This window comes from Variovorax paradoxus (assembly GCF_024734665.1).
Lineage (GTDB): Bacteria > Pseudomonadota > Gammaproteobacteria > Burkholderiales > Burkholderiaceae_C > Variovorax.
Genome location: NZ_CP102931.1, coordinates 1,834,810 through 1,945,554 on the forward strand (window position 1 = coordinate 1,834,810; position 110,745 = coordinate 1,945,554).

The window sequence follows — 110,745 nt, forward strand, 5'->3', positions numbered from 1 at the left end:
GATGGCCCTGCACGTGTTCGACCTGGGCGCCGCGCCCGCGCTGGTGGCGAGGTTGATCCGGCTGTCGGACGAAGAGCATGTGCTGACGGTCTGCCTGCATCACATCGTGTCGGATGCCTGGTCCAACCCTATCCTCGCGGCAGACCTCGCTTCAGCCTACCGCCTGGCATTGGCCGCGGGCGCGGCCGTTCGGCTGCCGGCCTTGCCGGTCCAGTACGCCGACTACGCACTGTGGCAGCGGGAACGCCTGCAGGGCGAGGCCCTGGCGACGCAGCTGAACTACTGGAACACCCATCTGGGTGCCGATGTACCGCCGCTGGAACTGCCGTTGGACGGGGTTCGTTCCTCGCGGCAGACCTTCGACGGTGCCGTGCATCGCTTCGAGCTGGAGCCCGCACTGGCAGTGGCGTTGCAGAAGTTCTGCCGCTCGGAAAAGTGCACGCCCTTCGTTGTCCTGCTCGCGACCTGGCAGATGCTGCTGGGCTGGTACAGCGGCCAGAACGACTTTGCCGTCGGCGTGGCCAATGCCGGTCGCCATCGCGACGAGGTACGCGATCTGGTCGGGTTTTTCATCACGACCCAGGTGTTTCGGGCGCGGCTGGAGCCGCGCGCCACGTTGCTCGAAATCTGCCGACGGGTGCGGCGCGATTCGTTGTCCGCGCTGGAGCATGCGGACCTTCCGCTCAAGGCGCTGCTGGCCAGCCGCAACGTGAAGCGCGACGCGTCGCGCAACCCGTTGTTCCAGGTGATGTTCGGCGTGCAGATGGGCGACAGCGCTGCCGGCCTCGCGTTCGGCGATGCGCGCACGGAGGAGATCGGTGCCCGCAATGCGAGCGCCAAGTTCGACCTGTCACTGGATTTCTTCATCGAACCGACGCGGGCGCACGCGCAGATCGAATACAACACGGGCCTTTTCGGCGAGGCGACCGTGGCGCGGCTGGCAGGCTGGTACGTGCGCCTGCTCGAGGCGTTGACGGTCGATCCCGGCCAAGCCTTTTCGGGCGTCGATCTTTGCAGCGCGGCGGAGCGCGCGCAACTCGTGGCGTGGAGTGTGAACACGCAGCGCCATGAAGACGCGACACCGGTGCATCGGCTGATCGAGAGGCAAGTCCAACGAACCCCGGATGCGCCGGCCCTGAGCTTCGGCGAAGAGACGCTGAGCTACGCGCAGCTCAACGCGAGGGCGAACCGCCTCGCACATCATCTGATCGGCCTTGGCGTAAGGCCCGAGGCGAAGGTGGGCATCGCGGTGGAGCGCTCCATCGAGATGGTGGTGGGAATCCTGGCGATCCTGAAGGCAGGCGGTGCGTATGTGCCGCTGGACCCGGACTACCCGGCGGAGCGGCTGGCCTACATGGTGGCCGACAGCGGCATCGGACTGGTGTTGACGCAGAGCCATCTCACCGTGCCGGGCGCCGAGGCTGTGCAGGTGCTGTCGTTAGACGCGCTGGACGTTCGTGCTGAATCCGGGGCCGATCCGCAGATTGCGTTGAACGGCGAGAACCTCGCCTACGTCATCTACACCTCCGGCTCCACCGGCAAGCCGAAGGGCGCCGCCAACCGTCATGGCGCCTTGTACAACCGCCTTGCCTGGATGCAGCAAGCCTATGCACTCGGCGCCAACGACACCGTGCTGCAGAAGACTCCCTTCAGCTTCGACGTGTCGGTGTGGGAGTTTCTCTGGCCCTTGATGTTCGGCGCCCGCCTGGCGGTTGCTCTTCCGGGCGACCACCGCGACCCGGCACGTTTGCGAACCTTGATCGGGCAGCACCGGGTCACGATCCTGCACTTCGTGCCCTCGATGCTGCAGGCCTTTCTGGCCCACGAGGGCATCGAGGCCTGCACCAGTCTGCGGCGCATTGTGTGCAGTGGCGAGGCCCTGTCGGCCGAAGCACAGAACGAAGTGTTCAGGCGGCTGCCGCAGGCAGTGCTGTGCAATCTCTACGGTCCGACCGAGGCAGCCATCGACGTGACGCACTGGACCTGCCGGGACGACGGGCGCAGCCAGGTGCCGATCGGACGACCCATCAGCGACACCCAGGCGTATGTGCTGGATGCGGAACTCAACCAGGTAGCTGCAGGAGCGGCGGGAGAGTTGTACCTGGGCGGGGTCAACCTTGCACGCGGCTATCTCAACAGGGCGGGCCTTACTGCAGAGCGCTTTATCGCGACGGAAGATGGGGCCCGGCTGTACCGCACGGGCGACCTCGTGCGTTGGAATGCGGAAGGCCAACTGGAGTACCTGGGGCGCATCGATCACCAGGTGAAGGTGCGGGGCTTCCGCATCGAGCTGGGCGAGATCGAGGCGCAACTCCTGGCGCAGCCCGAAGTGCGCGAAGCGGTGGTGGTGGCACGAGATGCCGCGAGCGGGGCCCGGCTGGTGGGCTATGTCTCTGCCCACGCCGGGCAAGCCATCGAGACAACCGTGTTGCGTGAACGTCTTGCCGGGGCGTTACCGGACTACATGGTGCCGGCGGCGCTGGTGGTGCTGGACACATTGCCGCTGAACGCCAATGGCAAGGTCGACCGCAAGGCGTTGCCGGCGCCGGAGTTCGGGGAGGCCCGGGCAGGCGAAGAGCCGCAGGGGCTGGTGGAGGGCGCGCTGGCAGCGATCTGGGGGCAGGTGCTGGGTGTGCCGCACGTGGGGCGCCACGACAACTTCTTCGAGCTCGGCGGCGATTCTCTCGTTGCGCTCAAGCTGCTGGCCAGGATCAACAAGTCCCGTGCGTTGGGCGTGAAGATCTCCCTGCAGGACCTGCTTCAGAAACAGACGATCGCCAGGCTGGTTGCACAGCTGGACATCGGAGCGACTCCGCAGCCCGTCCAGTTGCTGAACGCGTATGCCGGGCCGGCAGAAGCGATGCCGCTCTTCTGCGTGCCGCCCGGGCTGCGCCATCCGGTCGACTACCGGCCGATGGCGCGCTACCTGGAAGACTCGCGTGCCGTCTACGGCCTGAGCTACACGGACGACATCACCGGACTGGAGTCCATCGGGCAGATGGCCCGGTACTACGTCGATCTCATCCGCAAGACGCGGCCGCAAGGTGCCGTTGGCATCGTCGGCTGGTCACTGGGGGCGGTTGTTGCGGTGCATGTCGCCAGCCTGCTGGAGCAGGAGGGCGTGGACGTCGCCTTCCTCGGCATGGTCGACAGTTTCCTGCTGGACGAGAGCTTCGATCCGGACGGCTGGTACCAGGATTTCCGCGATTTCGTTCTGGACACCGCGAACGGCAGCATGGGCCGCGAAGCCGTCAACGCGATGCTCGACAGGTTCGAACCGATCCGCTCAGCATCGGACGATGCCGTGCGCGACGCTGTCGAAGAAATCGTGGCCGCGGCCGGCATGAGCATGAAGACGGCCGACATCGTCCAGGGGATCGTTGCAACCCGGCGCATGAACGCGATCACGGAAAAGATCACCGCATTCCCGCGCTTGAACGTGGCGCCGCATTTCTGGTGGAAGAAGGGGAGAGCGGTTGCAGAGAAGACCGCGCTTCTGTCGCAGTTCGACGGCGAAGCGCGTGCTTCAGTCGAAGTGGATGCCGACCATCAGGGCATCGTGCGCCACGCTGCGATGTTGAGCCATCTGCATGCAGCCATGTGCGATGCGCAAAACAGGGAAACAGCAGGCGCGCGCTGATCGCTGATGGATGGCCTGCCCCCCGCATTCATGCGGGGGGATGGACAGATCAGAACTTGTACCGGGCAGTCAGGGTCGCCGTGCGGAGGGTGCCCTGGTAGCACTCGCCGTGGTAGCAGATCGAGTTGTACTTCTTGTTCGCCAGGTTGGAGACGTTGAGCGCGAAGCGCCACGGACCGGTTTCGTAGTGCACGGCCGCATCGACGAGCGTCACGCCGCGTTCGAACGTGGTGTTGTACTCGTCGTTCTGCCGCTTGCCGATGTAGCGCACGCCGCCGCCGAAGCCCAGGCCGTTGCCCAGGGTGTAGTCGAGCCACACCGAGGCGGACTGCTTGGGCACGAGCGGCGGGATCTTGCCGACTTCGTCCGGATCGGCGCTGGCGAGCACTTTCATGTCCAGCCAGGTGTAGGCGGCCGCGATGTTCAGGCCCGGTGCGAGCTCGCCCTTGGCCTCCAGCTCGATGCCGCGTGAGCGCTGCTTGCCGATCTGGCGCCCCTCGGAGGTCGCCGGGTCGTAGGTGACCACGTTTGTCTTGCGCAGGTCGAAAGCCGCGGCGGTGAACAGGGTGCGCGTGCCTTCGGGCTGGAACTTGACGCCGACCTCGACCTGCTTGCCGCGGCTGGGATCGAAGGGCTGGTTGTTCGCGTCGACGCCGCTGTTGGGCAGGAAGGACGTGGTGTAGCTCATGTAGGGCGCCCAGCCGTTGCCGAGCAGGTAGGTAAGGCCTGCCCGGCCGCTGAACGCACTGTCCGATTTCCGGGTGAAGGTCTCGCTCAGGTAGTTGCTGGTGCTCTGGCGTACCTGATCCTGGCGGCCACCGACGGTGAAGACCCATTTGTCGCCGAACTTGATCTGGTCCTGGGCGTAGATGCCGATCTGGCGTGTCGACTGCGACAGATCGGTCACCGGGATGGTGGGCATCGCCACGGCCTGGCCGTAGACGGGTGCGAGCACGTCGAGGTCTGGTGCCGCGCCGCGGAAACGCCGCTGCTTGCCGTTCTGGTCGGTGTAGTCGAAACCGAGCAGCACCGTGTGCTGGACGGAGCCGTACTGCAGCTTGCCCTGCACGTTGGTGTCGAGCGTTGCCAGGTTCACGGGGTCGTTCCAGCTTCTGGCAACGCGGGAGAGCGTGCGCTGGTCATCGCCGAGCGAGCCGGCCCAGACTGCCCGCCGGTTCAAGTCGATCCTGCTGTAGCGGAAGTTCTGGCGGAGGGTCCAGGTGTCGTTCAGGGCCGTTTCGAAGCGGTAGCCGATGGCGGCCTGCTTCTGCTTGAGCTGGCCGAAGCTGTAGTCGCCCACCTTCACGGGGTAGAGAACGTAGTTCTGGGTGAGGTAGTACGGGTCTTCAGCCGTGTTGTTCTTGAGGTATTCCGCAAAGACGGTCAACGAGGTCGTTGCATTGGGCTGCCAGCGCACGGAAGGCGCGATGTAGGTGCGCGTGTGGTTCAGCTTGTGGCCGTCGGGGTATCTGTCCTGGTCGTTGCTGTCCAGGCCTACGCCAACCAGGCGATAGCTCAGGTCGGTGTTGTTGCCGATCTTGTCGCCGAGGTCGAACGCCAGCTGCTTGCGTTGGTAGCTGCCGTACTGGAGTTCGATTTCGCGGCTCTTCTCCCCGGTCGGCTCCTTGCTCACGCGGTTGACGATGCCGCCTGCGTCGCCCTGGCCGAACACCATCGACGACGGGCCGCGCAACACCTCCACGCGCTCCAGCCCATACGGTTCGCTCAGGTAGTAGGTGGGGCCGAACGCCGGCTGGGCGAGCCCGTCCCGATAGACGCCGTTGGCGGAAGTGCTGAAGCCCCGCAGCAGGATGTATTCCCAGCCGCGGTTGTCGGGGCCGTACGTGCTCGTTGTGACGCCAGGCGTGTAGCGAATGGCCTCCATGACGTCCTGCGCGCCGCGTGCCTCCATTTCATTGCGGCCGATGATGGAGATCGATTGCGGCACCTCGAGCACCGGCGTGTCGGTCTTGGTGGCCGTGCTGCTGCGGCGGGCCACGTAGCCGGTGACCGGGCCGGTGGGCGATTCGTCGGCGTTGGCCACCACCTGCACCGCGGGCAGCGTGCCCTGGGAACTGGGAAGGTCGGCGGTGCGGCGGATCGTGAAGCTGCCGTTGGCGGCGCGCGTTGCTTCGAGCGAGGTGCCGGCGAGCATCTGGCCCAGGGCCTGGTCGACCGTGAGCTTGCCTTGCACGGCGCGCGAGTTCGTGCCCGCGACCACCTCGCCGGCAGCGAACACCTGCACGCTGGTCTGGCGCGAGAGCTCGTTGAGCGCTGCGCCGAGCGCCTGCGACGGCACTTTCACGTCGAACACCTGCGTCGCGGCCTGGCCGGAAGCCTGCGCTTGCGCTGAAGCCAGCGGGGCCCAGACGGTGAGAACGGAACCGAACGCCGCGGCAAGCGCGGCATTCAGCAGATGTTGACGAGGCAGGGGACGCATAAAAGAACAACTCCAGTTTTTTGAATTACGACGCATTCACATTCAGGTGCGGATGCCGGCCCAACTTCCGGTCTCTGGCGCATCTATGAGTAAGACGTTCGAACTCATCAAACAGAGACACTCCCCCTTCACAATTCTTTAGTACGCCGGGGTCCGGCGCCGGAATTTCAGGTCTGGACGGCCTCGGGTTCCGGCCGGAGGTGCACTGCCGCGCCGGCCGGCGTGGCCAGCAGGGCACTGCCGATTTCGCCGGTTCTGACCGAGGTGACGGACAGCAGGGTGTCGCTCAGGCCATGCGAATCCTCGCAGGCGCCCTGCAGGTAGATGGCCGGATGGAAGTCGGGCGTGGCCAGCACGCGGTAGTGCCGGTCGACCTCGTAGCTGCCGAGGTAGCCCGCCAGCGGCGCGAGCAGAGCCTTGTGGTGCTCCCGCACATAGCCGGTGGCGAGCACCACGGCGTCGTAGCGCACGGTGTGCTCGCGCAGGGCGTTCTGGTCCCACAGCGCCAGGTGCACGCCCTGGTCGTCGGCCGTGACGTTGCGGATGTCGTGCCGGCGCAGGAAGCGCAGGCGGTTGCCGCCGGTCACCCGCTGTTGGTAGAAGGCCTTGTAGATCTGCTGGATCAGCTCCAGGTCGGCCACAGCGTAGTTGGTGTGCCAGAACTCGTCGAGCAGCGCGGCGCGCTCCTCGTCGGAGCGGCTGAAGGTGTAGTCGGTGAACTCGGCGTTGAAGATCTCGTTCACGAAGGGGCTGTCGTCGGCCGGGCGGATCGAGCGCGAGCGCGTGACGAGGTCGACTTGCGGCGCGCCGGGCCGGCCCTGCAGGTCCATGAAGATCTCGGCCGCGCTCTGCCCCGCGCCCACCACGGCGATGCGGCGGGCGTCCGGCAGCCGTGCGATGTCCTGCAGGTAGCTGCTCGAATGAAAGACGCGCGGGTCGTTCCGGAGTGCGCGAAAGCCGTCGGGGATGTTCGCCATGCCGCCGATGCTGACCACGAGGTTGCGGGTGAGCCGCTCGACCAGCTTGCCCGCATGGTTGCGCGAGCGCACGCGCAGCAAGGCCACTTCGCCGCCCTTTTCTTCGGGCAGCACCTCGAAGACCTCCTCGCCGTAGGCGCAGGCGTCTTCGAACTGCTCGGCGGCCCACGAGAGGTAGTCGTTGAACTCGTGGCGGCTGGGGAAGAAGCTCTTCAGGTTGGCGAAGTCGGTCAGCCGGCCTTTTTCGTGCAGGTAGTTGATGAAGGTGAAGCGGCTGGTCGGGTTGCGCAGCGTCGCTAGGTCCTTCAGGAAGGAGATCTGCATGTGCGCGTGGTCCAGCAGCATGTGCGGGTGCCAGGCGAAGCTCAGCTGCTTCTCGATGAACAGTGCATCGAGCGGCCGGCCGGCATGGCGCTTCTCGTCGAGGGCGATGGCCAGGGCGATGTTGGACGGGCCGAACCCGATCCCGACCAGATCATGGACGTGTGGCATTGAAATCAACTCCTGTGGTGGAGGGCGGCGCGCCGCATGCGGCAGCCCACCCTGGGCCGTGTGTAAGAAGACGCTCGGCGGCGCGGGATGTTCACGCTTCCACGGTCTCGGCCATCAGGGCCAGGCCCTGGTGGAGCGCGGGAAAGAGGCTGCGGTTGAAGTTGTTCCAGCGCAGCTCGAGGATGGTGTCCGTGGGGTCGATGTCGGTGCCCAGCACGTCGAAGATGACTTCGCCCGAATCGATGCCGGTGTCCACGTAGTGGAAGGAGGCGCCGGTCTTCAGCACCGGCTCGATCGCGACCGTCTCGCGCGTGCGCCAGTCGACCACCCGCTGGCCCTTGGCGCCGTACAGCGCGTCGAGCGTGGCCCAGGCGCCGCGGCGCTCGAAGGGCGACTCCAGGCGCGTGATGCCCGGATGGATGTTCACGATCCGGCGGAAGAAGGGGCTTTCGGGGCGCGCCAGCTGGTCGAGGATCACCAGCAGGCCGTCGAGCACGACAAGGTCGGCCTCCAGCGCGGTGAGCCGCTCGAGCAGGTGTTGCTCGAACTCCTTCTTTCCGGCTGCGCGCTCGGCGGCCGCGTCCAGCGGCAGCCGCCGGTAGGTCGACGGCACGTTGTGGAAGATGTCGTTGGCCCGGCGGCCCTGCACCTGCAGATCGCCCGGGTAGATCCATTGGCGGGCCGGGTCGAACCCGAAGCCGTAGTCCTGCAGCGCCTGGCGGTCGCGCGGCGAGCCTTCGTCGTCGTCGAAGAGCACGGCCTCCAGCGAGTAGGCATCGCCCAGCGGCGTGCGCTCGAGTGCCTCGGCCAGGTACTCCAGCGGGGACTTCATGTAGCGCTGCCCGCCCTTGTAGTCGATGTACTGGCCAGCCTTGTCGGCGGCCGCATTCCTCAGGGACATGATGTAGACGAGTTTTGCCTTGGACATGGATATGCGCTCGATGGGTGGGTGGATGGAAGAAGTGATGACTTGATGACGTGATGGCGTTGTCAGCGGTGCGCCGGCGACAGAGGGCAGGCGCCGCAGTAGCCTTCGCGTGGCAACAGATGGAAGAGGCAGCACTGGCGGTGCAGCTTCACGGTCCGCTCGCGACCCTCTAGGCGCACGCGGATTTCGCGTTGCCGCCCGGGCAGGGGATTGCTCCATGCCGGCCAGGCGGGGTTGTGCAGCAACTGCTGCCTGTCGCCGGCGATCGGCGGCGACCCGCCGGTCAACGCAAGCGCCTGGTCGAGCACCGGTTCGAGGTTGCGCGCCGCGTTGCCCCAGAGGATCTTGGCGGCGATGCCCGTCAGGCGGCACAGCGCCGAGAACAGCGGCTCCAGGTGCTGCCGCAGCAGCGCCGAGTAGCGTTCCTCGGTGGTCGCGCCGCGTTGCGGCTGGCCCAGCTCGCGAATGTGAAAGCTCAGTGGGTGGGCATGCGGGCCGAAGCGCACCCAGACCTGGTCGGCGGCAACGGGAAACCCATGCTGCAGTACGCTGGCGGCGGCCGCGACCGGCGGCAGCAGCATGCCGAGGTAGTCCAGGCTCCAGGCTGAAGCTACTGCGCGCAGGTCCTTGCCCTCGACCCCCAGGTGCGACGCATGCAGACGCAGCACACGGCCCAGCAGTTCGGGTGAATGCACCAGGTCGGCAACGCGCAGCGCGCCCGCGGGCGGTTGCGGCGCGCACTGCAGCGCCTCGCCGTGCGGCGCCAGGTTGCCCTGGAACAGGGGTTCCAGCATGGCGATCATGGCGTCGTCGCGAAAGAGGGGGCGCCGGCGGTGCAGCGGTTTGCAGGGGGCATGAAGCTAGGACGGATGGGCCGCGCAGGTGTTCATGCCGCGCGGCGTGAACATTTGCGCGGGCCACCCGTCAAGTGGGGTACAGGCGGTCCGTTGCCGCCCGCAGCCCTGTAGCCCAGCTGGCGCGGCAGGGGTGCATCCATCCGTTTCGCGTCCGGCGGCAGGGCTTGCCCATGCCGCCGGACCCCAGTCGCCCAAGGGCGGAAAGAGTTCTTGCATGACAACTGCCCCCGCTCCCGACGGCGAGTTCGCACGCCTGCTCAAGCCGTTTCTGCCGTGGATCCTGCTGTCGGCGGTCACGGGCATCGGCGCGGGCGCGGCCACGGTCGCGCTGCTGAGCACCATCAACCAGGTGCTCAACCGGCAGGGTGGTCTGTCCGGCGGCCTGCTGCTGATGTTCATCGGGCTGTGCGCGGTGGCGCTGTTCGGGCGCATGGTGTCCGATGTCTCGACCAACTTCGTCGGCCAGCGGGTGGTCGCGCAGGTCCGCAAGAGCCTGGCGCAGAAGATCCTTTCGGCACCCATCGACGCGCTGGAGCGCTACCGCACCCACCGGCTGATGCCGGTGCTATCGCAGGATGTGGACATGGTCAGCGACGTGGCGTTCGCGCTGTCCGCGACGTTGATCGCCTGCGTCACGGCGCTCGGCTGCCTGGCCTACCTGGCCTACCTGTCGTTGCCGCTGTTCGGTGTGCTGCTGGTGGCGCTGGCGATCGGCGCGACGGTGCAGGCCATGGCGCAGTTCCGCGGGGTGAGCGGTTTCTGGAAGGCGCGCGAGCATGAAGACCAGTTGCACAAGGCCTACCGCGCGATCAGCGAGGGCGCCAAGGAGCTGCGCATGCACCGCGTGCGCCGCCAGCGCATGTTCGGCGGGCAGATCGAGCGCATCGTCGACAACATCCGCACGGTCAACGGGCGTGCGATCAACACCTTCGTCATTGCCGCCGCATTCGGTTCGGGCCTGTTCTTCCTGCTGATCGCGCTGATCCTGGGCTGGGCATCGTTCCGCCCGACCGAGCCCGCGGTGCTCAGCGGCTTCGTGCTGGTGCTGCTGTTCCTCAAGGGGCCGATGGACCAGATCGCCGGTGCCTTGCCTGCCGTCGGGCGCGCGCGGGTCGCATTCCGGCGCATTGCCGACCTGTCGGCGCGCTTCGCCACGCCGGAGCCGCACCTGCACGTTGGCCATGCCGGCAGCGAGCTGAAGTTCGAGCATGAGATCGCGTTGCGCGGCGTGCGTTACGCCTTCGATGCGCCCGAGGGCGGCGAGGCCTTTGCGCTCGGGCCGATCGACCTGCGGCTTCGCCGCGGCGAGATGGTGTTCGTGGTGGGCGACAACGGCTCCGGCAAGACCACGCTCATCAAGCTGCTGCTCGGCCTTTACGCGCCGCACCAAGGCGAGGTGGCAATCGACGGCACCCCGGTGGGCCCCGAGCGCCGCGACGACTACCGCCAGCTCTTCACCACGGTGTTTTCCGACTTCTACCTGTTCGAGGACCTCGCAGCCGGCCCGGATGAAGAGCAGGGCGAGGCTAGCATGCAGGTGCTGCCGCAGCGCGCCTTGCCCTACCTGGAGCGCCTGGAAATCGCACACAAGGTGAGCCTGAAGAACGGTGCGTTCACCACCACCGACCTGTCGACCGGCCAGCGCAAGCGACTGGCGCTGGTGCATGCCTACCTCGAAGGGCGCCCGGTGCTGGTGTTCGACGAATGGGCCGCCGACCAGGACCCGACCTTCCGCCACCTGTTCTATACCGAGCTGCTGCCCGAGCTGCGTGCCAAGGGGCACCTGCTGGTCGTGATCTCGCACGACGACCGCTACTTCCACCTGGCCGACCGTGTCATCACCATGAGCGCCGGCCGCATCGCGGACGACCGGCCCCGCGCCCACCTGGAGAGTCTTGCTGCATGAACGACGGCCCGCAAACCAACGATACGCAGCGGCCAGTGTTCATGTCGCAGTTGCGGGCGGCGCGAATCCGGCCGTCCGTGGTCCGGCTGTGCGTGCTCCAGACGCTGGCGGACGCGGGCAGCGAATGGCAGCGCGGTGAAGAGGTCTTTCGCCGCATGCTGCTGCGCGGCACCTCGGCCAGCCTGACCACGGTCTACCGCGTCCTCAAGGAGTTCGAACATTCGGGGCTCATCGAGCGCGAATGGGCGCGCAGCCGCGGCGGTGCGCTGGCGGTGTTCCGCTACGCCGCGCCCGGTGCGAATGCCGATGCCTTGAGCGTGCGCATGCGCTGCAATGGATGCGGCACGTTCACCGAGGTGCAGGACCGCGAGCTTCACGAAGCGCTGGTGCGCGTGGCCCAGAGCAAGGGCCTCCCGCTGGCGGGCACCTTCGACGTGCAGATCCACGGCTCCTGTTCGTCCTGCCAGCACCGGTCCACAGGGGAATCGTCGAGCGAGGACCAGTCGTCGCGCGAGCACGGCAGGATGCTGCCGCTCGTGGGCTTCCGGGCTCGCCCGCGCGCGCAGCGCCTTGCCGCTTGACGAGGAGCCGGCGTGAGTGATTTGCGTCAAGGCGCCTGGCGCCGCCGTGCGGTCGCCGCGGTGCTCGTGTCCCTTTGCGCGGCGGCCGGAGCGGGGTTGCTCTGGGGAAGAGGCGAGGCGATGGACGTCGACTCCGTGCCGGTGGTGCGCGGCACCATCGAGTCCAGCGTCTCGGCACTCGGGGTGCTGCAGCCGCGGCACTACGTGGACGTGGGTGCGCAGGTCTCCGGGCAGATTCTTCGGCTGCATGTGCAGCCGGGCGACGTCGTCAAGCGGGGGCAGTTGCTGGTGGAGATCGATCCCAGCGTGCAGCGGGCCACGGTCGACGCGGGCCGTGCCTCGCTGGCCGGGCTGCGCGCACAGCGCGACGACCAGCAGGCCCAGCACGTGCTGGCGCAGCAGCAGCATGCGAGGCAACGCCAGATGGCTGCCGACGGCGCCACGCGGGACGAGGACGTGCAGGCCGCGCAAGCCGCGCTGGCGTCGGCCGGTGCGCGCGTTAGACAGCTCGAGGCGCAGATCGCACAGACCCAGGCGACGCTGAAGGCCGACGAGGCCCGCCTCGGCTACACCAGCATCTACGCGCCGATGGCCGGCACCGTCGTGTCGGTGGAGGCGCGCGAGGGCCAGACGCTGAACGCGACCTACCAGACGCCCAATGTGCTGCGCATTGCAGACCTGTCTTCGATGACGGTGTGGTCGGAGGTTTCCGAGGCCGACGTGCGGCGCATCAAGACCGGCATGCCGGTCTACTTCACCACGCTCGGCGAGAGCCAGCGCCGTTGGCAGGGCCACGTGCGCCAGCTGCTGCCCGCGCCGCCAGTGCCCGAGAGCAAGACGGGCAGCGACAGCAGCGCCAAGCCTTCCGCTGCAGCGAGCAAGGTGGTGGTCTATACGGCGCTGTTCGATGTCGACAACGCCGACGGCGAGCTCATGCCGCAGATGACGGCCAAGGTCGCCTTCGTCGAATACGCCGAGAAGGACGCGCTTTCGGTGCCGCTTGCCGCGCTGGTGCCGGTGGCCGGCAGCAGCGACCGCTTCACGGCGCGCGTGCTTCGCCCCGATGGCAAGGTCGAGGTCCGGCAACTGCGCGTCGGGGTGCGCAACCGGCTCGCCGCGCAGGTGCTGGAAGGCGCGCAGGCCGGAGACCGCATCGTCATCGCCGCCAGGGCTTCGAAGCCATGACGACCGCGGCGCATGCGCCGGGCGATGCGCCGCGGCCGCTGATCGAGCTGCAGGACATTCGCAAGTCGTACGGCGGGCGCGGTGGACGGGGCGGCAAGGAAGCAGGGGCGGGCAGCCCGGCAACGACCGTGCTGCATGGCATCTCGTTGCGCCTGTACGCGGGTGAGTTCGTGGCCGTCGTCGGTGCTTCGGGCTCAGGCAAGTCCACGCTGATGCACATCCTGGGTTGCCTCGATCGGCCGAGCGCCGGACGCTACCTGTTCGACGGCCAGGACGTGGCCAGCTTCGATGCCGACGCGCTCGCCTGGCTGCGCCGCGAGGCCTTCGGTTTCGTCTTCCAGGGCTACCACCTGGTGCCCAGCGAGTCGGCGCGCGAGAACACGGAAATTCCCGCGCTCTATGCCGGCATGCCGGAGGCCGAGCGGCGTGCGCGTGCCACTGCGCTGCTCGAACGGCTGGACATGGGCGCGCGGCTCGACCATCGCCCGCACCAGCTGTCGGGCGGGCAGCAGCAGCGCGTGGCCATCGCGCGGGCGCTGATGAACGGCGGGCGCATCATCCTGGCCGACGAGCCCACCGGCGCGCTCGACAGCAAGAGCGGCGCCGAAGTGATGGCGCTGCTGCACGAACTGGCAGATGCGGGCCACACCATCATCCTCATCACGCACGACCGCTCGGTGGCCGCGCAGGCGCGGCGGATCATCGAGATTCGAGACGGGCGCATCGTGGCGGACTCGGGTGAACACACCAGCGAAGGCGCGGCGGCAATCGCTGCCGTACCGGCCCCGGTCTTCAGTCGTCCGTCGGTCACTGGCGGCGCCTCGCTGCCTGCCGACATTCGCGAGGCGACACGGGCCGCATGGCGCGTGATGTGGAGCAACCGGTTCCGCACCGGGCTCACGCTGCTGGGCATAGTGATCGGCGTGGCCTCGGTCATCGTGATGCTGGCGGTCGGCGGCGGCTCGCAGCGCAAGGTGATGGCGCAGTTCGAGACCTTCGGCACCCGCACCATGTTCGTTTCCGTGCAGCTCGCCAGCCTGCGCAACCCGAGCGCGCCGCTCACGCTGGACGACGCGCTGGCCGTTCGCGCGCTGCCCAATGTCGAAGGCGTCGCGCCCTACATCGAGGACAGGGTGGTCGTGCGCCGCGGCAATATCGACCACCTCACCGAGGGCGGCGGCGCCACGGTCGATTTCTCGCGAGTGCTCGGCTGGGGCGTGAGTCGGGGAGTGATGTTCGACGCCGAGGACGAACGGCGCATCGCCAAGGTTGCGGTGATCGGCGAGACGGTGCGCCAGCGCCTGTTCGCCGACGGGCAGGACCCCGTCGGACAGGACATCCTGGTGGACAAGGTGCCGTTCCAGGTCGTCGGCGTGCTAGCTTCGAAGGGCGCCACCAACGGCGAGGACCAGGACGACCGGGTGGTGGTGCCGCTGTCTTCCGCGGCCACACGCGTCTACGGCCATCCTCACCCGACGTGGCTTGCGGTGCAGGTGCGCGACATCGACAAGGCGCAGGAAACGGCCACCGCCATCGAGGCGCAGCTCGAACGGCAGCAGGCCGGGCGCCACGTGCTGATATGGAACCGCGTCGAGGCGCTGCGCGTGCAGACCGAGACCGCGCGCGCAATGACGCTGATGCTGGGGCTGATTGCCATCGTGTCGCTGATCGTGGGCGGCATCGGCGTGATGAACGTGATGCTCATGACGGTGCGCGAGCGCACGCGCGAAATCGGCATTCGCGTGGCGACGGGGGCGCGCCAGCGGGACATCCTGCGGCAGTTCATGACCGAGGCGGTGCTGGTGACTTCGGTGGGCGGCACCGTGGGCGTCGTTGCCGGGCTGGGCATTGTCGTGGGGCTGATGCTGGCCGGCGTGCCGGTGCTGTTCTCGCTGGCGGCGAGCGTGGGTGCGTTCGGCTGCGCGGTGCTGACGGGCGTGATCTTCGGGTTCATGCCGGCGCGCAACGCTGCGCGGCTGGACCCTGTGGTGGCGCTGGCGGGGGAATGACTGTGTTGCTGCGAACGCGTTCCGGATGCGGCTGGTGGGCGGCCTTGTTGTGCGCGGCGCTGTCATCGGGCTGCGCGCTGCATGGCGATCGCGCCGAGCGCGCGGTGGGGCTTCCCTCTGCATGGCGTCATGCGCAGGTACTCGGCGACACGGGTCCGGTCGAAGCGCAGTGGTGGCGCAGTTTCGGCAGCACGGAACTCGATGCACTGATTGCGCGCGCGCAATCGCAAAGCAACGATCTCGCGGCTGCTGTCGCGCGGGTGCGGCAGGCCGACGCGCGGGCGCGCATCGCCGGCGCGGCGCTGCGGCCGCAGGTGACGGGCACTCTCGGCGCCAGCCGCGAGGGCCGCCTGGGTGGCAACGCCACGGTTGCCGGCAGCACCTATGCCGCGGGTTTTGCCGCCAGCTATGAACTCGACCTGTGGGGTCGCGATGCCGCGCTGCGCGACGAAGCGCTGCAAGGCTTGCGCGCAAGCGCCTTCGACCGCGACACGGTGCGGCTCACTGTGACGGCCGATGTTGCCGCCACCTGGCTGCTGGCGCTGGCCCTGCGCGAACGCACCGAAATAGCCGCGCGCAACCTCGACAACGCGCGCCGCGTGCTGGCGCTGGTGGAGTCCCGCAGCCGCGCCGGCGCGGTGTCTCCGCTTGATCTTGCACAGCAGCGCGGTCTGGTGGCCGCGCAGCAACGTGCGCTCGCAGCGCTGCATCAGCAGGCGGGTGACGCCGAGACCGCACTGGCGTTGCTGCTGGGCACTGCGGCGCCGGCGTTCGAACTGCGGGGGCCGCGGCTCGATGCGCTTCAGGTTCCCGTCATCGGCGCGGGCGCGGGTGCGCCTTCTGCATTGCTGGTGCGGCGCCCGGACATCGCACGCGCGGAGGCGCATCTGGCTGCGGCCGATGCCAACGTGCTGGCGGCGCGCGCCGCGCTGCTGCCCACTGTGTCTCTGAGTGCCACGGTAGGCACCGGAGAGAGCCGCTTCGGCAGGCTCTTCGACAACCCGCTCTACAGCCTGGCTGCCGGCCTGACCGCGCCGGTCTTCGATGGAGGGCGACTGGCGGGCGGCCAACGCCTGGCCGAGGCGAAGCGCGAGGAATTGCTGGCCGCCTATCGGGGCGCGATCGTCGGTGCGTTCGCGGATGCGGAGACTGCGCTGAACGGCGTGTCGGCCATCGATGCACAGGCAACGGCGCAAGGCGCCGAACTGGCCGAGGCGCGCCGCGCGGCAGAACTGTCGGAGGCCCGCTACCGTGCGGGCGCCGAGACACTGCTGACCTTGCTCGACGCGCAGCGCACCCTGTATGCCGCGCAGGACCTGGCGGTCCAGTTGCGCATGGCGCGCTTGCAGGCACGGGTTTCGCTCTACCGTGCAATGGGCGGCGGATGGCAGCAGGCCCGGTGCACGAGCGCCGCAGCAGCCGAAGGACATACTGAATGCGTTTGACGCTCGTGGCCCTGCATCGCTGGGCCGGCCTCCTTGAACATTCGGGGCCGCGGATCGTCTTTTTCTCTAGACGCCTGCGCGCCGGCATTTCCCGGTGCGCATCGGCCTCGACGATCATCCCCCTGGATCAACAACACAGCGCCTGGAGTAGCAGTGGCCCCGCAAAACCATCCGGAGGCGCCGTCCGCCGAGGAGACCGCATGGCGTCTCTATATGGACCTCCGAGAGAATCCATGCCGCACGGGCGCGTTGAAGCTGACGCACTGGTTGCGGGAAGACCAGGCGCATCCGCCCGCATTCGACCGTGCCCTGCGCCTTTGGGCACTGGCGGGCGCCGCCCTGGTCGTCAGCCGCCGCAGGAATTTTCATCCGCCCACGGGCGGACTCGAATGAGGCGCGCCGGGTTGGCCGCGCACTGCCTCGTGCCCGATGAATGCGTCCGCACCGCGGCGTCGCTTTTCGCTTGCATGCACGCCTCGCCGACTTTGCAGAACACAGAGGAGCTGGCCCAGTGGCTTGGGAAAGACCCACGGCACCTGCGCGCGCTCGACATCGCGCTGGCGGAATGGGGCCTCGTGCAGTCCGGCCACCCCGTGGGGAATGTGCGCGGCGCTTGACGCGGCGAAGGACTCAGCGCGTTCGCAGGGTCACGCTGCCGTCCGGCTGCGGTTCGGCCGCCAGAGGCAGGATCGTCGGCAGCGCGGCCACTAGGCCGTCGGAATCGTTGGTGCGGAAACGGCCCGACAGCCGCATCGCGTCGACGCGCGAACTCGTACTGACGATGGGCCGCGCACGATAACTGTTGACCGCGGCCAGAGCGTCGCCGAGCGGCGTGTTCTCGAAGACGAGCCAGCCATTGCGCCACGCGGACAGGGCGGCCGTGTCGGTTTGCCGCACTGCGGCGGCACGGCCGTCATCGATTTCAAGCAGGTCGCCCATGCGCAGATCGATCACTTCCGCCTCTGCGCCGGTGGACCCGTCGCGCGGCGGCATGTGCACGCGCACATGGCCATGCTCCACGCCCACGGTGATCGGGCCGCCACGGTCGCGCACGGTAAAGGCGGTGCCGACCACTTCGATCGTGGCGCCGCGCGTGCGGACCCTGAAAGGGCGGTCTGCATCGCGCGCCACCTCGAAGCGCACTTCGCCGTGCGCCATGTCGACGGCGCGGTGCTGGCGATAGAGCGCCACGTCGATCGCGCTCTGCGGTGCCAGGTCGAGCTGGCTGCCGGGCGCGCCGCTGCGGCCGTCGGTCAGCGTCACCTTCAGCATCTGCGCGGTACGGGTTTCGTAGGCTGCGCGGAACACGGGTTGCTGCCAGTACCATTGCACGCCCCGGCCCGCGACCAGGCCGGTGCCCAGCAAGGCGGCGACCGAAAGCAGCATCTTGCGGCGCTGCTGCCGGTGCGTCGATGCGGCGGCAGTGGCGGCTGCGTTGGCCATCAGCGCGGCTTCGGGTTCGTCGAAGTGCGCGCGCAAGTCGTTCGCCATGCCGCCGAGTGCGTCCCAGCGCTCGCGTGCCTCCTGCACGGCCGCCGCATGTTCCGCCGATTTGCCGCGCCACTGGTTGAGCAACGCGCGGGCTTGGCCTGCGGCCTCGCCGGTTGCGATCTCTCCTTCGACGATCAGCGCGAGCGCGCGCTCGATCAGCCGTTCGCGCGGAGGAGCGCTTGCCGCCATGCTGCCGCCGCTCACGAGAAGTCTTCGGCCAATGCTGCGTCGAAGCCCGGCCGGCTCAGCACGACCTGCGGCTCGATCAGTTCCGAGCGCAGTTCGGCGAACACGCGCGAGCAATCGATGGTGGCGCGCAGCAGGTGCTTGGCCACGGCCATCTCGGTGATGTTCAGCCGCTGCGCAATTTCAGCGCGCGTGTGGCCGTAGGCGCGAAACAACAGGAACACCTCGCGCCGGCGCGGCGGCAGTTGTTCCATGGTTTCGACCACCCGCGCCAGCACCCGTTGCTGTGCCACGACGTATTCGCTGGACTGGGCCGTCTGGTGCGTGCCGATGCCCGCATGCGCGCTGACCCATTCCTGCGCGACCTTGCGCCGGCGTGCATCGTCGACGCACAGGTTGCGCGCCACGCGAAACAGCAGGGCGCGGGGCGATTCGATGGAATAGGCGGCGTCCTGCAGATCGGGCAGTGCATCGCCGCGATTGCCGCCGCGCGTCTTGAGCGATGCCGCATAGACCCGCTCGAAGCTGGACTGCGCGATGTCGGCCGCGTAGTGCGGATCTCTCAGGTCGCGAGTGAGCTGCCGGCGCAAGTCCGCATAGTGAGCTACCAGTTCCTGAACGAGGTCGCGCATCCGGCCGCCTTCTCGCAAGCATCGACGATGGACCCCGGGGTCGTTCGCCAGAACGCACCGACGGATTCGCCTCGACTTCCACGTGGGAAGAGGCGAGCTGGCCGCAGAAGCATTTGGTTTTGAAAATCCCCGGGAGGGGTGAATAAGAACTATTCTTATTGGAGTGTATCACTGAATTGTTAGCCGAAGACATGACTGTGGCGCGTCGCGGATGAGCCGCCTTTGCCACTTTTGCCACTGGCTGTCGAAACTAACTGGTCAGGTTCTCGCGGCGTTGCCGCAGGCCGCGATGGTGCCGCCCATGGAAGGCAGCACGCACTATGTGCTGACCGCCAAGGCCGCGTCGATCCAGCAGGTGAGTCGGGCGCTGAAGGCGCAGGGCGTCGAGGCGCGGCGCATCAAGGCCAAGGCCAAGGCCTACTGGGCACCAGGGAAGACCGGGCTCGACTGAACGCGGGCCGCCAGGCTAGACCCGGATCACGCGACCCGGGTTCAGGATGTTCTTCGGATCGAGCCCGCGCTTGATCGCCCGCATCATCTCCAGCGCCACCGGCGACTTGTGCTTCTCAAGCTTGTCGACCTTGAGCGAGCCCACGCCATGCTCGGCCGAGAACGAGCCGCCGAACTTCTCGACCGCGTCGTACACCAGCGTGTTGATGCGCTCTTCCTCGTTCTTCAGGAACGCCTTGGTGTCGATGTTCTCCGGCGCCTGCACGTTGTAGTGCAGGTTGCCGTCGCCCAGGTGGCCGAAATTCACCAGCCGCACGCCGGCGATCTCGCGTGCCAGCAGCGCGTCGGTTTCTTGCACGAAGGCCGGAATGCGCGACACGGGAATCGAGATGTCGTGCTTGATGTTCAGGCCTTCCTCGGCCTGCGCGAGCGGAATGCTCTCGCGGATGTGCCACAGCTGGTGCGCCTGCGTGAGGTTCTCGGCCACCACCGCGTCGGAGACGCAGCCGTCTTCGAAGGCGGTTTCGAGCAGCGCCTCGAAGCGCGCACGCGCATGGTCTTCGGATTCGCTGTCGGAGTTTTCCAGCAGCACGCAGTACGGCACGGCCTCATCCTTGATGAAGGGCACGCGCAGCTGCGGCATGTGCTTGTCGACCAGGCTCAGCGCAAACTTGCCCATCACCTCGAAGCCCGTGAGGCCCGAGCCCAGGTGCTTGTGCGCGAGGCCCAGCAGCGTGACCGCGTGGTCGAGCGAGGGCACCGCGGCCCAGGCCGTGAGCTGCGCGGCCGGCAGCGGGTAGAGCTTCATGGTCGCGGCGGTGATGATGCCGAGCGTGCCTTCGCTGCCGATGACGAGGTCGCGCAGGTCGTAGCCGGTGTTGTCCTTGCGCAGGCCGCTGGTGCCTTCCCAGATCTCGCCCTGCGGCGTGACCACTTCGAGGCCCAGGCACAGCTCGCGCGTGTTGCCGTAGCGAACCACCTGCGTGCCGCCCGCGTTCGTCGCGAGGTTGCCGCCGATGGTGCAGCTGCCTTCGGCCGCGAGGCTCAGCGGGAAGAGGAAGCCGGCCTTCTCGGCCGTCTCCTGCAGCGTTTGAAGGATGCAGCCGGCCTCGACTGTCATCGTGAGGTTGGCGCCGTCGATGGTGCGGATCGCGTTCAGCCGCTGCAGGCTCAGCACCACCTGCGTGCCGCTCTCGTCCGGAATGGAGCCGACTGCCAAGCCGGTGTTGCCGCCCTGCGGAATGATGGCGGTGCCGGCGGCCGCACAGGCCTTGACCACATCGGCCACCTGCTGCGTGCTGCCGGGCCGCACCACGGCCAGCGACTTGCCGCGCGCGCGCTTGCGCCAGTCCTGCTCGTAGGCAGTGAGGTCGCCCTCGTTCAGCACGTTCGCCGCGCCGACGATGGCGCGCAGTTGATCGATCAGGGAAGAAGAAGCAGCAGTGGTCATTGGGCGGAAGCCTCCAGTTGGCGGGCAGCGTTCTTGGCGTGGCGCAGGCGCAGCCGCACATGCCATGCGCAGGCCGCGAAGAGCACGAGGCACAGCAGCACCTCGACGAGCGCGAGCACCTGGCCCACGCCGTTGGTGTCGCTCCAGGCGCGCACCACGCCCTCGGTGAAATAGAGCCAGATCATCAGGCTGACCCAGCGGTAGGTGTACATGCGGTTCTTCCACAGACCCGCGAGCGGAATGACGAGCGGCAGCACCTTCAGCGCCAGCAGCGAGCCACCCGGGCGCAGCGGCGCCAGCCACAGCTCCCAGGCCAGGCCCAGCACGATGAGGCCGACGAGGCTGCCCACGGCGGCCCAGCGGGTCGCGCGAACGGAGGAGGGCGGGAGCGGAGTGTCGGACACGTTGGGCGGCGAAGAGAAGGGAGCGCCCGGCAGGCGGCCAGCGGCGACAAAAAGAGCGGATGGCATGATAGCCGCCATGAATCGCAGGCAACTCTGGAGGGATCTTTCGCGCTTTCCGTGGCGCAACACCGCAGCGGTGCTGGGCGAGCGTTTTCGCGAAGACCGGCTCGGCCTCACGGCCAGCAGCCTGACCTTCACCACCACCATCGCGATGGTGCCGTTCTTCACCGTGGCGCTGGCGCTGTTCACCGTGTTCCCGATGTTCGCGAAGATGCAGGGCCGCCTGCAGCGCTGGCTCATCGAGAGCCTGATTCCCGACAACATCGCGCGGCAGGTGCTGGGCTACCTGAACCAGTTCGCGAGCAAGGCCAGCGGGCTGGGCATCGCGGGCCTGATCGTGCTGCTGATCACCGCCATCGCGCTGATCCTCACCATCGACAAGACGCTCAACAACATCTGGCGCGTGCGCTCGCCGCGGCCGTTCGCGCAGCGGGTGCTCATTTACTGGGCGGCCATCACGCTGGGGCCGATCATCCTTGCGGTGAGCCTGTCGACCACTTCGTACGTGGTCTCTGCCACCAGCGACGTGGTGGGGCGCGGCATGGTCAAGCTGTTCTTCGACACCTTCGAGTTCGCGCTGCTCGCGGTCGGCATGACCTCGCTGTACCACTACGTGCCCAACACCAATGTGCGCTGGTCGCATGCCTGGGCCGGCGGCATTTTCGTGGCGGCCGCCATCGAAATCGCCAAGCGCGTGCTGGCCTACTACCTGAGCCTGGTGCCGACCTATTCGGTGCTGTACGGCGCCTTTGCCACGGTGCCGATCCTGCTGGTGTGGATCTACGTGGCCTGGGTGATCGTGCTGCTCGGCGCGGTCATCGCGGCCTACTTGCCGAGCCTGCTCACGGGCGTGGCACGGCGCGGTGGCACTGCCGGCTGGCCCTTGCAACTGGCAATGGAAGCGCTGCAGCACCTGGCCCGCGCGCAGGCCACGCCGGCCAAGGGCATGGGCGCGACCGAACTGGTCACGCGCATGCGGGTCGATGCGCTGCAACTGGCGCCGGTGCTCGAAACGCTGGTGGCGCTCGACTGGATCGCACCGCTGGCGGAAGAGCCCGCCAACGAAGACCCGCGCTACGTGATGCTCGCGGACCCATCGACGCCCATCGAGCCGCTGCTGAAGGAACTGCTGATGCCACAGGCCGAGCCGCTCGAAGACCTCTGGCAGAAGGGTCCGCTGCGCTCGCTGCGCCTGGGCGACGTGCTCCTGATCTAGATCTTCACCCGACCGAGCCAGATGTCGCGGTACATCGCCCAGTCGCCCATGAAGGAGTAAAGCGGCCGCTTGAACGAGGCCGGCTTGTTCTTCTCGAACCCGAAGTGCCCGATCCAGGCAAAGCCGTAGCCCGCCACCAGCCCGGCCAGCAGCCACAGCGGGTTGAGTGTGACCACCAGCGCCACCAGGCACAGCAGAGAGATCGTCGAGCCCGCGAAATGCAGCCGCCTGCAGGTGATGTTGGCGTGCTCGGTCAGGTAGAACGGATAGAACTCCGCAAAGCTCTTGAATTGGCGCGGATCGACGGCAGATCGTGAGGCAGTCGTGGTGTTCATCGTGGAGTCTCCTGTGCCCCCCGAATCCCGTTGGGCGGGGGCTTTGTCCATAATAGCCACGACCTTCCGGCCGCACCACCCCGGCCTTCCGATCACACCACCGACGCATCAGCCTTGAGCGCCCTTCCAAGCACCCCCGAATCCGTCGAGCCGGCCAGCAACGATGCGCCGTGGGTCGTGTGCCTTTGCGCCGAATGGTGCGGCACCTGCCGCGACTACCGGCCGCTGCTCGAAGAGGTGGCGCGCGCGCATCCGCAGTTCCGCTTCGCCTGGGTCGACATCGAAGACCACGCAGACATCGCCGACGCCTTCGACGTAGAGACCTTCCCGACCCTGCTGGTTGCGGGCGCCGACGGCACGCGGTTTCTGGGCCCGCTGCTGCCGCACGCCGAGACGCTGTCGCGCATGCTCTCCGCGCTGCAGCCGCCAAAGCCTTCGAGCTTCGACGTCGACCTGCTGCTCGCCGTGCTCAACAAGAAGCCGACCGTCTTCACGGTCTGACCGGAAGCCCCTTCCATGAAAATCCTGATCTTCGGCGCCACCGGCATGGTGGGGCAGGGCGTGCTGCGCGAGTGTCTTCTAGCGCCCGACGTCGAGAGCGTCGTCGCGGTCGGCCGCAATGCCACGGGTCAGCAGCATCCCAGGCTGCGCGACCTGGTGCACAAGGACATGTACGACTACAGCGCCATCGAGCCGCAGCTGCAGGGCTTCGACGCCTGCTTCTTCTGCCTCGGCGTGTCGTCGGTCGGCATGAAGGAGCCAGAGTACAAGCGCATCACCTACGACCTGACGCTGGCCGCTGCCACCGTGCTCGCACGGCTCAACCCGGGCATGACCTTCACCTACGTGACGGGCGCCGGCACCGACAGCAGCGAGCGCGGCAGCAGCATGTGGGCGCGCGTGAAGGGCGCCACCGAAAACGCCCTGCTGCGCCTGCCGTTCAAGGCTGCCTACATGTTCCGCCCCGGCATGATCCAGCCGCTGCATGGCATTCGCTCGAAGACGCCGCTCTACGACGCTGCGATCGTCGTGCTCAGGCCCGTGCTCGGGCTGGCCCACAGCCTGTGGCCGAACAAGGTGACGACCACCGAGAAGATCGGCCGCGCCATGCTGGCCGTGGCGCGCAACGGCGCACCGAAGGTGCTGCTCGATCCGGCGGACATCAACGCGCTGGGCTGAAGAGCTTTTTCAGGCCGCAGCAGCCCGCGCCCGCCCCAGCTTGCGCCGGCCCGCGCTGGCGATTGCGCTCACCAGGTGCCGCACGAAGTCCTGCGCCAGCGGCGGCAGCGTGCGGCCTTCGAGCGCCAGCACCTGCAACTGCCGCTGCTGCAGCGGCGCCTCCGCAAAGGGTCGCGCCACCACCGTGCCCGCGTCGATCAGGTGCATCACCGTGAGCAGGCCCGACAACATCACGTCGGGCGTGCGCAGCAACGGCAGCAGCACCGACGAGAAATTGCTCACGAAGAGCGCGTGGTACTGCAGCCCCTGCAGGCTGCAGGCCTGGTCGAACAGCTGGCGCGCGGTCACGCCCCTGTCGCCCACGGCCAGCGGATAGCGCACCGCGTCGGCCACCGACACCATCCGCTGGCGCGCCAGCGGATGGTCAGGGCGCAGCACCGCGTACACCGGCGCGGTGGCCGTGTGTTCTATCTTCAAGCCCGGCTCGGGCGCGACCACGTACTTGAGCGCGATGTCGGTCTCGCCGCGCGCCAGCAGCGCACTCACGCCGTCGGGCGAGCCCACGTGCAGTTCGAGCTGGCAGCCCGGATTCGCGGATTCGAAGCTGCGCATCACCAGCGGCATGAAATGCCCCGCGAAGCCCTCGGTGCAGGCCATGCGGATGCGCCGTGCGCGCTGCCCGCCGAGGTCGCGCACCTGCTCGACCACCTGCTCGATGTCGAGCTGCGCATTGCGCAGGTGTGCGGCCAGCCGTTCGCCGGCGGCCGTGAGTGCCATGCCGCGCGCATGCCGCTCGAACAGCGGCGTGCCCAGGCTGTCTTCGAGCTTGGCGATCTGCCGGCTCACCGCCGAAGACGCCACGAACAGCCGCGCCGCAGCCTGGTTGACCGAACCGCTGCGCGCCACTTCGAGGAAGTGGCGCATCGGGATGCTGAGAAGCGGGAGAGTCATGACGCCAGGGTGTTGCCTTCAAGGCAATGGTAGCTTGCCAAAACGATGCTGGAAGCATCGGCCTTCAGGCCTTGTACTTGCTGCACCCGATGGACAGACAGACAAGGAAGCCCTTCATGCAACGCACAGACAGCCTGGCCGCTGCCGCCGCCTACTTCGACGGGGGCGGCTTCTTCGCCGACCTCCAGCGCCGCGTCGCCTTTCGCACCGAGAGCGACACCGGCGCCGCCACCCCCGCGCTGGAGGCCTACCTGCGCGAGGAAATGACCCCGCCCCTCATGGCGCTCGGCTTCGCCTGCGAGGTGGTCGCCAACCCGGTGCCTGGCGGCGGGCCGTTCCTCATCGCGCGCCGCATCGAAGACCCGGCCCTGCCCACGGTGATGACCTACGGCCACGGCGACGTGGTCAGCGGGCAGGACGCGCACTGGGAACAGGGCCTTGCCCCGTGGGCGCTGACCGTGCGCGGCGAGCGCTGGTACGGGCGCGGCACGGCCGACAACAAGGGCCAGCACAGCATCAACCTCGGAGGCCTTGCTGCCGTGCTCGAGGCGCGCGGCGGGCGCCTGGGCTACAACATGACGTGGCTCGTCGAGATGGGCGAGGAGGCAGCCTCGCCCGGCCTGCACGCGGTGTGCGCGCAGGAGCGAGACAAGCTGTGTGCCGACCTGTTCATTGCCAGCGACGGCCCGCGCGTGAGCGCCGCGCGGCCCACGCTGTTTCTCGGCTCGCGCGGCGCGGTCAACTTCAGCCTGCGGCTGCGCGCCCGGCCACGCGGCTACCACTCGGGCAACTGGGGCGGCGTGCTCGTCAATCCGGGCACGGTGCTCAGCCATGCGGTGGCCTCGCTGGTGGATGCGCGCGGCCGCATCCTCGTCGAAGCCTTGCGCCCGCCGCCGGTCACGCAGGCCGTGCGCGATGCGCTGGCCGACATCGCCATCGGCGGCGGCGCGGACGACCCCGCGGTCGACGAGGGCTGGGGCGAGCCCGGCCTGAGCCCGGCCGAGCGGCTGGTGGCGTGGAACACCATCGAGGTGCTGGCGCTCGGCGCGGGTTCGGCGCAACGGCCCGTCAACGCGATTCCTTCCGAAGCCGTGGCGCATTGCCAGCTGCGCTTCGTGGTCGGCACGCCATGGCAAGACCTGGAGAAGATCGTGCGCGCGCACCTGGACGCTCACGGCTTCGGCCAGGTCGAGGTGCAGATCACGCTGACCGGCGCGGCGACGCGGCTCGATGTCGAGAACCCGTGGGTGGGCTGGGCGCGCCGCTCCATCGCGCAAAGCAGCGGGCAGCGCGTCGACCTGTTGCCCAACCTTGCGGGCTCGTTGCCCAACGACGTGTTCGCCGACCTGCTGGGGCTGCCCACGCTGTGGGTGCCGCACTCGTACCCGGCCTGCGCGCAGCACGCGCCCAACGAGCACCTGCTCGCGCCGCTGGCGCGCGAGGGCCTGCAGATCATGGCCGGCCTCTACTGGGACCTGGGCGAGCCGGGGCTCGCGCCGTGGTCCGCCGGGCAACTGCCGCCATCCGTTTCTTCCCTTTCCTGATACGCACCATGAACCTTGTCATCTCACGTCGCGCCTTCGGCCTGCTGCTTTCCGCTTCCGCCGTCCTGGGTGCCCAGGCACCTGCCTTCGCGCAGAGCGCCTGGCCCGATCGGCCCGTCAGGCTGGTCGTGCCCTTTCCTCCGGGCGGCGGCACCGACATCGTGGCGCGGGCGATGGGGCAGACGCTGTCGGAGCATCTGGGCCAGCCCATCGTGGTCGACAACAAGCCCGGCGCCTCCACCATCATCGGCACCGACGCGGTCGCCAAGGCCGCGCCCGACGGCTACACGCTGCTGCTCTCGGGCTCTACCAGCTACAGCGTGAACCCGGCCCTGCGCGCCAAGCTGCCGTATGACCCGGTGCGCGACCTGGCGCCCATCGCTATCGTGGCGCGCACGCCGCTGGTGCTGGTGGTGGGCAAGGGCACGCCGTGGCACTCGCTGCCCGAGCTCATCGCCGCAGCCAAGGCCAAGCCGAAGAGCATCCGCTACGCCACCTTCGGCTCGGGTTCGGGCCCGCACCTGGCTGGCGAACTGCTCGCGCTGGCGGCCGGCATCCAGCTTCAGGACATTCCGTACAAAGGCAGCAGCCAGAGTTCGATGGCGGTGATCGGCGGCGAGATCGAGATCGGCATCGACACCGTGGCCGCCGTGGCGCCGCACGTGCGCTCGGGCAAGCTCCGCGCGCTGGGCATCGTGGGCGCGACGCGCTCCAGCATGCTGCCCGAAGTGCGCACGCTGGCCGAGCAGGGCCTGCCCGACGCCACATTCGATGCTTGGTACGGCTTTGCCGCGCCAGCCCGAACCCCGGCGCCAGTGATCGACAAGCTCGCCCGTGCGGTCACCGCGACCATGGGTAACCCTGCGCTGCAGGCGCAACTGCGAGCGCAGGGCATGGAGCCGGTGGCCATTGGCGCGGCGGCCTTCCGTACGCAGATGGAGGGCGAGATCTCGCGCTACCGTGCGCTCGCACACCGCGCGGGGATCGCGGCGGAATAAGAGCGTGCCTGCTCAGGCTGTCGCGAAGTCGCGCAGCGCGAACAGCACCGCATCGGGCGCCTCGCTCATCAGCGAGTGGCCGGCGTGCACCGTCACCACCTTGGCGTTGCGGGCCTTGCCCACCAGCGCCTTGGTGGCGCGCGGCGGCGTCATCTGGTCGGCGTCGCCGAGCAGGAACAGCACCGGGCACTGCACCTTCTCCATCGCGGCCTCGCCGTTGGCGTAGTCATTGCAGGCCTTGAAACCGATGTGGAACACGTTCGCATCGCGGTTGCTTGCGAGCACACGGCGCATCAGCGCGCGCGAGCTGCCGTAGAGCCAGGTGCCCGGCCCGAGCGAGGAGGGCGGCGGCGCCAGCAGCGAGTGCGAGAAGGTGTTGACCATCGCGATGGCGCGCTGCGGGTCGCTCACCGAGCTTTCGAGCAGCGCGGGCGACACCACCATCGGGTAGGCCGTGCCGACCATCGCGAGGTGCGTGATGCGGTCGGGTGCGCGCGAAGCCGTTTCGAGTGCGATCAGCGAGCCGAAGCTGTGGCCGATCAGCGCGGCCTTCTGCACGCCGGCCGCGTCGAGCAGCGCAATGATGAATTGCGCCGCGTCTTCCACGCTGGCGGGCGGCGGGCCTTCGCTCTTGCAGTGGCCCGGCAGGTCGACTGCGAGCACGTTCCAGCCGTGGTTGGCGAACCAGCGGCTTTGCAGGATCCACACGCTGTGGTCGTTGAGCACGCCGTGAATGAACACCACGGTGGGCTTGGCCGCATCGAAGGGCTTGCCGCCGGTGTAGCAGTAGGTGGTGTGGCCGTTGACGGTGTAGTTCATGTCAGGCGCCCGCCTTTTCCGCGGCCTTGAGCGCACGCTTCAGGTCGTCGATCAGGTCGGCCGGGTCTTCCAGCCCGATAGACAGGCGAATCGTCCCCTGAGAGATGCCCGCACCCGCCAGCGCCTCGTCGGTCATGCGGAAGTGCGTGGTGCTCGCGGGGTGGATGACCAGGCTGCGGCAGTCGCCCACGTTGGCCAGGTGGCTGAAGAGCTTCAGCGCTTCGATGAAAGCCTTGCCCTGCGCGCGGCTGCCCTTGATGTCGAAGCTGAACACCGCGCCCGCGCCGCGCGCTCCGTGGCGCAGCAGTTTCTGCGCGAGCACGTGGCTCGGGTGCGATTCGATCAGCGGATGTCCCACGCGCGACACGAACGGGTGAGTTGACAGGAACTCGACCACCTTCTGCGTGTTGTCGATGTGCCGTTCCATGCGCAGCGGCAGCGTCTCGATGCCCTGCAGGATCAGCCAGGCCGTGTGCGGGCTCATCGAGGCGCCGAAGTCGCGCAGGCCCTCGCGGCGGGCGCGCAGCAGGAAGGCGCCGACGGTGCTTTCCTCGCTGAACACCATGTTGTGGAAGCCGTCGTAGGCCTGCGTCAGCTCGGCGAATTTGCCGGACTTTTCCCAGTCGAAGCTGCCGCCGTCGACCACCACCCCGCCGATCACCGTGCCGTGGCCCGACAGGAACTTGGTGGCCGAGTGATAGACCAGGTCGGCGCCCCAGTCGAAGGGCTTGATCAGGTAGGGCGAGGTGAGGGTCGAATCGACCAGCAGCGGCACGCCGGCTTCGTGGGCGATGTCGCTCACCGCCGGAATGTCGAGCACGTCGAGCCCGGGGTTGCCCACGGTCTCGCCGAAGAACAGCTTGGTCTCGGGGCGTACCGCGGCGCGCCAGCCGTCGAGGTCGCCGGGCTTCACGAAGGTGGTGTCGATGCCGAAGCGGCGCATCGTGTAGTGCAGCAGGTTCTGCGAGCCGCCATACAAGGCCGTGCTGGCCACGATGTGCGAGCCCGCGCCCATCAGCGTGGCCACCGACAGGTGCAGCGCCGCCTGCCCGCTGGCGGTGGCGATGGCGCCAATGCCGCCTTCGAGCGCCGAAACGCGCTGCTCCAGCACGGCGTTGGTCGGGTTGCTGATGCGCGAATACACGTGGCCCGCGCGCTCCAGGTTGAACAGGGCCGCCGCGTGGTCGCTCGACTCGAAGACGAAGGAGGTGGTCAGGTGGATCGGCACCGCCCGCGCGCCGGTGGCGGGGTCGGGCGCGGCGCCGGCGTGCAGCGCGAGGGTGTCGAAACCGGGGTCGGAATATCCGGGCATGAGGGCCTTTCTGGGTCTGAGCAGTTGTCTCCTGGCAATGCCCCGTTACGTGTGCAATTCATGCGTCCGCGACATGGGCGCTCAGGTCGGCGTCGATTGTGGGCTATATTCAAAAACGGCACGCCCGCCGAGATAGCCGAGATTGAGTCCGAGAGGAGCACACGATGAAAGTCAGCGACATCCTTCGCGTCAAGGGCAATACGCTCTTCACCATCACGCCAGACGACCTGCTGGCAGAAGCCGCCAACACCATGGCGGAAAAGGACATCGGTTCGCTGGTGGTCATGGAGCACGGCGACCTGGTCGGCATGCTCACCTTCCGGGAAGTCATCGTGGCCATCGTCGGCAACGGCGGCCAGGTCGGCACCACGCTGGTCCGCAAGGCCATGGACGACGCCCCCGTCACCTGCACGCTGGAGACCGACCTCGACGAAATCCGCCGCATCATGCTGGAGCGCCACGCGCGCTACATGCCCGTGATGGACAAGCGCATGCTGATGGGCGTGATCAGCTTCTACGACGTGGCCAAGGCCGTGGTGGACAGCCAGAACTTCGAGAACAAGATGCTCAAGGCCTACATTCGCGACTGGCCGGCGGAAGACGAAAAGGCCGGCTGATCCCGGCCAGCCCGTTCAGGGCAGCCGCGCGATCTGCGCGCGCAGCAGCGTGTAGAAGCCTTCGGTGTCGGCCTCGCTGATCCACAACGTGTTGGGCGTGCGGCGGTTGTAGCCGCGAAAGTCGACCACCGTCGCGCCGGTCGTGAACTCGCCCTTCGTTTCCACGTCGACGCTCACCTTCGCGCCCTTGAAGAGTTCGGGCTTCAGCAGATACGCGATCACGCACGGGTCGTAGATCGGCCCGACCGCCACGCCCCGGCGGCGCAGGCCGTACGCCATCATCGAATCGAAGATATCCGCCACCACCTTGCCGGCGTTGTTGCCCATGGTGCGAAAGGGCACGATGCGCTCGGGCGTGAGCAGAACGCGTCGTGCCGCGTCGTGCGACATGGCCGTAACCGGCACGCCGCTGCGGAACACGATCGAGGCGGCCTCGGGGTCTGCGTACACGTTGAAGGTGGCGGCGGGCGTGATGTTGCCGCCCACGCCCCAGGAACCGTCCATCACCACGATCTCGGCAATGGCGGGCTTGATGTCGGGTGCCGAGTTGAGTGCCGCCGCGAAGTTGGTCAGCGGCCCCAGGCCCACGAGCGTGATGCTCTTCGGGGGCGCGGCGCGCAGCGTCTCGATGAGGTACTGCACCGCGTGCGTAGGCATCAGCGGGCCGCGCGGCTCGTGCAGCGTCGGGCCTTCCATGCCGGTCTTGCCGTGCACGTCGTCGGCGAAGATGGGTTCGCGCACCAGCGGGCGCGGGTAGCCGGCGTAGACCGGAATATCGGGCCTGCCCGCCCAGTCGCGCACGATGAGCGCGTTCTTCTCGGTCACGGTCAGCGGCAGGTTGCCAACGCTCACCGTCAGCGCCTTGATGTCGAGCCGGTCGGTCGCGGCCATGGCCATCAGCAGCGCGATGGCGTCGTCCTGGCCGGGGTCGGTGTCGATGATGACCTGGCGCTTGCTTGCCACGGGCGGCAACCGCGTGGCGGGCGTGCCGGCGAGCGCCTGTGCCAGTTCGGCGGGGCTGGGGCTCTGCGCGAAGGCCATGCCGGCGAGGCCGGCGGCGGACATGCCCAGCAGGGCGCGGCGGGACAGCGTGGGCATCGACGTGATCGTCACGCGCTCACTCCTTGATGTTGGCCGTCTGCACGATCTTCTGGTTGCGCGCGTACTCCGCCTGCACGAACTTCGCGAAGCTCTCGGGCGTGCCGCTGCCCGGCAGTGCGCCTTGCTCCATCAGCTTGCTGCGCACGCCTTCTTCCTGCAGCACCGCATTGAGCTCGTGGTTGATCTGCGCGACCACGGCCGGCGGCGTCTTCGAGGGCGCGAAGATGCCGGTCCAGCTCACCATGTCGAAGCCCTTGAGACCGGGCATCTCGTCGAAGGTGGGCACGTTGGGCAGCGCGGCCAGCCGCTTGCTGCTGGTGATGCCGAGCGCCTTCAGCCGCTTGCCGTTCACGTGCGGAATGGCGCTGGTGCTCACCAGCATCGCCAGGTCGACCTGGTCGCCGATCACGTCGGTGGCAATCTGCGCGCCGCCGCGGTAGGGCACGTGCGTGACGAAGATGCCGCTGCGCTCCTTCAGCAGCTCCATGGCCAGCTGCAGCACCGTGCCCACACCCGAGGTCGCGTAGTTGTACTTGCCGGGCTTGGCCTTCGCGAGCTTCACGAAGTCGGAGAAAGTCTGGGCCTCGAGACCGGGGCGCGCCACCAGCACCATCGGCGCGGTGTTGAGCAGGCCGACCGGCGCCAGGTCTTTCAACGGATCGAAGCGGAAGGCCGTGGGGTTGACCAGCTTGCCGATGGCGATGGCGCTGTCGGGCCCCACCACCAGCGTGTAGCCGTCGGGCGTGGCATTCACCGCCTTGGCTACGCCGATGGCGCCGCCCGCGCCGCTCACGTTCTCGATCACCACCGATTGCTTCAAGCGTTCGCCGAGGCGCTGCGCGACGAGGCGCGCGTTGACGTCCACGCTGCCGCCGGCCGTGTAGGGAACGATCAGCGTGATGGGCTTGGCGGCGGGCCATGCCTGCGCGAATGCCGCGGTGGGAAGCGCGGCGCAGAGTGCGGCGGCAAGGAGCAGGCGGCGGGGTGTGTTCATGGCGTGGGTCATTCGAGGGTGGTGGGGGCGGGTTCGGTATCGAGGCGGGCGCGCAGCGAGTCGAATTCATCGCTCCACTGCGTGCGCCATGCGCGGCGCTGCGTGTCGTCGATCCACGCACCGTCCAGGCCGTTGTGCATGAAGCCGCGCAGGTCGTCCAGGCCGAAGCCGAAGTCGCGCACCATCATCAGCCAGGCCTGCGTGGGCGTGACCTTGTGCAGCGTCGGGTCGTCGGTGTTGGGGTGGATGCGCAGGCCCAGGCCGGGCATGCGGCGGATCGGGTGGTCGATGGCCCATCGCTCGGGCGGCAGCGTGCGCAGGTAGTACGAGTTGGTCGGCACTACCGTGAAGATCACGCCGCGATCAGCACATTCGTGCGCGAAGTCGGGCTGGTCGACCACCGTGTAGCCGTGGTCGATGCGGTCGACCTGCAGCACGTTTAGCGCGGTGCGCACGTTGGTCCAGGGCATGCCGAACTCGCCCGCGTGCGCGGTGGTCTTCAGGCCCGCCTTCTTCGCATCGGCATAGGCCTGCGTGAACAGCTCGGGCGGACGGTCGACCTCGCGGTAGTCGATGCCGATGCCGATCACCTCGTCGCAGCGATGCGCCTTGACCCACTCGACCATCTCCACGGCCGCCTCGGGGCTGGCTTCGCGGTCGATGGCGGCGATGAGGCGGCCGACGATGCCGAATTCTTGCTGTGCGTCCTGGATCGCGCGGACGATGGCGCCTTGCGCGAGCGGGTAGGCGATGCCCGACTCGTGCACCGTGCCAGTCGGGTTCCAGAAGAACTCGGCGTAGCGCACGTTGTGCGAGGCCGCGTCCTGCAGGTATTCGAGCGTGAGCTGATAGAGATCGCCGGCGCTGCGCACCAGCTGGGCGTCGAGCGCGCGCAGCACCCGCAGCACGCCGACCGGTTTTTCGCCGCGCGTGTAGAAGCCCTCGATTTCGTCGGCTGCCAGCGGCGAGCCGGCGCGCAGGTTGAGCTGCTTGAAGGTTTCGTGGCGCACCGTGCCGAACAGGTGGCAATGCAACTCGGCCTTGGGCATGGCGCGGAGCATCGATTCCAGCGTGAAGGGCGCAGTGGGGGCAGGCGTGGGGCTGGTCATGCTGACCAGTCTAGTAATGGCGTTCTCATAAAGAAAATTTTGAATTTCTATAATTTGATTCACTGAATCAATAACCGGGGATTCGCCCATGGCCGCCTTGCCCCTGCGTGCGCTCACATTGCGCCAGCTGCAGTTCTTCTCGGTGCTTGTGGAAGAAGGCCAGTTCGGCCGCGCGGCGCGCCGGCTGGCCATCACGCAGCCGGCCTTGAGCAACGCCATCAAGCAGATGGAGAAATTGCTCGGCGCCGAACTGCTCACGCGCTCCACTCACCGGCTGGAGCTCACGCCCGTGGGCGCCGAAGTGCTGGCGCGCACCGACTTCCTGGTCAACACCTTCGAGGTGGCGCTGCGCGACATCGAAAGTACGGTGCAGCGCGGCCGCGCCTTCGTGCGCATCGGCGTGATTCCCTCGGCCAGCGCGCGCGTGGCGGCTGCTGCCAGCGAGTTTTTGCAGAGCGGGCAGCGCGAGGTGGAGCTGGCCTGGCGCGATGCCCCCTCGAACACGCTGCTGGCCGAACTGCGCAGCGGGCAGATCGACATGGCGGTGGCCGCCATCACCGAGCCGCCGGGCGGGCTGACCTGCATCGACCTGTTCCGCGACCCGCTGGTGCTGGTGGTGCGGCGCGACCATGCGCTGGCAGCGGCCGGCGATGCCCAGTGGGAGGCCATCGGCAAGGAGCGGCTGGTGCTGTTCGAACGCGGCAGCATGCCCGCGCTGGGAAACCCGGCGCGCGCGCAGTTCGCGCAAGGCCCGGAGCCGTACCGCGTGAGCTATTCCGAAACGCTCTATGCGCTGGTGCGCAGCGGGCAGGCGCTGGGCCTGATGCCGCGCCTGTACACCTCGTCGCTGCGCGACCCCGAACTGGTGGTGGTGCCGCTGCTGAAGCCGCGCGTCGAGCGCCGCGTGGTGTTGGCCTACCTGCCGGGGCCGATGCGCAATGTGGTGGCGCAGGAGTTGATCGCGTTCCTGCGCGAGCGGCTGCCGCAGGCCGGCGAGGCGATGGTGCGGCGCGTGAGCGGCAAGGGCGTGCGCGCGCGGCGCCAGTCCTAGCCGTTCAATTCAGCCGCGGCGTGGATCGTCTCCCGCACGCGCGGATAGATCTGCGCATTCCACTTGCTGCCGCTGAACACCCCGTAGTGCCCCACGCCGGCCTGCAGGTGATGCGTCTTGAGGTACGGCCGGATGCCCGTGCAGAGGTCTTGCGCCGCCACTGTCTGGCCCACGGCGCAGATGTCGTCGCGCTCGCCTTCGACCGTCAGCAGCGCGGTGCGGCGGATGGCGGCGGGGTTCACGGTACGGTCGCCCACGGTGAGCACGCCTCGTGGCAGGTCATACGTCTGGAAGACACGCTCGACGGTCTCCAGGTAGAACTCTGCCGGCAGGTCGTTCACGGCCAGGTACTCGTCGTAGAAGGTGCCGATGGTGCGGGCCTTCTCGATGTCGCCTTCGACCAGGTGGCTGTACATGTCCTCGAACTGCTTCTTGTGCCGCTCGGGGTTCATGCTCATGAAGGCCGAGAGCTGCAGGAAGCCCGGGTACACGCGCCGCATCATGCCGGCGTGCGGCCACGGCACGTGGCTGATGAGGTTGCGCCGGAACCACTCGATGGGCTTGCTGGTGGCCAGCGTGTTCACACCGGTCGGGTTGATGCGGCAATCGACCGGGCCGGCCATCAGCGTGAGGCTGCGCGGCGTGGCGGGGTTGTCGTCTTCGGCCATCAGCGCGGTGGCGGCCAGGGCGGCCACGCAGGGCTGGCAGACCGCGACCATGTGCACGCCCGGCCCCACGGCCTCCAGGAACTGGATGAGCTGCCGCGTGTAGTCGTCCAGGCCGAAGCCGCCGTGCCACAGCGGCACGTCGCGCGCGTTGTGCCAGTCGGTCAGGTACACGTCGTGGTCGCGCAGCAGCGTGCGCACGGTTTCGCGCAGCAGCGTGGCGAAATGGCCCGAGAGTGGTGCGGCCAGCAGCACCGGCGGATGCACCGCATCGGTGTCCTTGCGGAAATGCAGCAGGGTGCCGAAGGGCGAAACGAGGGTCGTCTCCTCGTGCACGGCCACTTCCGCGCCGTCGACCATGACGCTGTGTATGTCGTAGTCGGGCCGCGTATGGGTCAGCCGCATGCGCGAGAACACCTCGAACTGGGCGGCCATGCGCCGCAATATGGTGCGCTCCGTGCCGTCTTTCCACAGGGCCTTGCTCATGTACTGCGCCGCGAGCCGCGCCGGAGAGAGCAGGTCGGCTTGGTTCTGGTAGGCCCGGTACAGCATGAATACCTCGCAGGCAAGTTGTGGGCCAACCGCATGGCATGGCGCTTGCACGCAACGGCACAACGCCCAAGGAGCTTCACGATGGCCAAACCCGTTCTCACCATCAGCAGCAAGAACTACGGCGCGTGGGCGCTGCGCGGCTGGCTGATGTGCAGGCTGGCCGGGCTGGACTTCAGCGAGAAGGTCATTCCGCCCGACGATCCGGCCATGAAGGCTGAGATGCTGCTGCTGTCTTCGTCGATGCTCGTGCCCTCGCTGCAGCACGGCAGCGTGAAGGTGTGGGACACGCTGGCCATCGGCGAATACCTCAACGAGATCAAGCCCAAGGCCGGCCTGCTGCCGGACGACGTGGCGGCCCGCGCCCATTGCCGCGCCATCTGCGGTGAGATGCACTCGGGCTTCGGCTCGATGCGCGGCGCGCTGCCGATGAACATCAAGGCCCATTTCAAGAACTTCAAGGTGTGGTCGCGCGCGCAGGCCGACATCGACCGCATCGTCGCCATCTGGCGCGAATGCCTCAAGGCGTACGGCGGCCCCTTCCTGTTCGGCAAGCAGCCGGGCATGGCCGACGCGATGTACGCGCCGGTGGTCACGCGCTTCCTGAGCTACGACGTGGCGCTCGACAACGTGTGCGCGGCCTACTGCAAGCGCGTGATGGAGCTGCCGGCCATGAAGGAATGGGTGACGGCCGCGAAGCAGGAGCCGGAAGAGATCGACGAGCTCGACGCGGAGTTCTGAGAGCTGGCCTAGTGCCGGAACATCCGCAGGTCGAGCGCGCTTTCTTCGCCCAGCCACATGGCGTGCGCCGTGTGGTCGGCAAAGTCGTCGCCCGTCACGCCGTGCACGAACACGTCGAGCCCGTTGCGGTTGGCGTCGAGCCAGCCGATGACCTGGTCGAACTCGGCGGCGTCGAAGGCGAGCTGGCAGCTCCAGTGCGGATGCGGCCCCACCAGCCGCTCGTGCACGCGGCCGACCACCACCATCAGCTCGTGGCCCGCGCGCTCGCAGAGGGCGCGGGCCTGCACCACCGTATCGGGTGCGAAGTAGACGTGGGCGTGGTACTGGGCGTAGAGGTTTTCGGGGCGGCGTGGCATGGTGCGCTCATTGTGGCCCTAACCGCGGGCCCAGGTGAAAACGCCCGCTGTAGCGGAACACGTCGCCGAACCAGCGGTGGCGCAGCAGCATCTTCATGGTGAAGTGGTCGGCATCGACGGGGTCGGGCCGTTCCTCGACATAGGCGGTGCCGAGAAAGAGGCCGAGCGGCAGCGGAATGCGCAGCCCCGCGATGCGCCAGATGTAGCCCATGTCGCGGAACACCACCGCGCCGTCTTCAGCGCTCACCGCCAGGCGCATGCCGATGCCGAAGCGCACGTATTCGATCACCTCGCTGCCTTGCCCCGCGTCGTGTTCCATGTGCGAGCGGAAGTGGAAGGGCTGCTTGCCCGGGAAGTGGAAGACGCGGTCCCAGTAAAGCTTGGCGTCGTCAGGGTGGCAGCGGTAGTGCACCTCGATTGGTACGTCTTTGCCCTGGTGCGGAACGAGCGCGCCGAACAGCCGGCCGAAGGGCATCAGCAGCGCGGCCCAGGGGGCGTGCCAGACCTCGTTCATGGTGCCGCGCACGCACACGTAGTCGTCGGAGAACGGCGTCATCGTGTAGTGGCGGCGGATGACGTCGCCGAGCTGGTCCCACGCGGGGCCGAGCGCCTGCTGGAAGACTGGCTGCATCGTCATCCTGCTGCCGCCGTCGCGGTGGCTTCGCTGCGCGCCTTGTAGAAGCGCAGGATGTTCTCCGAGGCGTCATTGAGCAGCAGCTGCATGACCCGGTCCGCATACCAGTTGAAGCGCGTGCTCAGGCGCCACGACACCTCGACACGCAGCTCCGTGCCGCCGTCACGCGGGGTCAGCGTGTAGGTGGCGTCGCGCAGGTCGAAATACTGGCCGCCGATCATCACGTGGTCGTCGAGCGCTCCGGCCGGGAAGGAGTCTGGTGAGAAGCGAAAGCGCCACTTCAGCAGGCGGTTGGGCTGCCACTCGGTGACGATTTCTTCGAAGTGCACGTTCTTCTGCCATTGCACCTGGCGCACGCGGCCCTCGGGTGTGTCGACGGTCACGCCCGACACCGGCATCGGCACGCCGATGCGGTAGGCCCATGCGTCGCCGACTTCGCTGGGGCGGATGTCGCGCGCGGCGTTGAGTTCGTGCCACACACGTTCGGCCGGCGCGGCAATGAAGAGCGTGCGCGAGGTGTTCGAGAACTGGTCCGGGTTGGGCAATTGGGGCTCGATGCCGCCGAGCAGCAGCGGCATCAGGGCGAAGCTGTAGAGCGCGGGCTTGGGCCAGTTGGTGATGCGGCACACGATGCCCATTGCCAGCCCGCCAACGCTGCCCATCACCGCGAACAGCGGAATGATGACGATCGCACAGATGATGCCTTCGATGAACACCGCCAGCGTGCCGGTGACGAACAGCGCTGTCGCCACCCAGGGCGCCCAGAGGTAGTAGCCCCAACTGCGCCGCTCGATGCGCTCGGCCAGGTACACCGTGACCGCGCCGCACACTGCGGGCACGAAGTACACGAACGATCCAAGCATCGGCGAGAAGCGCTGGCCGGGCCCGCCGCTGAAGAGGACACGCAGCACCAGCGCGACGAGCGCGCCCGCCAGGATCGGCCAGAACCACGCGAAGGGCATGCGACGCCTGGGTTCGGCCTGCTCGGCGGGGGCGAGCTCGGAGAGCCTGCTTTCTTCGTTGTCGTTGCTCATGTGGAAACCTCTTCTCCTCGTTGTGCTTGTGTTGTTCGTTCTGTCAGTCGGCGCGGCGCTTCGCCGTGACCATGCAGTAGTCGAAGTCGCGCCAGAACATGCCCAGCGCGAGCGCGCAGTAGCTGGCCACGATGTGCTTGCGCCGCCACGGGCTGAGCTTGCCGCGCGCTTTCCAGAGCTCGGCCAGCGTGAAGCGGGTGGCCAGCACCGGGATGTGCAGCGCACTGGGCGCCACGCGCCAGCGCAGCGACTTCACCTCGATATCGTCGAAGCCGTGCTCGCGCAGCGCGGCGACGAAGTCTTCGCGCACGGCCAGCGTGGGCACGGCCCAGCTGTCGGCCCACAGGCGGTGCAGCCAGCTGGCCAGGCGGCCGGGTTGGGGCCGCAGCAGAAAGCCGTCAACGACAGCCAGCCGCGCACCGGGCTTCAGCAGCCGGGCGGCTTCGCGGATGAAGTCGGCCTTGGCGGTGCCGTCGGCATAGCAGGCGCTTTCGACAGCCCACGCGCCATCGGCCTGCGCGGCGGGCAGGCCGGTGCGTGTGTAGTCGGCTTCGAGGTGCGCCATGCGGTCGGCCACGCCGGCGGCGGCGTCCAGCTTCGCGGCAATGCGGTTCTGCACGGCGACGTTGGTCACGGTGATGGCGTAGAGCGATGGATCGTCGCCGACCAGCGTGCGCGCGGTGGCGCCGGCGCCGCAGCCCATGTCGATCACGCAGCGGCGTGGCGCGGTGCCGGGCTGTGCGTCGCCGAGCTGCAGCGCGCTGCCGACCACGCGGTTCATCTCCACCAGCATGCCTTCGCGCCGCAGCGGATTCAGTCCCGCGCGCCAGAAGCCGAAGTGCATGTTGTAGCTGGGGCTCCAGGCGCTGTAGTCGACTGCGACTTCGGTGAAGTAGTCCTGCGTGTCCTCGGACGTGATGGGCGAGCTGGCGTGGCTTGCCGGGGTGCGCAGGGGCGTTTCGTGCGGCACGCGGAAGTCGGGCTGGAAGACAGTGGGCATGGCGATTCCCTCGGTGGTTGCTTGTTTGTTGGTTCTCAGAGGCGGCAGTTGCCGTCGTCGCAGGAAGGCGCGACGCGCCCCGCCAGCCGTGCGGCCAGCCAGCGCGGAATGCGATAGCGGTTGCGCGCCAGCAGTGCATAGGCGCGGTCGGCCAGCGGCGCGACGATCGGCAGGTCGAGCAGGAAGCTGCCGCTCGACAGGCCCACCGCCGTGCGGCAGATGCGGATTGCGGGCACGCCGACGAATACCTGGCCCGCGGCGTCCGACACGTGGATGGCCGCCATCAGCGCGTCGCGCGGAGCCGGGCCGCTGCTGAACGCCGCTGGCGAGCAGTCGACCAGTTGCAGCCGGCCCGCCACATCGCGCGCCTTGAGGCTGCCCATTTCAGCCGAGCAGATCGCGCAGCTTGCGTCGAAGTAGATCGTGAGCGGGTAGGCAGGAAGGGCGGTGTGGCTCATGGTGCTTTGGGTTCTCGATATTTCTGTCAAAACAGAAACCGATGGGCAAAAAAAGGGCCTCAGATCATCGGCAGGCTGGCATGGTGCGCGTCCGGGTCTGCGTCCTTGCCCTTGTCGGTCGAAGCTGCATCACCGCGCACGAATCTTTGCACGCTCGCGCCCAGCGTCATCACCTTGTCGAGCGTGCCGGGCGACAGCCGCAGCATTTCGTCGGCCCAGGTGGCGAGCTTGTCCATGAGTTCCATGGTGGAGCGGATGCGGTCCTGCGCATCGGCCGGTTCCTTCTGGAAGTCGGGGCTGGAGACCAGCTCGCGCAGCACGCGCACGGTGGGGTCGAATTCGCGTTCCTTGCGCTCGCGCACGACGGTGCGGAACAGCTCCCACACGTCGACGCTGGTCTCGAAATAGTCGCGCCGGTCGCCCAGCGTGTGGGTCACGCGCACGAGATTCCAGGCCTGCAGCTCCTTCAGGCTGTTGCTGATGTTGGAGCGGGCGACGCCGAGCGTGTCGCACAGCTCCTCGGCGTTCATGGGCTTGCCGTGCGCGAAGAGCAGGGCGTGGATCTGCGAGACGGTGCGGTTGACGCCCCACATGGAGCCCATTTCGCCCCAGTGCAGGACGAACTTGCGTTGAATGTCGGTGAGTTCCATGGCGTCGAGTTTAGGATTTACGAAATTTCTGTCAATAGAGAAATTGAAAAACTGGCGACAACGGTGAATCAGTGGAATACTGTATGAATAAACAGTAAATCCAGCATCGAAGGAGTTGCCATGCCAGCTGCCCGGATCCCCATTCATGCCATCAAGGGCCGCGGCGCGGCCACGCACATCGCGCACCGCTTCTCGAAGGACGAGCGCAACGCCTTCGACGACGGCTGGGGCACGCTCGAAGAAGGCGTGGCCGAGGCCGATGAACTGCAGCCCATTGCCACCGAAGTGCGCTTCGAGGACGTGAAATCGGTGCTCAACGGGAACGACTCGCCCGACATCTACTTCGACCGCTCGCTCAATCCGTACCGCGGTTGCGAACATGGCTGCATCTACTGCTTCGCCCGGCCCACGCACAGCTACCTGAACCTCTCGCCCGGACTCGACTTCGAGACCAAGTTGATCGCCAAGCGCAACATCGTCGAAGTGCTGCGCACCGAGCTCGGGCGCAAGAGTTACAAGCCCAGCTACATCGCCATCGGCACCGCCACTGACTGCTACCAGCCCATCGAGCGCGATCTGCGGCTCACGCGCTCCATCATCGAACTACTGCAGGAAACGCGGCATCCATTCGCACTGGTCACCAAGTCGAGCGCCATCGAGCGCGACCTCGACCTGATCGCCCCCATGGCGGCCGAGCACCTGGTGGCCGTGTACGTGACCGTGACCACGCTCGACGGCGAACTCGCCCGCAAGCTGGAGCCGCGCGCCGCCGCGCCGCATCGCCGGCTGCGCACCATCCGCACGCTGACCGACGCCGGCGTGCCGGTCGGCGTGAGCGTGGCGCCGCAGATTCCCTTCGTCACTGAAGACATGGAGCAGGTGCTTGAAGCCGCGTGGGAGGCCGGCGCGCGCAGCGCCTTCTACACGGTGGTGCGGCTGCCGTGGGAGGTGGCGCCACTCTTCAAGGAATGGCTGATGCTGCACTATCCGCAGCGCGCCGACCGCATCATGGCGCGCATCCACGAGATGCGCGGCGGCAAGGACTACGACGCCGACTTCGCCACGCGCATGAAGGGCTCGGGCCTGTGGGCCGACCTGATCCACCAGCGCTTCGAGAAGGCCACGAACCGCCTCGGCTACAACCGCGAGCGCATTCCGCTGGACGTCACTGCGTTCCGGCCACCGGGTGCGGCAGGGCAGGGCAATTTGTTCTAGCCGTACTCAGGCGCGCACTCGGGCCACCGATGCCGCGTGCCGCCCGAGCGGCGGTCGGCTTTTTCCGGGACCACGCCCAGCGCGCTCAGTTCCCTGCCGCGCAGTTCGAGCCGGTGCAGGCACTCCAGAAGGATGTCGAGATGCTCCGCGTCGATGCCGTCGAGAAGATCCATGTTGAGGCGGGCGACCCGCGGAAACAGCGCATCGCAGAGCTCGCGGCCGGTGGGGCTCAGGCGCACATGCACTTCGCGGCCGTCCTGCGCATCCTGGCGCCGCTCCACCAGTTTCTTTTCGCTGAGGCTACGCAGGCCGCGTGAGGTGCGCACACGGTCCAGTTGCAGGCGCTCGGCAAATGCGGAGGAGGTGATCTCGCCGATCTGCGCAAGCATGCCGATCATTCCCCACTCGCGATGCGTGATGCCGAAGCCGCCTTCGACCAGGCGGGTTGCCATGCCGCTGCAGGCACGCACGGCACGCGACAGCCGGTACAGGAGCAGGTCGTCCAGGGAGCGCGGATCGCGCAGGGCATCTGCATTGGGAAAGGCTTGCATGCGAATCGGAAATGAAGAACTGTGGCCAAGCCGCTTTGGCGGCAAGTGATTGATTAGATTAACTATTGACTGCCTGTTTATAACAAAGCAACAAAGAATAAATAGTGTCAAAACAAATATCGATATGCAGGTCTTTATTTTTGAACACTCGTCAAGGTCAATGGGTCAGCTTCTGCTCAGTGTCGATGTAATTGTGCCGGTGCCGAATGGCGCTGTGTGATTGCAATTCGGGTATCGATCGATAGCAGTTGCGAAGTTGAAAAAAACCGAACGCCGCAAGCAAATCGTATTTCCGCCATTCACAGAAAGAATATCCGTGCTCGATCTGAACGAAGTCGCAATGTTCGTGCAAGTTGCGCGCCTCGGCAGTTTTGCCGAGGCCGCGCGGCAGCTGCGCATGCCATCGGCAACGGTGAGCCGGCGCATCCAGCAACTCGAGGCGCGCCTTGGCACCCGGCTGATGCAGCGCTCCACCCGCAAGCTGACGCTGACGAACGCAGGCCAGACCTTTCACGAGCGATGCGGCCCGGCGGTCGAGGAGCTGATCGAAGCCGGTCAATCGCACGTCGCGGATAGCCAGGAGCCGAGCGGCGTGATCCGGGTGGCCGCCTCGGCCAGCTTCTTCGAATACTTCGAAATGGAATGGGTGTCGGCCTTTCTCGCTGCGCACCCCCTGGTGCAAATCGACTTTGTTCTCAGCGATATCACGGCCGACCTCATTGCCGACCGCATCGACGTCGCGTTTCGCATCGGTTCCCTGCCGGACTCCAGCTACGTTGCCCGCAGGATCTTTGCAAGCTACGGGGGGCTTCTTGCCAGTCCTGCCTATCTGGCGGCGCATGGTGCGCCCGCCGATCTGGAGGAATTGAGCAGGCACGCGTGCGTGACACAGCCACCAGAGACCGGAAATCTCGCCATCTGGCGCCTCCAGGGGGCCGACGGCATAGAGGAAGAGGTGCGAGTGAGAGGGTGCTTCACCAGCAACATGCAAGTGGCGCTGCGCGAGGCCGCTTGCGCCGGGCTCGGCATCGTCGCGCTGCCGTCGATCCTGACGGCGGCGGAGGTGGCGGCTGGCCGGCTGGTGCCAGTGCTGCCGCAATACATGCGGGCGGGCCGCGGCTTGAGCGTCGTCTACCCCAGCCGCCAGCAGCGGCCGCTGGCAGTCTCGGCGTTCGTCGACATGGCCGTGGAAAAGCTCAGCCTGCAGGAGTGGACACCGTCGTCCCCCGCATTAATTGACGTCTCGTAATTCATTGGTGAATCGCATTTCGCGATTCGCCCAATTGCGGGCGCCGGGTGAGCCATATTGGGTGTAGATGCCCCTATTTGGTGCGGTTTGCATTGGCTGCCACCAGGATTGCCTCGAAAACTGAGCGGCTGAATTTCATTCAGGGTGCTAGCGGAGAGTACCAAAGTTCGTAAACAATTGTCACACGCGATCTCTCGATAGAGAGGCGTATTGCTGATCCATTTCCGCTCTGTTGGGAGCGTATCTCAGGATCGCCTCGAATTGGACGAGTCTTTCGGTGCAGGCCAATTCATTCGTCTTCGTCGTTCCTCCGATCTGGAGGTGAACGGATTTTCTTTGTTGCAAGGATGGACAGCGGATGCACACACGGTCTTTGAGCGCAGCGAAACAACCGGGATTCGAACGACTCGGGCATCGCGTCACGTGGTCATGCTGAGGCTCGGCGTCTACAAGTTGCCGATGGCCGAGGTCGTCGTGATCCAGACGATTGTCCGGCTGTATGCGAGTGACGCCGCCTTTCCGTGGCAGCTGGTCAATGCGCCGCCGTACGACGCGCTGCTCGTCGATGCCGTCGCCGTGGAGCATGAATATCCCAAGGTGGTCGGCATGGCCGCCGCCGTGCTCAGGCTCACGCGCATGAATTCGGGCGGACAGCCCAACGCGTTGGAACGCCCGATACGTGCCGACAAGCTGCAGCGCTGGCTCAAGAGCACCGAGCAGGCATTGCGCGAGGCGCAGCCCGGAGGCCTGACCCTGGACGAGCAAACCGCCCTGGAGGTCGAGGTTTCGGACGCGGTCCGCTTCATGCTGCGTCGCTGGCCGCCGGCCATGCTGCTGCGCAATGACTTGGACAACATCCGCATGGCAAGCCTGCTGTCGAGGCGCGCCCTGAACGCGGCCGAACTGGCCGACCTCAGCCAGCTTCCGTTTGCCCAATGCGTTGCCTTCCTGCAGGCGCTGCGCACGGCAGGCGTGCTCGAACTGCGCGTCGAGCAGGCCCTGCCGCCGCTGTTCACGCCGCGGCTCGACAGGCCGATCCGCGCAGACTTTGCGCGAGGTCTCCTCAACGGCATTCGCCGCCGCCTGGGATTGCGAGTTTCATGAAGGAATACAAGATTCTTCTTACCGGCACGGTGGGCGCGGGCAAGACGACGGCGATCGGATGCGTGAGCGACACCTTGCCGGTCATGACCGAGGTGCCCAACTCCGACACGTCGATCGGCAAACAGCTCACCACCGTGGGCCTCGACTTCGGCCAGCTCACGCTGGACAACGGGGACCGCGTTCGCCTGTTCGGCACGCCCGGGCAGGCCCGCTTCGACTTTCTCTGGAAGATCCTCGCCAGGAACGCGCTGGGCCTGATTGTGCTGATGGACAACTCGCGGCCCGATCCGCTGGGCGACCTGTCCACGTACATGCAGGGCTTTGCCGAATCCCTGCGGACGCTGCCGTGCGTCGTCGGGGTGGGGCGGATGCACCGTCACCCCGTGCCTACCCTCGACGACTACGCGCAAAGACTCGAGTCCATGGGCCGGGTGTTTCCGATTCTCGATGTGGACGTGCGAAGCAGGAGTGACGTGATCCTGCTGATCGACACGCTGCTGATGCAACTTGAAGCCGACATGCAGGGAGAGAAAGAGTGAGTGTTCGACATGGCTTGTCCAAGACGGCAACCGCGCACGCGCAACGCGAGGTGCAGAAACTGGTCGATGAGCTGAGCGGGGTGACGTCCGCCGTGGTGGCTACCGCGGACGGTTTCGATGTGGCTTCCGCGAGCACCGGCGATGCGGATCCTGCCCGCGTGGCTGCAATGGCCAGCTCCATCGTGGCGATCGGCGGCGTCGTTTCCGAAGAAGCCGGCCTCGGCCGGCACAAGAGCGTGATGATCCTGACGGAATCGGGCTTCGCGATTTTCTGCAGCGTGCACCGGTGCGATGGTGAACTCGTCATCAACGTGATCGCCCGGGACAGTGCAGTCCCGGCGCTGGTGGCCTACCGGGCGACCCAACTCGCCAAGACCCTCGCCGAGGTATGACGACGGCAGATTTGATTTCCACGCGAAGCCTGTCCGGCGCAACGCTCCCTTCGAGATTCCTTCCACCCCTTCAAGGCCCATGCGTTTTTGCGTAGCGCAGCGGCTTCTTTTTGTACGCAGCAACCTTTTTCAACGATCCGACTGGAGAACGACTTGGCATCCATCAAACAAACGCTCGAAGACATCCTGAATATCGACGGCGCCATGTGCGCGGCCGTCGTCGACTCGGGCAGTGGCATGATCCTTGGCTCGGCGGGGTCGGGCGTGGACGTGGAAGTCGCCGCCGCCGGCAACACGGAAGTCGTGCGCGCCAAGCTCAAGACCATGCAGGCGCTGGGCCTGAACGACGTGATCGAGGACATCCTGATCACCCTGGGCAAGCAGTACCACATCATCCGCCCCTCGGCATCGAAGGAAGGTGTCTTTCTCTACGTCGTGCTCGACAAGCAGCGCGCCAACCTCGCCCTGGCCCGCCGCAAGACGCAGGACGTCGACAAGCTGATGGACTTCTGAAATCAGCAGAAAGGCAGAAAGAATCTCCGTGCTCGACCTGAACGAAGTCGCAATGTTTGTGCAAGTTGCACGCCTCGGCAGCTTTGCGGAAGCCGGGCGGCAACTGCGCGTGCCGTCGGCGACGGTGAGCCGTCGCATCCGGCAACTCGAGGCGCACCTGGGCACCCGGCTGTTGCAGCGCTCGACCCGCAAACTGGCGTTGACCAACGCCGGCCGGTCCTTCCAGGAACGATGCGGCCCGGCGGTCGAGGCGTTGATAGGCGCGGGGCGGCTGCAGGTCGAGGGCGGCCAGGAACCGAGCGGCTTGGTACGCGTGGCCGCGCCGGCCAGCTTTTTCGATTTTTTCGAAATGGAATGGGTGGCCGATTTCCTGGCCGCGCATCCGCGGGTGCGGCTGGACTTCGTTCTCGACGATGTCGTGGCCGACCTCATCGGCGATCGCATCGACGTCGCCTTTCGCGGCGGACCCTTGCAGGACTCGAGCTACGTGGCCCGCAAGATCTTCGCAAGCTACGGCGGCCTTCTTGCCAGCCCCGCCTACCTGGCAGCGCGGGGCGCACCCACCAGCCTGCAGGAGCTCCTCGATCACGACTGCGTGACGCAGCCGCCGGACACCGGCAATCTCTCGACCTGGCGCCTGCAAGGCCCGGGCGGCGTGGAAGAAGACGTGCGGGTGAGGGGACGCTTCATCAGCAACGTGCAGGGTGTGCTGCTCAAGGCCGCGTGCGCCGGGCTGGGCATTTCCGCGCTGCCGTCGATCCTGACGGCGTCCGACGTGGCCGCCGGCAGGCTGGTGCCGGTGCTGCCGCAGTACATGCGGGCGGGGCGCGGCCTGAGCGTCATCTACGCCAGCCGCCAGTACGTTCCGCAGGCGGTGTCCACGTTCGTCGACATGGCGATGGAAAAGCTCAGCCAGCAGGATTGGGCGCCTGCGTCCAGGTTGGCTGCCTGAGCGTCGCCGCCTGTCGCGTTCAGCCAGCCTTGGCGGAACGGTCTGCGACGGTGGCAGGGCAGGACGAGGGCGTCGCACCGGTCGCGTTGGCGCCGCACCAGTCGCCACCCAGCGCCTTCACCAGAAACACCGAGGTCAGCAGCCGTTGCCCCTGCAACTGCGCAGCCTGCCGCTCGACCGTCAGCAGAGACTGCTGCGCGGTGATCACGTCGAGATATGTCGAGGCGCCACCTTCATAGCGGCTGGTAGCCATGTCGAGCACGCGCCGCGCCGCCGTCACGGCCGACTGCGCCTGCGTCGTCGCACTGTCGAGCGCCGACAAGCCGGTGATGCCGTCTTCGACTTCCTGCATCGCCGTCAGCACGGTGCGGCGGTAGTTGCCCACGGTGGCGTCGTAGCCGGCCTTGGCGAAGTCGACGTTGGCGCGCACTCGCCCGCCGTCGAACAGCATCTGCGTGGCCGATACGCCCACTGACCACAGCAGGCTGGGCCCGTTGAACAGCGACTCGATCAGGCGGCTGTCGACGCCCACCGTCGGCGAGATGATGAAGCTCGGATAGAAGGCCGCGGTGGCCACGCCGATCTGCGCATTGGCTGCGGCCATCGCGCGCTCGGCCGAGGCCACGTCGGGCCGGCGCTGGAGGATTTCCGACGGCACGCCCAGCGGCACCGCGGGTGGCTTGATCTCGCGCAGATCTACCGGCAGTGCAAAGTTCGGCGCGGGCGTGCCGGTGAGGGTGGCCAGCGCGTGCTCGTACTGCGAGCGCTGCTTCTTCAGCACGTCGACCTGCGTCAGCGTGGTTTCGAGCAGCGCCTGCTGCTGCGCCACGTCGAGGCCCGACACCGCGCCCAGGTCATGCCGCGCCGTGACCAGTTCCAGCGCGCGGCGTTGCAGGCCGATGGAGCGCGAGAGCACGTCGAGCTCGATGTCGGTCGAGCGCAGGTTGAAATAGTTATTGGCCACGTCGGCGCTCAGCAGCAGCCGCGTGTTGGCCAGGTCGGCCGCCGATTGCTCGGCAGAGGCCGATGCGCCCTCGACGGTGCGCTGCACGCGGCCCGCGAGGTCGAGCTCGTAGCTGGCGTTCAGCGAGACGGTGAAGTCGTTCTGCACCGTGGACGCGTTGGCGGTCGCGTAGTTCGTCAGCGGCCGGTTGGCGGAAATCTTCAGGCGCGAGGCGCGCGTGCCGAGGCCCAGCTGCGGATATTGGCTGGCCGCGTTGGACGCCAGCGCGGCCCGCGCCTGCGCCAGCCGCGCGTTGGCGATGACCAGCGTCGGGCTGCCGGCCAGGGCCTGCGCCTGCAATGTGTCGAGCGTGGCGTCGTCGAAGCGCTTCCACCACGGACCTTTGTCGGCGCTGTCGCTGGGCGTGCTCACGCGCCAGGGCTCTTCGAGCTTCCAGCTGACGGGCAGGGGCGTGTCGGGTGTCTTGTAGTCGGGGCCGACCGCGCAGCCCGCGACGAGCGCGAGCACCGCAGCAGCCACTGCAACGGCTGGCGATCGCAATGTCACGCCGGTTCCTTCTTCGGCACGACGGGCGGGGCAGCCTTTGCGGCGGCCGGCGGCGCTTCGGGCGCGACAGCCACGATGTCGCCTTCGGCCAGCGAGTCCGAAGGGTTCAGCACCATGCGGTCGGTGCCTTCGAGGCCGTCGATCACTTCGACGTTTTCGCCGTAGTTGCGCCCCAGCGTCACGGCGCGCAGGCCGACACGGCCCTTCGCATCGACCACCGCGATGCGCGTGCCCTCGGCGCGGAACAGCAGCGCATTCGACGGCACGGTGAGCGTGCGGCTCGCGGCCAGCGGCAGCGACACCTGCACGTAGGCACCAGGCAGCAACGCGCCGTCGCTGTTGGGCAGAGACACCTCGACCTGCATCATCCGCGTAGTCGTGTCGATGGAGCCGGCGGTGCGCGCCACCTGGCCCTTGAAGCTCTGGCCGCGCAGTTCGGCCTGCGTGACGACCACCGGCTGGCCCGCCTTCACGAGCTGCGCATAGGCCTGCGGCACGTTGATGTACACGCGCAGCGGGTCGGTCTGCGCGAGCAGGAAAAGGGCGCGCCCGGCACCGCCGCCCGCACCCGCATCGATCAGGTCGCCCACGTCGACGTTGCGCCGTGTGATGACGCCCGCGAATGGCGCCACCACGCGCTTGAAGCCTTCGGTCTGCTTGAGTCGCTGCACGTTGGCGTCGGCCGCAGCCACGTTCGAAGTGGCCTGCGACACGGCGCTGCGGCGTTCGTCAAGGTCTTGCTGCGAAACCACGTCCTTCTTGCGCAGAGCCTCCCAGCGGTCGGCGGTGCTGCGCGCCAGCTCCAGCCCCGATGCGGCCTGCGCGCGTGCGGCCACGGCCTGCGAGAGCTGCTGGTCGATTTCGGGCGTCTCGATCTCGGCGAGCAGCTCGCCCTTTTCGACACGGCTGCCGATGTCTTTCGTCCAGCGCTTGAGGTAGCCGCTGGCGCGCGCCGAAATGGGCGATTGCACGAAGCCCTGCAGCGTCCCCGGCAGCGCCAGCGTCTGGCCGGTGGTGGGCACGCGGGGCAGGGCGGTCTGCACATATTGCTTCGCGCGCTCGCTGGTGCCCGCTTCGAGCGCGCGGGCATTGGCGATGCGCACGAACACGGTGCGCGCCGCACCGAGCGCCAGCAGCACCAGCACGATCAGCACCAGCCAGCGCGTGCGCCGCACGATCTGCCGGCGGCGCAGCAGTTCACCGTCGCCCTCTTCAACGGCGATGGGGTGAATGGCCAATGCCGAGTGGCGTTGCTCCGTCATGAAATCAGTTCTCCTGGGGCGCTGCGCCCGCTGGCGGTTGATGCTGTGCTTGCTGCGCTCCGCGTGCCGCTTTGCGGTGCGCAAGCCGACTGTGCACCCCCGCGAACACGGCGGGTACGAAAAACAATGTCGACACCGTGGCAAAGATCAGGCCACCGATCACGGCACGGCCCAGCGGCGCGTTCTGCTCGGCGCCTTCGCCCAGGCCCAGCGCCATCGGGATCATGCCGATGATCATCGCCAGCGCCGTCATCAGCACGGGGCGGATGCGGGTGGCGCCGGCTTCCAGCGCGGCCGACAGCGGCGGAATGCCCGCCTGCAGCCGCTCGCGCGCGAACGACACCAGAAGAATGGAGTTGGCCGTGGCCACGCCCATGGTCATGATCGCGCCCGTGAGCGCGGGCACGCTCAGCGTGGTGCCGGTGATGAACAGCATCCACGCAATGCCCGCCAACGCGGCTGGCAGGGCGGTGATGATGATGGCCGCGTCCAGCCACGACTGGAAGGTGACGACGATCAGCAGGTACACCAGCACGATCGCCATCGCGAGGCCGACGCCCAGGCCGATGAACGACGACTGCATGGTCTGCACCTGGCCGCGGATCTCGACCCGGCTGCCGCGCGAGAGCTTGGGCCGCATCTCGTCGACCAGCTTCTGCACCTTCGACGCCACGCTGGCCAGGTCGGTGCCCTGCACGCTCACGTACACGTCGATCACCGGCGCGATGTTGTAGCGCGACATCACGGCCGGCTGGCGGTCGGCCTGCGTGCTCACGAGGTTGCCCAGCAGTTGCTGCGCGCCGGTTCCCCCTGCTGCCGCGCCTGTGCCTGCGCCGACCGGAATGTTCAGCAGCGAGTCGAGCGAGTCGACGGTGTATTGCGGCGTCTGCACCGCGATGCTGTAGACCACGCCGTTCACCGGGTTCAGCCAGAAGGCCGGTGCCGTCTGCGAACTGCCCGACAGCGCGATGAGCACGTTCTGCCCCACGTTGGAGGCTGTCAGCCCGTACTGCTGCAGCCGCGTGCGGTCCATCTGCAGGCTCAGCGCCGGGCCGTCGAGCCGCTGGTGCACGTGGGCGTCGACCGCGCCCGGAATCTGGCGGATCGCCTTGGTCAGTTCGGCCGCGCGCAGGGCATTGCCGGCCATGTCGTTGCCGCTGAACTGCACATCGATGGCCGCGGGCAGGCCGAAGTTCAGGATTTGCGTGACGATGTCCGCCGGCTGGAAGAAAAATTCGATGCCCGGAAAGCGCTTGGGCAGCTCGGCCCGCAGGAGCGACACGAACTGCTCGGTCGGCTTGTGGCCTTCTTTCAGCGACAGCAGCAGCTCGCCGTCGAAGGTGCCGATGGTGCCGGCGTTGCTGTAAGACAGGTTGATGCCGCTGTTGGGCACGCCCAGGTTGTCGAGGATGGTTTCGAGCTGGTCCTGCGGCACCAGCTCGCGGATGGCGGCCTCCACCTGGTCGGTGAGGCGAGCGGTCTCTTCGATGCGCGTGCCGGTGGGGGCACGCAAGTGCAGGCGTATCTGGCCGGCATCGACGGTCGGGAAGAAGTCGCGCCCCAGCGCCGGGTAGAGCAGGCAAGACAGCAGGCAGAAGCCGAGGAACAGGCCGATGAATCCGGCGCGCTTCGAGAGCACCGCCGACAGCACCAGCGTGTAGGCGCGGCGCACGCGTTCGAAGCGGCGGTCGAAGGCGCGGTACAGGCGCTGCAGGGCGCTCTGCTTCGCGCCTTCCGCCGGTGCATGGCCGCCGCCGTGCGAGCCGCCCATCAGCAGCATCACCAGCGTCGGCACCAGCGTGCGCGAAAGCAGGTAGGAGGCCAGCATGGCGAACACCACCGCCTCGGCCAATGGCACGAACAGGAAGCGCGCCACGCCCGAGAGGAAGAACATCGGAACGAACACGATGCAGATGCACAGCGTGGAAACGAAGGCGGCCGAGCCGATCTCGCCCGCGCCGACCTCGATGGCCTCCTTCAGCGGCGTGCCCATGTGCAGGTGCCGCTCGATGTTCTCGATGGTCACGATCGCCTGGTCGACCAGGATGCCCACCGAGAGCGCCAGCCCGCCCAGCGTCATGAGGTTGAGCGTTTCGCCCAGCGAATACAGCACCAGGATGGACGCCAGGATCGACAGCGGAATCGTCAGGCCGATGATCAGCGTGCTGCGCCAGTTGCCCAGGAACAGCAGCACCATCGCGGCCGTGAGCGCTGCGGCCAGGATGGCTTCGAACACCACGCCCTTGACGGCGGCTTTCACGAACACCGACTGGTCGAACAGCGGCGTGATCTTGATGTCTTCCGGCATCGTCTGCGCGGCGATGGGCAGCATGGCGCGGATGTTGGAGACGATGTCCAGCGTGGAGGCGCCGCCGTTCTTCAGCACCGACAGCAGCACGCCGCGCACGCCGTCCTGGCGCACCACGTTGGTCTGCGGCGAGAAGCCGTCGCGCACGTAGGCCACGTCACGCAGGTAGGTGGTGGCGCCGTTCACCGTGCGGATCGGCAGGTCGTTCAGGCCCGCGATGGCGTCGGGCGAGCCGTTCATCTTCACGTTGTATTCGGTGGCGCCGAACTTGGCCGTGCCTGAGGGCAGGATCAGGTTCTGCGTGTTCACCGCGTTCACCACGTCGGCCGGCGAGAGGCCGCGCGCCTGCAGCGCCTGCGTGTCGAGGTCGACCGAAATCAGCCGGTTCTTGCCGCCATAGGGAAAGGGAATGGCCGCGCCCGGCACCGTGATGAGCTGCGGGCGCAGCTGGTTGACGGTGGAGTCGAACAGCGAGTTTTCAGAGCGCGTGGGGCTCGACAGCGCCAGCTGGATCACCGGCACGCTGGAGGCCGAATACTTGATGACCAGCGGCGGCGTGATGCCCGGCGGCAGCTGCCGCACCTGCGCCTGCATCGAAGCCACCACCTGCGATATGGCCATCTCGATGTTGGCCGTGGGCTGGAAGAACACCTTGATGATCGACACGCCCGCCAGCGACTGCGACTCGATGTGCTCGATGTCGCTCACCGTGGTGGTCAGCCCGCGTTCCACCTGGCCGGAGATGCGCTGCCCCATTTCCTGCGCCGGCAGGCCGGTGTAGTTCCAGATGACGCTGACCACCGGGATGTTGATTTCCGGGAAGATGTCGGTCGCCATGCGTGCGAGGACAAAGGGCGTGGCCAGCACGATCAGCATCGCCATGACGATGAAGGTGTACGGACGACGCAACGCAAGCTGGACCATGGAGGGGGCTCTCTGCTTCCGACGGAAAAAGGTTTTGCATCATAAGGAAGTAGATTTAAGTTTGCCGACTCCGTTAAATAGGGTGTGGCGCTTTACCAAAAGGGTGCATATGGACAGGGTCTGGCTGGTAGTGATGGGCGTTTCGGGATGCGGCAAATCGAGCCTGGGCGCGGCGCTGGCTACCGCCCTCGACCTGCCGCTCATAGAAGGCGACGACCACCATCCGCCGGCCAATGTCGAGAAGATGAGCCACGGCATCGCGCTGACCGATGCCGATCGCGCGGGCTGGCTCGCCACGCTGGGCCGCGCGCTGGCCGGTGCGCCGCAGGGCGCCGTGCTGACCTGCTCGGCGCTCAAGCGCATCTACCGCGAGCAACTGCGCGCGGCCGCGCCGGGGCTGCGCTTCGTGTTCATGGCGATCGAACGGGCCGAGGCCGAGCGCCGCGTGGCCGCGCGGGCCGGGGCGGGGGAGCACATGTTTCCCGCCAGCTTGGTAGCCAACCAGTTCGCCACGCTGGAGTCGCCGGTGGGGGAGGCGGGTGTGCTCGCAGTGGATGCGACCGCGCCGCTGGCGCAGTCGGTGGGGGCGGTGAAGGCGTGGCTGGTCAGCCCTTGAGTTCGGCGCGCATGCCTTCGAGCGTGGTGGCCACGCGGCCCATCACGTCGGCCACCATGTCCAATTCGTCGCGCGTGGCCGGCGCGACCATCGCGGTCACCATCTCCGCCTGAACCGCCAGGCACTTCTGTGCCATTGCCATGCCGTCGTCGGTGAGCGTGAGGCGACGCACGCGTGCGTCGGCGCCATCGCTGTCGCGCCGCACCCAGCCCCTGGCCTCCATCTGCGTGAGCAGCATGCTGACGCCGCTCTTCGCCACGAAGCAGCGCGCGGCCAGCGCCTGCTGCGTGATGCCCGGCGTGGTCGCGATGGTGGCCAGCACCTCGTGCTCGCCCACGCGCAGGCCGATGGCGGCGAGCCGCGCCGTCATTACCGCATCGCAGAGGTTGTAGGCCCGCACCACCGCCAGCCATGCGGCCGTGCCGTGGGGCGAGGAGGGGGCTTTGTCGGTCTTGCGGGGCTTGGAGGACTTTGCTGCGGGCATCGAGATGGTTCAGTCTTGAACTAGAATGTTCTGAATTGAACCAATTCTAGGCTTTCCATGAACCTCTACCTGCGCTTGCTGATGACCCTGCTGCGTGCCTGGCGTGCACCGCGCCTGGCGCCGGGCGACACGCTGGAGCGGCAACTGCGCGTGCTGCCGAACGACCTCGATATCAACGGCCACATGAACAACGGCCGCTACCTGACGGTCGTCGACCTGATGCTGGTCGAGTATTTCGTGCGCACCGGCTTTGCGACCACCATGCTGCGCCAGGGCTGGAGGCCGATGTCCGGCGGCTCGCTCATCAGCTACCGACGCGGGCTCAACCCCTTTCAGGTGTACACGCTGCGCTTTCGGCTCGACGCCACGGACCAGCACTGGAACTACATGCGCTTCGAGTTCGTGCGTGGCGACAGGGTCTGCGCGGCCGGCTACATGAAGGGCGCGGCCGTGGGGCGCGGCGGGTTGGTGCCGAACCAGGAGTCGTATGCAGCCATGGGGCTCGTGCCGCCGGCGCATGCGCTGCCGGGGCCGGTGCGCGACTGGATCGCGGCCGAGCAGGGCGTGATGAACGCGGCCTGGTAAGGCTCAGCGCGTTGGCGGCGCATCGAGCGCCAGCCGCAGCCGCGTGACGTTCGGGTTGCCCGGGTCGCGCTGCAGCTTGAAGCCCAGCTTGCGCGCCAGCGCCAGCATGCCGATGTTGTCGTAGAGCGTGATGTCCGCCAGCTGCTTCACGCCGGCCGCCGCGGCCGCGTCGATCAGCTTGCTCATGAGCTTGTGGGCAACGCTGTGGTGCTGCCAGGCATCTGCGATGACGACAGCGAATTCGGCGACGTGCGCCGTCTCGGGCGTCTCGCCGCGCACGTAGCGCACCACGCCCATCTGCTGCTCCACGCCATCGACCTCGGTCGTCGCGATGAGCGCGAGTTCGTGGTCGTAGTCGATGTGCGTCATGCGCCACAGCTCATCGGGCTGCGGCTTTCGCGGCGACAGCAGGCGGTGGTAGCCCGTCTCTTTCGAGAGTCCGTCCACGAAGGCCGTGTGCATGGCCAGGTCATCGGCGCGGATAGGGCGGATCCGCACCGGCGTACCGTCGCGCAGTTGCCAGTCCTCGACCAGGTGGCTGGGGTAGTCGAGGGCTGGCATGGCATCACCCAGTCGACTCAGCCGATCACTTCGGGCCAGTCTGTGTGGAAGAACTGGCCTTCGGGCTTGTCGGTACGCTCATACGTGTGGGCACCGAAGAAGTCGCGCTGCGCCTGCAACAGGTTCGCCGGCAGGCGCTCGGTGCGGTAGCTGTCGTAGTAGGCCAGCGAGGCGCTGAAGGCCGGCACCGGAATGCCGTTGCTCACCGCCAGCGCCACCACTTCGCGCCAGTTCTGCTGCGTGCGGTTCAGCAGGTCCTTGAAGAACGGGTTGAGCATCAGGTTGCCCAGGGCAGGGTCGGTGCGGAAGGCATCGGTGATGCGGTTCAGGAAGCGCGCGCGAATGATGCAGCCGCCGCGCCAGATCGACGCGATGCCGCCCAGGTCGAGGCCCCAGCCCTTCTTGTCGCCCATGGTCTTGATGAGGTCGAAGCCCTGCGTGTAGCTGATGACCTTCGATGCATAGAGCGCATCGTGCACCTTGGCCACCAGCGCCTTCTTCTCGACTGACAGCTCGATCTTCGGGCCCTGCAGCAGCTTGCTGGCCGCCACGCGCTGCTTCTTCTGCGACGACAGCACGCGTGCTTCCACGGCCGCGTTGATGGTGCTGATGACCACCGCGTTCTCGGCCGCGTTGATCAGCGTCCACTGGCCTGTGCCCTTCTGGCCGGCCTTGTCGAGAATGACGTCGACGATGGGCTTGCCCGTTTCCGGATCTTTCTGCTCGAGCGCCTTGGCGGTGATCTGGATCAGGTAGCTCTGCAGCTCGCCGTCGTTCCATTCGTTGAAGATGGCGGCCATTTCGTCGGTGCTGAAGCTGGCCGCCTTGAACAGGCTGTAGGCCTCGCAGATCAGCTGCATGTCGCCGTACTCGATGCCGTTGTGCACCATCTTCACGTAGTGGCCCGCGCCGCCGGGGCCGATGTGAATCACGCAGGGCTCGCCGTCCACCTTGGCCGCGATGCTCTCGAAGATCGGCTTCATCACCTCCCAGGTGGAAAGCGGCCCGCCCGGCATGATCGACGGCCCCTTGCGCGCGCCTTCCTCGCCGCCCGACACGCCCGCGCCGATGAAGCGCAGGCCCTTGCTGGAGAGGTACGCGTCGCGGCGCTCGGTGTCGGTGTAGAGGCTGTTGCCGCCGTCGATGACGATGTCGTCCTTGTCCAGCAGTGGAATGAGCAGCTCGATCACCTGGTCGACCGGCGCGCCGGCCTTCACCATGATCTGGATCTTGCGAGGCTTGGCCAGGCTCTGCACGAACTCTTCCAGCGTCTTCGCGCCGACCAGCTTCTTGCCGGGGTTGACGGCAATGAAGGCTTCGGTGGTGGCCTCGGTGCGGTTGTACACGCTGACCTGGAAGCCGCGGCTTTCCACATTCAGCACGAGGTTCTGGCCCATCACGGCCAGGCCGATCAGTCCGAAATCGCTTTGCTTGTTGCTGCTCATGACCCGTCTTGCCCTTCTTTCATGTGCGTGCGCCGGAATGGATTACCCCGCGCACGGGTTGGTTCGCGGGTCATTTTGCCGGTGCCGGGCGCAGGGTGGCGTCGGAGGCGGTCTATACCCGCTTGGCAAGCGGGCACGGCATGGGTATGTTTGGCGCGCATGAGCGCCGCGCCGGGCCGCCCCAAGCAAGCTCGCACCGCAGTGCGAAGCACGAAGGTATTTCAATGAGCGAAGCCATCGACACCATCCACCGCTGGTCCACCGACGCCGTGCCGCTCGCGCAGCGGCTGGACTACTGGGTGGGCGCGGTCTGCGAGGGCTTCCTGGAGATGGACGTGACCAGCCCGGTGGCCGGCAGCTTCGGCGCCACGCTCGAATCCGCGCCGCTCGGCCCCATCGTCGTCAACCAGGTGCGCGGCAGCGCGCAGGACGTCTACCGCACGCGCCGCGCCATCGCCCACAGCCGCAACAATTACTTCTACCTGCTGTGCAAGACCGACTCGGCCTGGGTGGCCGTGCAGGACGGCCGCTCCGCGCGGCTTCTGCCGGGCGACGCGGTGCTGGTCGATTCGCGCCGGCGCTACGAATTTCACCTGCTGCAATCGGCCGACACCATTTCGCTCGAACTGCCGACCGCCTGGGTCGATGCGTGGATTCCCGACGCGGGCGACCAGATGGCGCGGCGCATCGACGGGCAGGCGGGGTGGGGCAGCGTGCTGTGCGGCTTTGTGCGGCAGCTGACACCGCAGATGGCCGCAAAGCCGCCGCTGCCGGCGGCGTTGCTGGGCGACCAGCTCGGCGGCCTGCTGGCGCTGGCCACGGGGCATGGCCTTTCAGAGTCAGAAAGCGAAGGCCGTGCCGCGCTGCGGCGCCGCGTGCTCGACGCCACGCGCGAGCGCCATGCGGAACCGGGCCTCACAGCCGCGGGTGTGGCGCGCGAGCTGGGCATCTCGGAGCGCAGCCTGCACCGCTGCCTCGGCGAAGGAGGCACGACCTTCGCCACTGCGCTGGCGGGCTTTCGCATGCAGGCGGCGCGGCGCATGCTGGGCGATGCGCGCTTCGATCGCCTGGGCATCGCGGAGATCGGCTTTCGCGTGGGGCTGACGGATGCCTCGCACTTCGTGCGCCAGTGCCGCAGGCATCTGGGCGCCACGCCGGGTGAGTTGCGCCGCTTGCGGCGCTGAGCCGTCGCTCAGATGCTGCGCAGGCTGACCCGCTTCGACAGCGCCTCGGCACTCTCGCGCCGCTCGCTGTAGCGGTCCACAAGGTAGCCCGCGCAGTCGCGTGTGAGCAGCGTGAACTTGAGCAGCTCTTCCATCACGTCGACCACTCGCTCGTAGTACGGCGAGGGCTTCATGCGTCCGGCTTCGTCGAACTCAAGGAAGGCCTTGGCCACCGACGACTGGTTGGGGATGGTGAGCATGCGCATCCAGCGGCCGAGCACCCGCAGCTGGTTCACGGCGTTGAAGGACTGCGAGCCGCCCGACACCTCCATCACCGCGAGCGTCTTGCCCTGCGTGGGCCGCACCGAGCCGACGGACAGCGGGATCCAGTCGATCTGCGCCTTCATGATGCCGGTCATGGCACCGTGGCGTTCGGGCGAAGTCCACACCATGCCTTCGGACCATTGGGCGAGGTCGCGAAGCTCCTGCACCTTCGGATGGTCTTCCGGCGCGTCGTCGGGCAGGGGCAGGCCGCGCGGGTCGTAGATGCGCGGCTCGGCGCCCAGGGCCTGAAGCAGCCGCGCGGCTTCTTCGGTGAGCAGCCGGCTGTAGGAGCGCTCGCGTACCGAACCGTAGAGCAGCAGGATGCGCGGCGCGTGCGTGGTGCGCTCCGTGGGCAGCAGTTGCCGCGGGTTCGGTCGGTGGAAATGCCCGGCGTCGATGTTCGGCAGTTCAGCGCTTGACGACACGCTGGCCCTTCGCGTCGATGACGGCCTCGCCGTCTTCCTTGGAGAAGGCGCCTTGCTGCGGACGCGGCAGGATGTCGAGCACCGCTTCCGAGGGCCGGCACAGCCGCGTGCCGAGCGGCGTCACCACGATCGGCCGGTTGATGAGGATCGGGTGCTGCAGCATGAAGCCGATCAGCTCCTCGTCGCTCCACTTCGCATCGTCGAGGCCGAGTTCGTCGTAAGGCGTGCCCTTGCGGCGCATGACCTCGCGCACCGGCATGCCCATGGCCGCGATCAGCTGCTTCAGCGTCGCGCGATCGGGCGGGGTCTTCAGGTACTCGATGACGGTGGGCTCATCGCCTGTGTTGCGGATCAGCGCGAGCACGTTCCTCGACGTGCCGCAGGCGGGGTTGTGATAAATGGTGATGTCGTTCATGGAAGTGTGGTGCCGGTTTCAAAGACTCAATCGAAGCGCCAGTGCCGCCAGGGTGACCAGCAGCACGGGCAGGGTCAGCACGATGCCGACCTTGAAGTAGTAGCCCCAGCCGATCGCCATGCCCTTCTTCGCAAGCACGTGCAGCCAGAGCAGGGTGGCGAGGCTGCCGATGGGCGTGATCTTCGGGCCGAGGTCGCAGCCGATCACGTTGGCGTAGACCATCGCTTCCTTCACGATGCCGCTCGCACTCGACGCGTCGATGGACAGCGCGCCCACCAGCACGGTGGGCATGTTGTTCATGACCGACGAGAGCAGCGCCGAGAGAAAGCCCGTGCCCATTGCCGCGCCCCAGACGCCGCCTTGCGCGAACACATTCAGCAGCGAGGCGATGTAGCCGGTCAGGCCGGCGTTGCGCAGCCCGTAGACCACGAGGTACATGCCCAGCGAGAAGATCACGATCTGCCAGGGCGCGCCACGCAGCACCTTGCGAATGCCGATCACCGGACCGCGCCCTGCGACGGCCAGCAGCACGATTGCGCCGAAGGCCGCTACCGCGCTCACCGGCACGCCCAGCGGCTCCAGGCCGAAGAAGCCGACGAGCAGCAGCACCAGCACGACCCAGCCCGCGCGGAAGGTCGCGGGGTCGCGGATCGCATCCGCAGGCGCCTTGAGTTGGGTCGCGTCGTAGCTGGCCGGAATGCCGCGGCGAAAGAAGAGCATCAGCGCCAGCAGGCTCGCGAGCACCGCCGCGATGTTCACGGGGAACATGACCGAGGCGTATTCGCCGAAGCCGATGCGGAAGAAGTCGGCCGACACGATGTTCACCAGGTTCGAGACGATCAGCGGCAGGCTGGCCGTGTCGGCGATGAAGCCCGCCGCCATCACGAAGGCGAGCGTGGCGGCCGGCGAGAAACCCAGCGCCACGAGCATCGCCATCACGATGGGCGTAAGGATCAGCGCCGCGCCGTCGTTGGCGAACAGCGCCGACACGGCGGCGCCCAGCAGCACGATGAACGCGAACAGCAGCCGCCCGCGTCCGCCGCCCCAGCGCGCCACGTGCAGCGCGGCCCATTCGAAGAGGCCCGCTTCGTCGAGCAGCAGGCTGATGACGATCACCGCGATGAAGGTGGCGGTCGCGTTCCACACGATGCCCCAGACGACCGGGATGTCGGACAGCTGGACCACGCCGAGCAGCAGCGCGATGACGGCGCCGAGCGAGGCGCTCCAGCCGATGCCCAGGCCGCGCGGCTGCCAGATCACCAGCACGAGCGTGAAGATGAAGATCGCAACGGCGCTCAGCATGTCGGCGGGCATCCGACAGCGCAGGCCTCGCCCTGGCAGCAGTTCTCGGTGAGGTAGGCCAGCAGGCCGTTCATCTGGTCGAACGCCGCGCGGTAGATGAGGTTGCGGCCCTGCCGCTCCTGCGAGACCAGCCCCGAATGCACGAGCTCCTTGAGATGGAACGACAGGCCCGTGGCCGACACCTCGAGCGCTTCGGTCAGCGCGCCGGGCGTGAGGCCGGCAGGGCCTGCCACCACCAGCGCGCGAAACACCCGCAGGCGAACGGGTTGCGCCAGTGCGGCAAGGGATCGGACAACGTCATTTTCTTCCATATTTCAAGTATCGTCGAATAATTGAATCGAAGCAACCAGGCTGGCGCGAACCGGCCATCGCGCTGGCACGTATCGGCCATGCGCAAGTCACCGATGTTCCTTACAGTCGTGCTCCGTCACAAACAAAAGGAGACACACCTACCATGTCCGACACCTATGTTCTCGTCCACGGCGCCTGGCACACCGGCGCGGAAATCGAAGCCGTGGCCGACGGCCTGCGCGCAGCAGGGCACACCGTGTATTGCCCGACGCTCGCCGGCAACAACCCCGGCGACGACCGATCGAGCATTGGCCTGGAAGACGCCATCGCTTCCGCCGTGCGCTACATCGAGGAGAAAGACCTCACGCAGGTACGCCTCGTGGGCCACAGCTACGGCGGCATGGTGATCTCGGGCGTGGCGGATCGCATCGCGCCGCGGCTGAAGCGGCTGGTGTACATCAACGCCTTCGTGCCGCTCGATGGCGAATCGCTCAACGACATGGTGCCGCCGCACTACGTGACGATGTTCGACGCCGTCGCCGAGGCCAATGGCAATGCCGTGACGCTGCCCTTCGAGATCTGGCGCGAAGCCTTCATCAACGATGCGGACCTGGCGACCGCGACGGCTGCCTACGAGAAGCTCAACCCGCACCCGTACCGCACCTTCACCGACAAGATCAGGCTGCAGCAGCCGCTGGCCGCGCTGGCGCTGGGCAAGTCGTATGTCAACTGCCTGCAGGACACCGCGCTGCCGCACGGCATGCCGTGGCATCCGCGCCTGTCGGAGCGGCTGGGCCTGTTCCGGCTGGTGGAGTGCCCCGGCAGCCACGAGATGTTCTTCTCGAACCCCCAGAGGCTCGCGCAGGCGATCTTGGAGGCGGGGCGGGACTGATTGGGGCTTTTCAGTTGCTGCTGAAGAGCGCGTCGTACACGCGGATCGACGCATAGGCGTCGTTCGCGGCGTAGCGGATCTGCGCTTCGGTGAGCTGCTTGTTGGCCCAGTTGGAAGTGGTCGCCTTGCGCGACTTGATGAAGCGGCGGTTGAACACCAGAGCCACTGCCGCCTTCACGCCAACCGACTTGCGGTAGCCGCGATGGCGGAATTCGTTGTCTATGTCGAACACCGCCTTCGGCTCGATGTTGAGCCGGTTGCGGATCAACGTGAGGTCGCCCGACAGGCCGAAGCCGACCTTGCGCAGCTCGGTGGAGGCGATCAGCGTGGCCACCACCGGATTGCACTCGGTGCGATGCAGCTGAAACAGCCATGCCGTGTCGCGCGTGGAGAACTGCACCACGTGCGGGCCGCCCGACACCTCGTTCTTTGCGAAGGTGGGCTTCGATTCGGTGTCGAAGCCGGCGATGCCCGCGGCGAGCAGCGTGGCGGCGGCGTGTTCTGCATCTTGCAGTGTCTGCACGACCACGATGTCTTTCAGGCCGAGGCCTTCGAAGGGTTCGAGCAGCGCGATCTGTTCGCGCTCGGGCAGTGGTGGGAGCTTGGGGTTCTCGCTCACCGGGAGGCTGCTTTCGCTGTCTTTTTCTTCACTGAGGCTTTCTTCACTGCGGTTTTCTTCACTGCGGTTTTCTTGGCGGGTGCCTTCTTCGGCTTCGGTGGCTGGCCCGAGCGCAGCGCTGCTTCGTAGGCAAGGCGGCCCCACAGGGCGGCTTCCTCGCGGTCTTCGAAAAGATCCGCCGGGGCTTGGCGGTACGACATCGGCATCGACTTGCCCTGGCGCACGTAGGTGAAGGGCGGCAGGTTCAGTTTGTCGAAATGCGCGGCGCTCTCGGCATCGGCCTTGAGGTAGAGCGTGTCCTTGGCGACCAGTGCGATCATGCGGCCTTCGTGCCAGACGCCGTGGCCGCCGAACATGCGGCGAGTTTCGATGCGGCCGAGCCGCTCGAAGGTTTCGTGCAGGCTCTCAACGAACTCGCTCATGCGGTGATCTCGATGCGGTTGCCGTCCGGATCGAGCACCACGCTCTCGTAGTAGCCGTCGCCGGTGCGGCGCGGGCCGTCGAGCAGCGGGTAGCCGTCGGCCTTCAGGCGCTGCGTGAGCTTGTCGACCGCGGCGTCGGAGCCCACGCTGATCGCCAGGTGCGTCCAGCCCATGCGCTGCGCGCCGGCTTCAGCGGTTACGGGCGAGAGCGTGCTCGTGGTCATGGCCTCGATGCGCGCGCCGTCGCCCAGGCTCAGGAAGCACGAGGCGAAGCCCTTGGCCGGGTTGACGTAGCCTGCGCCGGCGGTGGCGCCGAAGTAGTCGACATAGAAGCGCTTGCAGCGTTCGAGATCGGTGGTCCAGAGTGCGATGTGGTCGATGCGCATGGGCACGAAAAGAAGGATGGGTTCAGCCGATGCGCCACGGCGGGCGCGAGGGCGACCAATGGTAGGCGATGCGCTCGCGGCCGCTCGATGGGTGCCGATCGACCGCACCGCGCTCGAGGCCATAGCGTTCGTAGAAGCGCTGCGCCGATGTGTTGGTGGCCGCCACGTGCAGCCACCAGCCTGTGGGAATGCGCACGCAGGCTTCGTCGAGCAACGCCTTGCCCAGGCCCTGGTTGCGCAGGTGGGGTTCGACGAAAAGCTGGGCCACGTATTCGCGCCGCCCCAGCAGCACCATGAACGCCAGCACCTGCCCGTCGCGCTCCGCCAGCACCACTTCGGCGGGCGGGCCGAACTCGGTCTGCACGCGGTGCAGCCAGTAGCCGATCGGCTCGAAATGGGCAACGCCTCGGTTGGCCGCGATCCAAGCGCGGCGCCAGATGCCGGCCAGCACCATGTTCTCTTCAGCGCTGCCTTCGCGCAACCGCAGGTGGAAGGCGGGAATTTGGGCGGCGGACATGCGAACCATGATACGGCGCGGGGCCGCTGTGGTCGATGAGGCTGAGGCCCTATGCGCGCAGGGTTTGTACGTGGTGCGCGAGGTGGTCGGCCATGAAGCTCTGGATGAAGTAGTAGCCGTGGTCGTAGCCCGCGTGACGGCGCAGCGTGAGCGGCTGGCCGGCGGCAAAGCAGGCGGCCTCGAAGGCCTCGGGGTGCAACTGCTCGGCGAGGAATTTGTCGGCCAGTCCCTGGTCGATGAGGATGCCTTGCGGGTAGGGTGCCACCACCTGCGACTTCATGAGCGCACTGGCGTCGTGCGCCAGCCATTGCGCACGGTCAGCGCCGGGCTGGCCCAGATAGCCGCCGAGCGCCTTCTCGCCCCATGGGCACTGCGTGGGCGCGCAGATCGGCGCGAAGGCCGAGAGCGACTTGAAGCGCCCCGGATGCCGCAGCGCCAGCGTGAGCGCACCGTGGCCGCCCATCGAGTGGCCGAAGATGCCGATGCGCTCGCCGTCGATGGCGAAGTGCTTGGCGACCAGCGGCAGCAGCTCGTGCACGACCCAGCTTTCCATGCGCCAGTGCGTGGCCCATGGCTCGGCCAGTGCGTCGAGGTAGAAGCCGGCGCCGATGCCGAAGTCCCAGTCGTCCTTCGCACCCGGAATGCTTTCCGCTTCGCGGCCGCGCGGGCTGGTGTCGGGCGCGATCAGCGCGAGGCCCAGGCTCGCGGCCATGCGTTGTGCGCCGGCCTTCACCGCGAAGGTTTCTTCGTTGCAGGTCAGGCCCGCGAGGTAGAGCAGGGCGGGCACGCGCTCGTGCGCGACCTGCGGCGGCAGGTAGACCGAGAAGCGCATCGGCAGGCCGATTTCATGCGAGCGGTGTTCGAGAAAGCGCTGCACGCCGCCGAAGGCGTGGTGCTCGGAAAGAATCTTCGGAGTGTTGTCGGTCATTGCGGGTTCTTGCCGCGCAGGGCGGGCACGAGTTCGAGCACGGCGTCGGCAAAGGTGCGCGGCGCTTCCTGCGGAAGGTTGTGGCCCGCGCCGGGCACGAGCCGGTGCGAACGCGGGCCGCTGAAACGGTGTGCGTGGGCTGATGCGTCGGCGGGCGGGCGCACGCCGTCGTCGATGCCGTCGAAGGTGATGGCGGGCACGGTGATCGTGGGCTGGGCCGCGAGGCGGCGTTCGATGTCGGCGTAGGCCGGGTCGCCCGGCACGAGGCCGAAGCGGTGGCGGTACGACTGGATCACCACGTCCACGAAGTCGGGTTGGTCGAAGGCGGCGGCGCTGCGCTCGAAGGTGGCGTCGTCGAACTGCCATGTGGGCGACCAGAGCTTCCACAGCAGCTTCGTGAGCGCCTTGCGGTCTTTCTCGAGGCCGGCGCGGCCGCGCTCGCTGTGAAAGTAGTACTGGTACCAGAGGCTGTGCTCGTTGGCCGGCGTATCCGGCTCCATCGCTTTCGCGATGTTCTGGATGTTGTAGCTGTTGAGGGACACCAGCCCCGCGCAGCGTTCGGGCCACAGCGCTGCGACCACGCAGGCGGCGCGGCCGCCCCAGTCGTAGCCGGCCAGCACGGCACGGTCGATCTTCAGGGCGTCGAGCAGCGCAAGCAGGTCGGCGCCCAGCGCGGCCTGTTCGCCCGAGCGCGGCGTGGCTTCGTTCAGGAAGCGCGTGGCGCCGTAGCCGCGCAGGTACGGCACGATCACGCGGCAGCCTTGGTCGGCCAGCATCGGCGCGACTTCGGCATAGGTGTGGATGTCGTACGGAAAGCCGTGCATCAGCAGCACGGGCGGACCGTCGGAAGGGCCTGCTTCGAAGTAGGCGACTTCGAGAACGCCCGCTTCGATCTTGCGCAGGGGTTCCATGCGGTTCATGGCGGGCGCCTCCCGGGGCTTAGTAGAGCACCACGCCGCGGATGGATTCGCCGCGCTTCATCAGGTCGAAGCCCTTGTTGATGTCTTCCAGCGGCATGGTGTGCGTGATCAGGTCGTCGATGTTGATCTTGCCTTCCATGTACCAGTCGACGATCTTCGGCACGTCGGTGCGCCCGCGCGCGCCGCCGAAGGCCGAGCCTTCCCACTTGCGGCCGGTGACCAGCTGGAACGGCCGCGTGCTGATCTCTGCACCGGCCTCGGCCACGCCGATGATGATGCTGCGGCCCCAGCCCTTGTGCGTGCATTCGAGCGCCTGGCGCATCACCTTGGTGTTGCCGATGCACTCGAAGCTGTAGTCGGCGCCGCCGTCGGTCAGCTGCACGATGGCATCCACCACGTTCTCGGTGTCCCTGGGGTTGATGAAGTGCGTCATGCCGAACTTGCGGGCCATGGCCTCGCGCTCGGGGTTCAGGTCCACGCCGATGATCTTGTCGGCACCCACCATCTTGGCGCCCTGGATCACGTTGAGGCCGATGCCGCCGAGGCCGAACACCACCACGTTGGCGCCGGCTTCCACCTTGGCCGTGAAGATCACCGCGCCGATGCCGGTGGTGACGCCGCAGCCGATGTAGCAGACCTTGTCGAAAGGTGCGTCTTCGCGGATCTTGGCGAGCGAGATCTCGGGTGCCACCGTGTAGTTGCTGAAGGTCGACGTGCCCATGTAGTGAAAGATCGGCTTGCCGTCGAGGCTGAAGCGCGAGGTGGCGTCGGGCATCAGGCCCTTGCCCTGTGTGCCGCGGATCAGCTGGCACAGATTGGTCTTGCGGCTCAGGCAGAACTTGCACTGGCGGCACTCGGGGGTGTAGAGCGGAATGACGTGGTCGCCCTTCTTGAGCGTGGTGACACCGGGGCCGACGTCGACCACGATGCCCGCGCCTTCATGGCCGAGGATTGCGGGAAAGATGCCTTCGGGGTCTGCGCCCGAGAGGGTGTAGTAGTCGGTGTGGCAGATGCCGGTGGCCTTGATCTCGACCAGCACTTCGCCGAATTTCGGGCCTTCGAGGTCCACGGTTTCGATGGTGAGCGGGGCTCCGGATTTCCAGGCGACGGCAGCTTTGGTTTTCATGGCGAGTGTGATTCTTCAGAAAGGCGAAGCGGTAAGGATACCCAGACGACGTTCAAACAGGGCCGGCAGGAAAGATTCCCGACATTCCCACAAAGCCGGGCAGGTGGCGAAAGTCCCAGACCCAGTTTCGCAGTGCGGGAAATTCATCGAGAGAAATGCCGCCTTCGCCGGCGAGTGCGACGTAGGGGAAGCAGGCGAGGTCGGCAATGGTCGGCTCGGGCGCGGACGCGAGCCAGTGCAGGCCCGCGCTGGCTTGCTCGGCAAGATGGTCGTCGAGCACGCGGAACACGGCGCGCGCGCCGCTGCGGCAGGCCTCGATGTCGAGGTGGTGGTAGCCGAGCGCGTCATGCAGCCGCGCGGCCGAGGCGGTGCGAGTGATCTCGTCGGCGGTGGCGAGCCACATCGCGATCTGGCCGCGCAGCTTCGGGTCGTCGGGGTACCAGTGGCCTTGCGCGTCGTAGCGGCTCGCCAGGTAGACCAGGATGGCCTGCGCATCACGCAGCACGAAGCCGTCATCGTCGATCACCGGGAGCTGGCCGAGCGGGGTGACCTTCGCCAGGAACGCGGCGGACTTGTGCTCGCGGCCGGGAAAGAAATCGACAGGCACCGTTTCGTGCGCGACGCCCAGCCAGGCCAGCATCTGCCGCACCTTGAAGCAGTTGCCCGAGAGCGGATAGTCGTAGAGCTTCAGCGTCGTCATGCCACCACCCTCACGCCGAAGCGCATGCCGCGCTCGCGCAGCCATCGCCGGTAGGTGACGGACGATGTGTCGCCGCGCGTCGGCGTCTCGGCGCGGCCTTCGAGCGGCATGCGCTTGAAGGCGTGGTTTTCCAGGATGGGCTTGTCCTGGCCGAAGATGGTGTGCTGGAAGGCGATGAGCTCGGCATCGGTGGAGTCGTCGTCGTAGCAGGCGAGCAGCGTGTGGGCGATCACGTGCTCGTCGTCGATGGGCTGAAGGAAGAGGCCGATCGCGTCGAGCGCGCCCACGCGGAAGCTCGATTTGTAGAGCATGGCCGAGAAGGGCTGCATCACGCGGTACTTGTAGAGCACCTCGCTGCCCGAATCGTGGGCGGCGGAGGCGCGCGGCTGCCAGAAGCGGCAGTCGGTGGCCCAGATCTCGCCGGTGGCGGGCTCGACCTGCACCTGGTACTGCGCCACCTCGGTGTGCGGCACCTTGCCGAGGTAGTCGGCATGCACGAAGGGAAAGTGCGCCATGTCGAGGAAGTTCTCGATCACGCGCAGACCCGACACCGCGACACCGATGCCGCCGCAGTCGATGATGCGGCGGCCGGGCTCGCTGTGTTCGGGAAAGTCGAACAGGGCGCGCGCGGGTCGGCCGCTGGGGCAGACCCAGAGGTAGCCGTAGCGCGATTGCACGGTGAGCGGCCGGTCGCCGAGGCGGCATTGGGGCGCGCCGTCGGCGTCGGTCCACACCTGAACGGTTTCGCCGAGCAGGCGGGTCGTGCGGGGCGTGGTCGTCGCGGGTCCGACGACCAGCCAGTCGTCGAGCATGTTGGGGTCGTCGGTGACGAAGGGCATGGGTGCTTTCAGCCTTGGGGCAGGGCTTCGATGCCGGCGCGCAGTTCGCGGGCGGCGGTGTGCAGGGTCTTCATGGCGGCCGAGCCGGGCGCTGCATTGGTCCACAGGTGGACGAAGGCAAGCTGGGGCTGGGCGTCGAGGACGAGGGCGACGGTGTTCACGTCGTCGAGCAGGCCGCGCCAGGCGGCTGAGACCGCATCGGCAATCAGGCCGCGCAGTGCCAGCGTTTCTCGCACCATGCTTGCTGGCGCGCGCACGGTCAGCGTGCGGCAGAAATGCCAGCCGGTGGGGATGGCGCCTTCCAGCTCGGCGGGCGCGGGTGGCGCCTCGGGCGACAGGTGAACCCACAGCATCCCTGCAGCCTCCACCGTGCCGAAGGTCTTCGCGCAGACGTTGCGCGGCGCCTGCATGGCCGGATGCGCCGGAATGCTGGTGCACTGACCGCTGCCCGCCGCGTACTGCCAACCGTGGTACGCGCAGGCCAGGCGGTTGTCGACGACCAGGCCCAGCGTGAAGCGCACGCTGCGGTGCGGGCAGCGGTTCTCCCAGGCCTGGGCGGTGCCGTCGGCGGCGCGCCAGAGCGCGAGCTCCTGGCCCTCGGCAAAGCCGGCGACGATGTTGGCGCCGGGGCGCAGGTCGGCCGAGCGCGCGACGGGGTGCCAGGTGGCGGTGTTCTGTGTGTTCATGAGTCGTGGGGGCGCAAGGCTGGGCGCCGGTGATACCGTAACGCTTCCGCCGCACCGATGAAAGCCACATGAAGAGACGCTACTTTTCATTCCTGCAACGCCGGGCCTCATGAGCCGGATCGATCTTGCTCTGGTCGAGGCCTTCGTACTGATCGCCAGGAGCGGCAGTCTCACCAAGGCCGAGAGTCTCTCGGGCGTCTCCAAGGCCACCCTGAGCCGGCAGCTCACGCGGCTGGAGAAGTTGCTTGGCGCGCAGCTGCTGATGCGCAGTCCGCGCCGTATCGCTCTCACCGAGGCGGGCCGCGCGTTCTTCGCGCGCAGCGAAGGGCTGCTCGATGAGGTGACGGGCCGGCTGGAGGCAGCCAGCACCGAGATCCACGCGCTGACGACGGGTGTCTCGGGCGGCCTCTCGCTGCTGTCGGACACGCAGTTCAGCACCTCCTTCGTCTGCCACGTGGTCAAGCTGTTCCTGGAAACGCACCCGGACGTGCGCTGCCAGCTCGACGTGGCGAACGGTTTCCATGCGCCGCAGATCGGCGATGTCGACTGCTACGTGTGCTCCGAGCCGCCCGATGCGCCGAACCTCGTGGCCAAGCTGCTCGGGCGCCTGAACTACGGGCTGTATGCGAGCCCGCAATACCTGGCGCGCCGTGGTACGCCGTCGTCGCCCGAAGAGCTGGCCACACACCATTCCATCGTGATGAAGGAGCCTTCGGTGCGCTCGCAGGTGCTGCTGGTGTCGGGTGCGTCGAGCTTTGCCTTTCAGCCCGAGCCGGCCTTCGAGACCAACGACCACTGGGTCATGAAGACCTTCTGCATCGATGGCCTGGGCATCGCGCTGCTGCCGGCCTTCTTCGTGCGGCCCGAGCTGGAGCAGGGGGTGCTTATGCCGGTGCTTCCGCAGTGGCAGCCCGAGCCGCGGCGCATCTACTGCGCCTACCAGCGGCAGCGCTACATGGGGCAGAAGCTGCGCTCCTTCGTCGACCTGATGGCGCGCTGCGTGGTCGACATCGATTCGTACAACTACTACGTCGGGTCGTCCACGGCGCGGCGCCGCAGGACGGTCGCGAGACCATAATTGGCGTCCGCCAGACCCTCCTGATACTCATCATGAAGAAAATCCTCGTCCTCAACGGCCCCAACCTCAACCTGCTCGGCACGCGCGAGCCCGAACAGTACGGACGCGACACGCTGGCCGACGTCGAGCGCCTGTGCAGGGACACGGGCGCGAAGCTGGGCGTAGAGATCGAATGCCGCCAGTCGAACCACGAAGGCGTGCTGATCGACTGGATCCAGGAAGCCGGCCGCGAAGTGGCGGCGGGCACCATGATCGGCGTGGTGATGAACCCGGGCGCCTACACCCACACGTCGATTGCGCTGCACGACGCCATCAAGGGCGCGAGCGTGCCGCTGATCGAACTGCACATCTCCAACGTGCACGCGCGCGAGGAGTTTCGCCACCACTCGTACATCTCGCCCGCGGCGAAGGGAATCATCGTGGGGCTGGGGGTGAGGGGTTACACGTTGGCCATCGCGGCCCTGGTGCCCTGAGCCTTCTCTAGTACAGCTGCTTCGGCGCCGTGGCTTTCCAGCTGCGGCTGATGCGCCCGGCGCTGTCGATGCTTTCGAGGTGCACGTCGAAGCCCCAGAGCCGCGCGACGTGCTTCAGCACTTCTTCCGCCCCGTCGTGCAGCGGCAGGTTGTTGCGCTGCGTATGACGCAGCGTCAGCGAACGGTCACCGCGCGTGGCCACGCTCCACACCTGGATGTCGGGCTCGCGACTGCTGATGTCGTACTGGCGTGACAGCGATTCGCGCAGCGCCTGATAGCCGCTGTCGTCGTGGATGGCGGACACCTCCAGCTCGGCCTCGCTCTGAAAGTCACGGATCGAGAACAGACGGAAATCGCGCATCGTCTTCGGGCTCAGGAACTGGCCGATGAAGCTCTCGTCCTTGAAGTTGCGCATTGCGTAGTCGAGCGTCTTGAGCCAGTCGCTGCCCGCGAAGTCGGGGAACCAGCGGCGGTCTTCCTCGGTCGGCTTCTCGCAGACGCGCCGCAGGTCGGTGTACATCGCAAAACCCAGCGCATACGGGTTGATGCCGCTGTAGGCGCGGTGCCCCACCGGCGGCTGGAAGATCACGCCCGTGTGCGAGCTGAGCCATTCCATCATGAAGCCGTCGGCCAGCTGGCCGCGGTCGTACATGGTGTTGAGCAGCGTGTAGTGCCAGAAGGTGGCCCAGCCTTCGTTCATTACCTGGGTCTGGCGCTGCGGATAGAAGTACTGCGCGATCTTGCGCACGATGCGCACCACCTCGCGCTGCCAGGGCTCGAGCAGTGCGGCGTTCTTCTCGATGAAGTAGAGCAGGTTCTCCTGCGGCTCCGACGGAAAGCGTTTTGACGAATCGGACTCGGCCGCCTGCTCGCTCTTGCGCGGCAGCGTGCGCCACAGGTCGTTCACCTGCTGCTGCATGTGGCGTTCGCGCTCGGCGCGCTGGGCGCTTTCTTGCGCCAGCGAGCGCTTCTGCGGGCGGCGATAGCGGTCGACACCGTAGTTCATCAGCGCATGGCAGGAGTCGAGCAGTTCCTCGACCGCGTCGAGGCCGTGGCGCTCTTCGCATTCGGCGATGTAGTGCCGCGCGTAGACGAGGTAGTCGATGATGGACGACGCATCGGTCCACATGCGGAACAGGTAGTTGCCCTTGAAGAAGCTGTTGTGGCCATAGGCCGCATGCGCGATCACCAGGGCCTGCATGGCCATGGTGTTTTCTTCCATCAGGTAGGCGATGCACGGATCGGAGTTGATGACGATCTCGTAGGCCAGCCCCATGTGCCCGCGGCGGTAATTCTTTTCGGTGGCGATGAACTGTTTGCCGTACGACCAGTGGCGATAGATCATGGGCATGCCCACGCTCGCGTAGGCATCCATCATCTGCTCGGCCGTGATGACCTCGAGCTGGTTCGCGTACACGTCAAGGCCATAGCCCTTGGCAGTCTTGGCGATCTCGGTGTGATAGGTCTCGATAAGGTCGAATGTCCAGTCGGAAGGGCTGGGCAGGCGTTCGAGTCGAGGGGGGACGATGATGGCGCTCATGACGTGCCCCCTTCCTTCTTGAACAGGTCGCGGAAAACCGGATAGATGTCTTGCGCGTCGGACACCTTGCGCATGGCGAAGTTGGGCGCGACGCCCTCGAGCTGCTGGTACTCCTGCCACAGGTTCTGCTCGGTCTCGGCCACCTGCACGTAGGCGTAGTAGCGCACCACCGGCAGGATGTTCTCGACCAGCAGCTCGCGGCAGCGGCCGCTGTCCTGATGCCAGTTGTCGCCGTCGCTGGCCTGCGCGCCGTACACGTTCCATTCGCCGCTGGGGTAGCGCGCCTTGATGATCTCGTCCATCAGCACCAGCGCGCTCGACACCACGGTGCCGCCGGTTTCGGTGGCGTGGAAGAACTCTTCTTCCGTCACTTCCTGCGCCTGCGTGTGGTGGCGCAGGAACACGAGGTCGATGGTCTCGTAGTGCCGCGTGAGGAACATGTACAGCAGCATGAAGAAGCGCTTGGCCATGTCCTTGCGCGCCTCGTCCATCGAGCCCGACACGTCCATGAGGCAGAACATCACGGCCTTGGCGCTGGGCACCGGCGTCTTCACGCGGTTGCGGTAGCGCAGGTCGATGGGGTCGATGTAGGGCACGTGCCGCATCGTGCGGCGCAGTTCGGCAATGCGCTCCTCAGTTTCGCGAATCTCCTTCTGGATGAGCGCTGAAGTGACCTGCGGATGCAGCTTCAGGTGTTCGAGGTGCGCTTCGAGGCGCTTGAGCTCCTTGCGCGGTTCGCCGCCCAGCGCGATACGGCGGGCGAGCGCACCGCGCATCGAGCGCACCACGTGCAGGTTGTTGGGCGAGCCGTCGCTAGTGAAGCCGGCGCGGTGGCTCTTCCACTCGGGCACGTCGGCGATCTGCGTGCGAATGAGGTGCGGCAACGCGAGGTCGTCGAAGAACACGCGCATGAACTCTTCGCGCGTGAGGCGGAAGACGAAGTCGTCCTCGCCTTCGCCGCTGTCGCTGGCCTCGCCGCTGCCGGAACCACCGCTGCCCCCGCCTTCGGGGCGCTTGATGCGGTCGCCTTTCAGGTACTCCTGGTTGCCCGGATGCACGTACTCGCGGTCGCCACCACGCGCATGGCCGAACACCGGTTCGGACACGTCGTGGCGCGGCAGGGTCACGTCTTCGCCTTGCTCCAGTTCGCGGATGTTGCGGCCGCTGACGGCGCGCCTCACCGCTTCCTGGATCTGCCCCTTGTAGCGCCGAAGGAAGCGCTCGCGGTTGCCAATGGACTTGTTCTTGCCCGATAGCCGGCGGTCGATGATCTGCTGCAGGATGGCCACGATGTTGTCAAAGCTCCTTGCAAAGAGAGAACGAACGAAGGGTCGTCTTTTTTATGAACTCTTGCGCACCCGCAGATACCACTCGCAGAGCAGGCGAACCTGCTTGGCCGTGTAGCCCTTCTCGACCATGCGGGTCACGAAGTCTTCGTGCTTCTTCTGTTCGTCGGCGCTGCTCTTGGTGTTGAAGCTGATCACCGGCAGGAGCTCTTCGGTGTTGGAGAACATCTTCTTCTCGATCACCGCGCGCAGCTTTTCGTAGCTGGTCCACGCCGGGTTGCGCCCTGCGTTGCCAGCCCGTGCGCGCAGCACGAAGTTGACGATCTCGTTGCGGAAGTCCTTCGGGTTGCCGATGCCCGCGGGCCGCTCGATCTTCTCAAGTTCGCCATTGAGCGAGGCGCGATCGAACACTTCGCCGGTGTCGACGTCGCGAAACTCCTGGTCCTGGATCCAGTAGTCGGCGTAGGTGACGTAGCGGTCGAAGATGTTCTGGCCGTACTCGCTGTAGCTCTCGAGGTAGGCGGTCTGGATCTCCTTGCCGATGAACTCGGCATAGCGAGGCGCCAGCAGCTCCTTGATGTAGCTGATGTACTTCTGCTCGATCTCGGGCGCGAACTGCTCGCGTTCGATCTGCTGTTCAAGCACGTACATCAGGTGCACCGGGTTTGCGGCCACTTCCGAGCTGTCGAAGTTGAAGACCTTCGAGATGATCTTGAAGGCGAAGCGCGTCGACACACCGCTCATGCCTTCGTCGACGCCCGCGTAGTCGCGGTACTCCTGAATCGACTTGGCCTTGGGGTCGGTGTCCTTGAGGTTCTCGCCGTCGTACACCTGCATCTTGCTGAAGGTGCTGGAATTTTCGGGCTCCTTCAGGCGGGTGAGCACCGAGAGCTGGGCCATCATGCGCAGCGTTCCGGGCGCGCAGGGCGCCTGGGCCAGCGACGAGTTGCGCACCAGCTTCTCGTAGATCTTGATTTCTTCCGAGGCGCGCAGGCAGTAGGGCACCTTGACGATGTAGATCCGGTCGAGGAAAGCCTCGTTGTTCTTGTTGTTGCGGAAGGCCTTCCACTCGCTCTCGTTGCTGTGCGCGAGCACGATGCCGTCGAACGGAATGGCGCCGAAGCCTTCGGTGCCCTTGAAGTTGCTTTCCTGCGTTGCCGTGAGCAGAGGGTGCAGCACCTTGATGGGCGCCTTGAACATTTCCACGAACTCCAGCAGGCCCTGGTTGGCCAGGCACAGGCCGCCGGAGTAGGCGTATGCGTCGGGGTCGTCCTGGGCGTAGGTTTCCAGCTTGCGGATGTCGACCTTGCCGACCAGCGAGGAAATGTCCTGGTTGTTCTCGTCGCCGGGCTCGGTCTTGGCGACGGCGATCTGCCGCAGCACCGACGGGAAGCGCTTGACGATCTTGAACTGGCGTATGTCGCCGCCGTACTCCTCGAGCCGCTTGACGGCCCAGGGCGAGAGAATTCGATTCAGGTACCGGCGCGGGATGCCGTATTCTTTTTCAAGGATCTCCCCGTCTTCGAGCGTGTCGAAGAGGCCGAGCGGGGATTCGTTCACCGGCGAGCCCTGGATGGCGTAGAAGGGCACGTGCTCCATCAGCTGCTTCAGGCGCTCGGCGATCGAGCTCTTGCCGCCGCCGACAGGGCCCAGCAGGTAAAGGATTTGCTTCTTTTCTTCCAGCCCCTGGGCTGCGTGGCGGAAATAGGACACCACCTGTTCTATGGCGTCTTCCATGCCATAGAACTCCTTGAACGCCGGATAGATCTTGATGACCTTGTTGGCGAAGATGCGCGAAAGACGGGGGTCGTTGCGCGTATCGACCAGCTCCGGGTCGCCGATGGCCTTGAGCATGCGCTCGGAGGCGGTGGCGTAGGCCGTGGGGTCACGCTTGCAGATGTCCAGATAGTCCTGCAGCGAGATGACTTCCTCGCGGGTGCGCTCGTAGCGGGCGGCAAAGTTGCTGATCACATCCATGGTCACGCCTCCATCAAGTCAGTGGGCTTTTAGCCCGATGGCGTGCAGCAAAGGCCTTGCGCAACATTTAAAGGTGTGCCTGCCCATGGCTGCATGCCGCGGAAAACTCCCTTACAACAATCTGCTAACAATCAGCATAAAGCAAAGATTGAACCCGGCAAATCATTTGTTAATTCAGAACCACACGGACGAGTAAAGTTCAACGAAAAACAAGGAACAAATTTCCGGATTTCAGTTAAATTCAAAGGCTCGCTTTCCTAATTCTCCCCGGGTGAAAACACCTATGCCAAATGGCTATCGTCCGTTTTTGCCTTTTCTCCGGGAAAGCATCGCCTATTGAGCCTCGGGGCTCAAAAAAACGGGCGTCTCCTGCAATAACGCGCGGTCTGTCGTTTGGTTTATTGCACAGCCAAAAAAAATATAAAAGCAATCCTCGCGCCACTTTTTGATGGGCCGCTTGCGCGTGTTGGCGTGGGAAGGAAGCTTGGGCGCGGGTCGGCATGTACCGCAGAGGTGCAAGACGCACTGCCAATGTGCCTGCTACGGGCCTGGGAGGGCTGGATGCACCAGTCCGGCGACTCCAGCATGACAAAGGGCCGCTAAGCGGCCCTGGTTGGAGGTGGTGGCATCCACTGAAAGTGAAGCCCCCGGCGTTACATCTCTCGGATGGAGAACAGGTCCGGCGCGTAACGCTGGCGCCGGACGGCGTGGGGATCAAGGCCGCTAGCCAGCCCCTGCACGCCTTTGGTGCTCACGAGCCAACTCAGCTGAAGAATTCCTTCGCCTTGTCGAACCAGCCCTTGTCGGTCGGACTGTGCTTCTCGCCGCCTTTCTTGAGCGACTCGTCGAGTTCCTTGAGCAGCTTGCGCTGGAACTCGGTGAGCTTCACCGGCGTCTCGACGCGCACGTGGCAGTACAGGTCGCCTGGGTAGCTCGAGTTCACGCCCTTGATGCCCTTGCCGCGCAGGCGGAACTGCTTGCCGCTTTGCGTACCTTCGGGAATGTCGATGGCCGCCGCGCCCTTGAGCGTGGGCACGTTGATCTCGCCGCCCAGCGCTGCCGTGGTCATGCTCACGGGCACCACGCAGTGCAGGTTGTCGCCGTCGCGCTCGAAGATGTCGTGCTTCCTGAGCCGGATCTCGATGTACAGGTCGCCCGGCGGGCCGCCGTTGACGCCTGGCTCGCCGCTGCCGGTCACGCGCATGCGCTGGCCGTCGTCGATGCCCGCGCGGATCTTCACTTCGAGCGTCTTGTTGCGCTTGATCTTGCCTTGGCCATGGCACACGGTGCAGGGCTCGGGAACGATCTTGCCGCTGCCGTGGCAGGTGGGGCAGGTCTGCTGCACGCTGAAGAAGCCCTGGCGCATCTGCACCGCGCCCGCGCCGTGGCAGGTGGTGCAGGTGATGGGCTTGGTGCCAGGTTTCGCGCCTGAGCCATGGCAGGTGTCGCACTCGTCCCAGGTGGGAATGCGGATCTCGGTGGTCTTGCCTTCTGCAGCCTCTTCGAGCGAGATCTCCATCGCGTAGCTCAGGTCGCTGCCGCGGAACACCTGGCGGCCGCTGCTGGTGCGGCCTCGGCCGCCGCCACCGAACACGTCGCCGAAGATGTCGCCGAAGGCTTCCGCGAAACCGCCGAAGCCTTCCGCGCCCGGGCCGCCGCGCATGTTGGGGTCGACGCCGGCATGGCCGTACTGGTCGTAGGCCGCGCGCTTCTGTCCGTCGGACAGCATTTCGTAGGCTTCCTTCACCTCCTTGAACTTGGCCTCGGCCTCCTTCGAGGTGTCGCCGTGGTTGCGGTCGGGGTGGTGCTTCATCGCAAGCTTGCGATAAGCCTTCTTGATTTCTTCCTCGCTCGCGTTCTTGGGGACGCCGAGGGTTTCGTAGTAGTCGCGTTTGGTGGCCATGGCAGGTCGATCAGCAGATCAGGAAAGCAGCGGGAACTCGGGTAACTTGAAGCGAGAAAGGCTGGAGCACCTTTTCAGGTGTTCCAGCCTTGCTCAAGGGGCTGAAGATCAGCCCTTCTTGACTTCTTTCACTTCGGCGTCGACCACGTTGTCGTCGGCCTGAGCGCTTGCAGCAGCTTCCGCGCCACCCGGGCCTGAGGCGGCCGAGGCGCCGGCTGCAGCCTGCGATTCGGCGTACATCTTCTCGCCCAGCTTCTGGCTTGCGGTCATCAGCGTGTTGGTCTTTTCCTCGATCACGGTCTTGTCTTCACCCTTGAGGGCTTCTTCCAGGTCCTTGATCGCTGCTTCGATCGCGTCCTTCTCGGCGGCTTCGAGGCTTGCACCATGTTCGCCCAGCGACTTCTTCACGCTGTGCACCATTGCCTCGCCCTGGTTGCGCGCCTGCACGATTTCGAGCTTCTTCTTGTCGTCTTCGGCGTTGAGTTCGGCGTCCTTCACCATCTTCTGGATCTCGTCCTCGGAGAGGCCCGAGTTCGCCTTGATGGTGATCTTGTTTTCCTTGCCGGTGCCCTTGTCCTTTGCGCCGACGTGCAGGATGCCGTTGGCGTCGATGTCGAAGCTCACCTCGATCTGCGGCGTGCCGCGCGATGCCGGCGGAATGCCTTCGAGATTGAATTCGCCGAGCGCCTTGTTGCCCGAAGCGATTTCACGCTCGCCCTGGAACACCTTGATCGTCACGGCCGGCTGGTTGTCTTCGGCGGTCGAGAAGGTCTGCGCGAACTTCGTCGGGATCGTGGTGTTCTTCGTGATCATCTTGGTCATCACGCCACCCATGGTCTCGATGCCGAGCGACAGCGGCGTCACGTCGAGCAGCAGCACGTCCTTGCGGTCACCCGAGAGCACCTGGCCCTGGATGGCAGCGCCCACAGCCACGGCTTCGTCGGGGTTCACGTCCTTGCGCGGCTCCTTGCCGAAGAAGGCCTTCACCTTTTCCTGCACCTTGGGCATGCGGGTCATGCCGCCGACCAGGATCACGTCGTTGATGTCCGACACGCTGATGCCGGCGTCCTTGATGGCCAGGCGGCAAGGCGCGATGGTGCGCTCGACCAGCTCGTCGACCAGGCTTTCGAGCTTGGCACGGGTGAGCTTGATGTTCAGGTGCTTCGGACCCGACGCATCGGCCGTGATGTAGGGCAGGTTGATGTCGGTCTGCGCGCTGTTCGACAGTTCGATCTTGGCCTTTTCAGCGGCTTCCTTCAGGCGCTGGAGCGCAAGCACGTCCTTGCTCAGGTCGACGCCCTGGTCCTTTTTGAACTCGGCAATGATGTAGTCGATGATGCGCTGGTCGAAGTCTTCGCCGCCCAGGAAGGTGTCGCCGTTGGTCGACAGCACTTCGAACTGCTTCTCGCCGTCGACGTCGGCAATTTCGATGATCGACACGTCGAAGGTACCGCCGCCGAGGTCATACACGGCGATCTTGCGGTCGGCCTTGTCCTGCTTGTCGAGGCCGAAGGCCAGGGCAGCAGCGGTGGGCTCGTTGATGATGCGCTTGACGTCGAGGCCCGCGATGCGGCCGGCGTCCTTGGTGGCCTGGCGCTGGGCGTCGTTGAAGTAGGCCGGCACCGTGATCACGGCTTCGGTCACGGTTTCGCCGAGGTAGTCTTCGGCGGTCTTCTTCATCTTGCGCAGGATGTCGGCGCTGACCTGTTGCGGCGCCATCTTCTTGCCCCGCACTTCCACCCATGCGTCGCCGTTGTCGGCCTTGGCGATGGTGTAGGGCATCAGGTCGATGTCCTTCTGGACTTCCTTTTCCTCGAACTTGCGGCCGATCAGGCGCTTGATCGCGTACAGCGTGTTCTTGGGGTTGGTGACGGCCTGGCGCTTGGCCGAGGCACCGACCAGCACTTCACCGTCTTCCTGGTACGCGACGATCGACGGCGTGGTGCGCGCACCTTCCGAGTTCTCGATCACACGCGTGGTGTTGCCTTCCATGATCGACACGCACGAGTTGGTGGTGCCGAGGTCGATGCCGATGATCTTTGCCATGTTCTTTACTCCTGAAAGCCTGAAAAATATGTTGTTATGAACTTGTGGATAACCCGTCGCGATTCAAGGTATGAAGCGGGGATTTCCTGTGGGAATCTTGTGTGCCGATGCGAGCCGCTTACTTCGGCGCGCTGACCGTGACCAGCGCCGGGCGCAGCACGCGGTCGTTGATGGTGTAGCCCTTCTGCAGCACGCTCACCACGGTGTTCGGCTCCTGGTCGGCGGCGGGCACCACCGAGATGGCCTGGTGCTGGTGCGGGTCGAACTTGGTGCCGGGCGCGGGGGCCACTTCGATCACCTTGTTGCGTTCGAGTGCGCTCTTGAGCTGGCGCAGGGTGGCTTCGGCGCCTTCGCGGATCTGCTCAGGGGTGGCGTCCTTGATGGCCAGGCCGGCTTCGAGGCTGTCGGTCACCGGCAGCAGGCTCTCGGCAAAGGCCTCGACGGCGAACTTGCGGGCCTTGGTGATCTCGTCGTCGGCGCGACGACGGGCGTTCTGCACATCGGCCTGGGCGCGCAGGTACTGGTCGGCAAGTTCGGCATTCTTGGTCTGCAGGGCGGCGAGTTCGCCTTGTGCCACGGCCAGGGCGTCGAGCGCCTCGGCTTCATTGGCGGCGTGCGCAGCCTCCAGTTCTTCGGGGCTTGGCTCGCCTTGCAGCATTTGAGAATTCTGTGCGGATTGTTGCGGGTCAGACATTTTTCAAAGAACCGGCATGTGCCGGAAAACAAACGTTAGCCAGCCACATGGGGCTGGCCCAAAGCATTTCAAGCGAAAAAACGCGGCCAAAAGGGCCGCGGAGGCATGAAAAAGGCCCGGAATCGGGCCTTGGAGCCGCCGGCTCGAATGCTCAGTGTGCGTCCAGGAGTTCGACGTCGAACTTCAGGGTGGCGTTCGGCGGGATCACGCCGCCGGCGCCGCGAGCGCCATAGCCCAGCGATGCGGGAATGATCAGCGTGCGCTTGCCGCCGATCTTCATGCCGGCCACGCCTTCGTCCCAGCCCTTGATGACCTGGCCCGCGCCCAGCGAGAACGCGAACGGGTCGTTGCGGTCGCGGCTCGAATCGAACTTGGCGCCTTGCACGCCGTCGTTGTAGAGCCAGCCGGTGTAGTGCACGTGCACGTGCTGGCCGGCCTTGGCTTCGGCGCCGGTGCCGACTTCGGTGTCTTCGTATTGCAGGCCGGAGGGAGTGGTAGGCATGAGAAACGCTCCTTGCGTCGATGTGAGATCAGTGGATCGAAGGCGCGGAGTTTACCGATGCCGGGAAGGCCGGCCTGTGGTCCGTCAGCTCTGGCTGGTGTCGTCGGAGGGGGGCGCGGGTGTGGACGCAGGCGCTGCCACTGGGGCCGAAGCGGGCGCGACCGCTGGAGAAACCGCCGCGGCGGGCGGTGCGACCGCTGCGGGTGCCGCCGCTTTCTTGAGTTGTCCCAGTTGCCATTTACCGGCAAAGGCCTGCAGGTCGGAAAGGCGCTTGAGCAGGTCTTGCCCGCTGAGCGTGAGGCTGTAGCCGTCGCTGCCGTGGCCGACGATGCCGGCCTCGCGCAGTTCCTTGATGCGGGTGTTGAGCGTGTTGGGAGTGATGCTGCCCACGCTGTCCTGAAGCAGCCGGAAGGTCTGCGCATGGCCGTCGCGCAGGGCCCAGAGCACGCGCAGTGCGTAGCGGGCTTCGAGCAGGGCGAGCAACTGGCTGACGGCTGCGTTTTCCTTGGTACTCATCGACATCATCTCCTCGAAGCGTTCTTGTGGTTGGTATGAACCGTCTCGTTGGCCGGCGACTATAGCGCAATCGAGGAGGATGCTACTAGTTTTATAGCTGTCAGGGCATGCTGCATGCGGGTTGTGAGACAAACACTCACAAATTGGTGTAGTTGGCCATGGCTTCGCCCAGGCGGATCGCGCGCGTGGGCGACCAGTCCTGGTTGAAGGCCAGCGCGGGCGCCGGGAACAGCATGACGACCGTCGACCCGAGCAAGAAACGGCCCATCTCGTCGCCCTTGCGGATGTCGATCTGCTGGTCGGTGTAGTGCCACTCGCGCAGTTCGCCCACGCGCGGCGGATTGACCACGCCGTGCCACACGGTGGCCATGCTGCCGACGATGGTGGCGCCCACCAGCACCAGCACGAAGGGCCCGTGCGCCGATTCGAAGACGCACACCACTCGCTCGTTGCGCGCGAACAGGCCGGGCACGCCGCGCGCCGTGGTGGGGTTCACCGAGAACAGGTCGCCCGGCACATGGATCATGCGCACCAGCCGCCCGTCGCAAGGCATGTGGATGCGGTGGTAGTCCTTGGGGCTCAGGTACAGCGTGGCGAAGCTGCCGTGCGCGAACTTCGCGGCCAGCGCTGCGTCGCCGCCGACCAGTGCGGTGGTTGTGTAGTTGTGGCCCTTGGCCTGGAAGATCTGGTCGCCCTGGATCGCGCCGAACTGGCTGATCGCGCCGTCCACGGGGCAGACCAGGTCGGCCTGCGCGAGCGGCCGCGCACCGGGCTTGAGTGCGCGGGTGAAGAACTGGTTGAAGCTCTTGTAGTGCTGGATGTCCGACTCCAGCGCCTCGCCCATGTCCACGCCGTACTTGGCCACGAAGCGCCGGATGATCCACGTCGTCACGGCGCCCCGTTCCTTGCCCGCAACCCAGCCGGCGAAATTGGTCAGTGCCTGCTTGGGGAACAGGTATTGGGGCAGTACGGCAGAGCGGTCGGACACGTGGGGAAGGCCTGGAATGCGGAATCGGAGGGGCATTCTATAAAGCGCTTCCCCCCCGGCGCGTAGGAAGCTTCCCTTGGTTCTCCCGGCCCGCAGTCAGTCGGTCAATCCGCCTTGATCCCCGCCGCCTTGATCACCTGCGCCCACTTCTCCACTTCGGCCTTCTGGAACGCCGCGATCTGCGTGGTGCTCAGGTCGGTCGGCTCCATGCCGAAGCCCTTGAGCTTGTCCTGCATCTCGGGCGTTGCGAGGATCTTGCGGATCTCGGTGTGCAGCCGGTCGACGACCGGTGCAGGCGTGCCCGCGGGCACGAAGATCGCCTGCCACGACACCACCTCGAAGTCTTGCAGGCCCGGCACGCCCGACTCGGCCACCGTCGGCACGTCGGGCATCGAGGCCAGGCGCTTCGACGATGTGACGGCGATCGCGCGCAGCTTGCCGCTCTGGATGTGCGGGCCCGCGACCACCGTGGTGTCGAACATCATGTCGACCTGTCCGCCGATCACGTCCTGGATCGCCGGGCCGCTGCCCTTGTACGGAATGTGCGTGAACTTCACGCCCGACTTGAAGGCCAGCAGTTCCAGCGCCAGATGCTGCGAGGTGCCCGTGCCGGCCGAGGCCGACGAGAGCCCGCCCGTCTTGGCCTTGCTCGCGGCCATCACATCCTTCAAGGTTTTGTACGGGCTCGCCTGATTCACCACCAGCACCACCGGATTGGTGCCGATCAGCGTGACCGGCGCGAACGACTTCTGCGGGTCGTAACCGATCTTCGGATACAGGCTCACGTTGATCGCGTGCGAGCTGATGGTGCCGCCGATCAGCGTGAAGCCATCGGGCGCCGCGCGCGCGCCGACTTCGGAGCCAACGCTGCCGCCGGCCCCGCCCTTGTTGTCGATGATTACGCTCGTGCCCAGCACGGTGCCGAGCTTCTGCCCGATCAGCCGGCCCAGCACGTCGGTGGTGCCGCCCGCGGGAAAGGGCACGAGATAGGTGATGGCCTTGCCCGTCGGCCAGTTGTTGCTGCTCTGCGCGAAGGCCACCGGAAGACCGGCGGCGAGCGAAGAGGCGAGGGCGGTGCGAATGAGTGTGCGGCGTTGCATGCGAAGGTCTCCTATTGATATGTGGTGCGGCGCCCGTCAGGGCATGTCGACGATCTCGATCCAGTTCGGGTTCTTGCCCACGTCCAGGTGCTGGGGCTTGCCCAGCGCGCCGGTGGCGGCGTCGATGGTGTAGAGCGAGATGCCGTTCGACTCCTGCCCCGCGGCGATCAGGTAGCGCCCGGTGGCATCGATGGCGAAGCCGCGCGGCGTTTTCTCGGTCGAGGTCTGTCCGAGAGGCTGCAACTGCCCCGTGGCGGCATCGACCTTGAATGTCGACAGCGTGCTCGTCGTGCGCTCCGACGCGTACAGGTAGCGCCCATCGGGCGTCAGGTGCAGGTCGGCGGCCCAGGGCTTGCCGGTGAAGCCGGCTGGCAGCGTGGTCGTGCTCTGTTCGAGCTTGAGCGTGCCGCGCGCGGCATCCCACGCGAACACGTGCAGCGCCGCGTCGAGCTCGTCCAGCAGATAGACGTGGCGCTGCGCCTTGTCCCAAACAAAGTGGCGCGGGCCCGCCTTCGCTGCGGTGGTGGTCAGCGGCGGATCATTGGGCGACAGCAATCCCTTCTCCGCATCGAAGCGCCAGCTCGACACGTTGTCGCCGCCGAGGCTTGTCGCGAGCACGAAGCGGTTGCTCGCGTCCGCATGGATCGCGTGCGCGTTGGGCCCGGTCTGGATCAGCTGATGGATAGGGCCCACCGCGCCGTCCTTGCCGATGGCGTTGACCGTGATCTTGCCGCCCTGGTACGAGGCCGCGAAGAGCCACTTGCCGCTCGCGTCCAGGTCGATGTTGGCCATGCTGTCGGCCAGCGGCGCTTCGCCAAGCTTCTGCAGCTTGCCGGTGGCGCCGTCGATCGACAACGCCGTCACGCGAAACGGCTGCGAGCGCAGCGCGGCATACAGCACGCGCTTGTCGCGGCTCACCACCATCGGCATCACCGTGCCGCCGACGTTCAGCGTCTGCACCGGCTTGAGCGCGCCCTGGGCCCGGTCGAGTTCGAGCACCGAGATTTCCTGGCTGTCGGCGTTCGACACATAGACCCAGGTCGCGGCCGAGGCCGGGCCGATGGCGGCCAGCCACAGCAGCGATGCGATGGTTGTTTTTTTCATGGCTGTGCGGCTCAGGGTTTGATGTTGAGCTTGGTGATGAGCTGCTTGAAGTACACGTTGTCCTTGGCCAGCGTTTCCTTGAATACCGCACCGTCCGTGTAGACATAGCCGAGGTTCTGCTTGTCCATCACTTCGTGCATCAGCGGCTCGGCGGCGGTCTTGGCGGTGATCTCGCGCAGCTTCGCCATCACTTCGGGCGGCGTGTTCTTCGGCGCGCCGAGGCCGCGCCAGGTGCCGATCGAGAGGTCGATGCCGCGCTCCTTGGCGGTGGGCACTTTCTCGAAGCCCTTCACGCGCTTGTCGGCCATCACCATCAGCACCTTGAGCTTGCCGCCCTGCACGTGCGTCGTCACTTCAGCGGGGCTCACCGCCACGGCCTCGATGTGGCCGCCAAGCAGCGCAAGCACCGCGGGTGCGGCGCCCTGGAACGGGATGTGGCCGAACTTGGTGCCGGTCTTGTCTTCCAGTGCCGCGGCGGCAAGGTGCCAGATCGAGCCGTTGCCCGAGTTGCCCACGCGCACGCTCTCTGGCGACTTCTTCGCGGCGGCGAGGAATTCCTCGATGGTGTTCCATGGCGCATCGGCCTTCACCGTGATCGCGGCCGGGTCGGCGTTGAGCTGTGCGATGGGCTGGAAGTCGTCGTAGTTGAACTTGGCCAGGCCCAGGTGCGGCAGCGTCAGCAGCTCGACCGTGAGCACCGCGAGCTTGTAGCCGTCGGGCTTGGCGTTGATCACTTCCGTCCAGCCGATGGCGCCGCCCGCGCCGGGGCGGTTGACGATCACGATGCTCTGCGAGATGTGCTTGCGGCTCGCCTCGGCGAACGCACGCGCCAGGCCATCGGTGCCGCCGCCGGGCTGGTAGGGCACCAGCAGTTCGATAGTGCGGTTCGGAAAATCGGCCTGCGCCGCGGCTGGCGTGGCCAGCCCGAGCGAGAGCGCGGCTGTGGCCGAGAGGGCGGCGATGCCGCGAAGAAGTTGGCTTCTCTTCATGATGTCTTTGTCTCCGTTGTTGATCTGATCCTTCAGCCCCGGGGTGTTTCCTCTGTGGGCTTCCTCACTGTCCTCGCACGTCAGGGCATGTACTGGCCTCCGTTCACCTCGATCACCTGCCCGGTGACGTAGCTCGAGAGCTGCTCCGAGGCGAGATAGAGGAAAGCGCCCACACATTCCTCGGGCTCGCCGATGCGGCCCATCGGAATGCTGGCGCGGAAGTTCTCCAGCATCGCGGGCGTCGAAAAGCGGTCCTGGAACGGCGTCTGAATGACGCCCGGTGCCACCGCGTTCACGCGGATGTGGTCGCCCACCAGTTCCTTCGCGAGCCCGTGTGTCGCCGTGCTCACGAAGCCCTTCGAGCCCGCGTACAGATACGCGGCCGGCCCGCCGCCGGTGCGCGCAGCAACCGAGGTCACGTTGATGATGTTGCCGCCGCCCTGCGAGCGCATCAGTGGAACCACCTCGCGGCAGAACGCGAGCACCGAGCGCGCATTGATGTGCATCACCTCGTCGAACAGCGCATCGTCGAACTCGGCGATGGGCACGCGCTTGACCAGGCTGCCAGCGTTGTTCACCAGCACGTCGATGCGGCCACCGAACTGTGCCGCGGCCTGCTTCACGCACTCGCGGATCGCGGCCGTGTCGCGCACGTCGGCCTTCAGCGCGAAGGCCGTGCCGCCGGCTGCGCGGATGGTGTCGACCACCCGGTTCGCCGCATCGGCCGAGCTGTTGTAGTGCACCGCCACGCGCATGCCGCGTGCGGCGAATGCGATGGCCACCGCGGCACCGATGCCGGTGCTGGCACCGGTGACGAGCGCGGTCTTGTCCTTGAGGTCTTCCATGTCGTCGCTCCGTGTCTGAAGGGAATGAAAAGAGTCAGGTGACCGGGGCCGGGTTGAACAGCACCAGCGCGTTGTGCAGCTTCCAGTGCTCGGCCCAGGTTTTCTTGCGGCCGCTGGCCACGTCGAGCATCAGGTGGAACATCTCCCAGCCGATGTCCTCGATGGTGGCGTCGCCATCGGCGATGCGGCCCGCGTTCACGTCCATCAGGTCGTGCCAGCGGCGTGCGAGGTCGCTGCGCGTCGCGACCTTGATCACCGGCACTTCGGCCAGCCCGTAGGGCGTGCCGCGGCCGGTGGTGAACACATGCAGGTTGATGCCGGCCGCCAGCTGCAGCGTGCCGCAGATGAAGTCGCTGGCCGGCGTGGCGGCGTAGATCAGGCCCTTCTGCATTGCCTTCTCGCCGGGTGCGAGCACGCCGGTGATTGGGGTCGAGCCCGACTTGACGATCGAGCCCATCGCCTTCTCGACGATGTTCGACAGCCCGCCTTTTTTGTTGCCCGGCGTGGTGTTGGCGCTGCGATCGACGAGGCCCTTCTGCAGGTAGGCGTCGTACCAGGCCATCTCGCGGATCATGGCCTCGGCCACCTCGGGCGTGGATGCGCGCGAGGTGAGCTGGTCGATGCCGTCGCGCACCTCGGTCACTTCCGAGAACATCACTGTGGCGCCCGCGCGCACCAGCAGGTCGGTGCAGAAGCCCACGGCGGGATTGGCGGTGACGCCCGAGAAGGCGTCGCTGCCGCCGCACTGCACGCCCACCACCAGTTCGCTGGCGGGCACGGTTTCGCGCCTGCGCTTGTTGAGCCGCGCGAGGTGTTCCTCGGCCTGCCGCATGACCGAATCGATCATCGACATGAAGCCGACGTGCTCGTCGTCCTGCAGGCAGACCACGTCGAGTTCCGCGTCACCTTCCTCGCCTTCGATTTCGCCGCGCTTGTCGACGATGGGAATGCTCCCCGGCGGCAGCAGCCGCTCGGGCTGCAGCTTCTCGCAGCCCAGGCTCACGACCATCACCTCGCCGCCGAAGTTCGGATTGAGGCTGATGTTGCGCAGCGTGCGGATCGGCACGATGGCATCGGGCGCATCGATGGCCACGCCGCAGCCGTAGGTGTGCGCCAGCGCCACCACGTCGTCGACGTTCGGGTACTTGGGCAGCAGCTCGGCCTTGATGCGCTGCACCGCGAAGTCGGTCACGCCGGCCACGCACTGCACCGTCTGCGTGATGGCCAGGATGTTGCGCGAACCCACCGAGCCGTCGGCGTTGCGGTAGCCCTCGAAGGTGTAGCCCTCCAGCGGCGGCAGGACAGGGGGCTTGACCGTGGCGATGGGCAGGCCGTCGAGCTCGGGCGCGGTCGGCATGCGCATCACGCGCTCGTGCACCCAGCTGCCGCGCGGCAGCGCCTTCAGTGCGTAGCCGATCACCACGTCGTAGCGGCGGATGGCGTCGCCTTCGGCCAGGTGGACCAGCGCGACCTTGTGGCCTTGCGGGACGTTGTCCACCAGCCGAAGGCCGTCGGCGAACTCCGCGCCGGCCTTCAGCCCGCCGTCGTTCGCGACGATGGCCACGTTGTCTGCCGCATGGATGCGGATGTAGAGCGGTGGGCGGGTGGGTTCGGACATCGTGGGCTCCTTGCTTACTTCACCACCATGAACATGCTGGGCAGCCAGGTCGAGAACGCGGGAACGAATGTGACTACTCCCAGCGCAAAGATCAATGCCCCGTAGAACGGCCAGATGGTCTTCATCACCGTGCCCACCGATACCCCGCCGATCGCGCAGCCGACGAACTGCGTCGTGCCCACCGGCGGCGTGTTGAGACCCAGCGCGCAGTTGATCAGCATCACGATGCCGAACTGCACCGAGGTCATGCCGTAGTGCTGGGCAATGGGCAGGAAGATCGGCGTGCACAGCAGGATGGTGGCCGCCATGTCCAGGAAGGTGCCGAGCACGAACAGGATGATGTTGATCAGCAGGAAGATCACCCATGGTGTGCTGGTTACCTGCGACAGCATCTCGCCCGTGAGCTCGGCCACGCCGTACAGGCTGATGAGGTAGCCGAAGGTGCTGGAGATGCCGATCAGCAGCAGGATCACGCCCGTGGTGCGCACCGCCTTCGAGGCCGCCTTGATGAAGTGCTCCCACTTCAGCGTGCGGTACACGAAGATCGTGAGGCCCAGCGCATACAGCACCGCCACCGCCGCAGACTCGGTTGCTGTGAACACGCCCGACAGGATGCCGCCCAGGATCAGCACCACGATGAACAGGCCCGGCAGCGCTGCCGCGAACGAGCGCGCCACGATGGACCAGCCCGGGAAGCTGCCGGCCGGGTAGCCACGCTTCACCGCCACCAGGTAGGCGGCCGCGAGGTTGCTGATGGTGAGAACTGCTGCCGGCAGCAGCGCCGCCAGGATCAGCGCCGCAATCGACACCTTGCCGCCTGCTGCGAGCGAATAGATGATCAGGTTGTGGCTGGTCGGCATCAGCGCGCCGACCAGTGCCGCATGGGTCGTCACGTTGACTGCGTAGTCGGCGTGATAGCCCTCCTTCTTCATCATCGGGATCATCACGGCACCCATGGCCGAGACGTCCGCCACGGGCGAACCCGAGACGCCGCCGAACAGCGTGCAGGCCACCACGTTCGACATGCCGAGGCCGCCGCGCACGTGGCCCACGAGGTCGCGCGCCAGGTTGACGATGCGGTCCGCAATGCCGCCGTAGAGCATCAGCTCGCCGGCGAAGATGAAGAACGGAATGGCCAGGAACGAGAAGATCCCCATGCCGGAGGTCATCTGCTGGAAGCCGACTGCCAGCGGCAGTCCTTCATAGAGCAGCGTGGCAAGGGCCGACAGGCCGATGGAAAAAGCGACCGGCACGCCCAGCAGCAGGAAGAGCGTGAACGAGATGCAGAGAATGAGCAGAGGAATGGTCATGGTGGCTCAGGCCCAGGCAGGTTCGACTTCGCGGCCTTGGGCGAGCGCGATGATGTGTTCGATGGAGAACATCACGATGAGGACACCCGACACGGCGGCGGGCACGTACTTCCAGCCTTCGGAGATCCAGAGCGTGGGCAATCTGTAGTCCCACACCGATTCGGCGAGCGAGGCGCAGTTCCAGGCCATGGCAATGCCGAACAGCAGGATCAGCGCGTGGATGAGGTATTCCATCTTCAGCCGCAGCCAGTCGGGCGCGAGCACGAGGAAGGATTCGAGTCCGATATGGCCCGCGTCGCGCACGCCCACGGCCACGCCGAGCATGGTGACGTAGAGCACCAGCAGCAGCGCGAGGCTTTCGGCCCAGGTGGGGGTGTTGTTGAGCACGTAGCGGCCGAACACCTGCCAGCTCACGGCGCAGATCACCGCGACGAGACCGAAGATGCCCAACCACATGCAGGCACGTGCGAGGGTGCGGCAAAGTTTGGTGTACATAGATTTTCTTTGCCCTTCCCCCGAGGGGGAAGGAGGGGAGCGGGTCGAATCGACGAGGGCGGGCTTACTTCGTTTCCTGCACGCGCTTGACGAGGTCTTTCAGCTTCGCGTCGGTGATGAACTTGTCGTACACCGGCTTCATCGCTGCCTGGAACGGAGCCTTGTCGACTTCGATGATCTCGGCGCCGCCGGCCTTCACCGTGGCCAGCGACTTCACTTCACGCTCTTCCCACTGCTTGCGCATGTAGGGCACCGATTCCTTGGCGGCCTGGCGGATCCAGCCTTGCTCTTCGGTCGAGAGCTTGTCCCACGCGCGCTTGGAGAACAGCAGCATCTCGGGCGCCATCGAGTGCTCGGTCTTGCTGTAGTACTTGGCCACTTCGAAGGCGCGCGCGCTCTCATACGTGGGGTAGTTGTTCTCGGCGGCGTCGATCAGACCGGTCTTCAGGCCCGTGTAGACCTCGCCCATGGGCATTGGCGTGGCGTTGGCGCCCATGGCCTCGAGCATCGACACCCACAGGTCGGACTGCTGCACGCGAACCTTCAGGCCCTTCATGTCGGCGAAGGTGCGCACCGGCTTCTTGGCCGTGAACATCGAGCGCGCGCCGCTGTCGTAGTAGGCCAGGCCGATGAAGCCCTGCTTCTCGCACGACTTCAGGATCTCTTCGCCGATCGGGCCGTCGAGCACCTTGTGCAGGTGGTCGACCGAGCGGAACAGGAAGGGCATGGTCGGCACCTGCGTCTCGGCACAGATGTTGTTCATGGGCGCGATGTTCACGCGCACCATCTGCAGCGCACCGATCTTGGTCTGCTCGATCGTGTCCTTCTCACTGCCGAGCGAACTGTTGTTGAACACCTTGATGCTGTGCTTGCCGCCCGACAGCGCCTTCAGGCGCTCGCTCATGAACTTCACCGCGGTCACGGTGGGGTAGTCGTCGGGGTGGATGTCGGCCGAACGGAACTCGGTGGCGTGTGCAGCCAGTGTGGTCAGCGCGGCTGCGGCGCACGCGGAAAGTGCGATCAGGGTCTTGGTGAATTTCATTTGTCTCATCCTCTTGCTTGGTGGTTGTCGAAAAAAGGTCAGGCGCCGAACGTCGGCTCCGGAACGCCCTGGGCGCCGGGCCGCAGGGCGAATACGCCGCCGGCCAATGGCTGGTCCGACAGGTCGATGCCGCCGGGTCGTATGGAGGTGACGAACAGGGTGTCGAGGGCCGGGCCGCCGAAGGCGCACATCGCGGGCTTCTTCACCGGCACTTCGAGCGAGCGGTCGAGCCGGCCGTCGGGCGTGAAGCGGTGCACCAGGCCGGCGTCGTTGCCGCAGATCCAATAGCAGCCGTCGGTGTCCATGGCGGCGCCGTCGGGGCGGCCGGGCAGGGGCTTCATGTCGATGAAGAGGCGGCGGTTGCTTGGCGTGCCGGTTTCCGTGTCGTAGTCGAAGACCCAGACGGCTTGCACCGTGGGGTGCGAATCCGAGAGATACATCGTGCGGCCGTCGGGGCTGAAGGCCAGGCCGTTGGGCACGATGAAGTCGTCCAGGCGCAGGGTTGCCTTGTCGTCGTTCTTGCTGTAGCTGTAGAGGCGGCCGACGCGTGCGCCCGCCGCCATGTCGAGCAGCATCGTGCCGGCCCAGAAGCGGCCCTGGCGGTCGCAGCGGCCGTCGTTGAAGCGCATGGCCGGGGCCGCATGTTCGACCGAGGCGAGCGAGGTGGCGGCCAGCGTGCCGTCGGCCTGCGGCTTCAGCGAGAACAGGCCGCTCTCCATGCCGGCGATCCATTCGCCCGGTGCGTCGGCACGCGGCGCGATGCACGCGATCATTTCGTTCGCGGTCCACTTTGCATGGCCTTCGCCCGCATGCCAGCGGTTCAGCGTGCGCGCGGGAATATCGACCCAGTAGAGCGCCTGTTCGACCGCATGCCACACCGGGCTTTCGCCGGTGCCGTTGCGTGCGTCGAGAACGAGTTCAGCGTTCATCGCCGAATGGGCCCTGGGCCGTGAAGGCGCCGCCCTGGTAGATCGCATTCGGATCGGTCGGCGCGACGGGCGGCTGTGCCTCGACCTTGTCGCGGAACACCTCCGAGCTGTCCTGCGGCACGAAGCCCAGGTGCGCGGCCGCGCTGTTGTCCCACCACACGTCGCGGTTGTTCGACATGCCGTAAACCACGGTGTGCTTCACGTCGGGCGTGAACAGCGACTTCTCGATCAGCGAGGTCAGGTCGCGGTAGCTGAGCCAGGTGCTCATCATCCGGCGGTTGGCCGGCTCGGGAAACGACGAGCCGATGCGGATGCTCACGGTCTCGATGCCCCAGCGGTCGAAGTAGAACTGCGCCATGTCCTCGCCGAAGGACTTCGACAGACCGTAGTAGCCGTCGGGCCGGCGTACGGCATGCGCGTCGATGTGCTCGCTCTGCTTGTAGAAGCCGATCACGTGGTTGGAGCTCGCAAACACCACGCGCTTCACACCATGGCGGCGCGCAGCCTCGTACACGTTGAAGATGCCCTTGATGTTGGCCTCGAGGATTTCCTCGAACGGGCGCTCGACCGAGACGCCGCCCAGGTGGACGATGGCGTCGCAGCCTTCGAGCAGCGCATGCACCGCGGCCTTGTCGGAAAGATCGCAGGGCACGACTTCCTCGCTCGCATCGGCGGCCGGAGCCAGCGAGGCGATGTCCGACAGGCGCAGCACGTTCGCATACGGCTTGAGCCGCTCGCGCAGCACCTTGCCCAGGCCGCCGGCCGCGCCGGTCAGGAGGAGGCGGTTCATCTTGTTGTCGTTCATCGTTGCCTGTCCATACACGGAAGAGTCATGGTTTCCGAGGGCTCGCCGTCACGGTGCTTTTCTGAAAGCGGCCGGTACGATGCCGACGGAGCAAGGTCGAAAGGGCGCTGCATGTCGGTGCCGTGGAGACCGGAAAGCCGCTGGCGGAATGGCCGGCGGCGCCAGGAGTTGAGTGATAAGTTATCTGTTGTCGTACAACTAGTTTGAGGATTATCATCGTGGCCATGGTTCAGACGACTGCGGGTAATCCCTTGATATCGGAAGCGGAAGCGCCGGCAGAAGCGGCGTCCGCCGCTTTCGTGGGCCGCCCGCGCCAGCGCGCACGCGGCTTGGCGCATGGGCTGGTGGAAGACCTGGGCGAGAAGATCCGCAACCAGTCGCTGCGCCCCGGCGACAAGCTGCCGACCGAGTCGGCCATCATGCAGGCCTATGGCGTGAGCCGCACCGTGGTGCGCGAGGCGCTGTCGAAGCTGCAGGCTGGCGGGCTGGTCGAGACGCTGCACGGCGTGGGCACCTTCGTGTTGCAGCCGCGTGCGGGCGGGGTGTTTCGCCTTGACCCGGGCGAGATCGCCGCTTCGGTTGACGTGCTGGCCGTGCTGGAACTGCGCATCAGCCTGGAGACCGAATCAGCCGGCCTTGCCGCCACCCGCCGCACCGACGAGCAACTGGTCGCCATGCGCCAGGCGCTAGACGACTTCGAGCACAACGTGGCGGTGGCAGGGGATACGGTGGCGCCCGACTTCCGCTTTCACCTGCAGATCGCGCAGTCGACCGGCAACCCGTATTTCGCCGACATCATGCGGCACCTGGGCACCACGCTCATTCCGCGCACGCGCATCAGCGCCATCCGAACGCACGAGGGCGGCGGCGCGCCTTATCTGAGCCGCGTCAATCGCGAGCACGAAGAAATCTATGCGGCCATCGCGCGTCGCGATCCCGAGTCGGCGCGCGCTGCCATGCGCATCCACCTGACCAACAGCCGCGAGCGGCTGCGCATGGCGCAAGAGGCCGCGCAGCAGAAGGCGAAGGCCGATGCGGCCGCCGGCACGGGTGCCGCCGCACCGTCGCCTGACGACGCTCCCTCCCGCTGAGTTTTTCTTGTCCGGCACGCTGGACAAGTTGTTTTTCTAGTTGTACGATGACTGATAACTCGCGCGGGCAGCCGTGCGCAGTCATGACGACCATCGAACAACAGGAGACAGCATGTCCATCAACCGACGCGGCGCACTTGGCGCTGCACTGGCCACGACGCTGGCCGCCAGCCTGCCTCTGCGCGCCATTGCGCAGGGCACGCAGGGCGGCACCGGCAACTGGCCCTCGAAGCCGATCAGGATCATCGTTCCGTACCCGCCGGGCGGCTCGTCCGACATCATTGCGCGGGCCATCAGCCAGCCGCTGTCGGAGGCGCTGGGCCAGTCGGTAATCATCGACAACCGCGCGGGCGCCAACGGCAACCTCGGCGCCGACCTGCTGGCCAAGGCGCCGGCCGACGGCTACACGCTGATGCTGTGCGACCTCGGCGCGCTGGCCATCAGCCCGTCGCTGTACCCCAAGCTGCCTTTCGATCCGTCGAAGGACCTGCGCAGCGTGTCCATGCTGGCCTATTCGCCGCACCTGCTGGTGGTGCACCCCTCGGTGCAGGCCAGCACGCTGAAGGAACTGGTCGAGCTCTCGAAGAAAAGCGATCTCAACTTTGCCGTTACCGCCAGCGGCAGCACCGCGCATCTGGCGGGCATCGAGCTGCAGCGCAAGGTCGGCGCCAAGTGGGAATACGTGCCCTACAAGGGCGGCGTGCAGGCCGTGCTCGACACCGTGTCGGGCCAGACGCAGGTGCTCATGAACGGCATGCTCGCCACCTACCCGCAGGTGCAGGCCGGCAAGCTCAAGCTGATTGCCGTGTCCAAGGCCACACGCATGCCGCTGATCGGCAACGTGCCGACCATCGCGGAGCAGGGCGCGCCCGGCTACGAGTCGGGCACCTGGCAGGGCGTGGTCGCGGCGCGCGGCGTGCCCGACGCGGTGATCGCCCGGCTCAACAAGGAACTGGTTCGCATCATCCGCACGCCCGACATCCGGGCCCGCCTCGCGGGACAGGGCGCGGAGGTCGTGACCATGACCGCGCCGGAGCAAGACCAGTTCTTCGCCAAGGAGCGCGCGCGCTGGGCGCAAGTCATCAAGGAAGCCAACGTCAGGCTCGACTGACCGGCTGCTTCACCCCTTTTTCTTTTTTCAAATCTTCACTGGACGATTCCCGATGAACCCGCAAGAACTCAAGACCATCATGGGCTCCGGCCTGCTCTCGTTTCCGCTGACCGACTTCGACAGCAACGGCGACTTCAACCCGGCGGGCTATGCCAAGCGCCTCGAATGGCTCGCCCCCTACGGCGCGAGCGCGCTGTTCGCGGCCGGCGGCACGGGCGAGTTCTTCTCGCTCACCGGCGAGGAGTACCCCGGCATCATCAAGACCGCAGTGGACACCTGCCGCGGCGTGGTGCCGATCATTGCCGGCGCCGGTGGTCCCACGCGCTTTGCCATCCAGTGCGCGCAGGCTGCAGAGAAGGCCGGCGCGCACGGCATCCTGCTGCTGCCGCACTACCTCACCGAAGCCGGCCAGGAAGGCCTGGCCGCGCACGTGGAAGCCGTGTGCAAGAGCGTGAAGTTCGGCGTGATCGTCTACAACCGCGCCACCAGCCGCCTGAAGCCCGACACGCTGGCCGGCCTGGCCGAGCGCAACCCCAACCTCGTCGGCTTCAAGGACGGCGTGGGCGACATCGAAGCCATGGTCGCCATCTACCAGAAGATGGGAGACCGCTTCGCCTACCTGGGCGGCCTGCCCACGGCGGAGGTCTATGCCGCCGCATACAAGGCAATGGGCACACCGGTGTATTCGTCGGCCGTCTTCAACTTCATTCCGAAGACCGCCATGGATTTCTACAAGGCCGTGGCCGCCGACGACCTGCCGACGCAGCACCGCCTGCTGAAGAACTTCTTCATGCCCTACCTCGAGCTGCGCAACCGCGTCCCTGGCTATGCGGTGAGCATCGTCAAGGCCGGCGCAAAGATCGTCGGCCATGACGCAGGCCCCGTGCGTGCACCGCTCACCGACCTGAAGCCCGCGGAGATGGAACAGCTGAAGGCGCTGATCGACGCGCTCGGCCCGCAGTAAGCCCGCAGCGTCGAACACCACAAACAACAACGGAGACAAGACGCCATGTTCCTCAAGAAACTTTTCCTGATCGCCGCTTCGGCAGCCCTGTTCTCGGCCTGCTCAATGATGCCCGCGGGCAGTGCGGTATCGGCCGCGCCCGAGGTGGCTGCCGCCGCCGAACGCCTGCGCATCGCGATGGTCGACCCGACCCCCGCCGCACTCGGCGCGCTGGTGTCCGACGACCTGAGCTACGGCCACTCGGGCGGCAAGGTCGACACCAAGGCCAGCTTCATCAGCGACCTGCTCGACGGCAAATCCGACTTCGTGTCCATCGCCATCACCGAGCAGACCATCAAGGTGGTCGATGCCAACACGGCCATCGTGCGCCACACGCTCACGGCCGACACCAACGACTCGGGCAAGCCCGGCAAGGTGGCGCTGAAGATCCTCGGCGTCTGGCAGAAGCAAGGCGGAAGCTGGAAGCTGCTCGCCCGCCAGGCCGTGAGGATCTAGTCCGCATGACGAAGAGACTCCTTCTTGCCGCGGCCCTTGCGGCTGCCTCGGCCGCGTTGCTGCCTCTGCATGCCTCGGCGCAAGCCGATGCATGGCCGCAGCAGAAGCCGGTGACCATCATCGTGCCGTTCCCGGCCGGTGGCTCCACCGACATGGTGGCGCGCGCAATCGCGCTGCAGATGCAGACCAAGCTCGGCGGCAGCTTCGTCGTCGACAACCGGCCTGGCGCCACAGGCACCATCGGCACCGGCTTCGTCAAGCGCGCGGCGCCTGACGGCTACACGCTGCTGGTGTCCTCGCTCGGCGCCTTCGTCGTCACGCCGCACCTGCAGAAGAGCGTGCCCTACGACGCAACCAAAGACTTCGACTACATCAGCGTTCCCGTGCAGGCGCCCAATGTGCTCGTCGCCAACGTCGCGCGGCCCGAGCACACGGTGGCCGACGTGCTGGCGCTGCTGCGCAAGACGCCGGGCAAGGTCTCGTTCGCGAGCTCGGGCAATGGTTCGTCAGACCACCTCTCGGCGGAACTCTTCTGGCAGCAGACCAAGACCGAAGGCGTGCACGTGCCCTACAAGGGTGGTGCGCCAGCGGTCAACGACCTGCTGGGCAACCAGGTCGACTTCTCGTTCCAGAACGTGAATGCCGTGCTGCCGCACATCCGCGCGGGCAAGCTGCGCGCCATTGCGGTCACTGGCGACAAGCGCTCGCCCGTGCTGCCCGACGTGCCCACGCTGGCCGAAGCCGGCGTGAAGGGCGCAGAGGTCTACTCCTGGCAAGGCATGGCTGCGCCCAAGGGCCTGCCGCCTGCCGTGAAGAAGAAGCTGAGCGACGCCGCGATCGCCGCCATGCAAGACCCCGAGACGAAGAAGCGCATGCTCGACCAGGGCCTGGAAATCGTCGCCAGCACGCCTGAAGAATTCACCGCCTTCCAGTTGCGCGAATGGGCGCGATGGAAGACATTGATCGACACCCGCCACATCACCGCAGACTGAGGCACCGAGCCCGAAGATGACAAGTCCTGAATCCGTTGTTTCCAAAGTCGTGTCGGGCGCACCCGTCGTCACCGGCATGCGCGTGGTTCCCGTCGCGGGCCACGACAGCATGCTGATGAACCTCAGCGGCGCGCACGGCCCGTTCTTCACGCGCAACCTGCTGATCCTGACCGACAGCGCCGGCCATACCGGCGTGGGCGAAGTGCCCGGCGGCGAGAAGATCCGCCAGACGCTCGAAGACGCGCGCGGCCTCATCGTCGGCCAGCCCATCGGCCGCCACAACGCGGTGCTCAACAGCCTGCGCAGCGCCTTCGCGGGCCGCGACAGCGGCGGCCGCGGCCAGCAGACCTTCGACCTGCGCGTGACCATCCATGCGGTGACGGCCGTCGAGGCCGCGCTGCTCGACCTGCTCGGCCAGTTCCTCGAAGTGCCCGTGGCGGCCCTGCTCGGCGAAGGCCAGCAGCGCGACGCGGTGCAGATGCTCGGCTATCTCTTCTACGTGGGCGACCGCAAGAAGACCGATCTGCCGTACGAGAGCGCCCCCAACGCCGACAACGACTGGTTCCGCCTGCGCCACGAAGAAGCCATGACGCCCGAAGCCATCGTGCGCCTGGCCGAGGCCACGCATGCGCGCTACGGCTTCACCGACTTCAAGCTCAAGGGCGGCGTGCTGCGCGGCGAGGAAGAAGTAGAGGCGATCCGGGCGCTGCACGAGCGCTTTCCGAAGGCGCGGGTCACGCTCGATCCGAACGGCGGCTGGCTGCTGCAGGACGCGATCCGCCTGTGCCGCGACCTGCACGGCGTGATGGCCTATGCCGAAGACCCGTGCGGTGCCGAAGGCGTGTTCTCCGGCCGCGAGGTAATGGCCGAGTTCCGCCGTGCCACGGGCCTGCCGACCGCCACCAACATGGTCGCCACCGACTGGCGCGAGATGGTGCACAGCCTCTCTCTGCAGTCGGTCGACATTCCGCTGGCCGATCCGCATTTCTGGACCATGCAGGGCTCGGTGCGCGTGGCGCAGCTGTGCCAGGCCTGGGGCCTGACCTGGGGCTCGCATTCGAACAACCACTTCGACGTGTCGCTGGCGATGTTCACGCACGTGGCGGCGGCCGCGCCGGGCAAGGTAACTGCCATCGACACGCACTGGATCTGGCAGGACGGCCAGCGCCTGACGAAGGTGCCATTGCAAATCGAAGGCGGCTTCGTTAGGGTGCCGACGCGTGGTGGCCTTGGCATCGAACTCGACATGGACGAAGTCGAGAAGGCGCACCAGCTGTACCTGAAGCATGGCCTTGGCGCGCGCAACGACGCGCAGGCAATGCAATACTTGATTCCCAACTGGACTTTCGACAACAAGCGACCGTGCATGGTCCGCTGAAGGAAACCTCATGCAGAACTTCGACAACCTCATTGCTGGCGAATGGCGTGCCGGCGCAAGCTACAGCCCCAACGTCAACCCGAGCAACCTGTCCGATGTGCTCGGCCAGTACACGCAGGGCGATGCCGCTCATGTCGACGCCGCCGTGGCAGCCGCCACCGCGGCGTTCCCGGCCTGGGCCACGGGCAGCGTGCAGGCCCGCTCCGACGCGCTCGACAAGATCGGCAACGAGATTCTTGCGCGCAAGGAAGAGCTGGGCACGCTGCTGGCGCGCGAAGAAGGCAAGACCAAGGCCGAAGGCATTGGCGAGGCCACGCGCGCGGGCCAGATCTTCAAGTTCTTCGCGGGCGAATGCCTGCGGCTGTCGGGCGAGTTGCTGCCTTCGGTGCGCCCCAACATCGGCGTGGAAATCACGCGCGAGCCGGTCGGCGTGGTCGGGCTCATCACGCCGTGGAACTTTCCCATTGCCATTCCCGCGTGGAAGATCGCACCGGCATTGGCCTTCGGCAACTGCGTGGTGCTCAAGCCCGCCGACCTCGTGCCGGGCAGCGCATGGGCGCTGAGCGAGATCATCAGCCGCTCGGGCATTCCGGCCGGCGTGTTCAACCTCGTGATGGGGCGCGGCAGTGTGATCGGCGAGGCGCTGGTCAACCACCCCGGCATTCATGCGATCAGCTTCACCGGCTCGGTGGGCGTGGGCCGCAACATCGCGATCCAGTGCGTCACCAAGCACAAGAAGGTGCAGCTCGAAATGGGCGGCAAGAACCCGCAGGTGATTCTTGATGACGCCGACCTCGCGCAGGCCGTCGAGCTCAGCGTGCAGAGCGCTTTCTATTCGACCGGCCAGCGCTGCACGGCCTCGAGCCGGCTCATCGTCACCGAAGGCATCTACCCGAAGTTCATTGCCGCCATGAAGGAACGCATGGCGAAGATCAAGGTGGGCGATGCGCTCGCGCAAGGCACCGACGTGGGCCCGGTCTCGTCGAAGTCGCAGCTCGAGCAAGACCTGAACTACATCGAGATCGGCCAGAGCGAAGGTGCCACGCTGGCCGCAGGCGGCGAACGCCTGAAGTTGGAGACCGACGGCTACTACATGTCGCCAGCCCTCTTCAGCGAATCGGCCGCGGCCATGCGCATCAACAAGGAAGAGATCTTCGGCCCGGTGGCGAGCGTGATCCGCGTGAAGAACTACGAAGAGGCGCTGGCCACGGCGAACGACACCGAGTTTGGCCTGTCGGCCGGCATCGCCACCACTTCGCTGAAGTACGCCACGCACTTCAAGCGCCACAGCCAGGCCGGCATGGTGATGGTCAACCTGCCGACTGCCGGCGTGGACTATCACGTGCCGTTCGGTGGCCGCAAGGGCAGCAGCTATGGCCCGCGCGAGCAGGGCCGTTATGCGCAGGAGTTCTTCACGACGGTGAAGACGGCCTACACGCTGGCCTGATCTTCATTCAGGCGGGTGGCAGCGAGCTCGGCGGGGCTCGTCGCCTGCGCCGCATCAGGTACTCCACGAGTTCGAAGATCCCTTCGCTCAACAGCGCCAATGCGGCTGCCGGCAGTGCGCCCGCCACAAGCAGTTCGCGGTCGTTGAGCGCCAGCCCCGTCACGATGCGCTCTCCGAAACCACCCGCGCCGATGAAGGCCGCGATGGTCGCCGTGCCGATGGCAATCGCCGTGGCGGTGCGCACGCCCGCCAGCAAGGTGGGCAACGCCAGCGGCAGCAGCACCAGCTGAAGGCTCTGCGGCGGCGTCATGCCGAGCGCGGTGCCGGCCAGCCGCAGGCCGTTGGGCACTTCGGCCAGACCCGTCACCGTGTTGCGCATGATCGGCAACAGCGAATAGAGCGTGAGCGCAATCAGCGCGGGCAGGGCGCCGATGGCGCCGAGCATCGAGATCAGCACGGCCAGCAGCGCGAGCGAGGGCACGGTCTGCAGCAGGCTCGCCAAACCAAGCACCACCGCGCGCAGCCGCACATGTGGAAACACCAGGATCGCGATGGGCACGCCGATCAGGATGGCGATGCCGACCGACAGCGCCACCAGCACCAGGTGCTGGCGCGCGAGCTTCCACAGGTCGGGCCCGAACAGCTTGGCCATGAAGCCGCGACGCGCTTCCTGCGGCTGCGCCTTCGCATCCTTGCCCGTGTTCGCCAGGAAGTCGCGCGCGATCACGTCGAAGGGCACGCTCTGCAGCTCGGCGCGCGCGTTCATCGCGATCATCGCGTGCTCGTCGACCTTGCCTTCGAGCGTCTGCAAAGCGGCCCAGGCCTTGGGCAGTCGCGTGGGCAGGTCGAGTTTGTAGAGCACCACGGCGTCGTAGCGCGGAAAGTACTTCTTGTCGTCTTCCAGCACGCGCAGGCCGAGGTGATCGATCTTGGCGTCGGTGGTGTAGATGTCGATCACGTCGATCTGCTTGGCAGCCACCGCGTCGTAGGCCAGCCCGTGGTCGAGGCCGGTCGGCACCTGCGTGAAGCCGTAGCGATCGGCCAGGCCCTTCCATCCGTCCGCGCGGCCGATGAATTCATTCGACAGGCCGAGCTTGAGTTCGGGGTGCTTCGCCAGGTCGCTCAGCGTGCGCAGGCCCAGCCGCTCTGCATCGGGCGCGCGCACCGCGAGCGCGTAGCCGTCGTTGAAGCCCAGCGGAATGGCCACGCCCAGGCCCATCGGCGCGAGCGCCGCGTTCATGGCCTCGCGCGTGTTGGCCGGCGAGCCCTTGAGGATTTCGAGCGCGATGGTGCCGGTGTATTCGGCGTACATGTCGATGGCGCCCGAGCGCAGCGCCTCGTAGACGATGGCCGTGTTGCCCAGCCCCTGCCGCACGACGGGCGGCGATGCGGTATGCGGTGCCGCCGTCTGCGCCAGCAGTTCGGCCAGGATGTACGACTCGGTGAAGCGCTTGGAGCCGACGCGCAGCGTTTCGTCCGCGGCCCGCGCGGGGCCGGACGCGGCAAGCCAGGCAAGGGCGAACAACAGGGCGGCGCGCCAGAGGCTGCGGGGCAGATGCATCCGGGCCAGTGTATAGACATCGCCCCGTTCGGCGTACCCGTCAATCTCCTACACGCCGTGGTGCGCGGTGCCGATGCGGCGGGCTGCCGATAGGCCCCACAGTCGATAGTCATGAAGACCCAACCCAGGAAAGACAAGCTCCCCGGCCCCGACGTCCACGGCCTGCGCGAACTGCCGGGCGTGCAGGTAGACGGCTACAGCCTGCAGCTGCGCGACAAGGACGGCTTCGTCGGCGACCAGGCCAGCCAGACGGCCTTCCGCGAACTGCTCGAACGCTGGCGCAAGCGCCGCCGCAGGAAGGGAAAAGACCCGCTGGGCCTCTCGCATTCGCGCGACCTGAGCAAGAAGGAGCTCGACCGGGCGCTGCAGGAAAAGAAGGCGTCCGAAGCCACCGACGTGATGCATGCAGCCATCGAGGAGTTCGCGCAGGAGCTGGCCTTCGTGATCCAGCGCTTCATGCGCCAGCCTTCGTGGCAGAAGGTGCAGCGCATCGTGATCGGCGGCGGCTTTCCCGAGAGCGACGCGGGCGAGCGCGCCATCCTGCAGGCCGGCGCCATCCTCGAAGAGATGGGCCTGCACGTGCAGATCGGCCGCCTCTCGCACGACGTGGACGACGGCGGCCTGATCGGCTGGGCGCACCTCGTGCCGCCCCACATGCTGAAGGGGCACGACGCGATCCTCGCGGTGGACATCGGCGGCACCAACGTGCGCTGCGGCATCGTGAAGACGCGCCACCGCAAGGCGCCCGATTTCTCGCTCGCGGAGGTGGTGCGCCGCGAGAAGTGGCGCCATGCGGACGAAGACCCCAACCGCGGCGGCATGGTCGATCACATCGCCGGCATGCTCGAAGACATGGTGCGCTACAGCGAGCGCAAGAAGATTCGTCTCGCACCCTTCGTTGGCATCGGCTGCCCGGGCCTGATCCGGCAGGACGGCTCGATTGCGCGCGGCGCGCAGAACCTGCCCGGCGACTGGGAAGGCCACGCCTTCCACTTGCCGAGCCAGCTGTGGCGCCGCATGCCGATGATGGGCTCCGGCCCGACGCTGGTGCTGATGCACAACGACGCAGTGGTGCAGGGCCTGAGCGAGCTACCCTTCATGCGCGACGTGCGGCACTGGGGCGTGCTGACCATCGGCACGGGGCTGGGCAACGCGAGCTTCACCAACCGGCCCTGAGGCCAGGCTGCATTACAGGTCTTCGGGTCGCAGGCCTTCGATGCGCATGCTGGCCGAGACGGTGGCGACGTTGCCTGCCGCATCGATGGCGCGCACTTCGATGTTCGCGGCGCCGGGCCTCTTCGGCGTCCAAGCGCAGACGTACGGCGCGGCGCGCAGCGTGCACGCGGTCTTGCCGTCGACGACGAACTTCAGCTCGGCCACGGCTACGTTGTCGGATGCCGTAGCGGAAAGCCTTGTCGCCATGCCTACCGCGGCGGTCGGCGGCGGGGCCAGCGCAACTGTCGGCGCCACCGTGTCGGAAGGCGGATTGACGATCACGTTGGCAGAGGCCACGGCGGAGTTGCCAGCCGCATCGATCGCGACCACGCGAATCGTCTGCACGCCGGGCGCGGTCGGCGTCCAGCTGCAGGTGTAGGGCGGGGCGGTGAAGGTGCAGATCGGGATGCTGTCCCGGCCCAGCACCTTGACGCCCCACACGCCTGCGTTGTCCACCACGGCCGGCGCGATGGTGGTGGGTTGGCCCACTACTGCCATGGAAGGCGCGGCCAGCGAAACGGTCGGCGGCGTCGCGTCGGTGCCGCCGAGCGCCAGGTCGATGGTGAACATCGGCTGGCCCTGCACGGCCTTCTGCTCGAACGCATCGAAGATGGTAAACCAGCTCGCACCGGGCGCGCGGTTGGCGGCGCGCGCCTTGACCAGCAGTGTTGTCTTGCCGACGGCGAAGCAGCTGAAGCCGCAGTTCCAGTCGAACACGAAGCGGCCCGACGCATCGGCCACGCCGGTTACCAGCATGACCAGCGGCTTGCCGGCCCCGGGGTCACGCCACACCGACACCTGCGCGCCGGGCAGCGCGGCGCCGGTGTCTCGGTCGGTCACGCGCACCTGGGTGCCGGTGGTGGCCGCCATGAACTTCGAGCTGCCGAGCTTGGGCCAGTCGGTCCAGTCGGTGTCGATGTTGGCCTTGGTGCCGGCCGTGAAGCGGATCATCTCCAGCGTGGCGATGCGGTTGGCCGCAGGGTCGCGGCGCTGCTCGAAGACGGTGCCCAGCAGCGGGTCGAGCCGCCAGTGCTGGCGCGTCCACCAGTAGCGGTCGTTGTCGTTGGCCAGCGCGAGGTCTGTGATGGGCGCCACGCCGGTGGTGTCCGCCACCGCGACGCCGTTGTAGTACTCGCCCGCGCCGGCGCCGAACACATGCTCCAGTTCGTGCAGCAGGGTCTTGAGCTGGCGGCCGAGGTAGTCCTTCTCGGTGGACTCGGGCGCGCCGGGGCTGGGCGCGCGCGACAGGCGTAGCGGGTCGTGGATGGCGATCCAGTTCAGGTTCCAGGTCACGCCTTTCTGCGGAAAGGTCCAGCTGGTAGAGAGCCCGCCGTGGCTATAGCCGCGGGTGGACTTCGAGATGCACACCACCACTTCACCGTTGACCAGGCCGCTGTAGCTGCACTGCGGGGCGGTGGCGGGCGCGGCGAGCTGCAGGTCGGCTGTGGGGTCGAAGGCAAAGCTGCGCACCGTCTCGCGCGTGAACACCGTGTTGACGTCGGCCACGTACTGCGCGAGCCGGCGGGCGGCTTCGGCGGGGCCGATGTCGGTGGCCAACTCGGGGTCGACGATGAATTTCAGGCGATGGGTGCTGGGGGCGGCCCGGCCGACTTCGTCCATTGCGGCGAAGGCGGGCACCATTCCAGAAAGCGCGAACAGAGCTGGTAGCACGAACGCCAGACTCGCGAATGCACGCAGCGAGAAGAAAGCTCGCATCGGTTTTCCCCCGGGGCAGGGGCGCAGGACTCAAACGGATGACGCCTCGGTCGGCCTTTTCAGGAGCCGGGCCCAGGCGGGCTGCCCCGCAATGCAGGGGGTGCCGGAAGATCCGTTCGCGTCTGCCCGATGACGAATCAGTAGGCAGGCAGGCTTGTCAATCCCGGAAACCGGTGGGTATTTTAGTCTACATGTTCGGCTTGTTTCAATTGTGTTGCGTTTGTGCTTCTGACGCCACAGTGTTACCACCCAGTGCCTTGTAGACCGCCACCAGGCCCACCGAGAGGCGGCTGGTGCTCTGTGCCTGGTCGCGTCGCGCCTGCAGCAAGCTGCGGCGCGCATCGAGTTCAGCGCCGAAGTCGGTGAGCCCGCCTTTGTAGCGAGCCGCCGCCAGCACCAGCGCATCGCGGCTGCGGCGTTCGCGCTCGGCCAGCTCGGCCTGGCGCTGGCCCTCGGCGGCGTAGGCGCTGAGCGCCGAATCGATCTCGTGCCAGGCCTTGAGCACGGTCTGCTGAAACGCCACGGCCGCTTCCTGCTGCTGCAGCTCGCGCAGTTCGATGGTGGCGCGGCGGCGGCCGTTGTCGAAGATCGGCAGGCTGATCGACGGGCCCACCTGCCACTGCCGGCTGCCCCAGTCGCCGAAGCGCTCGCTGCCCACCGATTCGTAGCCGAAGCCGGCGCCCAGCGTCACGCGTGGATAGAGGTCGGCCACGGCCACGCCGATGCGGGCTGTGGCGGCGTGCAGTTGTGCCTCGGCGGCCGCGATGTCGGGGCGGCGGCGTGCGAGCTCGGCGGGCAGGCCCAGCGTGAGTGCGGGCAGCGCGGGGGCGTCGAGCGTGTCGCCAGTGGAGGTGTCTGCCAGCTCGGTGTTCAGCGCGCCCGGCGCGGCTCCAGCCAGCAGCGTGATGCGGTTCATTGCATCGGCTTCCTGCTGCAGCAGCGCGGGAATGCGTGCGCGCAGTTCGGCCACCAGCGCACGCTGGCGCACCGGGTCCAGGTCGGTGACGAGGCCGCCGTCGGCGCGCGCCTGCACCAGTTCGAGAGATTCGGCTGCCGCCGCGATGTCGGCGCGCGCGATGCGCAGTTCGCGCTGCGTGCCGCGCAGCTCGAAATAATTGCGCGCCAGTTCGGCCTGCACGCTGAGCCGGGCCTGCTGCAGCAGCGCAGCCGATGCGCTCGTGTCGGCATCGGCCGCCTCGATGGCGCGACGCACGCGGCCCCACAGGTCGATTTCCCACGAGGCGTCGAAGCCGGCCTGATAGAGGTTGTAGGGCTCGCTGAGCGTGCGGATGAGCTGGTCGCGGTTGGAGACCGACGAACCCAGCGCATCGATCATCCGCGTGGCGGCGCCGCTCTCGCTCTGGCGCTGCCGGGTGACGCCGGCGCTCGCATTCAGCTGTGGCCCCTGCTGGGCTGCGGTGGTGGTGCGCTGCACGCGGCTTTGCGCGAAGCGCAGGGCGGCGGTCTGCAGGTCGGGGTTGCTCGCGAGCACCATGGCTTCGAGGCGGTCGAGTACCGGATCGTTGAAGGCCCTCCAGTCGCCAGATGCGACGCCGCCAACAGAACCTTGCCGCTCCGCGCCGAGCAGCGCGGGTGAACCGCCATGCCATGCAGACCAGTCGGTGGGCGCGCGGGCTTCGGCTGGCTTGTGGTCGGGCCCTACGGCGCAGCCGGCAAGAATGAAAGCGAGAGAGAGCGTGGCCGCGGCGGAAGAAAGAGGAAATGGAAGGGGCATGACGTGCTCCCGTTTTCAGACAAGACGATTGCGGAACAGCCAGGCCGCCAGCGGCAGCGTGACGGCGGCGATGACGGCAAGCGGAATCAGGTTGTGCCAGACCGTGCCCAGCCCCACGCCTTCGAGGTACACGCGCTGCACCAGGTCGATGGCAAAGCGCAGCGGGTTGGCCAGCGTTGCTACCTGCAGCGCGTGCGGCATGTTGCGCACCGGCGTGGTCAGGCCCGACAGCAGCATCAGCGGCATCAGCAGCACGAAGGCATAGAGCATGGCCTGCTGCATGTTGGCCGACACGGCTGAAATCGACAGCCCGATACCCACGCTCGCCACCGTGAAGAACAGCAGCCCCGTGTACAGCGTGACGAGCGAGCCCGCCATCGGAATGCCGAACCAGAAGAGCGCCACCAGCAGGATCAGCGACGACTGCACGAGCCCCACCAGCACAGGCGGCAGCGCCTTGCCGATCATGATTTCGAGCGGCGACATTGGCGTTACCAGCAGCTGGTCGAAGGTGCCTTGCTCGCGCTCGCGCGCCACCGACAGCGCGGTGAGCAGCAGCGTCTGCAGCATGCTGAGCGCGGCGATCATGCCGGGCAGCAGGTTCCAGCGCGTCTCCAGGTTCGGGTTGAACCACGCGCGCGATTCCACGACCAGCGGCGACGGCGGTGCGCCCACGCGCGTGCGCAGCTCGGCGTTGTAGCGCTCGACCACCGCACTCACGTAGCCGGCCGCCGAGCCCGCGGTGTTGGAGTTGCGCGCATCGAGGATCAGCTGGATGGCCGCCGTCTGCCCCGCGCTGAGCTGCTGCTCGAAGTTCGCGGGTATCTGGATGACGAGCAGCGCCTTCTCGGTGTCGATCACCTCGCGGATGTCGGCCTGCGAGTGCAGCGTGGCCACGCGGTGGAACACGCCGGTGCTGTCGAGGTGTGCGATCAGCTCCGTCGAGGCACCGTTGCGGCTCTGGTCGAGCAGCGCATAGGGCACGTTGGTGAGGTCGTAGGTCGCGCCGTAGCCGAAGACCAGGCTCTGCATGATCGCCGGTGCGATCAGGATGGCGCGCGTGGCCGGGTCCTTGAGGATCGTCAGCAGCTCCTTGCGGCAGAGGTTGGCAACGCGCAGGAAGAAGTCGATGAGGGCGTTCATGGCCGGGGCTTTCAGTCGAGGCTCTTGCGCGTTACAGCGCGCGCCACCAGCAGCAGGCCCACCGCATACGCCATCAGGATCGCGCAGTTGCGCCAGATCAGCGGCCAGACGTCGCCCGCGAGGAACAGCGTCTTGATCAGGTCCATGAAGTAGGTGGCCGGCAGCAGGTGGCCGATCACCCACACGGCAGTGGGCACGTTGCGCAGGTCGAAGAGGAAGCCCGACAGCATCATCGAGGGCATGAAGGTCGCGATCAGCGCCACCTGGCTCGCGAGAAACTGGTTGCGCGTGACCGACGAGATCACCAGGCCCAGGCTCACCGCCACGATCAGGTACAGCATCGAGCTGAACACCACCACCAGCAGCGAGCCGTACATGGGCACCGCGAAGAGGTAGCGCGCGGAGAGCAGGCACAGCGCAAGGCCCAGCATGCCGACCGCGAAGTACGGAATGATCTTGGCCAGCAGAATCTCGACGGGCCGCACGGGCGTGACGAACAGTGCCTCCAGCGTGCCGCGCTCCCACTCGCGCGCCATCACCAGCGCAGTGAGAAAGGCGCCGACCAGCGTCATGATGAGCACGATGAGTCCCGGCACCAGATACCAGGTGCTGGTGTTCGCGGCGTTGAACCACATGCGCTGCTCGACGGTGACGCTGCCGACGGGCGGGGCATCGGCGCCGGAGGCGTTGCCGCTCCTGTCCATCTGCCGAATTGCCGATTGCGCGAGGGCGCCTGTCACGTAGGCCTGGATGATGCTCGCGCGCCCCGCGTCGGAGCCGTGCACGATGAGCTGCACGCGCGCATTGCCGGCGGCGAGCGAGCGAGAGAAATCGGAAGGCACGCGCACGATGCCGTCGACCTTTCGTTCGCGCATCAGCTCTTCGGCGTCGTGCATCGAGCCCAGCAGCACCGGCGCGATGGTGGGCGAGAGCTGCAGGCCGGCGATGGCTTCGTGCGCGGTGGGCGAGGCGTCTTCCATCACCACCGCCACTGGCGCGTTCTTCACGTCGAGCGACATGCCGTAGCCGAAGATCAGGATCAGCACCATCGGCAGCAGGATGCCGATGGCCAGGTTGCTGCGGTCGCGCAGCAACTGGCGGAATTCCTTGCGCGTGAGGGAGATCAGGCGGGACCAGAAGCCGCTCATGCCGTTCATGCCGCCACCTCTTCCTTGCTCTTGTGCCGCGCCTTCTCGACGATGCCGATGAAGGCCTGCTCCATGTCGATGCGCCTGCCGCTGTCTTCCTCATCGCCAAGCGCCTGCGCGCGCACTTCCTGTGGCGTGCCGATGGCCAGCACCTTGCCCGCGTCCTGGATCACGATGCGGTCGCAGTATTCCGCCTCTTCCATGAAGTGCGTGGTGATGACGACCGTGGTGCCGCCTTCGGCCAGCGCCGTGATGCGTCGCCAGAATTCGCGGCGCGCGAGCGGGTCGGCGCCGCTGGTGGGTTCGTCGAGGAACAGGATCTCGGGCTCGTGCAGCAGGCCCGTGGCCATGGCCAGGCGCTGCTTGTAGCCGCCGGGCAACTGGCCGCTGGGCGAATCGAGCGAGTGGGCCAGGTCGAACTGGCGCAGCACCGTGTCCATGCGATCGCGCAGCTTTGCGCCGCGCAGGCCGTAGGCACCGCCGAAGAACGAGAGGTTCTCGCGCACCGTGAGGTTGCCGTAGAGCGCGAATTTCTGCGAGACATAGCCGATGCGCTGACGCGCCTGCGCGCGGGCATGCCGCAGATCGACGCCGGCCACGCGCAGCTGGCCTCCGCTGGCGGGCAGCAGGCCGCAGAGCATGCGGAAGGTGGTGGTCTTGCCCGCGCCGTTGGGCCCGAGCAGGCCGAAGATCTCGCCGCGCCGCACGGAGAAGCTGGTGCTGGCCACCGCCACGAAGTCGCCGAAGCGGCGAACGAGGTCCTTGACTTCGATGACCACTTCGCCGGGCTGGCCTGTGCTCGGTTGCGAAGTGGTCATGGCGGCTGCCGGGGTGGCGTCGGCGTTGGGCGATGGCTGCGCACGCAGCAGCGTCATGAAGCCGTCTTCGAGGCGCGGCGCGACTGGCTCGGTGTGTGCGCCCTCAAGCAATGCGTCGAGCCGCGCAGCGTCCGCCTCGTCGCGACGGATGAAGCGCACCTCGCCGCCTTGCGGCACCGCATCGATGATGTCCTGCCGCGCGTCGAGCAGCCGCGCCTGCAGCAACCGTGGTGGCTCACCGTCGGGCGGTGTTGCGATGAAGCAGAGGCCGTGTGCCCGGTCGCGCAGCTCGGCGGGCGCGCCCTGCGCCAGCAGCTTGCCGCCGTGCAGCACGAACACATGGCTGCAGCGCTCGGCCTCGTCGAGGTAGGCAGTGCTGACGATGACCGAGAGCTTTTCGTCGTCCACAAGCTGCTGCACGATCTGCCATAGCTCGCGGCGCGAGAGCGGGTCTACGCCCACGGTCGGCTCGTCGAGCAGCAGCAGGTCGGGCGAGCGCACCAGCGTGCAGGCCAGCCCGAGCTTCTGCTTCATGCCGCCAGAGAGCTTGCCGGCCGGGCGGTCGGTGAAGCGGCCGAGGTCGGTCATTTCCATCAGCCGCGCATAGCGTTCGCGCCGCTTGTCGCGGGGCACGCCGTGCAGGTCGGCGTAGAGGTCGAGGTTCTCTTGCACGCTCAGGTCGTCGTAGAGGCCGAAGCGCTGCGGCATGTAGCTGATGCGGTCCTGCACGGCCTGCGGATCGGCCGAGACGTCGATGCCGAGTACGCGAAGTTCGCCCGCGTCGGCGCGCATCAGGCCAGCCATGAGGCGCAGTAGCGTGGTCTTGCCGGCACCGTCTGGGCCGACCAGGGCGGTGAGCGTGCCGGTCGGCACTTCGAGCGATACGTCGTCGAGCGCGAGCACGGGCTCTTTCGACGCTTTCAGCAGGAAGCGCTTGTGCAGCGAGCGTCCGGCCACGGCCGGCCCGGTGGTGGTCATCAGGGCTTGCCGGTGGCGGGCGACAGCTGCAGCCGCACAGTGGCCGGCATGCCGAGCCGCAGCCGGTCTTGCGGGTCATCGACCATCACGCGAATTTCGTAGACGAGGCTGCTGCGCAGCTCCTCGGTCTGCACGGTCTTGGGCGTGAATTCAGCCACCGACGAGATGTAGCCGACCTTGCCCGCGATGGCTTCGCCGGGCTGGCTGTCGGTGCTTACGCGGGCCTCCTGCCCGGCGCGCACGCGGCCGAGGTCGGGCTCGGCCACATAGGCGCGCACCCACTTGGGATCGGTGATGGCGAGCGTGAAGGCCGGGCGCTGCGGCGAGGCCATGTCGCCTGGCTCGAGCAGGCGGGCGCGCACGACGGCGTCGATGGGCGCCTTGAGCTCGGCCTCGGTGAGCTGGTGGTTCATGAGCGCGAGCTCGGCGCGGGCCGATTCGAGCTGGGCTTGCGCCTGGCCGATGTCTTCCTTGCGCGGGCCGCTGACGACCAGTTGCTGCGCCTTGCGCGCGTTGTCGAGCTGCGCCAGCGCCACCTTGCGCCTGGCCTGTGCGCTGTCGAGGTCCTGCTGGCTCACGGCGCGGCCGGCCGTGGTGTTGCCGATGGCCTGCAGGCGAGCGAACTGCTGCTGTGCCAGATCGGCATCGGCCTGCGCGGCGGCTACCTGGGCCTTGGCCTGCGCCACTTCTTCGGGGCGGCTGCCGGTCTTCAGGCGCAGCAGGGCCTGTTCCTGCACGCCGATGCGTGCCTGCGACTGCGCCACGCGCAGTACCAGTGAGCGGGTGTCGAGCCGGCCGAGCACCTGCCCGGCGCGCACGCGGTCGCCTTCGCGCACCGCCAGCTCGGCCACGCGGTCGTTGGCATTGAAGGCCAGCGAGACCTGGCGCAGGTCGACGTTGCCGTACAGCACAAGCTGGTCGGAGGGCGTGGCGGAGTGGTGCGCGTACCACCAGCCGCCCACCGCCGCGACGATGGCCACGGCGGCGATGGCAATGAGGGGCTTCTTGTTCATGGCGTGTGTCCTGACTGGGCTGCGGCCCGGAAGTCGGCGCGATGATATCAAATTGAAATTTGAATTTGAAGTATTTTTTTGTTTGAGTT

Annotated in this window: 107 protein-coding genes (1 of these 107 only partly in view); 38 read left to right on the forward strand and 69 right to left on the reverse strand. The window is 66.8% G+C overall.

The genetic code is table 11. The annotated features are described in order from the left end of the window. On the forward strand, nt 1-3,640 hold the 3' portion of the coding sequence (locus NWF24_RS08515) for an amino acid adenylation domain-containing protein (protein ID WP_258353803.1). Its footprint begins 452 nt before the window's first position; the window shows 3,640 of its 4,092 coding nt (coding positions 453-4,092); its start codon lies beyond the left edge, outside the window; its stop codon occupies nt 3,638-3,640. Nucleotides 3,641-3,689: 49 nt separating this feature from the next. Here the strand turns inward: NWF24_RS08515 and NWF24_RS08520 are convergent, their stop codons facing one another. The 4 genes from NWF24_RS08520 to fhuF all read right to left on the reverse strand — a co-directional run bounded on the left by NWF24_RS08520 (nt 3,690) and on the right by fhuF (nt 9,280). Further along, complete coding sequence (locus NWF24_RS08520) at nt 3,690-6,080, reverse strand: TonB-dependent siderophore receptor (protein WP_258353804.1); 2,391 nt, start codon at nt 6,078-6,080, stop codon at nt 3,690-3,692. A gap of 167 nt (nt 6,081-6,247) precedes the next feature. Further along, a complete protein-coding gene (locus NWF24_RS08525) occupies nt 6,248-7,549 on the reverse strand; it encodes a lysine N(6)-hydroxylase/L-ornithine N(5)-oxygenase family protein (RefSeq protein ID WP_258353805.1) in 1,302 nt (433 codons plus the stop codon). 91 nt (nt 7,550-7,640) lie between these two features. Then, nucleotides 7,641-8,477: a N(5)-hydroxyornithine transformylase PvdF gene (locus NWF24_RS08530; RefSeq protein ID WP_258353806.1), complete on the reverse strand. Its 837-nt coding sequence runs from the start codon at nt 8,475-8,477 to the stop codon at nt 7,641-7,643. Nucleotides 8,478-8,539: 62 nt separating this feature from the next. Beyond that, complete coding sequence (gene fhuF / locus NWF24_RS08535) at nt 8,540-9,280, reverse strand: siderophore-iron reductase FhuF (protein ID WP_258353807.1); 741 nt, start codon at nt 9,278-9,280, stop codon at nt 8,540-8,542. Nucleotides 9,281-9,548: 268 nt separating this feature from the next. Here fhuF and NWF24_RS08540 point away from each other — a divergent pair, with 268 nt between their 5' ends. From NWF24_RS08540 to NWF24_RS08570, 7 genes are all read left to right on the forward strand, one after another. Then, on the forward strand, nt 9,549-11,240 hold the full coding sequence (locus tag NWF24_RS08540) for a cyclic peptide export ABC transporter (RefSeq protein ID WP_258353808.1): 1,692 nt from the start codon (nt 9,549-9,551) through the stop codon (nt 11,238-11,240). Next, a complete protein-coding gene (locus NWF24_RS08545) occupies nt 11,237-11,821 on the forward strand; it encodes a Fur family transcriptional regulator (protein WP_258353809.1) in 585 nt (194 codons plus the stop codon). The genes NWF24_RS08540 and NWF24_RS08545 overlap by 4 nt, the downstream gene beginning before the upstream one ends. A 120-nt stretch (nt 11,822-11,941) precedes the next feature. Beyond that, on the forward strand, nt 11,942-13,006 hold the full coding sequence (locus tag NWF24_RS08550; protein WP_258353810.1) for an efflux RND transporter periplasmic adaptor subunit: 1,065 nt from the start codon (nt 11,942-11,944) through the stop codon (nt 13,004-13,006). After that, on the forward strand, nt 13,003-15,015 hold the full coding sequence (locus tag NWF24_RS08555; protein ID WP_258353811.1) for an ABC transporter permease: 2,013 nt from the start codon (nt 13,003-13,005) through the stop codon (nt 15,013-15,015). Before NWF24_RS08550 ends, NWF24_RS08555 begins: the two co-directional genes overlap by 4 nt. Then, on the forward strand, nt 15,012-16,460 hold the full coding sequence (locus tag NWF24_RS08560) for an efflux transporter outer membrane subunit (RefSeq protein ID WP_258353812.1): 1,449 nt from the start codon (nt 15,012-15,014) through the stop codon (nt 16,458-16,460). Before NWF24_RS08555 ends, NWF24_RS08560 begins: the two co-directional genes overlap by 4 nt. A gap of 153 nt (nt 16,461-16,613) precedes the next feature. Continuing rightward, nucleotides 16,614-16,853: a hypothetical protein gene (locus NWF24_RS08565; protein WP_258353813.1), complete on the forward strand. Its 240-nt coding sequence runs from the start codon at nt 16,614-16,616 to the stop codon at nt 16,851-16,853. A gap of 92 nt (nt 16,854-16,945) precedes the next feature. Further along, nucleotides 16,946-17,077, forward strand: a complete 132-nt coding sequence (locus NWF24_RS08570; protein WP_258353814.1) for a hypothetical protein — start codon at nt 16,946-16,948, stop codon at nt 17,075-17,077. A 13-nt stretch (nt 17,078-17,090) separates the two neighbouring features. On the opposite strand, the gene NWF24_RS08575 is transcribed toward NWF24_RS08570, so the two are convergent. Together NWF24_RS08575 and NWF24_RS08580 are read right to left on the reverse strand one after the other, a co-directional pair. Further along, nucleotides 17,091-18,155, reverse strand: a complete 1,065-nt coding sequence (locus NWF24_RS08575) for a FecR family protein (RefSeq protein WP_258353815.1) — start codon at nt 18,153-18,155, stop codon at nt 17,091-17,093. Then, nucleotides 18,152-18,769: an RNA polymerase sigma factor gene (locus NWF24_RS08580; RefSeq protein WP_258353816.1), complete on the reverse strand. Its 618-nt coding sequence runs from the start codon at nt 18,767-18,769 to the stop codon at nt 18,152-18,154. The genes NWF24_RS08575 and NWF24_RS08580 overlap by 4 nt, the downstream gene beginning before the upstream one ends. Before the next feature lie 301 nt (nt 18,770-19,070). Here NWF24_RS08580 and NWF24_RS08585 point away from each other — a divergent pair, with 301 nt between their 5' ends. Next, entirely contained in the window at nt 19,071-19,220 is a 150-nt protein-coding gene (locus tag NWF24_RS08585) for a hypothetical protein (protein ID WP_258353817.1), read from the forward strand. Nucleotides 19,221-19,235: 15 nt separating this feature from the next. On the opposite strand, the gene NWF24_RS08590 is transcribed toward NWF24_RS08585, so the two are convergent. Both NWF24_RS08590 and NWF24_RS08595 read right to left on the reverse strand, forming a co-directional pair. Continuing rightward, nucleotides 19,236-20,669: an FAD-binding oxidoreductase gene (locus NWF24_RS08590; protein WP_258353818.1), complete on the reverse strand. Its 1,434-nt coding sequence runs from the start codon at nt 20,667-20,669 to the stop codon at nt 19,236-19,238. Next, entirely contained in the window at nt 20,666-21,139 is a 474-nt protein-coding gene (locus NWF24_RS08595; protein WP_258353819.1) for a DUF2069 domain-containing protein, read from the reverse strand. Before NWF24_RS08595 ends, NWF24_RS08590 begins: the two co-directional genes overlap by 4 nt. On the opposite strand from NWF24_RS08595, the gene NWF24_RS08600 reads away from it, so the two are divergent. Beyond that, complete coding sequence (locus NWF24_RS08600; RefSeq protein WP_258353820.1) at nt 21,138-22,349, forward strand: YihY family inner membrane protein; 1,212 nt, start codon at nt 21,138-21,140, stop codon at nt 22,347-22,349. The two genes, NWF24_RS08595 and NWF24_RS08600, sit on opposite strands and share 2 nt — an antisense overlap. Here the strand turns inward: NWF24_RS08600 and NWF24_RS08605 are convergent. Further along, on the reverse strand, nt 22,346-22,684 hold the full coding sequence (locus NWF24_RS08605) for an Mpo1-like protein (protein WP_258353821.1): 339 nt from the start codon (nt 22,682-22,684) through the stop codon (nt 22,346-22,348). The genes NWF24_RS08600 and NWF24_RS08605 overlap by 4 nt on opposite strands. A gap of 114 nt (nt 22,685-22,798) precedes the next feature. On the opposite strand from NWF24_RS08605, the gene NWF24_RS08610 reads away from it, so the two are divergent. Beyond that, the gene (locus NWF24_RS08610) at nt 22,799-23,185 is read left to right on the forward strand and encodes a thioredoxin family protein (RefSeq protein WP_258353822.1); all 387 of its coding nucleotides are present in this window, start codon (nt 22,799-22,801) and stop codon (nt 23,183-23,185) included. A 15-nt stretch (nt 23,186-23,200) separates the two neighbouring features. Beyond that, nucleotides 23,201-23,863: an NAD-dependent epimerase/dehydratase family protein gene (locus tag NWF24_RS08615; protein ID WP_258353823.1), complete on the forward strand. Its 663-nt coding sequence runs from the start codon at nt 23,201-23,203 to the stop codon at nt 23,861-23,863. Between the two features lie 9 nt (nt 23,864-23,872). On the opposite strand, the gene NWF24_RS08620 is transcribed toward NWF24_RS08615, so the two are convergent. Then, complete coding sequence (locus NWF24_RS08620) at nt 23,873-24,814, reverse strand: LysR family transcriptional regulator (RefSeq protein ID WP_258353824.1); 942 nt, start codon at nt 24,812-24,814, stop codon at nt 23,873-23,875. 116 nt (nt 24,815-24,930) lie between these two features. Here NWF24_RS08620 and NWF24_RS08625 point away from each other — a divergent pair, with 116 nt between their 5' ends. Continuing rightward, entirely contained in the window at nt 24,931-26,358 is a 1,428-nt protein-coding gene (locus NWF24_RS08625; RefSeq protein WP_258353825.1) for a M20 family metallopeptidase, read from the forward strand. Between the two features lie 8 nt (nt 26,359-26,366). After that, nucleotides 26,367-27,356: a Bug family tripartite tricarboxylate transporter substrate binding protein gene (locus tag NWF24_RS08630; RefSeq protein ID WP_258353826.1), complete on the forward strand. Its 990-nt coding sequence runs from the start codon at nt 26,367-26,369 to the stop codon at nt 27,354-27,356. A gap of 12 nt (nt 27,357-27,368) precedes the next feature. Here the strand turns inward: NWF24_RS08630 and NWF24_RS08635 are convergent, their stop codons facing one another. Both NWF24_RS08635 and NWF24_RS08640 read right to left on the reverse strand, forming a co-directional pair. Continuing rightward, nucleotides 27,369-28,175 (reverse strand): alpha/beta fold hydrolase, encoded by an 807-nt coding sequence (locus tag NWF24_RS08635; RefSeq protein WP_258353827.1) that lies wholly within the window; start codon nt 28,173-28,175, stop codon nt 27,369-27,371. 1 nt (nt 28,176) lies between these two features. Further along, nucleotides 28,177-29,487, reverse strand: coding sequence for an O-acetylhomoserine aminocarboxypropyltransferase (locus NWF24_RS08640; RefSeq protein ID WP_093051563.1), 1,311 nt, complete (start codon nt 29,485-29,487; stop codon nt 28,177-28,179). Between the two features lie 164 nt (nt 29,488-29,651). On the opposite strand from NWF24_RS08640, the gene NWF24_RS08645 reads away from it, so the two are divergent. Beyond that, on the forward strand, nt 29,652-30,104 hold the full coding sequence (locus tag NWF24_RS08645) for a CBS domain-containing protein (protein WP_093051560.1): 453 nt from the start codon (nt 29,652-29,654) through the stop codon (nt 30,102-30,104). A gap of 15 nt (nt 30,105-30,119) precedes the next feature. On the opposite strand, the gene NWF24_RS08650 is transcribed toward NWF24_RS08645, so the two are convergent. From NWF24_RS08650 to NWF24_RS08660, 3 genes are read right to left on the reverse strand one after another with little or no spacing between them, the layout of a single operon-like run. After that, nucleotides 30,120-31,202, reverse strand: a complete 1,083-nt coding sequence (locus NWF24_RS08650) for a nucleoside hydrolase (protein WP_258355262.1) — start codon at nt 31,200-31,202, stop codon at nt 30,120-30,122. Between the two features lie 19 nt (nt 31,203-31,221). Beyond that, nucleotides 31,222-32,199, reverse strand: coding sequence for a Bug family tripartite tricarboxylate transporter substrate binding protein (locus NWF24_RS08655; protein WP_258353828.1), 978 nt, complete (start codon nt 32,197-32,199; stop codon nt 31,222-31,224). 8 nt (nt 32,200-32,207) lie between these two features. Continuing rightward, nucleotides 32,208-33,308 (reverse strand): adenosine deaminase family protein, encoded by a 1,101-nt coding sequence (locus tag NWF24_RS08660; RefSeq protein ID WP_258353829.1) that lies wholly within the window; start codon nt 33,306-33,308, stop codon nt 32,208-32,210. An 88-nt stretch (nt 33,309-33,396) separates the two neighbouring features. Here NWF24_RS08660 and NWF24_RS08665 point away from each other — a divergent pair, with 88 nt between their 5' ends. Next, nucleotides 33,397-34,359, forward strand: a complete 963-nt coding sequence (locus NWF24_RS08665) for a LysR family transcriptional regulator (protein WP_258353830.1) — start codon at nt 33,397-33,399, stop codon at nt 34,357-34,359. Here NWF24_RS08665 and NWF24_RS08670 read toward each other — a convergent pair. Beyond that, nucleotides 34,356-35,576: a polyhydroxyalkanoate depolymerase gene (locus tag NWF24_RS08670; RefSeq protein ID WP_258353831.1), complete on the reverse strand. Its 1,221-nt coding sequence runs from the start codon at nt 35,574-35,576 to the stop codon at nt 34,356-34,358. The two genes, NWF24_RS08665 and NWF24_RS08670, sit on opposite strands and share 4 nt — an antisense overlap. Before the next feature lie 81 nt (nt 35,577-35,657). On the opposite strand from NWF24_RS08670, the gene NWF24_RS08675 reads away from it, so the two are divergent. Then, the gene (locus tag NWF24_RS08675) at nt 35,658-36,314 is read left to right on the forward strand and encodes a glutathione S-transferase (protein ID WP_093077815.1); all 657 of its coding nucleotides are present in this window, start codon (nt 35,658-35,660) and stop codon (nt 36,312-36,314) included. 8 nt (nt 36,315-36,322) lie between these two features. Here the strand turns inward: NWF24_RS08675 and NWF24_RS08680 are convergent, their stop codons facing one another. From NWF24_RS08680 to NWF24_RS08705, 6 genes are read right to left on the reverse strand one after another with little or no spacing between them, the layout of a single operon-like run. Then, nucleotides 36,323-36,670: a DOPA 4,5-dioxygenase family protein gene (locus NWF24_RS08680; RefSeq protein ID WP_093176955.1), complete on the reverse strand. Its 348-nt coding sequence runs from the start codon at nt 36,668-36,670 to the stop codon at nt 36,323-36,325. Nucleotides 36,671-36,677: 7 nt separating this feature from the next. Then, nucleotides 36,678-37,301: a DUF4166 domain-containing protein gene (locus NWF24_RS08685; protein ID WP_258353832.1), complete on the reverse strand. Its 624-nt coding sequence runs from the start codon at nt 37,299-37,301 to the stop codon at nt 36,678-36,680. Between the two features lie 2 nt (nt 37,302-37,303). Then, nucleotides 37,304-38,338 carry an SRPBCC domain-containing protein gene (locus tag NWF24_RS08690; RefSeq protein WP_258353833.1) on the reverse strand — a complete coding sequence of 345 codons (1,035 nt, stop codon included), beginning with the start codon at nt 38,336-38,338 and terminating at the stop codon, nt 37,304-37,306. A 43-nt stretch (nt 38,339-38,381) separates the two neighbouring features. Beyond that, nucleotides 38,382-39,338 (reverse strand): SAM-dependent methyltransferase, encoded by a 957-nt coding sequence (locus tag NWF24_RS08695; RefSeq protein WP_258353834.1) that lies wholly within the window; start codon nt 39,336-39,338, stop codon nt 38,382-38,384. A 35-nt stretch (nt 39,339-39,373) separates the two neighbouring features. Further along, a complete protein-coding gene (locus tag NWF24_RS08700) occupies nt 39,374-39,796 on the reverse strand; it encodes a thiol-disulfide oxidoreductase DCC family protein (protein WP_258353835.1) in 423 nt (140 codons plus the stop codon). A gap of 59 nt (nt 39,797-39,855) precedes the next feature. After that, nucleotides 39,856-40,446 (reverse strand): GbsR/MarR family transcriptional regulator, encoded by a 591-nt coding sequence (locus NWF24_RS08705; RefSeq protein ID WP_258353836.1) that lies wholly within the window; start codon nt 40,444-40,446, stop codon nt 39,856-39,858. 120 nt (nt 40,447-40,566) lie between these two features. Between NWF24_RS08705 and NWF24_RS08710 the strand changes: the two genes are divergently transcribed. Further along, entirely contained in the window at nt 40,567-41,661 is a 1,095-nt protein-coding gene (locus tag NWF24_RS08710; protein ID WP_097198673.1) for a PA0069 family radical SAM protein, read from the forward strand. On the opposite strand, the gene NWF24_RS08715 is transcribed toward NWF24_RS08710, so the two are convergent. Continuing rightward, nucleotides 41,658-42,212, reverse strand: a complete 555-nt coding sequence (locus NWF24_RS08715; protein WP_258353837.1) for a MarR family winged helix-turn-helix transcriptional regulator — start codon at nt 42,210-42,212, stop codon at nt 41,658-41,660. The two genes, NWF24_RS08710 and NWF24_RS08715, sit on opposite strands and share 4 nt — an antisense overlap. A 316-nt stretch (nt 42,213-42,528) precedes the next feature. On the opposite strand from NWF24_RS08715, the gene NWF24_RS08720 reads away from it, so the two are divergent. The 6 genes from NWF24_RS08720 to NWF24_RS08745 all read left to right on the forward strand — a co-directional run bounded on the left by NWF24_RS08720 (nt 42,529) and on the right by NWF24_RS08745 (nt 46,961). Further along, on the forward strand, nt 42,529-43,461 hold the full coding sequence (locus NWF24_RS08720) for a LysR family transcriptional regulator (RefSeq protein WP_258355263.1): 933 nt from the start codon (nt 42,529-42,531) through the stop codon (nt 43,459-43,461). Between the two features lie 210 nt (nt 43,462-43,671). Further along, the gene (locus NWF24_RS08725; RefSeq protein ID WP_258353838.1) at nt 43,672-44,565 is read left to right on the forward strand and encodes a hypothetical protein; all 894 of its coding nucleotides are present in this window, start codon (nt 43,672-43,674) and stop codon (nt 44,563-44,565) included. Beyond that, nucleotides 44,562-45,104: a GTP-binding protein gene (locus NWF24_RS08730; RefSeq protein WP_258353839.1), complete on the forward strand. Its 543-nt coding sequence runs from the start codon at nt 44,562-44,564 to the stop codon at nt 45,102-45,104. The genes NWF24_RS08725 and NWF24_RS08730 overlap by 4 nt, the downstream gene beginning before the upstream one ends. Before the next feature lie 14 nt (nt 45,105-45,118). Then, nucleotides 45,119-45,496 (forward strand): roadblock/LC7 domain-containing protein, encoded by a 378-nt coding sequence (locus NWF24_RS08735; RefSeq protein WP_258353840.1) that lies wholly within the window; start codon nt 45,119-45,121, stop codon nt 45,494-45,496. Nucleotides 45,497-45,649: 153 nt separating this feature from the next. Beyond that, the gene (locus NWF24_RS08740) at nt 45,650-46,009 is read left to right on the forward strand and encodes a hypothetical protein (RefSeq protein WP_258353841.1); all 360 of its coding nucleotides are present in this window, start codon (nt 45,650-45,652) and stop codon (nt 46,007-46,009) included. A gap of 28 nt (nt 46,010-46,037) precedes the next feature. Further along, the gene (locus NWF24_RS08745) at nt 46,038-46,961 is read left to right on the forward strand and encodes a LysR family transcriptional regulator (protein WP_258353842.1); all 924 of its coding nucleotides are present in this window, start codon (nt 46,038-46,040) and stop codon (nt 46,959-46,961) included. 19 nt (nt 46,962-46,980) lie between these two features. Here NWF24_RS08745 and NWF24_RS08750 read toward each other — a convergent pair whose 3' ends face one another. From NWF24_RS08750 to NWF24_RS08760, 3 genes are read right to left on the reverse strand one after another with little or no spacing between them, the layout of a single operon-like run. Further along, a complete protein-coding gene (locus NWF24_RS08750; protein ID WP_258353843.1) occupies nt 46,981-48,471 on the reverse strand; it encodes an efflux transporter outer membrane subunit in 1,491 nt (496 codons plus the stop codon). After that, a complete protein-coding gene (locus NWF24_RS08755; protein ID WP_258353844.1) occupies nt 48,468-49,733 on the reverse strand; it encodes an efflux RND transporter periplasmic adaptor subunit in 1,266 nt (421 codons plus the stop codon). The genes NWF24_RS08750 and NWF24_RS08755 overlap by 4 nt, the downstream gene beginning before the upstream one ends. A 4-nt stretch (nt 49,734-49,737) precedes the next feature. Next, nucleotides 49,738-52,965 (reverse strand): efflux RND transporter permease subunit, encoded by a 3,228-nt coding sequence (locus NWF24_RS08760; protein ID WP_258353845.1) that lies wholly within the window; start codon nt 52,963-52,965, stop codon nt 49,738-49,740. A 109-nt stretch (nt 52,966-53,074) separates the two neighbouring features. Here NWF24_RS08760 and NWF24_RS08765 point away from each other — a divergent pair, with 109 nt between their 5' ends. Continuing rightward, nucleotides 53,075-53,581 carry a gluconokinase gene (locus tag NWF24_RS08765; RefSeq protein WP_258353846.1) on the forward strand — a complete coding sequence of 169 codons (507 nt, stop codon included), beginning with the start codon at nt 53,075-53,077 and terminating at the stop codon, nt 53,579-53,581. On the opposite strand, the gene NWF24_RS08770 is transcribed toward NWF24_RS08765, so the two are convergent. After that, the gene (locus tag NWF24_RS08770; protein ID WP_258353847.1) at nt 53,571-54,065 is read right to left on the reverse strand and encodes a MarR family winged helix-turn-helix transcriptional regulator; all 495 of its coding nucleotides are present in this window, start codon (nt 54,063-54,065) and stop codon (nt 53,571-53,573) included. The two genes, NWF24_RS08765 and NWF24_RS08770, sit on opposite strands and share 11 nt — an antisense overlap. A gap of 57 nt (nt 54,066-54,122) precedes the next feature. Between NWF24_RS08770 and NWF24_RS08775 the strand changes: the two genes are divergently transcribed. After that, nucleotides 54,123-54,650 carry a thioesterase family protein gene (locus NWF24_RS08775; RefSeq protein ID WP_258353848.1) on the forward strand — a complete coding sequence of 176 codons (528 nt, stop codon included), beginning with the start codon at nt 54,123-54,125 and terminating at the stop codon, nt 54,648-54,650. 3 nt (nt 54,651-54,653) lie between these two features. Here the strand turns inward: NWF24_RS08775 and NWF24_RS08780 are convergent, their stop codons facing one another. Both NWF24_RS08780 and gnd read right to left on the reverse strand, forming a co-directional pair. Continuing rightward, nucleotides 54,654-55,211 carry a GNAT family N-acetyltransferase gene (locus NWF24_RS08780; RefSeq protein ID WP_258353849.1) on the reverse strand — a complete coding sequence of 186 codons (558 nt, stop codon included), beginning with the start codon at nt 55,209-55,211 and terminating at the stop codon, nt 54,654-54,656. A gap of 17 nt (nt 55,212-55,228) precedes the next feature. Further along, nucleotides 55,229-56,656: a decarboxylating NADP(+)-dependent phosphogluconate dehydrogenase gene (gene gnd / locus NWF24_RS08785; protein WP_258353850.1), complete on the reverse strand. Its 1,428-nt coding sequence runs from the start codon at nt 56,654-56,656 to the stop codon at nt 55,229-55,231. Between the two features lie 224 nt (nt 56,657-56,880). Here gnd and NWF24_RS08790 point away from each other — a divergent pair, with 224 nt between their 5' ends. Then, nucleotides 56,881-57,840 (forward strand): AraC-like ligand-binding domain-containing protein, encoded by a 960-nt coding sequence (locus tag NWF24_RS08790; RefSeq protein ID WP_258353851.1) that lies wholly within the window; start codon nt 56,881-56,883, stop codon nt 57,838-57,840. An 8-nt stretch (nt 57,841-57,848) separates the two neighbouring features. On the opposite strand, the gene arsH is transcribed toward NWF24_RS08790, so the two are convergent. Genes arsH through NWF24_RS08810 form a run of 4 tightly spaced genes read right to left on the reverse strand, consistent with a single transcriptional unit; the run spans nt 57,849 to nt 60,596 of the window. Continuing rightward, nucleotides 57,849-58,568: an arsenical resistance protein ArsH gene (gene arsH / locus NWF24_RS08795; protein WP_258353852.1), complete on the reverse strand. Its 720-nt coding sequence runs from the start codon at nt 58,566-58,568 to the stop codon at nt 57,849-57,851. Next, entirely contained in the window at nt 58,552-58,983 is a 432-nt protein-coding gene (gene arsC, locus NWF24_RS08800; protein WP_258353853.1) for an arsenate reductase (glutaredoxin), read from the reverse strand. Before arsC ends, arsH begins: the two co-directional genes overlap by 17 nt. Nucleotides 58,984-59,001: 18 nt before the next feature. After that, the gene (locus tag NWF24_RS08805; RefSeq protein ID WP_258353854.1) at nt 59,002-60,285 is read right to left on the reverse strand and encodes an arsenic transporter; all 1,284 of its coding nucleotides are present in this window, start codon (nt 60,283-60,285) and stop codon (nt 59,002-59,004) included. Further along, nucleotides 60,279-60,596, reverse strand: a complete 318-nt coding sequence (locus tag NWF24_RS08810; RefSeq protein ID WP_258353855.1) for an ArsR/SmtB family transcription factor — start codon at nt 60,594-60,596, stop codon at nt 60,279-60,281. Before NWF24_RS08810 ends, NWF24_RS08805 begins: the two co-directional genes overlap by 7 nt. Nucleotides 60,597-60,739: 143 nt before the next feature. Here NWF24_RS08810 and NWF24_RS08815 point away from each other — a divergent pair, with 143 nt between their 5' ends. Then, nucleotides 60,740-61,468: an alpha/beta fold hydrolase gene (locus tag NWF24_RS08815; protein ID WP_258353856.1), complete on the forward strand. Its 729-nt coding sequence runs from the start codon at nt 60,740-60,742 to the stop codon at nt 61,466-61,468. 10 nt (nt 61,469-61,478) lie between these two features. Here NWF24_RS08815 and NWF24_RS08820 read toward each other — a convergent pair whose 3' ends face one another. The 10 genes from NWF24_RS08820 to NWF24_RS08865 are packed head-to-tail and all read right to left on the reverse strand — an operon-like array spanning nt 61,479 to nt 68,611. Further along, the gene (locus NWF24_RS08820) at nt 61,479-62,087 is read right to left on the reverse strand and encodes a 3'-5' exonuclease (RefSeq protein WP_258353857.1); all 609 of its coding nucleotides are present in this window, start codon (nt 62,085-62,087) and stop codon (nt 61,479-61,481) included. Then, nucleotides 62,084-62,509: a TfoX/Sxy family protein gene (locus NWF24_RS08825; RefSeq protein WP_258353858.1), complete on the reverse strand. Its 426-nt coding sequence runs from the start codon at nt 62,507-62,509 to the stop codon at nt 62,084-62,086. Before NWF24_RS08825 ends, NWF24_RS08820 begins: the two co-directional genes overlap by 4 nt. Then, nucleotides 62,506-62,895 carry a VOC family protein gene (locus NWF24_RS08830; protein WP_258353859.1) on the reverse strand — a complete coding sequence of 130 codons (390 nt, stop codon included), beginning with the start codon at nt 62,893-62,895 and terminating at the stop codon, nt 62,506-62,508. Before NWF24_RS08830 ends, NWF24_RS08825 begins: the two co-directional genes overlap by 4 nt. A 22-nt stretch (nt 62,896-62,917) precedes the next feature. Then, nucleotides 62,918-63,412: a GNAT family N-acetyltransferase gene (locus NWF24_RS08835; RefSeq protein WP_258353860.1), complete on the reverse strand. Its 495-nt coding sequence runs from the start codon at nt 63,410-63,412 to the stop codon at nt 62,918-62,920. A gap of 49 nt (nt 63,413-63,461) precedes the next feature. Beyond that, complete coding sequence (fghA, locus tag NWF24_RS08840) at nt 63,462-64,340, reverse strand: S-formylglutathione hydrolase (protein WP_258353861.1); 879 nt, start codon at nt 64,338-64,340, stop codon at nt 63,462-63,464. Next, entirely contained in the window at nt 64,337-65,260 is a 924-nt protein-coding gene (locus NWF24_RS08845; protein WP_258353862.1) for an alpha/beta fold hydrolase, read from the reverse strand. Before NWF24_RS08845 ends, fghA begins: the two co-directional genes overlap by 4 nt. Before the next feature lie 19 nt (nt 65,261-65,279). Beyond that, entirely contained in the window at nt 65,280-66,386 is a 1,107-nt protein-coding gene (locus NWF24_RS08850) for an S-(hydroxymethyl)glutathione dehydrogenase/class III alcohol dehydrogenase (protein WP_258353863.1), read from the reverse strand. 52 nt (nt 66,387-66,438) lie between these two features. Continuing rightward, nucleotides 66,439-67,086, reverse strand: coding sequence for a glutathione S-transferase family protein (locus NWF24_RS08855; protein ID WP_258353864.1), 648 nt, complete (start codon nt 67,084-67,086; stop codon nt 66,439-66,441). Then, the gene (locus NWF24_RS08860; protein ID WP_258353865.1) at nt 67,083-67,925 is read right to left on the reverse strand and encodes an aromatic ring-hydroxylating oxygenase subunit alpha; all 843 of its coding nucleotides are present in this window, start codon (nt 67,923-67,925) and stop codon (nt 67,083-67,085) included. Before NWF24_RS08860 ends, NWF24_RS08855 begins: the two co-directional genes overlap by 4 nt. Nucleotides 67,926-67,933: 8 nt before the next feature. Then, nucleotides 67,934-68,611, reverse strand: a complete 678-nt coding sequence (locus NWF24_RS08865) for a Rieske (2Fe-2S) protein (protein WP_258353866.1) — start codon at nt 68,609-68,611, stop codon at nt 67,934-67,936. Between the two features lie 109 nt (nt 68,612-68,720). Here NWF24_RS08865 and NWF24_RS08870 point away from each other — a divergent pair, with 109 nt between their 5' ends. Together NWF24_RS08870 and aroQ are read left to right on the forward strand one after the other, a co-directional pair. Continuing rightward, entirely contained in the window at nt 68,721-69,689 is a 969-nt protein-coding gene (locus tag NWF24_RS08870; protein ID WP_258353867.1) for a LysR family transcriptional regulator, read from the forward strand. Nucleotides 69,690-69,721: 32 nt separating this feature from the next. Beyond that, on the forward strand, nt 69,722-70,162 hold the full coding sequence (gene aroQ / locus NWF24_RS08875) for a type II 3-dehydroquinate dehydratase (RefSeq protein WP_258353868.1): 441 nt from the start codon (nt 69,722-69,724) through the stop codon (nt 70,160-70,162). A gap of 7 nt (nt 70,163-70,169) precedes the next feature. Here the strand turns inward: aroQ and NWF24_RS08880 are convergent, their stop codons facing one another. From NWF24_RS08880 to NWF24_RS08970, 19 genes are all read right to left on the reverse strand, one after another. Next, nucleotides 70,170-71,702, reverse strand: coding sequence for a SpoVR family protein (locus NWF24_RS08880; RefSeq protein ID WP_258353869.1), 1,533 nt, complete (start codon nt 71,700-71,702; stop codon nt 70,170-70,172). Beyond that, complete coding sequence (locus NWF24_RS08885; RefSeq protein WP_258353870.1) at nt 71,699-72,991, reverse strand: YeaH/YhbH family protein; 1,293 nt, start codon at nt 72,989-72,991, stop codon at nt 71,699-71,701. Before NWF24_RS08885 ends, NWF24_RS08880 begins: the two co-directional genes overlap by 4 nt. A 51-nt stretch (nt 72,992-73,042) precedes the next feature. Next, complete coding sequence (locus NWF24_RS08890; protein ID WP_093051862.1) at nt 73,043-74,965, reverse strand: PrkA family serine protein kinase; 1,923 nt, start codon at nt 74,963-74,965, stop codon at nt 73,043-73,045. Nucleotides 74,966-75,728: 763 nt separating this feature from the next. Next, nucleotides 75,729-76,868, reverse strand: coding sequence for a molecular chaperone DnaJ (dnaJ, locus tag NWF24_RS08895; protein ID WP_258353871.1), 1,140 nt, complete (start codon nt 76,866-76,868; stop codon nt 75,729-75,731). 108 nt (nt 76,869-76,976) lie between these two features. Next, entirely contained in the window at nt 76,977-78,914 is a 1,938-nt protein-coding gene (gene dnaK, locus NWF24_RS08900; RefSeq protein ID WP_258353872.1) for a molecular chaperone DnaK, read from the reverse strand. A 118-nt stretch (nt 78,915-79,032) separates the two neighbouring features. After that, nucleotides 79,033-79,608, reverse strand: a complete 576-nt coding sequence (gene grpE, locus NWF24_RS08905) for a nucleotide exchange factor GrpE (RefSeq protein WP_258353873.1) — start codon at nt 79,606-79,608, stop codon at nt 79,033-79,035. A 151-nt stretch (nt 79,609-79,759) separates the two neighbouring features. Then, on the reverse strand, nt 79,760-80,110 hold the full coding sequence (locus tag NWF24_RS08910; RefSeq protein WP_013540334.1) for an FKBP-type peptidyl-prolyl cis-trans isomerase: 351 nt from the start codon (nt 80,108-80,110) through the stop codon (nt 79,760-79,762). Between the two features lie 84 nt (nt 80,111-80,194). After that, on the reverse strand, nt 80,195-80,626 hold the full coding sequence (locus NWF24_RS08915) for a winged helix-turn-helix transcriptional regulator (RefSeq protein ID WP_258353874.1): 432 nt from the start codon (nt 80,624-80,626) through the stop codon (nt 80,195-80,197). 136 nt (nt 80,627-80,762) lie between these two features. Then, complete coding sequence (gene asd, locus NWF24_RS08920) at nt 80,763-81,614, reverse strand: archaetidylserine decarboxylase (RefSeq protein WP_258353875.1); 852 nt, start codon at nt 81,612-81,614, stop codon at nt 80,763-80,765. Nucleotides 81,615-81,718: 104 nt separating this feature from the next. Next, nucleotides 81,719-82,714 (reverse strand): Bug family tripartite tricarboxylate transporter substrate binding protein, encoded by a 996-nt coding sequence (locus tag NWF24_RS08925; RefSeq protein ID WP_258353876.1) that lies wholly within the window; start codon nt 82,712-82,714, stop codon nt 81,719-81,721. A 36-nt stretch (nt 82,715-82,750) separates the two neighbouring features. After that, nucleotides 82,751-83,818 carry a lactonase family protein gene (locus tag NWF24_RS08930; protein ID WP_258353877.1) on the reverse strand — a complete coding sequence of 356 codons (1,068 nt, stop codon included), beginning with the start codon at nt 83,816-83,818 and terminating at the stop codon, nt 82,751-82,753. Between the two features lie 11 nt (nt 83,819-83,829). Beyond that, on the reverse strand, nt 83,830-84,807 hold the full coding sequence (locus NWF24_RS08935; protein WP_258353878.1) for a Bug family tripartite tricarboxylate transporter substrate binding protein: 978 nt from the start codon (nt 84,805-84,807) through the stop codon (nt 83,830-83,832). A gap of 80 nt (nt 84,808-84,887) precedes the next feature. Continuing rightward, nucleotides 84,888-85,652, reverse strand: a complete 765-nt coding sequence (locus NWF24_RS08940; protein WP_258353879.1) for an SDR family NAD(P)-dependent oxidoreductase — start codon at nt 85,650-85,652, stop codon at nt 84,888-84,890. A gap of 34 nt (nt 85,653-85,686) precedes the next feature. After that, nucleotides 85,687-87,270, reverse strand: a complete 1,584-nt coding sequence (gene garD / locus NWF24_RS08945) for a galactarate dehydratase (RefSeq protein ID WP_258353880.1) — start codon at nt 87,268-87,270, stop codon at nt 85,687-85,689. A gap of 14 nt (nt 87,271-87,284) precedes the next feature. After that, on the reverse strand, nt 87,285-88,580 hold the full coding sequence (locus NWF24_RS08950; RefSeq protein WP_093051379.1) for a TRAP transporter large permease: 1,296 nt from the start codon (nt 88,578-88,580) through the stop codon (nt 87,285-87,287). Nucleotides 88,581-88,586: 6 nt separating this feature from the next. Continuing rightward, complete coding sequence (locus tag NWF24_RS08955) at nt 88,587-89,075, reverse strand: TRAP transporter small permease (protein WP_093051376.1); 489 nt, start codon at nt 89,073-89,075, stop codon at nt 88,587-88,589. Nucleotides 89,076-89,139: 64 nt separating this feature from the next. After that, nucleotides 89,140-90,117: a TRAP transporter substrate-binding protein gene (locus NWF24_RS08960; protein WP_258353881.1), complete on the reverse strand. Its 978-nt coding sequence runs from the start codon at nt 90,115-90,117 to the stop codon at nt 89,140-89,142. 38 nt (nt 90,118-90,155) lie between these two features. Next, on the reverse strand, nt 90,156-91,046 hold the full coding sequence (locus NWF24_RS08965) for an SMP-30/gluconolactonase/LRE family protein (RefSeq protein WP_258353882.1): 891 nt from the start codon (nt 91,044-91,046) through the stop codon (nt 90,156-90,158). Beyond that, nucleotides 91,036-91,851 carry an NAD-dependent epimerase/dehydratase family protein gene (locus NWF24_RS08970; protein WP_093051367.1) on the reverse strand — a complete coding sequence of 272 codons (816 nt, stop codon included), beginning with the start codon at nt 91,849-91,851 and terminating at the stop codon, nt 91,036-91,038. The genes NWF24_RS08965 and NWF24_RS08970 overlap by 11 nt, the downstream gene beginning before the upstream one ends. Nucleotides 91,852-92,075: 224 nt before the next feature. On the opposite strand from NWF24_RS08970, the gene NWF24_RS08975 reads away from it, so the two are divergent. The 7 genes from NWF24_RS08975 (at nt 92,076) to NWF24_RS09005 (ending at nt 99,329) form a co-directional block, all read left to right on the forward strand. Continuing rightward, nucleotides 92,076-92,942: a FadR/GntR family transcriptional regulator gene (locus NWF24_RS08975; RefSeq protein WP_258353883.1), complete on the forward strand. Its 867-nt coding sequence runs from the start codon at nt 92,076-92,078 to the stop codon at nt 92,940-92,942. A gap of 112 nt (nt 92,943-93,054) precedes the next feature. Then, nucleotides 93,055-94,053, forward strand: coding sequence for a Bug family tripartite tricarboxylate transporter substrate binding protein (locus tag NWF24_RS08980; protein WP_258353884.1), 999 nt, complete (start codon nt 93,055-93,057; stop codon nt 94,051-94,053). Between the two features lie 52 nt (nt 94,054-94,105). Next, the gene (kdgD, locus tag NWF24_RS08985; protein ID WP_258353885.1) at nt 94,106-95,017 is read left to right on the forward strand and encodes a 5-dehydro-4-deoxyglucarate dehydratase; all 912 of its coding nucleotides are present in this window, start codon (nt 94,106-94,108) and stop codon (nt 95,015-95,017) included. A gap of 45 nt (nt 95,018-95,062) precedes the next feature. Then, nucleotides 95,063-95,512: a nuclear transport factor 2 family protein gene (locus NWF24_RS08990; protein ID WP_258353886.1), complete on the forward strand. Its 450-nt coding sequence runs from the start codon at nt 95,063-95,065 to the stop codon at nt 95,510-95,512. A 5-nt stretch (nt 95,513-95,517) separates the two neighbouring features. Continuing rightward, nucleotides 95,518-96,504: a Bug family tripartite tricarboxylate transporter substrate binding protein gene (locus NWF24_RS08995; RefSeq protein WP_258353887.1), complete on the forward strand. Its 987-nt coding sequence runs from the start codon at nt 95,518-95,520 to the stop codon at nt 96,502-96,504. A 16-nt stretch (nt 96,505-96,520) separates the two neighbouring features. Beyond that, nucleotides 96,521-97,882 (forward strand): glucarate dehydratase, encoded by a 1,362-nt coding sequence (gene gudD, locus NWF24_RS09000; RefSeq protein ID WP_258353888.1) that lies wholly within the window; start codon nt 96,521-96,523, stop codon nt 97,880-97,882. Between the two features lie 10 nt (nt 97,883-97,892). After that, a complete protein-coding gene (locus NWF24_RS09005; RefSeq protein ID WP_093077759.1) occupies nt 97,893-99,329 on the forward strand; it encodes an aldehyde dehydrogenase family protein in 1,437 nt (478 codons plus the stop codon). Between the two features lie 7 nt (nt 99,330-99,336). Here the strand turns inward: NWF24_RS09005 and NWF24_RS09010 are convergent, their stop codons facing one another. Then, on the reverse strand, nt 99,337-100,890 hold the full coding sequence (locus tag NWF24_RS09010) for an ABC transporter permease/substrate-binding protein (protein ID WP_258353889.1): 1,554 nt from the start codon (nt 100,888-100,890) through the stop codon (nt 99,337-99,339). Nucleotides 100,891-101,001: 111 nt separating this feature from the next. On the opposite strand from NWF24_RS09010, the gene NWF24_RS09015 reads away from it, so the two are divergent. Next, a complete protein-coding gene (locus NWF24_RS09015; RefSeq protein ID WP_258353890.1) occupies nt 101,002-102,066 on the forward strand; it encodes an ROK family protein in 1,065 nt (354 codons plus the stop codon). Between the two features lie 12 nt (nt 102,067-102,078). Here NWF24_RS09015 and NWF24_RS09020 read toward each other — a convergent pair whose 3' ends face one another. From NWF24_RS09020 to NWF24_RS09045, 6 genes are all read right to left on the reverse strand, one after another. Further along, nucleotides 102,079-103,821 (reverse strand): Ig-like domain-containing protein, encoded by a 1,743-nt coding sequence (locus NWF24_RS09020; protein WP_258353891.1) that lies wholly within the window; start codon nt 103,819-103,821, stop codon nt 102,079-102,081. Nucleotides 103,822-104,026: 205 nt separating this feature from the next. After that, the gene (locus tag NWF24_RS09025) at nt 104,027-105,556 is read right to left on the reverse strand and encodes an efflux transporter outer membrane subunit (RefSeq protein ID WP_258353892.1); all 1,530 of its coding nucleotides are present in this window, start codon (nt 105,554-105,556) and stop codon (nt 104,027-104,029) included. 15 nt (nt 105,557-105,571) lie between these two features. Further along, nucleotides 105,572-106,699 (reverse strand): ABC transporter permease, encoded by a 1,128-nt coding sequence (locus NWF24_RS09030; protein WP_258353893.1) that lies wholly within the window; start codon nt 106,697-106,699, stop codon nt 105,572-105,574. 11 nt (nt 106,700-106,710) lie between these two features. Next, nucleotides 106,711-107,847 carry an ABC transporter permease gene (locus NWF24_RS09035; RefSeq protein ID WP_093177011.1) on the reverse strand — a complete coding sequence of 379 codons (1,137 nt, stop codon included), beginning with the start codon at nt 107,845-107,847 and terminating at the stop codon, nt 106,711-106,713. A gap of 5 nt (nt 107,848-107,852) precedes the next feature. Then, nucleotides 107,853-109,643 carry an ATP-binding cassette domain-containing protein gene (locus NWF24_RS09040; protein ID WP_258353894.1) on the reverse strand — a complete coding sequence of 597 codons (1,791 nt, stop codon included), beginning with the start codon at nt 109,641-109,643 and terminating at the stop codon, nt 107,853-107,855. Then, the gene (locus NWF24_RS09045; protein ID WP_258353895.1) at nt 109,643-110,656 is read right to left on the reverse strand and encodes an HlyD family efflux transporter periplasmic adaptor subunit; all 1,014 of its coding nucleotides are present in this window, start codon (nt 110,654-110,656) and stop codon (nt 109,643-109,645) included. Before NWF24_RS09045 ends, NWF24_RS09040 begins: the two co-directional genes overlap by 1 nt. Nucleotides 110,657-110,745: the final 89 nt, after the last annotated feature.

Coding starts and splice junctions, on each gene's coding strand:
- NWF24_RS08705 (WP_258353836.1), bottom strand. CDS start 40,446: ATGGAACTCACCGACATTCAACGCAAGTTCGTCCTGCACTGGGGCGAA.
- NWF24_RS08990 (WP_258353886.1), top strand. CDS start 95,063: ATGTTCCTCAAGAAACTTTTCCTGATCGCCGCTTCGGCAGCCCTGTTC.
- NWF24_RS08730 (WP_258353839.1), top strand. CDS start 44,562: ATGAAGGAATACAAGATTCTTCTTACCGGCACGGTGGGCGCGGGCAAG.
- NWF24_RS08550 (WP_258353810.1), top strand. CDS start 11,942: ATGGACGTCGACTCCGTGCCGGTGGTGCGCGGCACCATCGAGTCCAGC.
- NWF24_RS08700 (WP_258353835.1), bottom strand. CDS start 39,796: ATGAGCCACACCGCCCTTCCTGCCTACCCGCTCACGATCTACTTCGAC.
- NWF24_RS09005 (WP_093077759.1), top strand. CDS start 97,893: ATGCAGAACTTCGACAACCTCATTGCTGGCGAATGGCGTGCCGGCGCA.
- NWF24_RS08830 (WP_258353859.1), bottom strand. CDS start 62,895: ATGCGCATCGACCACATCGCACTCTGGACCACCGATCTCGAACGCTGC.
- NWF24_RS08645 (WP_093051560.1), top strand. CDS start 29,652: ATGAAAGTCAGCGACATCCTTCGCGTCAAGGGCAATACGCTCTTCACC.
- NWF24_RS08525 (WP_258353805.1), bottom strand. CDS start 7,549: ATGCCACACGTCCATGATCTGGTCGGGATCGGGTTCGGCCCGTCCAAC.
- NWF24_RS08810 (WP_258353855.1), bottom strand. CDS start 60,596: ATGGAAGAAAATGACGTTGTCCGATCCCTTGCCGCACTGGCGCAACCC.
- NWF24_RS08825 (WP_258353858.1), bottom strand. CDS start 62,509: ATGAGCGAGTTCGTTGAGAGCCTGCACGAAACCTTCGAGCGGCTCGGC.
- NWF24_RS08955 (WP_093051376.1), bottom strand. CDS start 89,075: ATGTACACCAAACTTTGCCGCACCCTCGCACGTGCCTGCATGTGGTTG.
- NWF24_RS08630 (WP_258353826.1), top strand. CDS start 26,367: ATGAACCTTGTCATCTCACGTCGCGCCTTCGGCCTGCTGCTTTCCGCT.
- NWF24_RS08805 (WP_258353854.1), bottom strand. CDS start 60,285: ATGCTGAGCGCCGTTGCGATCTTCATCTTCACGCTCGTGCTGGTGATC.
- NWF24_RS09025 (WP_258353892.1), bottom strand. CDS start 105,556: ATGCCCCTTCCATTTCCTCTTTCTTCCGCCGCGGCCACGCTCTCTCTC.
- NWF24_RS08880 (WP_258353869.1), bottom strand. CDS start 71,702: ATGAGCGCCATCATCGTCCCCCCTCGACTCGAACGCCTGCCCAGCCCT.
- NWF24_RS08865 (WP_258353866.1), bottom strand. CDS start 68,611: ATGAACACACAGAACACCGCCACCTGGCACCCCGTCGCGCGCTCGGCC.
- NWF24_RS08665 (WP_258353830.1), top strand. CDS start 33,397: ATGGCCGCCTTGCCCCTGCGTGCGCTCACATTGCGCCAGCTGCAGTTC.
- NWF24_RS08770 (WP_258353847.1), bottom strand. CDS start 54,065: ATGCCCGCAGCAAAGTCCTCCAAGCCCCGCAAGACCGACAAAGCCCCC.
- NWF24_RS08590 (WP_258353818.1), bottom strand. CDS start 20,669: ATGACCACTGCTGCTTCTTCTTCCCTGATCGATCAACTGCGCGCCATC.
- NWF24_RS08915 (WP_258353874.1), bottom strand. CDS start 80,626: ATGAGTACCAAGGAAAACGCAGCCGTCAGCCAGTTGCTCGCCCTGCTC.
- NWF24_RS09020 (WP_258353891.1), bottom strand. CDS start 103,821: ATGCGAGCTTTCTTCTCGCTGCGTGCATTCGCGAGTCTGGCGTTCGTG.
- fghA (WP_258353861.1), bottom strand. CDS start 64,340: ATGACCGACAACACTCCGAAGATTCTTTCCGAGCACCACGCCTTCGGC.
- NWF24_RS08775 (WP_258353848.1), top strand. CDS start 54,123: ATGAACCTCTACCTGCGCTTGCTGATGACCCTGCTGCGTGCCTGGCGT.
- NWF24_RS08760 (WP_258353845.1), bottom strand. CDS start 52,965: ATGGTCCAGCTTGCGTTGCGTCGTCCGTACACCTTCATCGTCATGGCG.
- NWF24_RS08835 (WP_258353860.1), bottom strand. CDS start 63,412: ATGTCCGCCGCCCAAATTCCCGCCTTCCACCTGCGGTTGCGCGAAGGC.
- NWF24_RS08715 (WP_258353837.1), bottom strand. CDS start 42,212: ATGCAAGCCTTTCCCAATGCAGATGCCCTGCGCGATCCGCGCTCCCTG.
- NWF24_RS08890 (WP_093051862.1), bottom strand. CDS start 74,965: ATGGATGTGATCAGCAACTTTGCCGCCCGCTACGAGCGCACCCGCGAG.
- NWF24_RS08790 (WP_258353851.1), top strand. CDS start 56,881: ATGAGCGAAGCCATCGACACCATCCACCGCTGGTCCACCGACGCCGTG.
- NWF24_RS08845 (WP_258353862.1), bottom strand. CDS start 65,260: ATGAACCGCATGGAACCCCTGCGCAAGATCGAAGCGGGCGTTCTCGAA.
- NWF24_RS08690 (WP_258353833.1), bottom strand. CDS start 38,338: ATGAGCAACGACAACGAAGAAAGCAGGCTCTCCGAGCTCGCCCCCGCC.
- NWF24_RS08755 (WP_258353844.1), bottom strand. CDS start 49,733: ATGACGGAGCAACGCCACTCGGCATTGGCCATTCACCCCATCGCCGTT.
- gnd (WP_258353850.1), bottom strand. CDS start 56,656: ATGAGCAGCAACAAGCAAAGCGATTTCGGACTGATCGGCCTGGCCGTG.
- NWF24_RS08925 (WP_258353876.1), bottom strand. CDS start 82,714: ATGCAACGCCGCACACTCATTCGCACCGCCCTCGCCTCTTCGCTCGCC.
- NWF24_RS08605 (WP_258353821.1), bottom strand. CDS start 22,684: ATGAACACCACGACTGCCTCACGATCTGCCGTCGATCCGCGCCAATTC.
- NWF24_RS08870 (WP_258353867.1), top strand. CDS start 68,721: ATGAGCCGGATCGATCTTGCTCTGGTCGAGGCCTTCGTACTGATCGCC.
- NWF24_RS08930 (WP_258353877.1), bottom strand. CDS start 83,818: ATGAAAAAAACAACCATCGCATCGCTGCTGTGGCTGGCCGCCATCGGC.
- NWF24_RS08625 (WP_258353825.1), top strand. CDS start 24,931: ATGCAACGCACAGACAGCCTGGCCGCTGCCGCCGCCTACTTCGACGGG.
- NWF24_RS09045 (WP_258353895.1), bottom strand. CDS start 110,656: ATGAACAAGAAGCCCCTCATTGCCATCGCCGCCGTGGCCATCGTCGCG.
- NWF24_RS08530 (WP_258353806.1), bottom strand. CDS start 8,477: ATGTCCAAGGCAAAACTCGTCTACATCATGTCCCTGAGGAATGCGGCC.
- NWF24_RS08585 (WP_258353817.1), top strand. CDS start 19,071: ATGGAAGGCAGCACGCACTATGTGCTGACCGCCAAGGCCGCGTCGATC.
- NWF24_RS09035 (WP_093177011.1), bottom strand. CDS start 107,847: ATGAGCGGCTTCTGGTCCCGCCTGATCTCCCTCACGCGCAAGGAATTC.
- NWF24_RS08695 (WP_258353834.1), bottom strand. CDS start 39,338: ATGCCCACTGTCTTCCAGCCCGACTTCCGCGTGCCGCACGAAACGCCC.
- NWF24_RS08655 (WP_258353828.1), bottom strand. CDS start 32,199: ATGAACACACCCCGCCGCCTGCTCCTTGCCGCCGCACTCTGCGCCGCG.
- NWF24_RS09010 (WP_258353889.1), bottom strand. CDS start 100,890: ATGCATCTGCCCCGCAGCCTCTGGCGCGCCGCCCTGTTGTTCGCCCTT.
- NWF24_RS09015 (WP_258353890.1), top strand. CDS start 101,002: ATGAAGACCCAACCCAGGAAAGACAAGCTCCCCGGCCCCGACGTCCAC.
- NWF24_RS08970 (WP_093051367.1), bottom strand. CDS start 91,851: ATGAACGACAACAAGATGAACCGCCTCCTCCTGACCGGCGCGGCCGGC.
- NWF24_RS08765 (WP_258353846.1), top strand. CDS start 53,075: ATGGACAGGGTCTGGCTGGTAGTGATGGGCGTTTCGGGATGCGGCAAA.
- NWF24_RS08980 (WP_258353884.1), top strand. CDS start 93,055: ATGTCCATCAACCGACGCGGCGCACTTGGCGCTGCACTGGCCACGACG.
- arsC (WP_258353853.1), bottom strand. CDS start 58,983: ATGAACGACATCACCATTTATCACAACCCCGCCTGCGGCACGTCGAGG.
- NWF24_RS09030 (WP_258353893.1), bottom strand. CDS start 106,699: ATGAACGCCCTCATCGACTTCTTCCTGCGCGTTGCCAACCTCTGCCGC.
- NWF24_RS08670 (WP_258353831.1), bottom strand. CDS start 35,576: ATGCTGTACCGGGCCTACCAGAACCAAGCCGACCTGCTCTCTCCGGCG.
- NWF24_RS08960 (WP_258353881.1), bottom strand. CDS start 90,117: ATGAAATTCACCAAGACCCTGATCGCACTTTCCGCGTGCGCCGCAGCC.
- NWF24_RS08815 (WP_258353856.1), top strand. CDS start 60,740: ATGTCCGACACCTATGTTCTCGTCCACGGCGCCTGGCACACCGGCGCG.
- dnaJ (WP_258353871.1), bottom strand. CDS start 76,868: ATGGCCACCAAACGCGACTACTACGAAACCCTCGGCGTCCCCAAGAAC.
- NWF24_RS08680 (WP_093176955.1), bottom strand. CDS start 36,670: ATGCCACGCCGCCCCGAAAACCTCTACGCCCAGTACCACGCCCACGTC.
- NWF24_RS08935 (WP_258353878.1), bottom strand. CDS start 84,807: ATGAAGAGAAGCCAACTTCTTCGCGGCATCGCCGCCCTCTCGGCCACA.
- dnaK (WP_258353872.1), bottom strand. CDS start 78,914: ATGGCAAAGATCATCGGCATCGACCTCGGCACCACCAACTCGTGCGTG.
- grpE (WP_258353873.1), bottom strand. CDS start 79,608: ATGTCTGACCCGCAACAATCCGCACAGAATTCTCAAATGCTGCAAGGC.
- NWF24_RS08965 (WP_258353882.1), bottom strand. CDS start 91,046: ATGAACGCTGAACTCGTTCTCGACGCACGCAACGGCACCGGCGAAAGC.
- garD (WP_258353880.1), bottom strand. CDS start 87,270: ATGTCCGAACCCACCCGCCCACCGCTCTACATCCGCATCCATGCGGCA.
- NWF24_RS08640 (WP_093051563.1), bottom strand. CDS start 29,487: ATGCCCGGATATTCCGACCCCGGTTTCGACACCCTCGCGCTGCACGCC.
- NWF24_RS08710 (WP_097198673.1), top strand. CDS start 40,567: ATGCCAGCTGCCCGGATCCCCATTCATGCCATCAAGGGCCGCGGCGCG.
- NWF24_RS08850 (WP_258353863.1), bottom strand. CDS start 66,386: ATGAAAACCAAAGCTGCCGTCGCCTGGAAATCCGGAGCCCCGCTCACC.
- NWF24_RS08855 (WP_258353864.1), bottom strand. CDS start 67,086: ATGACGACGCTGAAGCTCTACGACTATCCGCTCTCGGGCAACTGCTTC.
- NWF24_RS08615 (WP_258353823.1), top strand. CDS start 23,201: ATGAAAATCCTGATCTTCGGCGCCACCGGCATGGTGGGGCAGGGCGTG.
- NWF24_RS08635 (WP_258353827.1), bottom strand. CDS start 28,175: ATGAACTACACCGTCAACGGCCACACCACCTACTGCTACACCGGCGGC.
- NWF24_RS08860 (WP_258353865.1), bottom strand. CDS start 67,925: ATGCCCTTCGTCACCGACGACCCCAACATGCTCGACGACTGGCTGGTC.
- NWF24_RS08560 (WP_258353812.1), top strand. CDS start 15,012: ATGACTGTGTTGCTGCGAACGCGTTCCGGATGCGGCTGGTGGGCGGCC.
- aroQ (WP_258353868.1), top strand. CDS start 69,722: ATGAAGAAAATCCTCGTCCTCAACGGCCCCAACCTCAACCTGCTCGGC.
- fhuF (WP_258353807.1), bottom strand. CDS start 9,280: ATGATCGCCATGCTGGAACCCCTGTTCCAGGGCAACCTGGCGCCGCAC.
- NWF24_RS08520 (WP_258353804.1), bottom strand. CDS start 6,080: ATGCGTCCCCTGCCTCGTCAACATCTGCTGAATGCCGCGCTTGCCGCG.
- NWF24_RS08910 (WP_013540334.1), bottom strand. CDS start 80,110: ATGCCTACCACTCCCTCCGGCCTGCAATACGAAGACACCGAAGTCGGC.
- kdgD (WP_258353885.1), top strand. CDS start 94,106: ATGAACCCGCAAGAACTCAAGACCATCATGGGCTCCGGCCTGCTCTCG.
- NWF24_RS09040 (WP_258353894.1), bottom strand. CDS start 109,643: ATGACCACCACCGGGCCGGCCGTGGCCGGACGCTCGCTGCACAAGCGC.
- NWF24_RS08595 (WP_258353819.1), bottom strand. CDS start 21,139: ATGCCATCCGCTCTTTTTGTCGCCGCTGGCCGCCTGCCGGGCGCTCCC.
- NWF24_RS08675 (WP_093077815.1), top strand. CDS start 35,658: ATGGCCAAACCCGTTCTCACCATCAGCAGCAAGAACTACGGCGCGTGG.
- NWF24_RS08600 (WP_258353820.1), top strand. CDS start 21,138: ATGATAGCCGCCATGAATCGCAGGCAACTCTGGAGGGATCTTTCGCGC.
- NWF24_RS08545 (WP_258353809.1), top strand. CDS start 11,237: ATGAACGACGGCCCGCAAACCAACGATACGCAGCGGCCAGTGTTCATG.
- NWF24_RS08650 (WP_258355262.1), bottom strand. CDS start 31,202: ATGCCCACGCTGTCCCGCCGCGCCCTGCTGGGCATGTCCGCCGCCGGC.
- NWF24_RS08995 (WP_258353887.1), top strand. CDS start 95,518: ATGACGAAGAGACTCCTTCTTGCCGCGGCCCTTGCGGCTGCCTCGGCC.
- NWF24_RS08940 (WP_258353879.1), bottom strand. CDS start 85,652: ATGGAAGACCTCAAGGACAAGACCGCGCTCGTCACCGGTGCCAGCACC.
- NWF24_RS08975 (WP_258353883.1), top strand. CDS start 92,076: ATGGTTCAGACGACTGCGGGTAATCCCTTGATATCGGAAGCGGAAGCG.
- NWF24_RS08950 (WP_093051379.1), bottom strand. CDS start 88,580: ATGACCATTCCTCTGCTCATTCTCTGCATCTCGTTCACGCTCTTCCTG.
- NWF24_RS08780 (WP_258353849.1), bottom strand. CDS start 55,211: ATGCCAGCCCTCGACTACCCCAGCCACCTGGTCGAGGACTGGCAACTG.
- gudD (WP_258353888.1), top strand. CDS start 96,521: ATGACAAGTCCTGAATCCGTTGTTTCCAAAGTCGTGTCGGGCGCACCC.
- NWF24_RS08620 (WP_258353824.1), bottom strand. CDS start 24,814: ATGACTCTCCCGCTTCTCAGCATCCCGATGCGCCACTTCCTCGAAGTG.
- NWF24_RS08580 (WP_258353816.1), bottom strand. CDS start 18,769: ATGCGCGACCTCGTTCAGGAACTGGTAGCTCACTATGCGGACTTGCGC.
- NWF24_RS08540 (WP_258353808.1), top strand. CDS start 9,549: ATGACAACTGCCCCCGCTCCCGACGGCGAGTTCGCACGCCTGCTCAAG.
- NWF24_RS08685 (WP_258353832.1), bottom strand. CDS start 37,301: ATGCAGCCAGTCTTCCAGCAGGCGCTCGGCCCCGCGTGGGACCAGCTC.
- NWF24_RS08660 (WP_258353829.1), bottom strand. CDS start 33,308: ATGACCAGCCCCACGCCTGCCCCCACTGCGCCCTTCACGCTGGAATCG.
- NWF24_RS08555 (WP_258353811.1), top strand. CDS start 13,003: ATGACGACCGCGGCGCATGCGCCGGGCGATGCGCCGCGGCCGCTGATC.